This window comes from Janthinobacterium sp. HH102 (assembly GCF_001758625.2).
Lineage (GTDB): Bacteria > Pseudomonadota > Gammaproteobacteria > Burkholderiales > Burkholderiaceae_D > Janthinobacterium.
Window position 1 is genome coordinate 1884610 of sequence record NZ_CP062062.1, and the last position, 115343, is coordinate 1999952.

The window sequence follows — 115343 nt, forward strand, 5'->3', positions numbered from 1 at the left end:
CCGGACCTGGCGAAATCGCTGGCGCCGCACCGCGGCGTGCCGACCAAGCCGCTGCGCATCATGATCATGGGCATCCCCAACGTGGGCAAGTCGACGCTGATGAACGCGCTCTTGAAAAAACGCGTGGCCAAGGTGGGCGACGAGCCGGCCGTGACGAAGATGCAGCAAAAGCTGTACCTGGACAAGAACACCATCCTCGTCGACACGCCCGGCATGCTGTGGCCGAAGATCGCCATCCCCAGCGACGGCCTGATGCTGGCGGCCAGCCACGCGATCGGCTCGAACGCGCTGATCGAAGAGGAAGTGGCCGTCTTCCTGGCCGAGGAATTGCTCAAGCGCTACCCCGACTTGCTGGCAACCCGCTACGGCACCAAGATCGGCGAAGTCGACGCCATCGGCGTGGTCGAGGGCATCGCCGCCAAGCGCGGCTTCCGCATCAAGGGCGGCGACTACGATTTCGAGAAAGCGTCGCATACCCTGCTGCTCGACTACCGCAGCGGCATCCTCGGGCGCATCTCGCTGGAAACGCCGGACACGCGCGCGGCCCTGATGGCCCAGCATGCGGCCGAAATGGCGGAAAAAGCGGCGAAGGCGGCGGAAATTGCCGCTGAAAAGGCGAAGAATGCGGCGCGGGGCAAGCGCGGCACGTAATGAAACAAAAGCCGCTAGCTAGCGGCTTTTTTAAATTCTGGGGTCAGACCCCCGGTGACGTAGGCGTCGAACCTGCCGTTGGCGGTGTTGCGGGTCTGACCCCGGCTTCCGAATTCACTCCAAAGCAAATTCTGGGGTCAGACCCCCGGTTACGTTGACGCTGAACCAGCCGTTAGCGGTGTTGAGGGTCTGACCCCGGCTTGCTGCTCATTTCCGCTCGCCGCCCCGAACCTGAAACTGGTCACGGCCAGCGCCCCAAAGAAATCCTCTTCGTGATACACGACGTGCGCCGCTTCATGCTCGGCCGCGCCGAGCGCCACCATCAGCGGCAGCAGATGGTCTTCCTGCGGATGGGCCTGGCGCGCGCCGGGCGCCTGGTCCCATGCCAGCAACTGTTGCAGCCGCTGCGCCGGCGGCAAGGCCATCGTATGTCGCAGCCACGCGTCGAACTGGTGCGAGGCGACGGCGCCCGCCTGGCCGAACTGGCGCAGGTTATGGTAACTCAGGCCGCTGCCGACGATCAGCACGCCTTGCCGGCGCAGGCCGGCCAGCGCGCGGCCCACCTCGACGTGCGTCAGCGGATCGTAGCCGTGTTTCAGCGACAGTTGCACCAGCGGTACGTCCGCCTGCGGGTAGATGGGGAACAGGGCGCTGAAGGTGCCATGGTCGAAACCGCGCTCGTGGTCCAGGCGCGCCGGGTGGCCAGCCGCATCGAGCAACTGTTTTACCTGCGCCGCCAGCTCCGGCGCGCCCGGCGCCGGGTACTGGATTTGATAGGTGTGCGGCGGAAAGCCCGAATAATCGTAGATCATGCCCGGCTTGGGGCTGGCCGAGACGAGAAATTGCGGCCCTTCCCAGTGCGCCGTCACGACCAGCACGGCTTTCGGGCGCGCGCCGATCTGGCGCGGGATATCCTGCAACGAGGCTTCCAGCACGTCGTAGCGGCCGCCGAACTGGTCTTTCATGAACGGCCACGGGCCACCGCCGTGCGACAGGAAATAGGTGGGGAAGGTGTGCTCTTGCATGGCGGCTCCGGAGTGGAATGACTGATGCTATCGATGATAGTCATGCGCGCTCAGTTGATCAAGATCGCAATTATTGATATATCATTTCGATTTTGTTGATGATGGGGCAGTCATGGATACCTTGCGCAGCATGCGCGTGTTTCGCGCCGTGGTGGAACTGGACAGTTTCGTGCGGGCCAGCGAGCGCCTCGATCTGTCGCCGGCCATGGTCAGCAAGCACGTGATGCACCTGGAACGCCACCTGGGCGCGCGCCTGCTGAACCGCAGCAGCCGCCACCTGAGCCTGACGGAAATCGGCAAGGTGTATTTTGAACAGTGCCGCGACATGCTCGACAACCTCGACGAAGTGGAAGCGACGGTCGGCCGCACGACGGTGGTGCCGCGCGGCATGCTGCGCCTGAGTGCCCCCGTCTGGTTCGCCAATGCCATCTTTACGCGCACCCTGGTGGCTTACCGCGAGCGCTTCCCGGAAGTGACGTTCGACATCGATTTGAGCGGAAGAGTGGTCAACCTGGTGGAAGAGGGTTTCGACCTGGCCCTGCGCGTGAGCCAGGCGCCGTCGCCGGCCCTGATCGCGCGGCCCATCGGCAGCATCGCCTTTCACCTGGTGGCCGCTCCCGCCTACCTGGCGCGCGCGGGCCGGCCGCAGCTGCCGCAAGACCTGGCCCAGCACGCCATGATCAGCTATTCCTTGTTGGCGAACGGCAATGAGCTGGCCTTCGACGGGCCGCAGGGACGCGAGACGGTGAAGTTTACGCCCGTGCTGCAATGCAATAACGAAAGCCTGCTGCACGCGGCCGCGCTCGACGGCATGGGCATCGCCCTGCTGCCGTCGTGGCAAACGGATGACGACCTGGCGGCGGGGCGGCTGGTGCGCCTCTTCGACGGCTACCAGCTGGCGGGCGGCAAGGTGTACGCCGTCTATACAAGCCGCCGCTACCTGTCCTCGAAGGTGCGCACCTTCATCGACTTCCTCGCCGATGAAGGGCGCCTGGGGGCCTGACTAGGCGATTGAACGCCTGACGTCGATCAGCGCGAACAGGCGCGCGCTGCGCATCCACGCCAGCGCCAGCGCCGCCAGCTGCGTGACCAGCAAGCCGGCCGCGATGGCCAGCGGACCGGGGCCGGCCAGGTTCAGCCGTGCCACGCCCAGCAGCGCATACAGCGCCAGTCCCAGCACGGTGATGACGAGGTAGATGGCCAGGCAGGCCAGCGGACGCCGGCGCAGCATGGCCAGACCCCGCCACCAGGCCTTGACGGCCGACGTGCGGCGCCGGTCGACGGCCAGCGCCGCGCGGCCCGCGTCGAGCGTGGCGCAGGCCAGCAGGAACAGCACGCCCGTGAGCAGCAAGGCCAGGTGACGGGCCAGGTCGGCGTCGGCTTCCAGGATGGCTGTCGCCGCATGCTTGTCGGCCAGTTTCAGCGCGCCGGCGCCGATCGCCAGCGCCACGCCCAGCGGCACGATGCTCCACAACAGCATGCGCAGCATGCGGCCGTATTCGCTGAAGGCGCCGGTCAGCAGGGCACCGAAGCCGGGTGGCGCGGGGGCGCGCGCGGCCGTCACCACCAGGCCGCTCAGCAGCGGCGACAGCAGCAGGGTCAGGACGATGGCGGCGATGGCGGCCTGGCTGATGGCGGCCCCGTTGCGGCTGGCATTGGCGGCCAGGTCGGCCACCGTCATCAGGTCGAGCCGCTGTGCCAGCGCTGCCGCATGCACGGCCTGGTCGAGGCTGGCGCTCAAGGTGCGCCAGACGGGAATGACGGCAACGATGGTCGGGATCAGCAGCAGGCCGGCCCACAGCAGCAGCAAGCGCCATTGCAGGGCGGCGCGGCTGGCGCGCGTGGTCAGGGTCAGGCCGCTGGCCCGTGGCGTGGAAGTGGCGCTCATACGATGGCGATCAGGGAAAGCAGGTATTGGAAGGCGGCGGCGATATCGAGGCTCCAGCGCCGCGCGGCGGACGTATCGGCTTTCAGGGTGCGGCTGTCATCGAGCTTGTTGACGTCGAGGTAGTGCACGCGGTCGGGATCGAGTTCGGCAGAGACGGCCTTCACAGGCTTGCTCCAGGTGTAGCGCTGCCACAGCTGCCCGTTGTCCCACACCACGCGTTCGGAACTGCCGTCGGCGAATTTCACCAGCAGCACCTGCGGCACGGGCGCGCCGCGGCGGCGCAGCACCACGCTGGTCAGATAGGGATACGGTCCCGTGCCGGGCTTGGCGTCCGGGTGCGCCTTGTCCCATGCCGCGCGCACCTTGTCCTCTTCTTTTTCCAGCGCCTCGGGCGTGCGTTCCACGCGCTTGCCGTTCACCAGCGCCAGGCCGGCCAGCGGCGTCTGCTCTTCGCTGGTGAAGCTGCCGATGCGGTCGTCGATATTTGCGCTGGCATGGACTTGCTGCGCGAAGACCTGTTCCACGATGCGCCGCTGGCCCGTCGCTTCGGCCAGCGCTTCGCGCAGGTCGGCCACGCTGGGGTGGCGGAATTTCCATTGTTCGTAATAGGCCTTGAAGCCCCGCTCCATGGCCTCGCTGCCGATGCGCGCTTCCAGGTCGCGCAGGGTGACGGCCGTGCGGCTGTAGACGGGCCCTACGCCCTGCAGGCGGTCCCACGCATTCTGGCCCAGCGGGTCGGCCGCATCCTGGCGCGGCGCGGCCATGCGTTCGGCCTCGAAGACCTTGAAGGCGGGAGCGAAGCCCAGGCGCTTGAGCAGGGGCGTGGTGGCGTGGATGTCCTGGCCGCGCGCGCGCAGCATGCGCTGGTCCCAGTACTCGTTCAAGCCTTCGTCGAGGATCGGTTCCTCGAATTCGTTCGAGGCCAGGATGCCGTAAAAATATCCATGGCCGAATTCGTGGATGGTGACGAAGTCGAGGCCGAATCCGGCGAGGGTCTTCGGCTGCAGGCTGGCGAAGCTCGAGGCCGTGATGAAGGTCGGGTATTCCATGCCGCCCGCTTCGGCCGCATTGAACGGCGGGATCACCACCGTCAGGGTCTTGTACGGATACGTGCCCAGGGTACGCGAGAAATATGTCAGCGAGTCTTTCGCCGCCTGCAGCGCGGGGGCCGCGTTCGACGCATACTCGGGCGGGTACAGCACCTTGATGGCCACGGGCGGGCTGCCAGGGGCGCTCCAGCTGCCCGTCAATGGCGCTGCGCTGCGCTTGTCGGCCGTCCAGGCGAAATCGTGCACGTCGCCCTGCACATAGTGGTGCGTGAGCATGCCGTTTTTCTCCTGCGGCGCGCCCTGCAATTCACCGGTGGCGCCCACCGTGTACTCCCTGGGCACGGTCAGCTTCACGTCGTAGCGGCCGAAGTCGGCGTAGAACTCCGAATTGAGGTGAAATTCATGCGCGTTCCAGCGCGGCGCGGTGGCGCCCCGTTCGCCGGGCAGTTCCAGCACGGCGATCTTCGGGAACCACTGGCCCACCAGGTGGAAGCTGCCGAAATAGCCGGTGCGCGCGATGACGCGCGGCAGCTGGTCGAAGAAGCGCATGTCGAGCGTCGTCTCGGCGCCCGGCGCGACGGCCTGCGGCAAGTCGACGCGCACCACGGTGCGGTCGGTGGCCGGGCCGTTGTCGGGCTGGACGAAATGCCAGGGCGCCGTGGCGCCGTTCTGCGTCATGCTGCGCAGTTCCATGTAGCCCCACTCGCCGTCGCGCGTGCCGACGCCCGAGCGAAAGCCCGTATCGAACTTGCGCTTCTCGGTAAAGAAGGTCGAATGCTCGCCCTCGAAGGCGTTCAGGTACAGGTGCAGGTACACGCTGCTGACGGCTTGCGCGCTGCGGTTGCGCCAGCGCAGTTTCTGCCGGCCGTCTATCGTGTGCTTGACGGGATCGAGCGTCGCTTCGATCTGGTAGTCGACCACGCGGTCCGACAGGGTCGCTTGCGCGCCCGTGTGCGCGCCGCCCCAGGCGTTGCTGGCGCTGGGCGTGGTGACGGCGGCCGCATGCGGCGAGGCGAGGGCGATGCCGTCGGCCGACGGCGCCGGCGGCATGGGTGCGCTGGCCGGCTTGCCCTGGTCCGGCTGGGCGAACAGCTCGGCCTGCAGGGCCAGGCCGGCCAGCAGCAGGGCGGCGATGGCAAGGGCTTTGAGCTTGCCTGCGAGGGGGACAATGCGGCGGCGCGGCGTGCTACGACTTTCCATGCGTGACTCCCACAGTGACTTGTTGATTTTCAAATGCAGTCGGCTGCGCCCAGGATCGCCGGGCGCTCGTTAATATACCTGTAAAAATTACAAATAAGCAATGGATTATGCTGGCGAGCCCAGCTCGCTGTTGCGGCGCCGCGCGCCGTGCGTATAATGATTCGCTTTTGCCATCCTCCTACTACCGTGCGTTCGCGCCCAGGTAGCGCACCCAGCTTTCCGCCATGATGCCTGCCCCTTCCGCCCTGACCATCGCCGCGCGCATCTTGCTGTTGTGCACCCTGGCCATGCCGGCGCGCGCACAGGACGGCGCGGATGGTGGCGCGGACGGCGTCACGCACGGCGACTTGTCCGCCGAACTGGCGCAGGGCGGCCAGCACAGCATGCGCGGCGCCCTGTCGCGCGACCAGGGCGGCATGTCGCTCGACGTGGCCATCGACGGGCTGCGTAACGGCAATTACCGCGATGGCAGCGTGTTTCACCAGCGCGGCTTCAACGGCGGCGCGGAATGGAAGCTGCGCCAGGGCCGCTTCGGCTTCAGCGCCGACCAGCTGAAGCAGGACACCCGCTATCCCGCGCCCGAAGCACCGTTCCTGGCCTTGCTGGCGGCCCGCCCGGAAGACCTGTACCGCTATGAGGTGCGGCGCGCCAGCGCCTTCGTGCAGCGCTATGTGGGCAGTTTCGAGCTGGGCGTGGAACTGTCGCAGCGGGAAAAGCGCGCCACGGCCCACTATGCGGGCGAGGACGGCAGCATCGAATCGACGTACAGCAGCCGCCGCCGCCAGCTGGCGCCGCGCCTGCGCCATTACGGCAAGGTGGCTGGCGTGGGCACGGACACGGAAGTGGGCCTGGACCTGATGCAGTGGCAGCGGCGCTCGGGCCGCGCGGGCGATGCGCAGCGGCGCCAGTACTCGCGCGCGCTGTTGCTGCGCGAAGAGCTGGCCTTCGGCGGCCTGTATGCGCCGCGCCTGCTGCTGGGACTGCGGCATGAACAGTTCCAGCTCGACCCGGCCGACATGCCCGCCGGCGGCAGCGACTGGGAAAACCAGAATGCGTGGGACTTGCAGGGCAGCCTGCAGCTGCGCCCGCAGCTGAGCGTGTACGCCAGGGCCGCGCGCAGCTACCGCATTGATGACGATGGCTATACCCGCGCCGGCTACCGTCCCCTGGCGGGGCAGCTGCGGCGCGAAATGGAAGTGGGCGCCACCTACGGCGACGCGGCGCGCAGCGCTTCCGTGCGCGTGTTCAGCGAGCGCCTGAGCAACCAGATCGTCTTCGACCAGAACCTGGGCCAGCTGGGCTTTGCGGGCAACCTCGATCCCTCGCGCCGCGCAGGCATCGCCATCGAGGCCGGCATGGCGCTGGCGCGCGACTGGCGCCTCGACGCTCAGCTGCGCCAGGTGCATGCGCGCTATGACGATTACGCCTATGACGGCCCGGACATCGCCCTCGTGCCGAAAACCCTGGCCAGCCTGCGCCTGTACTGGACGGGGCAGGGCGGCGCCAGTGCCGACGTGGGCGTGCAATGGCTGCGCGCCCTGCGTTACGGCCCCGATTTCGCCGGCAGCTGCCTGGCGCAAGTGCCTGCGTTTGCCACCGTGGACGGGCGTTACGTGCGCAAGCTGGGCGCGTGGGAGCTGGAGCTGGCCGGCAGCAACCTGGCCAACCGCCGCCATTACGGCGATGCGCCGGGCTGCCGCTCCAGCATTTACCTCTACGATGCGCGCCAGTTGCGCGTGGCCGCGCGCTACCATTTCTGAGGCACGGGCACGGCGGCGCTTAAGAGCGGCTTAATCGGGCGCAAACGGAGCGCGCAAAAGCGCCTTTTTTCCGCCCGGGCTTCATCGCCCGGCGCAAAAAGTGGTAATCTCGCCCCGTTCACGACCACTTATGATGAAGGATTATTATGCGTTTTCTGCGTTTCTTGCGTCCCCTGCTTGCCGCCGTCACCCTGGTGGCGGCCACCGGCGGCGCCATGGCGGCCGATACCGGCTTTACCACGCTCCCGACGCCAGTGCGCACGGACACGGGCAAGAAGGTGGAAGTGGTCGAGTACTTCATGTACTCGTGCCCGCATTGCTACGCGCTCGATCCGCTGATGCACGACTGGGTCAAGAAGCAGGGCGACAAGATCGCCTTCCGCCGCATCCACCTGGCCTTCTCGGGTCCGAAAGATCCGCAGGCGCACGCTTATGCCACCCTGGAAGCGATGGGCCAGCTGGACCAGTTCCACGACAAGATCTTCCGCGCCATCCACGTCGAGCGCAACCGCCTGAACCGCGATGACGCCATCCTCGACCTGCTGGTCAAGAACGGCATCGACAAGGCGAAATACCTGGACATGTTCAATTCGTTCGGCGTGCAGACCAAGCTGAAACGCAACGAGCAACTGATCGCGGCCAGCAAGATCGACAGCGCGCCGACCATCGTCATCGACGGCCGCTTCGTGACGTCGCCGGCGCAGTTGTCGCGTCCTGGCCAGTCCGAGCCGCAAACCCAGGCCGCGACCCTGCGCGTGATGGATGAACTGGTGGCGCGCGTCCTGAAAGAGCGCGCTCCCGCGCCAGCGAAGAAGTAACACCGGAGAACACCATGAAACAGCTGCCCTGGACCCTGTGCGTACTGGCCGTCGCCCTCGTGGCGTGGTTGTCGATTGCCATCGTCAACGTGGAAAACCAGCGCAATGCGCTGGCCAGCAAGGCTTGCGTGGACCCCGCGTTCAAGAGCGAGGTCGATGCGAAATGCCTGTCCAGCGTGCAGACGCGCGAACACTGGTGGCAGCACCTGACTTATGCCATGACGCACTTCAGGTCATAGAACGCCGGATAAAATCTACTGCGCGTCGCGCTTTGCGGCCGGCGATGCTCACCGGCTCGGCGCCCCCGTACAAAGTACGGTTGCGCTTCTTGGCCACAAGGGGGCGCCGAGCCTCACTGCCGCTCGCTACGATTTTCTCCGGCGTCGTGACGATGAGGGATGGATCGGCAAACTGCCCGCTTTGTGCGGGCTTTTTTACGTCTGCAGCTTGCGGGTATCATGAGACCACAACCATCGAGGAGGGACAATGAAGGAAGTGATCGTGATTACGGGCAGCAGCCGCGGCATCGGTGCGGCGACGGCGCTGCTGGCGGCGCGCCAGGGCTATGCCGTCTGCATCAACTATGTGCGCGATGCGCAGGCGGCCGGGGAACTGTGCGCGCGAATCGCGGCCGAGGGCGGCGAGGCCATCGCCGTGCAGGCCGACGTCAGCGACGAGGCGGACGTGGCGCGCCTGTTCGATGAAGTCGATGCGCGCCTGGGCACGCTCACGGCGCTGGTCAACAATGTGGGCGTGCTGGAGCAGAAATGCCGGCTGGTCGACATGTCCGCGCAGCGCCTCGAACGCGTGCTGCGCACCAACGTGATCAGTTACTTTTTGTGCTGCCAGCAGGCCGTGCGGCGCATGTCGACGGCGAGCGGCGGGCAGGGCGGACGCATCGTGAATATCTCGTCGGTGGCGGCGCGCATCGGCTCCCCGGACGAATACATCGACTACGCGGCCTCGAAAGGCGCCGTCGATACCCTGACCCTGGGGCTGGCGAAGGAAGTGGCGGCCGAAGGCATCCGCGTCAACGGCGTGCGGCCCGGCATCATCTACACGGACATCCACGCCTCGGGCGGCGAACCGGGACGGGTGGCGCGCCTGGCATCGGGCGTGCCCATGCAGCGCGGTGGCCAGCCGGAAGAAATCGCCGATGCCATCCTGTACCTGCTGGGGCCGGGCGCCAGCTATGTGACGGGCAGCATCCTCGACGTGGCGGGCGGGCGCTGATTTTCAACGCATTTTCAACTTATTTTCAACCCTTGCAAGCAATTGCTTCAAGCGCGGGGCCAATTATCAAGCAGGGCAAGCGAGTCCAGAATGACGGTGTGCCATGCGCACGCCGATCAACTCATTTGGAACCACCATGTCCGCTTTTGCTCCCGCCATCCTGGCCCTGTCCCTGCTGGCCGCCGCGCCGGCCCATTCCGCCATCAATCTGCCCCTGCCCGCCCACTTGTCCGGCGCGAAAGCCGACGCCGCGGTGGCGCTGGCCGCGCGCCGCTATGCCGCGTTCTGGGAAAGCGGCGACCCGGCCCTGGCGCGCCTGGCGCTGGCCGACGATTTTACGGACCGTACCTTGCCTGCCGGCCGCCCGCAGGGATTGGCCGGCCCGCTGCAGGCGTCGCAGGCGTTCCACGCGGCCGTGCCGGACTTGAAGGTGGCCATCGAGGAGATGCTGGTGGCGGGCGACCGGGTGACTTTGCGCCTGCATTTCACGGGCCGCTTCACGGGTGTCTTCCCCACGCCGCAGGGACCCTTGCAGGGGCAGGGACAAGCCGTCGATTTCCATGCGTTTGATCTGTACCGTGTCAATGCGCAAGGGCGCATCAGCGACAACTGGCACCTGGAAGACAACCTGACCCTGCTGCGCCAGCTGGGCGTGCTGCCGCAGTAAGGGCGGCCGTCAGGCTTGCAGCGCGGCGAACTGCTGCACGAGGAAGTCGGCCAGCAGCGCGACGCGCGGCGGCTGGAAGCGGCTGCGCCGGTACAGCAGGTTCAGGGGGACGCTGTCGGCAAAATAATCGTCGAGCACCGTCTGCAAGCGCCCCGCGCGCAGGTCGTCGCCGATGTCGAGCAGCGATTTGTAGGCGTAGCCATGGCCGGCCACGGCCCAGCGGCGGATGATTTCGCCGTCGTTGCTGTGCCAGTCCCCCGGCAGGCGCAGGCTGTGGCGCTTGCCGTTTTCGCGGTAGCGCCATTCCTGCGGCGCGCCGTCGCCTGCCGTGAGCACGAGCGTCGGCAGCTGTGCCAGGTCGCGCGGCGCGGCCGGCACGCCCACCTTGGCGGCCAGCGCGGGCGCCACACACACGACGCGCCGGCCCCGGTGCAGCAGGCGCGCCACCATGTCGCTGTCGGGCAGCTCGCCGTAGCGGATGGCCAGGTCGATATCGTCCTGCACCAGATTGGCCGTCATGTCCGTCAGGGTCAGCGCATGGCGCAGCTGCGGGTGCAGCGCGGCAAAGCGGTCGAGCATGGGCAGCAGCAGCTGGCGGCCGATGTCGGACGGCGCCGAGATCCGCACCACGCCGCGCACGGCGCCGCCGCCCGCGTGCAAGCCGTCTTCGGCCTGCGCCAGCAAGTCCAGCGCCTGTTCGCTGTACTGGCGGTAGTGCAAACCTTCTTCCGTCAGGCGCAGCTGGCGTGTGGTGCGCTCGAACAGGGTGGCGCCCAGCGCCGTTTCCAGGCGCGCGATGGCGGCGCTGGCGGCGGCCGGCGACAGGCCGTGCTTGCGGCCGGCGGCGGAAAAGCTGCCCAGCACCGCAGCGTCGAGGAACAGGGCGATTTCCGCCAGGCGCCCGGCGCCGCCGCGCATCATGCCGGGTGCGCCGCCGCCGGTTTCGGCGCCGGTGCCGAATGGGGCGTGATCACCACGGTGCAGGTGGTGCCGGCTACCAGGACCTGATTCCTGTCTTGTTCATCTATGTGGATGCGCACAGGCACGCGCTGCGCCAGGCGCACCCAGTTGAAGGTGGGATTGACGTCGGCCAGCAGTTCGCGGCCCGTGGCGGCGTCGCGGTCGGTAATGCCGCGCGCGATGCTCTCGATGTGGCCGTGCAGGGTGCCGCCGCTCATCAGATTCATTTCCGCCTTGTCGTCCTGCGCCAGCATGCCCAGTTTGGTCTCTTCGAAGTAGCCGACGACGTAGTACGAGGCGCTGTCGATGACGGCCAGCTTGGCCGCGCCGACGGCGGCGAAATCGCCCTTGTGCACGTTCAGGTTCGTCACGTAGCCGCTGACGGGGGCGCGCACGGTGGTGCGTTCCAGGTTCAGTTGGGCCAGTGCGCGCGCGGCCACGGCGGCCTGCACTTGCGACGAGGCCGAGCTGGCGGCGTAGGCGGCGCTTTCGCGGCTTTCCGTCGAGATGATGCTGGCGTCGAGGCCTGCGCGGCGCTGCGCTTCCTTGCCGCGGCGGCCCATTTCCGTTTTTTGCGCGGCCAGCACGGCGTCGGCCTGGGCCAGCGCGCTGGTGTAGCGTTCCTTGTCGACGACGAACAGCACGTCGCCTTTTTGCACCACCTGGTTGTCGCGCACCAGCACGTCCGTGACGGTGCCGGCCACGTCGGCGCTGATGTTGACGATGTCGGCCTTGATGCGCCCGTCGCGCGTCCATGGCGATTCCATGTAGCGGTCCCAGACGGTCTTGCCTATCCACAGGGCTGCGGCCAATAGCAGCAGGGTGATTGCATAGCGGGTCAGTTTGCTTACCATGTCGGCAGCCTTTCCTTGATCAGGTTGAACAGTTTTTTTTATTTGTAAAGCGATAGAGCCAGCGCGCCGAAGATGGCGATGAAGATGCACAGCCGCGCCAGCGACGGGTGCCACACCATGCGGTACACGCCCAGCCAGCCCAGCACGCGGTCGAGCAGGGTTTGCAGGCCGATGCTGAGGATGAACAGGGGCAGCAGGGTAGGAATCAGAATTCCGAACAGGGCGAATTCACGCGGCATGGTGGTCTCCGGCGCCAGGCGCCATATGGTCGAGTAATGAGGTGTAGATGGAATGCAGGTCGGCCAGCGCCGTCTGCAGGCGCGCGCTGCGTTCGGCTGTCGCATCGGCTTGCGTTTGCGCCGCGCGCACCACGGCGCCCGCCTGCAGGGTGGCCGCCAGCGCCGCCTGCAGTTGCGCATCGCCGCGCGTGCGCAGCCAGCCGGCGATGCCGTCCACGCACTGCTGCAGCGCATGGCGCGTGGCGCCCGGGCGGGCGGTCGCGATCAGTTCGCGCAATTCGATCACGGAATGGCCGATCTCCAGCAGGGTCAGGGCCTGGCGCACGACGGCGCGCGTGGCCTCGCCCGGCGCCGGCCCGGCCGCCGCATTGAGCTGGCTGAGCAGGTCGCGCACGCGGTTGTCGAAGCGGTGCTTGACTCGTCGCGCCGGGGCCGTGCACGCCTGCAGCGCTTCGCGCCACAGGGCCGGGCCGATGTGGTCCTTGTGCCCCATCGTGTGCTCGGGCAGCAGCACGGCAAACACGAGGGCGGCCAGCATCAGGCCGACGATCAGCGCCATGCCCGTGTTCAAAAAGGCCGCGCCGTCGACGTGCATCAGATTCGTCGGCGCCATCTGCGTGATGAAAGTCGACACGCCCAGGCCCACGCCCAGCTTGGCCGGATTCGTCATCAGGTACAGGCCGACGGCGAGGAAGGGCGCAAAACTCAGTACCAGCATGGGGAAGCCGTCGCCGTGCACCAGCACGAAGTACACGCAGACGAGCGACAGGGGCATGGCGATCAAAAAACCCGTCAACACTTGCCGGATCATCATGATGGGGCGCGGCGAGGACGAGGCCAGCGCGCAGAACACGGCCGCCATCAGCATCGCCGTGCTGGCGTAGGGCCAGGCGAGGAAGTAGGCGCCCAGCGCCAGCAGGGCCAGGCTGATGCCGGCGCGCGCGCCGCTGGCGAGCACCAGCGCGGGCGGCGTCTTCGGCGCATATGCCTGCGGCGTGCTCACGTCGAGCGGCGTGTCGTGCACCAGACTGAAATACACTTCGTGAAAGCGGCTCATGTCGCGCGCGAAGCGCTCGAGCAGCTCGCACACGGTGTCGAAATCGATGCGCTGCGCATGCGCGATGGCAGCGCCGTCGATGTCCGCGCGCGCCTGCGCCAGCGCCGCCTGCAAATGCCGCTGCATGGTGTCGAGCGAGTCTTGCGAAGGCGTCGTCTGCAGCGCCTCGGCGACGATGGCGTACAGGGGCGCGCACGCCTGCATGACCTGGTTTTCGCCATCGCGCTGCAGGCGGTCGAACAGGCGGTGGAAGGTATAGAAGGTGGTCAGCGCCGTCATGAAGGTGGCGTTGAAGGCGTGCAGCTTGCGGTTCTGCGCGCGCACGTGGCTCACTTTGCTGGTGACTTCGAACAGCGCGGCCGAGCGCCCCAGTTCCAGCGCCGCCACGTCGGCGGCAAACTGCAAATGCGTCAGTTCCACCTGCGCCGGCGTGAGCTTTTGCTGCAGCACGTCATGGCAGAAGGCGAGGAATTTGCCGTAGCGCGCCTGCACCGTGCGCATCACCTGCGTGCCCTGGTGGCGCGGCAGCAGCACGCTGGAGACGGCCGCCGAGCAGATGATGCCCAGGCTCACCTCAGCCACGCGCGTGACGGCCAGCGAGAACACCTGCATCGGCTGCTCGATGGCGGGCAGCACGATCATGCAGGCCGTGTAGCCGGCCAGCACGTACACGTAGGACTGGGCGTTGCGGTGCAGGGCCGAGCCGCTCGTGCACAGGCCCACCCACAGGGCCAGGCCGGCGAACAGCAGCACGGGCTGCTGCGGGAACAGGCCGATCAGGGTCAGCGCGGCCGTGCAGCCGAGCAGAGTGCCGCACAGGCGGTAAAAGCTTTTTTCCAGCACCATGCCGCTGCTGGGCAGGGCCAGGATGATGGTGGTGGTCATCGCCGTGCTCGGCGAATCGAGGCCCAGGCGGTAGGCCAGCCACAGCGCGCAGAACGATGCGATGAGAGTCTTGCCGACGTAGATCCAGCGTTCGCCTTCCGTCGCGCGCCAGTCCTGCAGCGCCAGCGCCAGCCAGTGGGCCGCCCGGTTCAGGGGGCCATATGTGGGTTTTGTTGCTGTGGCTGGCGTCATCGATAGGCTATCAGTTCTGGTTGTTGAGATTGTTCAGGTTGCGCAGCTGGCGCATGTACAGCTTGTCGAGCACTTGCAGCTCTTCTTCCGTGAACCCGTCGTACAGGGCCGAGGTTTCCTGGTACACGTCGGGCAGCGCCGTTTCGATCAGCGCGCGGCCCTTGTCGGTCAGCGAGATCATCACGGAGCGGCGGTCGCCGGGGCGCGTGCCGCGGTGGATCAGGCCGCGCGTTTCCAGGTCGTTGCACACGCGCGTCAGGTTGGCCGGCTTTTCATGGCACGCCATGCCCAGGGTGCAGGCGTTCGAGGTTTCGTCGTCCGTGCCGTACAGCACGGCCAGCACCATGTAGCTGGCATCGACCAGGTCGTGCTTTTTCAGCGCGGCATTGGTCAAGTCCTTCATGCCTTTTTGGATGTGGTACGTCATGCGCAGCAGGCGCATCAGTTCCATGGGGAAGCCTGGCATGCGCGTGCGGATGTTTTGCAGCCGCTTGGAGGTGGCGTCAAAAGCGGTCATGTCATATTCCTTCATGTGTGAATAAAGTTCCGATTGTATCTTGTTGGGCTAGGGCAATGCCAGGATTGCAAGCTTAGATGCCGCCTCCTAATGCATTCATCAAGGAAACGTACAGATCGAGCTCGCGCGCCCCATTTTGCGCCTGCTGCTGTTCTTCCGCCAGCAGCGCCACTTGCGTGTTGAGCATGGCGATGGCGTCGCTCATGCCCGCCTTGTACGCTTTTTCCGCCAGGTCGCGCGCGCGCTGCGCCGTGGCCAGCGCCTGCACGGTCAGCTGATGCTGTTTGGCCAGCGACTGGGCGCGGGTGACGGCGTTGGCCACATCCGACATGGCATTGATGACGGTGGCGTTGTACTGCTCCACGGCACCGTCGTACACGGCCGTCTGGCTGCCCAGCTGGGCGCGCAGGCGGGCGCCGGCAAAGATGGGCAGGCTCAGCGCGGGAGAGGCGCCGCGGACCTCTGAGTTGGCGTCGAGAAAGTGGCTGAAACCGAAGGCCTGGAAGCCGGCGAACGCCACCAGGTTGACGTTCGGGTAAAACTCGGCCTTGGCCGCGTCGATGCGCTGCGCCGCCGCTTCCACTCGCCAGCGCTGGGCGGCGATGTCCGGGCGGCGGCCGATCAGGTCGGCCGGCAGGGCGGCGGGAATGGCCAGCGGCTGGTCCAGGCGCAGCACGGGGCGCGTGAGCGCCGCGCCGGCCGCCGGACCCTTGCCCGCCAGGGCCGCCAGCTGGTTGCGCAGCAGGGCCAGCGACTCGGCCGACTGCTCCAGCTGGCGGCGTCCCGCGGGCAGGGTGGTTTCGATTTGCGCCACGTCAATGTCCGTGCCGATGCCGGCTGCCTTGCGCTGGCGCGTGATGTCGAGGATGCGGGCGCGCTGCGCCAGGCTGCGCTCGATCACGTCCTGCAGCTGGAATTCGTATGACAGCTGGATGTAGGTGCGCACCAGCGCCGTTTCCAAGGCCAGGCGGGCCATCTGCGATTCGGCCGACGCCATCTGCACGTCGCCCAGGGCGGCGGACAGGGCGGCGCGGTTGCGGCCCCACAGGTCCAGGTCGTACGAGGCCGTGACGGTGGCCTGGTTGCGCCAGGCATAGTTGCCGGCCAGCGGCGCCGGCGTGCTGCCGTGCTGCGAATACAGTTCGCGGTTGATGGAGACGTTCGCGTCCGCCTGCGGGCGGGTCTTGTCCTCGGCCGCGCCGGCCAGCGCCTCGGCCTGGCGCACGCGCGCCTGGGCGCCGCGCAGGGTGGGGCTGTCGGCCAACGCCTGGTCCATCAAACGGTTCAATTGCGGGTCGTGCAAGTCTTGCCACCATTGCGTGCGCGGCCATTGTATGGCGGCGCTGGCGGCCGCATCCATAGCCTGGCTCGCCTGCAGCTTGTTGGCGTCGAGCATGGCCGATTGCGGCGCGATATGGCCCATGTCGGCGCAAGCGCTCAAGGCAAGGATCAGGCTGGCGGCAAGCAAACGGCGGTGCAGGGACATGCAGGGACTCCGGGAGAGGTAGTGTTGGGGGTGCTGCTGGGGTATCACAGCTCGCCGCGGGGAGCTTCGGGAGTGGCCCGAGTGCTGCGCCGCAACTGAGTTGTTACTGACTGAAACCGGCTGACTGGTTTCTTATTGCACGACGTGCTTGGCCGTTTGTGCGACATCAAAGTCCGCTTCCGTTTGCGGGATCAGGCCAGCCTTGCGGGCGGCGTAGAACTCGGCCATGACTTGTTCGCGCGTCACTTTGCTGGCGGCGGTGGCCGGCGTTTTCGGATAGTCGACTTCGCTGGTGGCGATTTCGCCGGCGTTGCGGGCACGGATGTATTCGGCCGTGACGTCAGCACGCGTGAGTTGCTGGCTGGCAGCGGCAGGCGCGGCGCTCTGGGCAAACGCCGAAGTAGCGGTGGTAATGGCAAACAATGCTGCGATGAGTGATTTGGCTTGCATGATAAGACTCCAAAATGTGCATGATGGCTGGGTGGATGGGCCGGATCGCCACGTACCGGTCGGTTCGGCGGCATGGCGCTGGTGGGCGCCGTGCCGCCGATGAAGCAATTTCTGGATGAGAAGATGCTTACTTGGATTAACTATAGCAATGAATAGTACATTTGTGAAGTAATTTATGAAAATAGTTGTGCGCCGCCGCATTTTCCCCTCGGAAAAGGTCGGGCAGGCGTGCGCCGCTCGATTGGCCAGGAGAGTAAGCTGGTTTTTTTGTTAACGGGAGTCAGCCATGAGCAGCAGCACACTCGATCCGGACAATTTGCCCGTCACGCCCGACCGCGTTCTGGGCTCCGGCCATGGCAAGGGCGCGCTCGGTCCCAGCGACAGTTCCGACAGCGGCAGCGACATGCAGGGCGTGCCCGGCCAGGATGCGGAAGAACTCGATAACGACAGCGATGCGGCCGGCACGGGCGAACGGGCCGGCGTGGAGCCGCGCAGTACGGCGCCCGACGGCGGCGATATCGATGTCGATCATGTGGAAAGCCTGGCGCCCGTGCGGCCCGCAGATGAGGGCGATGGCGAACCCGGCGTTCCCCAGGCGCCAGCGCCGCGCCCCTGATGCCGGCGGCCGGCCGCAAATTGCCGCCGTTCTGGCGCCATCAGCGTAAAATGCTGGCAAGGCGGCGTGCGCGCCGCCATGGCCAGCCGGCCGGCACAGGATAGGATGTCAGAGGATGCAAACGCAGATGTCGGAAGAGAAAGAAAAAGGCTTGATGTCGATGTACCGCGAGACGCGGCCGCGCGAGTTTTTTGGCGAAAAAAGTAACACCAATCACCTGGCCTGGAGTGCGCTGGTGGTCTTGCTGGCGCTGGCGTTCTGGCTGATCGTGGCCCTGGCGGCGGCGGAAAACCAGCGCTATGCCCTGGAAACGAAGGCGTGCCAGGATCGCGTGTTTCCGACGGAAATCGACACGTCTTGCCTGAAACAGGTCAAGTCGCGCGATCACTGGTGGCAGCACGTGGGCCACGCGCTGGTGAGGATGGGCGCCTGACCCGGGCGCACGCTGGCTGAACGATCTGGCGGAACCTGGCGGCGGCGAAGGCCGCCGCGGTGATGGAGCGATAGTGCGGGAGGCGCCATGCCACGCGATCACTCGCGCGAGCAGCCGCAATGGCTGCTCGCGCGCCACAGTGCCTTGACGGCGCGCCAGTTGCTGCGCGCCTATGGCTTGCTATGCCTGTTTTCCCTCGTCATTGCCGCCGCCTTTGCGCTGCGCGGCCTCTGGACCATTCCCGTCTTTTCGTTCGCCGAACTGGGCCTGGTGGCCGCCGCTCTGCTGCACTACCTGCGCCACGCGCGCGACTATGAACACATCGCCCTGCGCGACGGCGAGCTGATCGTCGAACAGGTCAGCGCCGGCCGCTGCCGGCGCCACCACTTTTCGCCATGGCGCACGCGCGTCGAAGTGCCGCAAGGGTCGCGCCAATTGATACATATCAACGATATGTGTGATGCTACCCGTCATGTGGCGGTGGGCGTGTTCGCCACGCCCGAGCGGCGCCGGCAAGTGGCGCAGGAGTTGGGCGCGCTGCTGCCGCCCTATTTGGGCCCGTAAAACTGGAAAGTCTGTGCTACCAGCAAGGTGGTGGGAAAGCCCGTGATGGTCTTGAACTCCTTGGTGCCGGTAATCTTGTAGGCACCGGCCTGGAACGCTTCGCCTTCCTCCCAGCTGTGATCCTTCATGGCAAACTGCAGCAGGCGCTTGTCGTTATAGCGGTAGCTGAAGATGGTGTAGGCGCCGACGCGGCTGGTGACGACGAAGCGTTCATCCTGCGCGTCGGCGATGAGCAGGATGCCCGGATAGCGCCCGATGCCGGCCTCCTCGTTCTGGATGCGCAGGATCACATCGGTAAAACTGCATTCGGCGTCGCGGATCTTGTCGCGCTTCGTGGCGATCTGCATGACCTCGTCGTAGCTCTTGTTATGCACGATCGACCATTGCGGCGAGTCGCAATAATTGGCCGCGCTGGCAGGGGCCGCACAGGAAAGCAGTAAACAGACGGTGATGGCGGGGATGGCTTGCATGGAACCTTGTCGCGGATGTCGTGGGAGGCGGCAGTCTACCTGCTGGCTGCCGCCGCCACAAGCGCGGGATGATCCTCAGGTGGCCCGCGACGGGCCTTCCCACAGATTGATATGGCCTTCGCGCGCCTGCACGTCGATGGCGGCCAGCTCGTCGGCCGTGAATGACAACTGCTGCAGCGCGGCCACGTTTTCGCGGATTTGCGCGCTGCTGCTCGCGCCGATCAGGGTCGAAGTGACGCGCGGATCGCGCAGCACCCAGGCCAGCGCCATCTGCGCCAGGGTCTGGCCCCGCTGCGCGGCGATCTGATTCAGGGCGCGCACGCGTGCCAGGTTTTCCGCGCTCAAGTGCTGTTGCGTCAGCGAACCGCCGCCGGGGCGGTTGACGCGCGCATCCTGCGGCACGCCGTCCAGGTATTTGTCGCTCAATAAACCCTGCGCCAGCGCCGTGAACGTGATGCAGCCCATGCCCTGCTCTTGCAGGGTGTCGAGCAAGCCGTCTTCCTCGATCCAGCGGTTGAGCATATTGTAGGCAGGCTGGTGGATCAAACACGGCACTTTCCATTCCTTCAGCAGGGCGGCCGCCTCGGCCGTCTTTTGCGGCGAATACGACGACAGGCCCACGTACAGCGCCTTGCCCTGCTGCACGGCGGTCGCCAGCGCGCCCATGGTTTCTTCCAGCGGCGTGTCGGCGTCGTAGCGGTGCGAGTAAAAGATGTCGACGTAGTCGAGGCCCAGGCGTTGCAAGCTCTGGTCCAGGCTGGCCAGCACGTATTTGCGCGAACCGCCGCCCTGGCCGTACGGGCCCGGCCACATGTCCCAGCCCGCCTTGGTGGAAATGATCAGCTCATCGCGGTACGGTAAAAAATCGTCGCGCAGCAGCTTGCCGAAATTGCTTTCCGCGCTGCCGTACGGCGGGCCGTAGTTATTGGCCAGGTCGAAATGCGTGATGCCCAGGTCAAACGCGGTGCGCAGCATGTCGCGCTGCGACGCCAGATTGTTGCTGTCGCCAAAGTTATGCCACAGTCCCAAGGACAGCAGCGGCAATTTCAGCCCGCTGCGCCCGCACGTGCGGTATGGCATGCTGTCGTAGCGGTTCTCGGCGGCGTGATAGGTCATGGCGTCTCCTTGTAAATGAATCGCCTATTTTGGCGCAAAATCAAGGTGTGCGTGCGTGCGCCTTGCGCGCGGCGGGACGCGCCTTACAATGGGCGTTCAGGAATCTCGCAAGGAGCGGACATGGAAATCGAATTGAAATTGCTGCTGGCGCCGCAGGACGCGCCCCGTCTGCGCGCCCACCCGCTCTTGGCGCAGGCTGCGCAAGGTGCGCCGCAGGTGCTGCAGATGCACGATATCTATGTCGATACGCCCGATTTGCAGCTGTGCCGCCACCATGCGGGCTTGCGCGTGCGCCAGGTGGACGGGCGCTGGGTGCAAACCCTGAAGGCGGGCGGCACCGTCAACGGCGGCCTGCACAGCCGCCATGAATGGGAAGGTGACGTGCCGGGGCCGCAGCCGGATCTGGCCGCGCTCGACTCGGCCATCGGCCGCAAGCAGCCCATCCGCGCGCTGCTGCGCCGGGACGCCGTGCGCGACGCCTTGCAGCCCGTGTTTATCACGCGCATCGAGCGCACCGTCTGGCAGCTGCGCACGCCGCAGGGCGACCAGATCGAATGCGTGCTGGACCAGGGTGTCATTGAAAGCGGCGCGGATGGGGCCGATGGTGCCGATGGTACCGTATACAGCGTGCCCGTCAGCGAGGTCGAACTGGAATTGAAGCAGGGGCAAGCTTCCAGCCTGTTCGACGTGGCGCTGGCGCTGCTGCGGGACGTGCCGCTGCAGCTGGGCCACATGAGCAAGGCGGAACGCGGTTACCGCCTGGCGGCATCGACCCCCTTGCAAGCCGTCAAGGCGAAACCGCTGGCGCTGGACGCGGCCATGTCGGTGGAGCAGGTGTTTGTGGCCATCGCCGGCAATTGCCTGGAACAGGTCAGCGGCAACCAGGATGGCGTGGCGGCGGGCGAGGATGTGGAAAGCGTGCACCAGATGCGCGTGGGACTGCGCCGTTTGCGCTCGGCGCTGGGCATGTTCAAGTCCCTGCTGGCCTTGCCGGACGTCTTGAAGGCCGAACTCGACTGGCTGGGCGGCGCGCTGGGCGAGGCGCGCGACTGGGATGTGTTGGCTGGCAATACCCTGGCGCAGCTCGATGGCGAGGCGCAGGCCGATGCGGCGGCGCTGGCACAGGCGGCGCACGCGCAGGCGCGGCTCAAGCACCAACAAGCCGCCCAGGCCGTCACCTCGGCGCGCTACACGGCCTGCATGCTGGGCTTGCAGCGCTGGCTGCAGGCGCGCGCCTGGCGCGATGGCTGTTCCGCGCGCCAATTGCGGCGCCTCGATGCGCGCGTGTCGCCGTTTGCCCGCGCCACCCTGCGCAAGGACCAGCGCCGCCTGATGAAGCGCGGCAAGCGCCTGCTGCATGCCACGCCGCAGCAGCGCCATCAAGTGCGCATCGCGGCCAAGAAGACGCGCTATGCGACGGAATTCTTTGCCTCGCTGTTTGCGGGACGGGCCGTGAAACCGTATGTGGGACGCTTGTCGGCCCTGCAGGATGAACTGGGCTGGCTCAACGATGTGCAGGTGGCCGACCGGCTGCTGCAGCAATTGCCCGAAGTTCAGGCTGGCGAGGCCGACGAGGCTGACCAGTCCGCCCAGGACGGCTTGCGGCTGCACGCGGCCTTCGTGCGCGGCTATCTGGCGGCGCGCGCGCAGGCGGACGGGAGCGATGGCCGCATGCACAAGGCCTGGCGGCGCTTCAAGGCGGTCCGCTTGCCGGCCTGAATCCGCTTTTATCGGAGCGCGAGCCCAGGCCAGACTAGGCCAGCGGCCGCTGCAACTGGCGCTCGAGGATGGCCAGCGGCGATTTGTGGGGGGCGGCCATGGCGCGCACGGGCAGCAGCCAGGTTTGCTCGAGCGCATGCTGTCCCCGCAGGGCCGCGTGCGATACGACGTCGCTGAAGACGATCCACGTCTGGCCCGGCGCGAATGCGTGGGTGTATTGCTCCACCTGCGCCTGGTAATCGAGATCGGCCTTCATGGCGTCGTGCAGCTGCAGCATGTAGTGATCGTAGGCCGTGCGCCGCGACTTGGTGATGCGCAGCCGGTGCAGCAGCGCCGCCAGCACGGGTTGCGGACGCTTTGCAAGGGGTAGAAAATGCTGCGCCACCTGTTCGAACGGCGCGCCCAGTTTCCACACGCGGGGCGCGCCGCGCGGATCGATGTTGCTGAAGACGCGCAGGATGCGCCGGCCCTGCGTGGGCGAGGAAGGAAAGCTGTCGACGTGCAGGCGCGTATCGTCCTTGCGCCACGAGGTGATGCGCCCGGCGATTTCCACGGGACGAAAGCTGCCCTTGCCTTGCTGCAGATGGGGAACATAGCCGGGCAACAAGCCGGCCAGCAAGCGCTGCGTGTGCTGCGCATAACGTTGCATCAGCGCGGCCAGCAGAGCCGCATCGCAGGCATCGCCGTGGCCGCGCACGCCGCGTGACGGTTCCCAGCTGATGTTCTTGGCGCTGCTGGCGCTACCCACAGCGCCGTTCAGCAGGGCATGCTCTTCCGGTTGCAGGGAAAAGCCCAGGCGGGGCAGCAGCACGACTTGCCCATCTTCGAGTGCCTGCAGCGCCGCCGCCTGCTGCGCGGCGCTGCCGCTGGCGTCCCACCGGTCCAGGGAAATATCGATGAGTTTGCTCATGGCACAAACGGGGAAACATCGGAGCGGCCAGTATGGGCGCTTGCCGCCCGCTCCCGTTTGCGCTGGCGCAGACTTACATCACAGTTTGCTGTTCTGGCAGCCGGCGCTCACGCATTCGCGCACGCGGTCCTGCAGGAATTGCGCGCGTTCGATGGTGGTCTTGGTGGCGCAATCGAGATTCACATAGAAGCCCGACGATTCGCGTTTCGAACAGGCGTCGTTGCGGTTGGCGATCCACGCCAGCTGGCCCGATTTCAGCTTTTGCTTGCCGCCGGCATCGAGCTTGGCGGCGAGTGTCTTGTAGTTGGCGTTGAGTTCCTTGTCCGCTTCCTGGTACACCTTGTTGAGGCAATACAGGCCGTCGAAGTCGTTGCGCGGCGTGTCGCAGGCCGAGTTGGCGAAGGCGGAACCGGAGGCAAACACGAGCAGGGCAAGCATGTATTTTTTCATGGCGGGCTTTCAGAAAGTGGTGGGGCAGGATCGGTGAGCAAGACGGCGCTCTTGCGCATCGTATAACATTTTCTCTCCCGCCCGCGGACGCTTGCGGGCGTGCTCCGTCAGCCCCGCCGGCACCGTCAGTAGGCCAGGCGGCCCGGCACGCTCACTTCGATCTGCGTGCCGGCGCCGGGCCGGCTGTCGATGCGCAGGCTGGCCCCGATGCCGGCGGCGCGCTCGCGCATGCCGACCAGGCCCCAGTGGCCGGGCCGCTGGCCCGTTTGCGCCACGGCGTCATCGAGGCCGCAGCCGTCGTCGCGCACGCGCAGGGTGAATGCCTGCTCCGCATAGTCGAGTTCCAGCACGATGTTTGCCGCCTCCGCATAGCGCGAGGCGTTGAACAGCGCTTCGCGCGCGATGGCATAGACCTCGTCATGCACGCGCGGCTGCAGGCGCCGGCAGCTGCCGCTGACGTGCACCGTGAAGGCGTGCGCGCGGTGCTCGGCCAGGCCCTTGCCGAATTGCTGCAGCGCCAGCCGCAGTTCGTCCGGTTCGGCCGAGGCGCGCAAGTCCATGATCTGGTCGCGGCCTTCGATCAGCAGCTGGTCGGCCAGGTTGAGGGTGCCGTCGAGGCGCGCCCGTTCGCGCGTGCCCTTGGGCAGCATGTCCGCATGCGCATGGAACGACAGGATCAGGCCCTGCACGCTTTGCAGCAGGGTGTCGTGCAGCGAGCGGGCGATGCGCGAGCGTTCGGCCAGCCGCTCCTGCAAGCGTTCCTGCAGCCGTTCCTGCATGTTGCGCGTCAGATGGCGGATGCGCAGCACATAGCCGCCGTACAGCAGCAGCGCGGCGCCCAGCACCAGCAGCACGACGAACCACGGCGTCTGCACGAAGGCGGGTGCGATGACGATGTCGAGCTTGGCTCCCTGCGTGTTCCACACGCCGTCTTCGTTGGCCGCCGTGACGTCGAAGCGGTAGCTGCCCGGTGCCAGGTTGGTGTAGTACGCCTCGCGGCGCCCGACCGCCTCTTGCCAGCCGGCGTCCACGCCCGCCAGCCGGTAGCGCAGGCGCACGCGTTCCGGCATCGACAGGCTCAGCGCCGTGAAGCCGATCTGCAGGGTCTTGCTGCCTTGCGGCAGCTGCAGCGGCTTGCCATCGTCGAGCGCGTAACGCGCGCCATTGGCCAGCAAGCTGTGGATCTGCACGGGCGGCGGCAGGCGATTGCGGCGGATATGCAGCGGGTCGAGCATGGCGATGGTGGCCGAGGTGGAGAACCACAGCTTGCCGTCGGGCGCATGGATCAGAGAAGGCACGGGGCGCAGTTGCGAAGCATGGCCCTGCAAGCCGTCGAGTGCGTCGAAGCGTTCCGAGGCGACGGCGCTGCCGTCCCGCATCCACGCGGCCAGGCTGGCGGCGCCGATATGGTCGATGCCGTCCGCGCCATGCAGCCACAGGTCGCCGTCCGGCAGGCGCACGATGCCCGACACGCCGCGAAACGCCGCGCCGCGCGCGCCGCGCAAGGTGTGGAAGCGCCCGGCGCGGTACAGGGCCACGCCGTTTTCGCCGCCGGCCCATATCGCGTCGCCATCGCGGTACAGCTGCAGCACGGTGCCCACCTGCAGGCCCTCGGCCGCGCCGAGCCGCCTGACGGCGCCCGCGCGCTGGCCGTCGGCCACCAGGCTGACCGTATTGTCGGCATGGCCCAGCCAGACGGTGCCGGCGCCATCGATCGCCATGGCCGTGGTCAGCACCGCCGGCAGGCCGGACAGGCCGCCGTTCGCGATCCATTTTCCTTCGCTCAGGCGAAACAGGCCGCCGCCGGAAAACGAGGCCCACAGGGCGCCCGAGCGGTCCTGCTGCAGCGCCTGCGGATCGAGTCCTTGCAGGGGCGCTGTCACGCGCGTCATCGTGCCGTCGCGTGCGCGATGGTGCAGCTCCTGCTCGTTGCCCAGCCACAGCGTGCCGTCGGGCGCCCAGTGGCTGGCCGCCAGCGCCCCTTTCAAGATCACTTTTTTCATCCCGTCGGCCGTAAAGCTGCGCACGTCGCTCACGTAGTCGCCGATCCACACGTCGCCATCGGGTCCCGCCAGCATGCCAGGGTGGTCGAAGGGCACGGCGACGGGCAAGGTCTGCAGGCGGTTCGGTCGCAGCCGGTCCAGGCCCGTCGAGGTGCCGAACCACAGATTGCCCTCGCGGTCCTGGAACGACGTTTGCGGCAGCGGGCCGCTGATGCCGTTCTGGCGCGTCAGGCGCTGGGCCGGCAGACTGGGGCCGGCAGGGTCGAACTTGCGTTCGATGCCATCGGGTGTCATCAGCCACATGGTGCCGGCGCGGTCGAAGCGGATGCCGTTGCCTCTGGCGTCGGGCCGGATGGGCGCATCGCCGCGCGGCGCGCTGGTGCGCACGCGGTAGTAATTGCTGTGCGTGTCGACGGCCCAGATGGCGCCATCGGGCGCTTCATCCATGCTGGTGAGCATGGTGCGCGGCCAGGCATGGGAAAAGCGCGCCTGGCCCGGCTTGCGGAAAAAGACGCCATGCATGGTGCCCATCCACTGCGTGCCATCGCGCCCGAACAGGATCTGGTACACGCGCTTGTCGGGCAGGCCCACGTTGGCCGCTTGCGCGACGAAGCGGTCCGCGCCGGGCGCCAGGCGCGCCGCGCCATCGCGCGTGCCGACCCAGATGGCGCCGTCGGGCGCTGCCTCGATATGGAACACGGCGCCCGGCGGCAAGCCGTCCGCTTCGCGGTAGGTGCGCGCGCCACCCTGGCGAAAGACGCTGACGCCGCCGAGACGGTAGCCGACCCACACGGCACCGTCCGGCGGCGTGGCCAGGCCCAGCACATTGCTCGATGGCAGGCGGTGCCCGTACACGCTGTCGACGCGGTCGAAGCGCACGCCATCGTAGCGGTACAAGCCCGTGGCCGTGGCGATCCACAGCCAGCCATCCTTGCCCTGGGCGAATTTAAGCACGTCGACGGGCGCGCCTTGCAAGGCGCCCCAGGCATTGTGGGTGTAGTCGGACAGCAGGGGCGAGGGGGCGGCCGCGCATGCGTGCAGGTGGCACGCCAGCAGGGGCAACATCAACAGGCGGCGCAGCAGGCGAGCGGACATCGGTGCAGAGGAAGATGGCGGTGGCGGGGCAGTGATTGTAGCGCAGCGCCGTGCGTTTCAGCAGGCGAAAAAAAACCTGCGCGGGATGGCGCAGGCTTTTTTTGCCCTACGTTGACAAGGACCGCTTACGCGAAGTTCTTGGCAACGAAGTCCCAGTTGACCAGGCCCCAGAACGTTTCCACGTACTTGGCGCGCAGGTTGCGGTAGTCGATGTAGTAGGCATGTTCCCAGACGTCGCAGGTCAGCAGCGGCTTGTCGCCGGTGGTCAGCGGGCAGCCGGCGTTCGAGGTGTTGACGATGTCGACGGAGCCGTCGGCTTTTTGCACCAGCCAGGTCCAGCCCGAACCGAAGTTGCCCACGCACGACTTGGTGAATTCTTCCTTGAACTTGTCGAACGACGACCATTTGGCGTTGATCGCGTCAGCCACGGCACCCGTAGGCGCGCCGCCGCCGGCCGGCTTCATGCCGTTCCAGTAGAAGGTGTGGTTCCATACTTGCGCTGCATTGTTGAAGATGCCGCCCGACGATTTCTTGATGATCTCTTCCAGCGACAGGTTCTCGAACTCGGTACCCTTGATCAGGTTGTTCAAGTTGGTGACATACGCCTGGTGATGCTTGGCATAGTGGTATTCCAGGGTTTCTTTCGAAATATGCGGCGCCAGAGCGTCCATTTCATACGGCAGTGGTGGCAGAGTATGTTCCATGTGATGTCCCTTTATGGTGAGTATTCGGAGTCTACCGGCCTGCGGCCGGAGGGTTGAGCCAAGCTTGCTTGAAGCAGGCATTCTTGCTGAACGAGCCACTATTGTAAAGCGGATGCGCCATTGCTGCAGATTCCCGCACGCGTTGCGGATGACGGTGGCGTAGTGATTCTCGTTCAGCCTGAATCGGGCGTCATACTCTCCGTTGTGGATGTTATCGGATGCGCCGCGTGGTTTCGCGTACGATCAGTTCCAGCGGCGGAATGGCCGCCTGCACGGCTTCGCCGTTGATCAGGCCCAGCAGCGCTTCCGTGGCGATGCGGCCGATGTCGTACAGGGGCTGGTGGATGGTCGTCAGCGGCGGCGTCGTGTAGGACGAGCCGGGCAAGTCATCGAAACCGACGAGCGAGATATCGTCGGGCACGCGGATGCCCTTGCGGTACAGGCACAGGCGCACGCCATAGGCGGACAGGTCATTGGCGGCGAAGACGGCGCTGAATTGCTGCTGCGTATCAAACAAGTGGTTCATGGCCAGCATCCCGCTTGCCTCGTGGAAATCGCCTTCCGCCATCAGTTTCGGGTCGATGGCGATGTCTGCTTCGCGCAGCGCGCGTTGGTAGCCCGTCAGGCGCTCGGCCGCATCCGTGTTGTTGGCGGGCCCGGCCACGAAGGCGATGCGCCGGTGGCCCAGTTCGATCAAGTGGCGCACGGCCAGGTAGGCACCGTATTCGTTGTCGAGCTTGAAGCCGATGGCGCTTTTCGTGGCCAGCAGGCGGCCCGTCGAGACGATGGGCCGCTGCTGCGAGAAATCGAGCACGCTCTCGTCCGAGATGCGCCCCGACAGCAGGATGATGCCGTCGACCTTTCGCGCCAGCAGCAAACGGATGCGGTCCGCTTCTTCCTGCGCATTCCAGTGCCCGCTGACGATGACGGAGGCATAGCCCGTGTCCTTCAGCCCATCGTCGACGCCGCGCAGGCTTTCATCGAAGAAGGGGCTGGAAATATCCTGCACCACGATGCCGATGGTCATCGAGCGGCCCTTCTTCAAGCCCTGCGCCATCTGGTTCGGCGCGAATTTCATGTGCGCGATGGCCGCCAGCACGGCGTCGCGCTTGTCATCGGACACCCTGGCCGTGCCGTTCAGGATGCGCGAGACGGTGCTGGGCGACACGCCGGCCTGGCGGGCCACGTCGAGCAGGGTGGAAGGGGGAGCAGCATGGGCGCTATCGTTCAAGGCGGTTCCTGGGTGTCAAGATGGCTGGTCGTCAGTGCTCTGAAAACCTTTTCAGCGAAAGATTACCATAAATGGCCGATAGCGCCGCAGATCGGGGTAGGTCGGCGTAGGTCGGGTTAGCCCTGCGGGCGTAACCCGACACATCACGGCCAGCAATGCGCCGGAACATGCCTCTGCCGCCAACAATATTGTCGGATTACGCGTTGAAACGCTAATCCGACCTACGCTTGAAAACGTTTTCACAAAAAACAACAGCAAGCCCGGCAGTTTGTATTTTCGCCTTTTTCATAGGAGAACACACGCTACGGCGTTCAGTTTTCCACGTTACCCTCAATAAAAATGACAACTTTTTCGGTTGACTTGATTTTCTTTGCGGTGTTAAATGGACACATGTTGTGAAAACGTTTTCAAGATAGAAGACGCTCAATAATCGGAGATGAAATAATGAAGTCAAGCATCCTTGGCGCCGCCCCTTTGGTAGCGCTGACCCTGGCCTGTGGCGTGGCCGCCGCGCCCGCCGCCATCCCGCCGGCCGCACCGCCTGTGCCGGCGCTGGCCCCGGCCACGATTACCGTCGCCTCGTTTCCCGACCTGGACCGCGCCGTCAAGACGGCCTTGCCCCTGTGGGAAAAGCTGTATCCGCAAGTGAAGGTCAAGCTGGTCAGCCTGCAGATCGACGACCACCATAACTCGATGACGACGGCGCTGGCGGCCGGCGCGCGCCTGCCCGACGTGATGGCCATCGATTTCCGCTATGTGGGCAGCTTCGCCGAATCGAAGGGCATGGAAGACCTCTTGCTGCCGCCCTACGGCGCAGGGCAGTACCGCGCCCAGTTCGTGCCGTTCACCTTCGTGCAGGCGACCAGTTCGCGCGGCACCCTGGGCGCCATGCCGGCCGACCTGGGGCCGGGTACTTTGTTCTACCGCAAGGACTTGATGGACAAGGCGGGCATCAAGGAAGCCGACCTGACGCAATCGTGGGAGTCCTACATCGCCGCCGGCAAGAAGCTCAAGGCCGCCACGGGCACCTATCTACTGGCCGGCGCCAGCGATCTGGCCGACATTTATATACGCGCCAATCTGAAGGATGGCGAAGGCATTTACTTTGGCGACAAGGGCCAGGTGCTGGTCGACTCGCCCCGCTTCGTCAAGGCCTTCGAACTGGCGAAGGCGGCCAGGATCGCTGGCATCGATGCGCGCACCGTGGCCTGGACGGGCGAGTGGGCCGAAGGTTTTAAACGCGACAAGGTGGCCAGCCAGATGATGGGTTCCTGGCTCAGCGGCCACCTGGCCAAATGGCTGGCGCCCGATTCCAAGGGCCAGTGGCGCGCGGCGAACTTGCCGGCCGGCGCGCTGGCGTCCTACGGCGGCTCCTTCTACGGCATCCCGAAAAAGGCGGCGAATAAAACCCAGGCCTGGGAATTCATCAAGTTCATGACCGTCAACAAGGATATCCAGCTGCATTCGCTGAAAGAGATCGGCGCCTTCCCCGCCCTGAAAGCGGCATATGCGGATCCGATGATGGACGAGCCGCAAGCGTACTTCGGCGGCCAGAAGACGCGCCTGCTGGCACGCGACACGGCGGCGAAGATTCCCGTCATCCGCGTCGACAAGTTCGACGCCGTGGCGCGCGACATCGTCAATATGGAACTGGAAAGCGTGCTGGCGCAAAACAAGGATATCAAGACGGCGCTGGCCGACGCCAAGGCCCTGATCACCCACCGCGCGCGGCGCTAGGAGCAGCATGACTACCTCCATGCCTTGTACCGAGCGCGCCGCCGTCCCGGCGCGGCGCGCCAGGAAGCGCTACAACATGAAGCAGTGGGCGCCATATATTTTCATCAGCCCCTTCTTCATCCTGTTCGCCGTCTTCAGCCTGTTCCCGCTGCTGTTTTCCATCTATCTGTCGTTCAACCAGTGGGAAGCGGCCAGCGGCGTGGAAGCCATGCAGTGGGTGGGCCTGGACAACTACAAATACGCCTTGAGCGACCCGTGGTTCTTGCGCTCGCTGGGCAATACGCTGTGGCTGGCGCTGGCCTCGGGCGTGCCGCAGCACCTGGTCGCCATTCCGCTGGCAGCGTTCATCCACAACAGCTTCAAGCGCTCGCGCAACCTGGTGATCGGCATTTACTTTTTACCGTTCATCACCTCCAGCGTGGCCATCGCCATGGTCTTCAACACCCTGTTCTCGCGCGACTACGGCCAGATCAATGTGCTGCTCCAGTGGTGCGCCAGCCTGCCGCTGGTGGGAAGCCTGTTTCCGTCAGAGTCCATCGACTGGCTGGGCAGCTCGCTGTTCATCAAGCCGGCCGTCGCCTTCGTGATTTTCTGGCGCTACCTGGGCTGGAACCTGGTGCTGTACCTGTCCGCGCTGCAGGTGATACCGAAGGATTTATATGAAGCGGCCACCATCGACGGCGCCTCGACACGCCAGCAGTTCTGGTACATCACCCTGCCGCAGCTGCGCCCCATGATCTACCTGGCCGTCACCTTGACCATCATGGGCAATCTGCAGCTGTTCGAGGAACCGTTCGTGCTGGTGGCCGAATCGAGCGGCGTAAGCCAGTCGGTGATGACGACGGCCATCTTCGTCTACAAGACGGCGTTTTCCTCAGGCGACTTCGGCACGGCGTCGGCCATTTCCTGGCTGCTGTTCCTCATCATCGCCAGCACCACCTGGGTGAATAACCGCATCTTCAGCCGCAATGAACGTCATGAACGCAAGGAGGCCCGATGAAAACCACCCGCTGGACGGCCTACGCCATGGTGGCCATCGGCGCCCTGATCATGGTCGCGCCGTTCTACTTCATGTTCGTCTTCGCCACGCACACGAGCGCCGAGATCTACAGCCTGCCGCCGCCGCGCTGGTTCGGCACGGCCCTGCTGAACAACCTCGAACTGCTGCAGGAGCGCCTGCCGTTCTGGCGCAATATCGGCATCAGCCTCTACGTGGCCTTGATGACCACCGCCCTGACTTTGTTCTTTTGCTCGCTGGGCGGCTATGCCTTCGCCATGTACGAATTCCGCTTCAAGCGGCCCCTGTTTACCCTGGTGATGGCCTCGATGATCATCCCGTCCTTCATGAACATGATCCCGACCTTCATGCTGATGGATTTCCTCGGATGGCTGGACCAGCCGCGCGCCTTGTACGTGCCGGGAGCGGCCGGCGCGCTGGGGATTTTCCTGATGCGCCAGTACATCGGCACGGCGATACCGAAGGACCTGATCGAGGCGGCGCGCATCGACGGCTGCGGCGAATTCGCCATCTACTGGCGGGTCGTGCTGCCGCTGATCGGCCCCGCCATGGGTACCCTGGGCCTGATCACCTTCATCAACTCGTGGAACAATTTCATCACGCCGCTGGTCGTCATGCGCTCGGTCGAGAACTACACGATCCCGCTGGCCCTGCGCAGCATGCAGGCGCCGAACAATACGGAGTGGGGCGCGCTGATGACGGGCGCCGCCATCGCCGTGCTGCCGCTGCTGCTGATGTTTTTTGTCGCCTCGAAGCGCCTGATCGAAGGCCTGACCCAGGGTGCCGTCAAAGGCTGATCCACACATTTATCTCAACCCCTCACACTGACATGACCACCATGCATAACGACGACATCGACACCAACTTCCCCGCCACCTTCACCTGGGGCGTGGCCACCAGCGCCTACCAGATCGAGGGCGCCGCCGCCATCGACGGCCGCGGCCCGTCCATCTGGGATACCTTCAGCCACACGGACGGCAAGATCATCGACGGCAGCAATGGCGACGTGGCTTGCGACCATTACCACCGCTATGCCGAGGATGTGGAGCTGATCGCCAGCCTGGGCGTCAACGCCTACCGCTTTTCCATGTCCTGGTCGCGCGTGCAGCCTGCGGGTTCCGGCGCCTGGAACGAGGCGGGCTTCGATTTCTATGCGCGCCTGCTCGATGCCCTGGCCGCCAAGGGTCTCGATGCCCATCTGACCTTGTACCACTGGGACTTGCCGCAAGCCTTGCAGGACGAGGGCGGCTGGCTCAACCGCGCCACCTGCTATCACTTCGCCGCCTACGCGGCCGAGGTGGCGCGCCGCTTCGGCCACAAGGTCGCCAGCATCGCCACGCACAACGAGCCGTGGTGCACGGCCGTGCTGGGCCACGGCACGGGCCAGTTCGCGCCCGGCATGGCCGATCCGGCCGCCGCCGTGCAAGTGTCGCACCACCTGCTGCTGTCGCACGGCCTGGCCATACAGGCGATGCGCACGGTGAATGCGCCGGCGAAACTGGGCATCGTGCTCAATCAGTGGACGGCCACGCCGGCCACCGACAGCGCCCAGGACCGCGAACTGGCCGAACTCGAATATGCGCGCTCGGTGCAGTGGTATATGGACGCCATATTCAAGGGCCGCTACCCGGCCCTGGCCCTGAAACACGCCGACGCTTCTGCTTTGGCTATCTTTGAAAACGATTTCATCGATATTAAACAGCCCATCGATTTCCTCGGCGTGAACTATTACACGCGCGCTTACATGAGCGCCGAGACGCCGCCGCGCAAGCCCGAATACAAGCTCGGTGTCAACGACATGGGTTGGGAAACTTATCCGCAAGGCTTGACGGAACTGCTGGTCGGCCTGCACCGCGAGTACCGGCTGCCGCCCGTCTACATCACGGAAAACGGCATGGCCGTCGCCGACAAGCCCGTCGGCGGCAAGATCCACGACGAACCGCGCATCGAGTACGTGCGGCTGCACCTGGACGCCCTGCGCGCCGTGATCGCGCAGGGCATCGACGTGCGCGGCTATTTCTACTGGAGCCTGATGGACAACTTCGAGTGGAACTCGGGCTACGCCAAGCGCTTCGGCATGCTGTACGTCGACTATGCCACGCAGCAGCGCAGTTTCAAGGACAGCGCCCTGTGGTACCGCGATTTCATCGCCGCGCAGCGCGCGTCCCACGCACCGGCCCAGCTGGTCCTGGCCGGGGAGCACTGAGATGGCTGCCATCTCGCTGCGCGGCATCCGCAAGACCTACGGCGACGGCCCGGAAATCGTCAAGGGCCTCGATCTCGATATCCACGACGGCGAATTCATGGTCTTCGTGGGACCGTCCGGCTGCGGCAAGTCGACCCTGCTGCGCATGATCGCGGGACTGGAAGACATCAGCGCGGGCCAGCTGCGCATCGGCGACTTGCTGGCCAACGACGTGGCACCGGCCGAGCGGGGCATCGCCATGGTCTTTCAGAGCTACGCCCTGTATCCGCACATGACGGCGCGCGACAACATGGGCTTTGCCCTCAAATTGGCGGGCCAGCCGGAAGCCGAAGTGCGCGCCGCCGTCGGCAAGGTGGCCGAGATTTTGCAGATCACGCACCTGCTTGACCGCAAACCCAAGGCCTTGTCGGGCGGCGAACGCCAGCGCGTGGCCATCGGCCGCTCCATCGTGCGCCAGCCCAAGGTGTTTTTGTTCGACGAGCCGCTGTCCAACCTCGATGCGTCCTTGCGCGTGCAGACGCGCATCGAGCTGGCCAAGCTGCACCAGGAACTGGGCACGACGATGATCTACGTGACGCACGACCAGGTCGAGGCCATGACCCTCGGTGACCGGGTCGCCGTCTTCCATGGCGGCCACCTGGAGCAGGTGGGCGCGCCTTTGGCCCTGTATCGTCATCCGGCCAGCCAGTTCGTGGCCGGTTTCATCGGCGCGCTGCGCATGAACTTTTTGCCGTGCGCCGCCGTCCCGGCCCTGGCCAGCCAGCTTGGCGGCGCGGCGGGCATGCTGGTCGGCATACGCCCGGAACACCTGCGCCTGGTGCCGCGCAATGAAGGCTACGGCGCCACGGTGACCCTGATCGAGCAGCTGGGCGATGCGCAGATCATCCACGCGACGCTTGACGATCGCATCGACGGCGGCCCGCATGTGGTGGCCATCAAGCTGCACGGCGAGGCGCGCCACGCGCTGGCGCAGGGCAGCACCATCGGCTTCGCGCCGGAAGAAGGCCATGCCTTTCTATTCGACACGGCCGGGCGCGCCGTGGCTACCCATAGACCCCGCACGGAGGCGACATGACTTCAGATTGACACCCAAAAAATGTGCAGCAATAGCCAAAGAGCTATGTGATCATCATTCAACCAGCGGTACAGGAGACAACAACAATGCAACAGCTCAAACGCAATACCATCGCCCTCAGCCTGGCGCATGCGACCTTCGCCCAGTTCATCTTGCTGGGCAGCGGCGCCGCCATGGCCCAGGAGGCTGCAGCCACGGACGCGGCAAAACCGGCAGCCGAACAGATGGACCGCATCGTCGTCACGGCCACGCGCCGCAATACCTTCGTGCAGGAGACGCCGCTGGCCGTCACCGCCTTCAACCAGGACACCCTGCAAAACAATCAGGTCAAGGATCTGGCGTCGCTGGCCACCATGGTGCCCAGCCTCGTCGTCGAGCAGCATGGCGACTCGGGCGGCGTGCACGTCTACATGCGCGGCGTGGGCTCGGCCAACCACACGGAGCTGGGCGACCCGGCCGTCGCCTTCTATGTCGACGGCGTGTATTCGCCGCGTCCCCAGGGCGCCACGGCGCTGATGTACGACTTGAGCCACGTCGAGGTGGCGCGTGGACCGCAGGGCACCCTGAACGGCCGCAATTCGACGGCCGGCGCCGTCAATCTCGTCTCCGCCGCGCCAAACACATCGAAGTTCATGGGCTCGGCCGGCATCACCGTCGGCGACTACCGCCACCTGCAGACGCAGGGCATGATCAACATTCCGTTTTCCGACGACGTGGCGCTGCGCATCGCCGCCATCAAGGATAGCCACGACGGCACGGTGGACTTCCGCCGCGGCTCGAACGTCATGCCGGGCACGGCCAAGTATGGCGCCGGCGACCAGATGGGCGTGCGCGCCTCGCTGCTGTGGAAGTTCACGCCGCAGTTGCGCGGCACCTTCATCGCCGACTACTTCCTCGACCAGGGCGCCGGCAACGTCTACCTGGCGGCGGAACCGAAAACGGGCGAGAAGCTGCGCTCGGCCCTGATCGACACGCCGGGCACCCTGGACCAGTCGATTTTGACCTACAAGGGCAAGCTCAATTACAAGCCGACGGATGCGCTGGACTTCACGTACCTGGGCAGCTGGAGCCGCTACAAGCGCCAGAACAGCAACGATGCCGATGCGGGGCTGTTCCCCGGCTTCAAGTCGGAAAACCGCACCGACTGGGCGCAGTTCGACAGCTATTCGCACGAACTGCAGGCGCGCTCGGACGACGATGCGCCGTTCCAGTGGGTGGCCGGCCTGTTCCTGTTCAATGAAAAGAACAAGGTGCGCTTCGATATCGACCGCAGCCAGATTTCGCAGGCGGCCGTGCAGCAGGATATCGCCAACGGCGCCGTGATTTTCGTGCAGCCCACCGTGGGCCAGTATGCCTCGTCCATGTCCTTCATCCAGGGCGACCGCCAGCTCAAATCGAAAGCCGTGTTCGGCCAGGTCAGCCAGCAGCTGACGGACCAGATCAAGCTGACGGCAGGCGCGCGCTACACGAAAGACCATAAATTCGACGTCGGCGGCCAGAACTGGGCGTGCCCGAACTGGCCCGCGAACACGCCGCTGGGCACCACCGTGCTGACCGCCGACCAGCTGCGCCAGCTGGTCACGCCGGGCACGGGCCTGGCCAACACGCACAATATCGGGCCCGGCGGCGCCATCACGGCGGCCGCCTGCGGCAATACGCCGGGCGACAATACGGCCGACCTGAAATACGGCCAGGCCACCTGGCTGGGCCGCATCGAGTACAAGCTGCGGCCGGACATTCTGCTGTTTGGCTCCGTGACGACGGGCTTCCATTCGCCGGCCATCGGCGACGGCGGCGCCACCACCAAGCCGGAAAAGCTGACCAGCTATGAAATCGGCTTCAAGTCGGACTTGCTGAACCGCGAACTGACCCTGAACCTCGATGCCTTCCTGATGAAGTACAAGGACAAGCTCGAATCGCAGGTGGTCAACAGCGTGCTCGCCAACTTCAATGCGGCCGGCGCCACCGTCAAGGGCCTGGAAGCGGAATGGGTGTGGCGGCCGACGAAGGTCGACCGCCTGACGGGCAACGCCACCTGGCTCAAGGCCGTGTATGACGACTTCATGTCGTGCGACGTCGATGCGGCGCGCGCGAATGGTCAGTCCTGCGGCTCGACGGCGCCGCTGGTGAACGTGGGCGGCAGCACCATGAAGCACGCGCCGAAGTTTTCCACCACCGTCCAGTACGAGCATGATTTCACGGTGGCCGGCGGCCAGCTCACGCCGCGCGCTTCGGTGCATTATGAAACCATGTCGTACGTGGGCGCGGGCGCATTCAACGGCGACGTGCCGGGCCATGCGGGCGTCAAGCGCCAGGAAGCCTACACGACCCTGGACCTGAGCCTGCGCTTCCAGCCGGCGAACAAGGCGTACACGGTGGAAGCGTTCGTGCAGAACGCCACCGACAAGGCGGTCAAGCTGGACGTCAATGAAATCTGCACGGACGTGGGCATGCCGTGCCAGCCGACGCAGCAGATCTACGGCGCCTTCTACAACGCGCCGCGCACGTTTGGCGCGCGCGTGTCGATGAAGTTTTGATGAGGTAGTGTGAAAGAGCAGTTGCAGTCGCAGTCCACTCAGTAGGGGAAGGTGTTGGGCCGGGGAGCTTCCCCGGCCTTTTTTATTCCAGCGCTTATTCCAGAGTTGCCTGCACGCTGGCGATGCCGATCTGCGCGCTGCCTTCGGCCAGGCGCACGTTGACGTTCTGGCGCGCCTGCAGTTGCGCCGGCGAGCGCACGATGGCGCCTTTTTCGTCGCGCAGGATGGCATAGCCGCGTTCCAGGGTGCGCTGGGGATTCAACAGCTCCAGCTGCGCCGCCAGGCCGTCGAGGCGGTGGCGCCGCTGGCTGAGCAGCTGCGCCATGGCCGCGCCGCCGCGCCGCTGCGCTTCCACCAGGCGCGCGCGCGGCGCAGTGACGTCGGGCCGCAAGGCGGCCCAGCGGTTGCGCAGGCGTTCCAGTGCGTACTGCGACTGCTTCACGGGCGCGCGCGCCGCATGCGTCATGGCCGTGGACAGGGCCAGCAGCTGCAGGCGCTGCTGCTGCAGCTGCGCCTTCGGGTTGAGCAGGCGGCGGCTATGGCGGTCCAGGGTTTGCGCCGCGTCGTCGAGGCGGCGGCGCATGGCGCGGCGCAAGTCCGTTGCGTCGGCGCGCAGGGAAGCCATCCAGTCGGCGCGCGGCGTGGCCGCCAGTTCGGCCGCCGCCGTCGGCGTGGCCGCGCGCAGGTCGGCTGCGAAGTCGGCGATGGTGAAATCCGTCTCGTGGCCCACGCCGCTGATCACGGGCATGGAACAGTCGGCGATCGCATGCGCCACGGCTTCATCGTTGAACGACCATAAATCCTCGATGCTGCCGCCGCCACGGCACACCAGCAGAACGTCGCACTCGGCCCTGGCTGATGCCGTGCGGATCGCGTGCGCGATTTTTTCCGGCGCCTGCTGGCCCTGCACGGGCGTGGGATACAGGATGATGCCCACGTGCGGCGCGCGGCGCTTGAGCGCGATCAGCACGTCGCGCAGGGCGGCCGCCTGCGGGCTGGTGACGATGCCGATGCTGCGCGCGAACATGGGGATGGCGCGCTTGCGTTCCTGGTCGAACAGGCCCTGCGCGGCCAGTTTTTCCTTCAGGCGCTGGAACGCTTCGTACAGGGCGCCCACGCCGGCGCGGCGAATGGCTTCCACGTTGATCTGGTAATCGCCGCGCGCGCCGTACAGGGTGACGAGGGCGCGCACTTCCACCTTGTCGCCTTCGCGCGGCGTGAAGCCGGCAAACTGGGCGCGGCCGCGGAACATCACGGCGCGCACCTGGGCGCCATCGTCCTTCAAGGTGAAATACCAGTGGCCGGAAGCGGCGCGCGTGAAGTTGGAAATCTCGCCGGCGATCCAGGTCAGGGGGAACGAGCGCTCGAGCAGGCGCGCGACGGCCTGGTTCAGGGCGCTGACGGTCAGCACGGGCGGGGCGGCAAAGCCGCTGTCAGTCGGGGTGTCGTTCATCATCAGGCAAGGGGAAAGAAGAAAGCTGTCCACATATTATCGGCGAGGTCATGCTTATGTCATATATCGTGCAAAACAACAAGATCTATTTCTAAGTAATTGATTTCATGCAGAATTCCCGCATGCCTGATTTGCGTGCACAGGGAAAAAATCCTTTAATATCAAGCACATCAGTGCAGCCCCTGCCACTTACGCACAAAGTTATCCACAGAAAGTGTGCGGAACTTTTTGCCTTGGACAAACATGGCCGGGCAGGCTGCTTTCGGTGAAGAAAAATGCCTTGCTACATTTTTGCGCACGGAAATAAAGTGTATAGGAATCAAGTGCTTAGTATGCCATGCATGGCCTTGCGCACAATCTTATCCACAAAAAATGTGCAGAACTCTGGCACGGCAGCGGATTTAGCCAGCGGAATGCCCATGGCATGGCTTGCCTGAATTTTGCGCAGCATAAAAATAGCCATATAGATCAAGGGTCTAGCGTGCAGTCGTGCGCCTTGCTCACAATCTTATCCACAGAATATGTGCAAAACCGCATAAATCGTTTCGTCTTTTCTCCGGGTTTTCCAGGGCGTGAGTAGGCGCTTGCGCTGCCTTATTTTTTAGCATTGAAAAAAACTCCTTTAAAATCAATGCTCTTGCATGGAGTCAATCGGCTTGCTCACAATCTTATCCACACTTTATGTGTGAAACTGGCTTCGCGGTGGAAAACTGCGTTTTTGAAGTCAAATCGGACGCTGAAAACCCAGCTTTTCAGCCCTTGCTACATTTTTATGCACGGCAATAAAAACGATATAAATCAATGTACTTAGCGTTTATCTTTGAGCTTGCGCACAATCTTGTCCACAGATTGTGTGCAGAACTTTGACGCTCCTTCTGCCGCCGATTGCGCGCTGCCTGCCACTTTTTTACTCATTGATTTAATTTTGTTTAAAATCAATTACTTAGATGAATTGCACGGCTTTGCGCACAATCTTGTCCACAGTAAATGTGCAGAACTCTGCAAGTATTAATTTATTGACATTGACTACTGTCGATAAGCTGCTATGCCTGTATTTTGCGCAGCACGATATTCTTCATGAAAATCAAGGGCTTGCGTGCTGGACTTCATGCTTGCTCACAATCTTATCCACACAAAGTGTGCAAAACTGTGCGCTGGAGCAGCGGCCCGCCGCGCCGTGTGGACAAGTACCATGCAGCCGCCACTTGCCGCCGGCGCGGCAACGCGCTACATTGCGCCATTCCTGCGCGCACGTGCCATCGGTCTTCGGCGCTCGGTACAATACAGGCTGTCCGGGCGGTCCATCGCCTTCCCTTTACCAGGAGTTTCTTTTGCTCGCTATATTTCAAGCCGCTGGCTGGCCCATCTGGCTGTTGTTGATCGCTTCCATCGTCGCCCTGGCCCTGATCATCGAGCGCCTGCTGTATTTGCGACGCGCCAAGATATTGCCACGCAAGCTGTTCGATGAAGTGGTGCAGGTATATCGCAGCGGCAAGATCACGCCGGACACGGTGGCCAAGCTGGAAGATAATTCGCCGCTGGGCGTGGTGCTGGCCGCCGCCTTGCGCAACGTCGATGCGCCGCGCGAAGTGATGAAGGAATCGATCGAAGAGGCGGGCAGCGGCGTGGCCCACACGCTGGAGCGGTTCCTGACGACCCTGGGCACCATCGCCACCCTGGCCCCGCTGATGGGCCTGTTCGGCACGGTGGTGGGCATGATCGAAATCTTCGGTTCGCAAAACGCCAGCGGCTCGAATCCCGCCCAGCTGGCCCACGGTATCTCGGTGGCCCTGTATAACACGGGCTTCGGCCTGGCCATCGCCATGCCGACCCTCGTCTTCTACCGCCATTTCCGCGCCCTCGTCGACAGTTTCGTCATTGACATGGAGCAGCAAGCCGTCAAGTTCGTCGACATCGTCCACAGTGGTCGCAAATGAACTTCCGCAAAGGCAAGGGGCGTGAAGACCCCGAAATCAACCTGATCCCGTTCATCGACGTGCTGCTGGTGATCCTGATCTTCCTCATGGTCAGCACCACCTACAGCAAGTTTACGGAGCTGCAGATCACCTTGCCGACGGCCGACGCCGAGCAAGCCAAGGAGAAGCCGCAGCAGATCGACGTCACCATCGATGCCAAGGGCAATTACACGGTCAACCGCGAACCCATATCGTTCCGCGACGTGGCCGGCCTGGCCGACGCCCTGCAGAACGCGGCCAAGGCGGCCAACGGCGGCAAGGCGCCCGCGCAGACGCCCGTGGTCGTGGTCAACGCCGACCAGTTCGCCATGCACCAGATGGTCATCCACGTGATGGAAGCGGCGCGCCTGGCCGGCTATGAAAAGCTGACGTTTGCGGCGCAGGCGGGCAGCAGCAAGTAGGTCGGCTTAGCCGGAACGGCGTAAGCCGACACAAGCCGCAGCCGAGCATGTCGGATTACGCTGCGCCTGGCGGCGCGGCTAATCCGACCTACACCATTTTTACGTCTTCCTTCATGCCCACATCCTCCCCCGCCAAGCTTGAAACCACATTGACCCGCGCCTGGCTGACGCGCGGGCCGCTGGCGTGCGCGCTGTGGCCCGTCTCGCTGCTGTTCGGCGCCCTGAGCGCCGTGCGGCGCGGCCTGTATCGCGCCAACATCATCAAATCCGCGCGCCTGCCCGTGCCCGTCGTCGTCGTCGGCAATATCTTTATCGGCGGCACGGGCAAGACGCCGCTGACGATCTGGCTGGTGCAAGCCTTGCGCGACGCGGGCATGCGCCCGGGCGTCATTTCGCGCGGCCATGGCAGCGCCGACCGTTCGCCGCGCGCCGTCACGGCTGCTTCCACGCCGCAGCAGGTGGGCGACGAGCCGCTGCTGATCTTCCAGCGCGGCGGCTGCCCCGTGATAGTGGGGCGCGACCGCGCGCAAGCGGGCAGGGCGCTGCTGGCCGCGCACCCGGACGTCGACGTGCTCGTCACGGACGACGGCTTGCAGCATTACGCCTTGCGGCGCGACGTGGAAATCGTGCTGTTCGACGGCCGCGGCGCGGGCAATGGCTGGCTGCTGCCGGCCGGCCCCTTGCGCGAATCGCCGCGCCGCCGGCGCGACGTGACGGTGATCAATGCGCCCGAGCTGGCGCCGGTGCTGGTGGACCAGGTCGCGCCCAAGGGCGGCCTGGTGGTGCAGATGCGGCTCGATGGCGGGGTGGCTGAGCGCTTGACGGACCGCAGCGAACGCATGCCGCTTGAAACCCTGGCGGCCGGCGGCCAGCGCATTGTGGCGGCGGCCGGCATCGGCAACCCCCGGCGTTTCTTTGCCATGCTGCGCGGGGCCGGACTGGACTTCGCGGAACTGCCCTTGCCCGACCATCACGACTTTCTCGACCAGCCATTTGCTGCCCTCGACACGGATGTGATCTTGATCACCGAGAAGGATGCAGTAAAATGTGCGCAAATTGAATATCTCAAAGACGACCCGAGACTGTGGGTCGTCCCCGTCAGTGCGCGCATCGATAGCGCGCTGGCCCAACAAATTGTGGAGAAATGTCGTGGACGCTCGACTGCTTGATATCCTGGTCTGCCCTGTTTGCAAGGGTCCGCTTGAACACGATAAGAAGGCGCAGGAACTGATTTGCCGCGCCGACCGCCTCGCCTATCCTATCCGCGATGGCATCCCCATCATGTGGGCGGACGAAGCGCGCACCCTGCAAGACGCAGTGGAATAACGATGGCGTTCATCGTCATCATCCCGGCCCGCCTGGCTTCGACCCGCCTGCCGGGCAAGCCGCTGGCCGACCTGGGCGGCAAGCCCATGGTGGTGCGCGTGGCCGAGCAGGCAGTCCTGTCCGGCGCCGCGCGCGTCATCGTCGCCACCGACCATGCATCGATCCGCGACGCCTGCGCCGCGCATGGCGTGGAAGTGTGCATGACGCTTGCCGAGCATCCGTCGGGCACGGACCGCATCGCCGAAGTGGCGCTTACGCTCGCGTTGCCGCCGGACGCCGTCGTCGTCAACCTGCAGGGCGATGAACCGCTGATCGATCCGGCCCTGCTGGCCGCCTGCGCGGCACAGATCAGCGCCGCAGTCCCCATGGCCACGTGCGCCCATCCGCTGCATGACGTGCTTGAGGCCTTCAATCCGAATGTCGTCAAGGTGGTGCTGGACAAGGCAAACCGTGCCTTGTATTTTTCGCGCGCCACCATCCCCTGGCACCGCGACGGCTTTGCCCAGTCGAAAGACAGCTTGCCGGCCGGCTACGTGCCCTTGCGCCATATCGGCCTGTATGCGTACAGCAATGCATTTTTGCAAACGTATCCCACGCTCTCCGCGTCGCCGCTGGAAGCGATCGAGGCGCTGGAGCAGTTGCGCGTGCTGTGGCACGGTTACGCCATCGCCGTGCACGTCACGGACTCGGCCCCGGCCGCCGGCGTGGACACGCCGGAAGATCTGGAACGCGTGCAGGCGCACTACCGCCACGCCACCTGAGAAAACGTCCATGGCTGCCTTGCCCTGAACGTTTTTCAGGCGCCGTGCGTGCGCGAGAAAAACTTTATGCGGGGCCTGCCACAAAAAACCACATTTTGAAACACCTGCTTCGCTAATTGCTGGCTTTGATCAATCAGGGCATAGCAATTCGACAGCAAACTGGCGTTCCGGGGATTTTTTGTGGTAAGTTTCGTAGGGAAAGATAGCCATAGCAACATCATCTAAAAATAATTACACATACCACCATCCAAAATCTGTTTTTTAGGAACTTTTCAATGCGTCTGATACTTTTAGGAGCACCCGGTGCCGGCAAGGGCACCCAAGCTAACTTCATCAAAGAAAAATACAATATTCCACAAATCTCCACGGGCGACATGCTGCGCGCGGCGATCAAGGAAGGCACCGAACTGGGCCTGGCAGCTAAGAAAGTCATGGATGCGGGCGGCCTCGTGTCGGACGACATCATGATCGGCCTGGTCAAGAACCGCCTGCAGGAAGCCGATTGCGCCAATGGCTACCTGTTCGACGGCTTCCCGCGCACCATCGCGCAAGCGGACGCCATGAAGGATGCCGGCATCAATGTCGACTACGTGCTGGAAATCGACGTGCCGGATGAGTCGATCATCGAGCGCATGGACGGCCGCCGCAGCCACCCGGGTTCGGGCCGCGTCTACCACGTCAAATTCAATCCGCCCAAGGTCGACGGCGTCGACGACATCACGGGCGAGCCGCTGATCCAGCGCGACGACGATAAGGCGGAAACGGTCAAGAAGCGCCTGGACGTGTACCACAACCAGACCAAGGTCTTGCTCGGTTACTACAACGACTGGGCCAAATCCGGCCTGCCAGGCGCGCCGAAATACCGCCGCATCGCCGGCGTCGGTCCGGTCGAGCAAATCCGCGACAGCGCATTTGCCGCCCTGGCGGAATAAGCAGTATTGAAAAGCGGACCTCAGTGTCCGCTTTTTTTGTGCCCGCTTTTCAGGCAGACTGCAAGCATGGCTGTATGTCTTACGTTTTCGTAGTTGAAGTTTTTTGCAGGTCGTGTTTTCCTGGCTGCGCGCGCCTACCCGGTGCGGTCTGCAGCTGTCGGCAATGACGTCGGATAAAAACAGAAGGGGACGATATGGCAGCCAGTTTGTGGTTTGCGGTAGCCTGCGGCGTGGTCGCAGTCATCTATGGTTTGGTGTCGCGCAGCTGGATCCTGCGCCAGGATCCCGGCAACGCGCGCATGCAGGAAATCGCGCTGGCCATCCAGCAGGGCGCGGCCGCCTACCTGGCGCGCCAGTACCGCACCATCGCCATCGTCGGCGTGGCGCTGCTGATCGCCATCTATGTGCTGCTCGGCCTGCACACGGCGCTGGGCTTTCTGATCGGCGCCGTGCTGTCGGGCGCCTGCGGCTTCATCGGCATGAATGTCTCGGTGCGGGCCAATGTGCGCACGGCGCAGGCGGCCACCCTGGGCATCAATCAGGCATTGAACGTGGCCTTCAAGGGCGGAGCGATCACCGGCATGCTGGTCGTGGGTCTGGGCTTGCTGGGCGTGACCCTGTTCTACTGGCTGCTGGTGACGACGGGCGCGCCAGGCCTGACCCAGCATGACCTGATCAAGCCCTTGATCGGCCTGGCCTTTGGCGCCTCGCTCATTTCCATCTTCGCGCGTCTGGGCGGCGGCATTTTCACCAAGGGCGCCGACGTGGGCGCGGACCTGGTGGGCAAGGTGGAGGCCGGCATTCCCGAGGACGATCCGCGCAACCCGGCCGTCATCGCCGACAACGTGGGCGACAACGTGGGCGACTGCGCCGGCATGGCGGCCGACCTGTTCGAAACCTATGTCGTGACCCTGATCGCCACCATGCTGCTGGGCGCGCTGCTGATGGCCGAGGCCAGCAGCACGGCCATCCTCTATCCGCTGCTGCTGGGCGCCGTTTCCATCCTCGCCTCCATCGTCGGCTGCTCGATGGTCAAGACGGCACCCGGGAAGAAGATCATGTCGGCCCTGTACACGGGCCTGTGGTGGGCGGCGGGCCTGTCGCTGGTGGGCTTTGCCGTGGTCACGTGGCTGCTGTGGCCCGACGACGCCATGCGCTACAAGATGCTGGGCGCCACCGTCGTCGGCATCGTCCTCACGGGCCTGATGGTGTACATCACCGAGTACTACACGGGCACGGACTTCAAGCCCGTGCGCCACATCGCCGAAGCGTCGACGACGGGCCACGGAACGAATATCATCGCCGGCCTGGGCGTGTCGATGAAGTCCACCGCCTACCCGGTGCTGGCCGTCTGCGTCGCCATCCTCGTCTCGTACCAGCTGGCGGGCCTGTACGGCATCGCCATCGCGGCCACCTCGATGCTGTCGATGGCGGGCATCATCGTCGCGCTCGACGCGTATGGCCCCATCACCGATAACGCGGGCGGCATCGCGGAAATGTCGGGCTTGCCCGACTCCGTGCGCGCCATCACCGACCCGCTCGATGCCGTCGGCAATACCACCAAGGCCGTCACCAAGGGCTACGCCATCGGCTCGGCGGGTCTGGCCGCGCTGGTGCTGTTCGCCGACTACACGCATGCGCTCGAATCCGTGGGCCAGCACATCACCTTCGATTTGTCGAATCCGATGGTGATCGTCGGCCTGTTCATCGGCGGCCTGATCCCGTACCTGTTCGGTGCCATGGCGATGGAAGCCGTGGGCCGCGCGGCGGGTGCCGTGGTGGTCGAGGTGCGCCGGCAGTTCCGCGACATCAAGGGCATCATGGAAGGCACGGCGCGGCCCGAATACGACAAGGCCGTCGACATGCTGACGGCGTCGGCCATCCGCGAAATGATCGTGCCCTCCTTGCTGCCCGTCGTGGTGCCCATCGTCGTGGGCATGCTGCTGGGGCCGGCGGCGCTGGGCGGCCTCTTGATGGGAACGATTGTGACGGGCCTGTTCGTGGCCATCTCCATGACCACGGGCGGCGGCGCCTGGGACAACGCCAAGAAATACATCGAGGATGGCCATTTCGGCGGCAAGGGTTCCGACGCGCACAAGGCGGCCGTCACGGGCGACACGGTGGGCGACCCGTACAAGGATACGGCGGGACCGGCAGTGAACCCCTTGATCAAGATCATCAATATCGTGGCCCTGCTGCTGGTGCCGCTGCTGCCGGCCACGGGCTGGCTGGCCGTCAAGGCGCCGGCACCTGTCCACGCGCCCGTGCCGCCCATCTTGGCGCCGGCGACACCGGTGCAAAGCTTGCCGGCGCAATAGACCGCGCCACTCCATGCAGCCCCGTGGCCCGCGCCGCGGGGCTGTTTGCATTTTCTGCAGGTGAAACTTTCCTGCACTCCATATCCTCGGCGTATCAAAAGTGAGCAATTGTTACTGCGCCTTTGCTTGTGCCGGCACCTTGCCAATAATGGAGTGAAAAGGTGAGCTTCACAGTCTGGCAGGGAAGGCGGGAGGAAGTCATGGACAGCATCAACAGAAAGGGCGGCGCGCTGCTGGCGTTGCTGATATTGGGCGGTGTTGCCGGGTTGGCCCAGGCGGAGCCGGGCCGGCACGGCGGTTTCCACGGCCATCACGGCCACTTTCATGGCCATTCGCACGTGGGCGTCTGGGTGGGAGCGCCCTTGTGGTATGGCTATGGGCCGGGGTGGTATGGCGACCCGTGGTATGGCTATCCTTATCCGTATGGGCGCACGGTGGTGGTGCAGCCGGCACCCGTGTACATCGAGCAGGGCGGCGAGCCGACGGCGCAGATGTGGTACTACTGCGCGCGGCCGCAGGGCTATTATCCCTACGTGAAAAATTGTAGTACGGCATGGCGTGCCGTGCTGCCGACCAGCGTGCGCTGACGGGGAGGTCAACATGAATACGAGAGCGTTAATGGGGCGTGCCGGCCTGCTGGCACCGCTGCTGCTGGCTGCCTGCACGGTGATGCCGGAAGGGCCGTCGGCCATGGTCTTGCCCGGCACGGGCAAGAGTTTCGAACAATTCCGCAGCGACGATCTGCAGTGCCGCGGCTATGCGCAAGGCCAGTTGGGCGGCAGTTCGGCGCAGCAGGCCAGCGTCGACAGCGGCGTGCGCAGCGCGGCGCTGGGTACGGTGCTCGGTGCGGCGGCCGGCGCCGCCATTGATGGCGGCCATGGCGCCGGCGTGGGCGCGGGCACGGGTTTGCTGTTCGGCGCGCTGGCAGGCACGGGCGCGGCGGACAGTTCCGCATATGGCATGCAGCGCCGCTACGATAATGCCTACCAGCAATGCATGTATGCGAGCGGCCACAAGGTGCCCGTCGCCGGGCAGATGCTGAGCAGCGTCCCGGCGAATGCCGCCACGCCGCCGCCCGATACGCCGCCGCCCCGTTATTAGAACCGTGAGGTCAGGCCGACGAACATGCGGCGTCCCGGCACGTAGTAGTCGACCAGACCATCGGCCATCGGTCCCTTCTTGAACAGGTTTTGCACGCCGCCGCGCACCGTCCACTGGGGCGTGACCTTGTACGACACGACGGTGTCGACGATGGTGTAGGCCTTGTCGGCCAGCTTGCCCGCGTCGAGTTCGTTGCCCGTGTACTGGGCCGACACTTCACCGAACAGCTGGTCGTTGACTTGCCAGCCCAGCGCCGAATACCACGACAGCTTCGGCGTCGACAGCAGGTTGGCGCCCGTGGTCAGGTTTTTCGCCTCGGCCATGTAGGTCACGTTGTTACGCCAGTTCAGGTTTTTCGTCAGCGGGATATTCGCCGTCGCTTCCAGGCCGCTGGTGCGCGCTTTCTGGATATTCGTCATTTTGGTCCACCACTGCTTCTGGTAAAAACCCAGCGGCGCGTAGTCGATCTTGTTCTTGAAATCCGTGTGGAAGTACGTCAGGCCCACGTCCCAGCCATTCTGTTCCCACGCCACGCCGATCTCGCCGGCCGTGCTCGTTTCCGGCTTCAAGTCCGCATTGCCGGCCATGTAGCAGCCGCCCGTGATGTAGCCGAGCGGTTTGAGGCTGCCGCAACCGCGTCCGCCCGACTGCGTGGCCGCCGCCGGCGAGTTTTCCTTCAGGCTGGGGGCGCGGAAGCCTTGCGAGATGCCGCCCTTGATGGTCCAGGCGGGGGCCGGGTGGTACACGAGGTAGAGGCGCGGGCTGTAGTGGTTGCCGAACTTGCTGTGGTGATCGAGACGCAGGCCGGCCGTGGCCGTCAGGTTGTCGCGCAGGAACAGCTGATCTTCCGCAAACAGGGCCGAGGTGGTACCGGACAGGGTGGCGCCGCTCACGGGGTTGCCCAGGTAATCGGTGGGCACGGTGCCGATGGTGTCCGTGTTCGTCAATTCCTGGTGCTTCCACTGGCCGCCCATCACCAGCATTTGCTCGATGCCGCCCCAGCCGACCCGTTTTTCCAGGCTGGCGTCCAGCGTGCTGTCCTTGGATTTGGCCACCGTGCCGACGACTTCGTTGTCGAAATCGTTGTGGTACAGGTTGACCACGGCCTTGCCGAAGTCCCAGCGGCCTTCATAGCCGATGCTGGCGCTCTTGCGTATCAGTTTGCTCGCGCCCCAGGCGCCGAACAGCGGGTAGCCGTCCGCGTCGAGCGTGGTCGAATCCGTCGATTGCTGCTTGCCGTAGCTGGCGTCCAGCGACAGGTTCTGCTTCTTGTCCAGCGCCCAGTTCAGCTGGCCCGAGACAGTCTGGTTGCGTTCGCCGCCGATGCCGCCCGATTTGCCTATCGCTTTTTCATCGGGATTCTGGCGCGTCTGGCCCACGCCCAGGCGCATGCCCACCGTGTCCGACAAGGGGCCGGCCAGGTTCACGCCCAACTGGTGCGCCGTGCCGCGGCCGCTGTCCTGCGGCTGCGTGTAGTTGGCCGTGGCCGAACCGTTCCACTTGCCCGGCACCTTGCGCGTGATGATGTTGATCACGCCGCCCATGGCGTCCGAGCCGTACAGCGACGACATGGGGCCGCGCACCACTTCGATGCGCTCGATCATGTCGGGCGAGATCCAGTTCAAGTCCTGGCGGCCCAGGTCGGGACGGTAGGCCGTGTCGGCCGAGCTGCCGACGCGCTTGCCATCGACGAGGATCAAGGTGTATTTGTCTGGCAGGCCGCGCAGTTTGATCTTCGACTCTTCGCCCACGGGGCTGGTGCCGCCCGTCACGCCGGGGATGCGGCGCAGCAGGGTATTCAAGTCATACACGGGCTGGCGCTCGATTTCCTCGCGCGTGATGACGCTGATGCTGGCCGGCGCATCCTTGATGTCGATGGCCGTGCCCGATGCCGTGACGACCACCGTGTTCATGGTGGGATCGGCGGCCACATTGCCTTCGGCCCAGGCGCTGCTGACGGCCAAGGAGAGCAGGCAGGGCAGAAGCAGAGTGGCGCAATGGATGGGGCGGGGGGTCGTAACAGGATGAAGGAAGGCGGGACTGCGCTTGGTCATGGTGAACTTTCCGGATGTTGTTTTTTCCTGGCTGCCTTCCGGGTGGCTCGGGTATGAATGATTGAAAATGCAATAAACTGCGCTCCTATTCCGCGAATGAGAATAAGAATCGTTCTTATTGTAATGCCAGCCTGGCAAGAAGGAAAGTGCTGAAAGGAAATAAAACACCGTTGCAGCGTGGACATGGCGGCTGCCAGCGTGTGCGTGTTACTCGCGCTGGCATCTGGCGCCGTGTGTGCCAATAATGAAAGCGGTATGATCGATGCTTGGGGAGGGGGCATGAAGACGATGACAAAAACCATGCTGGCGCTGGCCGGCGCCCTGCTGCTCGCTGGCGGCGATGCCTGGGCGCAGGAACCTGCTGCGTCCGATCAACTGCCCGTGTGCCAGCTCGACCCGCGCGACAGCGGCAAGCTCGCGGTGGAACCGTGCCGCCCGGCGCCGCCCGTGCAGCCGCGCCGTTCCGTGGCGCAGGTGATCGGCCGCATGCCGGCCCAGCCAGCGCCACCGGTCGTGCCCATGGCGCCGCTGCCGCCCAGCCCGGCCGTGCCGATGCCGCGCGCGCCGCAGCCCATCGGTGCCTGCGACACGGGCGGCTGCCGCGACGCTGCCGGCGCGCGCTACAACGGCGCGGGCAACGCCACGCTCGATGCCAACGGGCGCATCTGCCACCGCAATGGCGCTTTCATGCAGTGTTTCTAAGGAGTCGGTGCCAGCGCATCGCGCTGCCATGCCGGAAGCAATAGGCAGGCCCTGTGCGTTGCCGCCGGGCGCCATGCATGCTGCCACGGCTCCATTTTCTAAATATTGATAAAAAACAAATATCAAGGATGAGTGGCCGGGATTTAATTATTGCTTTTTTGTATATACCATGAAACAATAACAATAAATATTTAATAATTTATTGTTGTCATCGTATTGTTAGCAATCCACAATGAAACCAGCCCATCTTCGTCTCTTGTTCGTCACGTTTTCCATCTGTGCCCTGGCTGTATTTTCCTGGTATTTTTTGGCAGGAAACGCACTGCTGGAGGCGGCCTATGACGGGCGCTCATGGTCGGTCCTCAATAAGGTACTGGGACACGCGGACCGCCACCCGCTGGCATTCTATATTCAGAAAATGGATGCCTTGGTAAGCTTTTACCTGTTGCTTTGGCTGGCATTCACCGTCACTGCCGCAGTGTTCCTGTATCGTTTGCATCGGCCCGCAGCAAAGAGCGACGATGGGCTCGACTACCTGTTGTTCGCCATTTACACCGCAGTGTTTGCCGGAATGCTCCTGCGTTTCGGCACGCAGGAAAGCTGGTACATGATCGATGACATTATGGCATTCAAAGGTACGCCGCCGTTCCAGCACCGCGTCATGTTCATTTTCCCGGCACAGGTCCTGCAGTACCTGTTCCCCCGCCTGGGCGCTATCGAGTGTTTTCTCTGGTCCCAGGTACTGGCCATTGTGCTGATGCTGTGGTCGGTCCGGCGTTTTGCGGCTCTCTTCATCCGACGAGACCTGGCCTTCGTGGCGCAGTTTCTGGTGTTGTGCATGTGGGCGCCCACGGTCACCTATTACACGTTTTACGATATCGGTATTATTTTTGTCTATTCCTTTTGCCTTTACCACCTGCTGCGCCGTGAAATGCTGCCCTATGTGGCGATGCTGGTGGCGGGAACGTTCAATCACGAGATAACGCTTTTCCTGATCGTGACGAGCGGCTTTGTCTTGCTTGGACAGATGAAGCTGCGCTCGCTGGCGGGATGGATCTTGCTGCAACTGCTGCTGTACGGCCTGGTGCGCGTACTGATGTTTTATGTGTTGCCAGCTCATCAGGCATGGGAGGGCGGCAAGATTGACAACAATATCAATCTCTTCCTGCACCATCCGCGTACGCTGGTACAGAACGTTGGCCCTTTATTGCTGTGGTATCTCGTGGCCGCCTGCGGCTGGCGCTATGCGTCGGCGCCGCTGCGGCGCTGCCTGATTATCCTGCCGTGTTTGCTGACCATGACCTTTATGGTGGGACAGTTCAATGAAGGGCGCCAGTTTGACGCGTTCATCCCCGTTGCCGTGGCATTCATGTTGTGCGCACTGAGTGCGCGTGTCGGTGCGCCAGCCATGCCCACGCTGGATCGGGACAGCGCCTGGTTGCTGTTACGCATGCCGGCATCCGGCACGGGAAGGTAATATCATGGCCGAACCGATGTTGCACGCGCAGGGTGAACAGAAGAGTGTACCGCTGGTGGTTGATCTCGACGGTACGCTGATCCATTCGGACTTGCTGTGGGAAGCGATTCTCATCTTTATCAAAGTGCGCTTCCTGCAGCTCTGGCGCTTGCCGTTCTGGCTATTTTCCGGCAAGGCTGGCTTCAAGGAAAAAATGGCGGACATGGTGGAGATCGATCCACAAGCCTTGCCGTATGATCAGATTTTGCTGGCCGACCTTGCGCGCCAGCGCAGCGAAGGGCGCCAGATCATTCTGGCGACAGGTTCGCAGCGCCGTTTCGCCGATGCCATCGCCGTCCACCTGGGGCTGTTTGACCGCGTGCTGGCCACCGAGGGCGGGATCAATCTCACTTCGCACAACAAGGCGCATCAACTGAGCGAACTGTTTGGTGCCAGGGGGTTTGATTACATAGGCAATGCCAGTGTTGACGTCGCGGTATGGAATGCCAGCAACGTGGCGCTTTCCGTCACGCGCACGCCGTTCCGGCTGGCGGGTGGCGGCGCCACGCAGCCAGCGGGCACGCCGCGCACCGGGTGGGGCGCGCCCCTGCTCAAGGCAATGCGGCCCCGCCAGTGGCTGAAGAATCTGCTGGTCTTTGTGCCGATGCTGGCCGGCCATGCGCTGAATCTGCCGACTTTCCTGCAGGCGCTGGTGGCGTTTGTGGCTTTTTCGCTGTGCGCCTCTAGCGCCTATCTGCTCAATGATGCGCTCGATGCGCCCGATGACCGACGCCACCCCAGCAAGTGCCGCCGGCCCATAGCCGCCGGCAGCCTGCCGCTGCCCGTTGCCCTTCTGGCCAGTCCGCTGCTGGCCATCCTGGCGCTGGCCATTTGCGCACTGTTCGATCCGCTGCTGTTGCTGGCCGTGGCGATTTACTTCGCCACCACCCTCGCGTACTCGATTTACCTGAAGCGCTTGCTGATGGTCGATATCGTCACCCTCGCCATCCTGTATACCTTGCGCATACTGGGGGGCAGCGCGGCGACGCATATCGAACCGTCGTTCTGGCTGCTGGCCTTTTCCTTCTTTATTTTCCTTAGCCTGGCGCTGCTCAAGCGCTATAGCGAGTTATTCAATCTGGAGCGCCAAGGCAAGGAAAAGACGCGCGGCCGCAGCTATACGACGGCCGATAAGGCGCCGATCGGCATCATGGGCGTGAACAGCGGATTCATTTCGCTGCTGGTGTTCATGCTGTACTTTAATTCCCAAAATATCCTGGTGCTGTATGCGCGCCCTTACCTGTTGCTGGGTATCGTGCCCCTGCTGGTGTTCTGGCTGGGACGATTGTGGACGCTGGCCTTCAGGGGCGAGGTCAACGAGGATCCCGTGTTGTATGTGAGTAAAGATCCCGTCAGCCTCGTGGTCATCGCCGCCTGCATGGCGCTGGCGGTCGGCGCCAGCCTGTAGAATGTCGCACCCTCTCCCGAAACCGTACCCGAACTGCTACCGATGATGACTTCCGCTTCTGCAGGCTTCCTATGGTGCGCGCTGGCCTCAGTGGCCAGCGCGGCGGCCACCTTGCTGATCAAAATGTCCAGCCAGTATGGCAGCGGCCTGAATATCGTCCGCCTGCTGTGGCTGGGCGGCGCAGGGGGAGCCTATGCCCTCGGTTTCATCTGCTATGCGGTGGCGCTGGAAAAGCTGCAAATCAGCCTGGCCTATCCCGTCATGACGGCCATCACGATGGCGCTGGTGACCCTGATCGGCTGCTGCGTGCTGCAGGAAGCGCTCACCATGCCGAAAGTGATCGGCATTCTGCTGATCACGGCGGGTGCTTTCGTCCTGTCCCGCTGAGCGCTCCAACGCCGGCCTGCTCCGTTTATCCATAACTTTTGGCTGTGTTGCGCAAAAAATGGCTACAATTGTCGCCGACATTACGTTTACGTAAACGTAACTATGGCACCATGCAACCATCAGGCGCCGGGAACACGGCCCTTATCACTCAGGAGTTTTCATGCAGATTCAGGACAATGTATTCATCATCACGGGCGGCGCATCGGGTTTGGGCGCGGCCACGGCGCGCATGCTGACGGCAGCAGGCGGCAAGGTCGTGCTGGCCGATGTGCAGACGGAGGCGGGCCAGGCGCTGGCCGCTGAACTGAACGGCGTGTTCGTGCAGTGCGACGTGACGTCGGAAGAGGACGGCCTGGCCGTGGTGGCTGCGGCCACCAAGCTCGGTACTTTGCGCGGCCTGGTCAACTGCGCCGGCGTGGCGCCGGCCGTGAAAACCGTGGGCAAGGATGGCCCGCACCCGCTGGCCCTGTTCCAGAAAGTCGTCAACATCAACCTGGTGGGCACCTTCAATATGTGCCGCCTGGCGGCTGACGCCATGGCGAAACAGGACGCGACGGCGGAAGGCGAGCGCGGCATCATCATCAACACGGCTTCCGTGGCGGCCTACGATGGCCAGATCGGCCAGGCGGCCTACGCCTCGTCGAAGGCGGCCGTGGTGGGCCTGACCCTGCCGATGGCGCGCGACCTGTCGCGCAACGGCATCCGCGTGATGACGGTGGCGCCCGGCATCTTCGAGACGCCGATGTTGCTGGGCATGCCGGCCGAAGTGCAGGATGCGCTGGGCAAGATGGTGCCGTTCCCTTCGCGCCTGGGCAAGCCCGGCGAATACGCGCAACTGGTGAAGGCCATCGTGGAAAACGTCATGCTCAATGGCGAAACGATCCGTCTCGATGGTGCGATCCGCATGCAGCCCAAATAAGCGTGGCGTGATTTGATGTAGGATACCCCCGTATGGGGCGTACAGCCTTGCCTGGCTGTGCGCCCTTTTTTTATCGGAGAATCCATGATCGCATTGAAGCCGCTGGCGCTGAGCCTGACCTTGCTGGGGGCGTTGGCCGCCAGTCCCGTATTTGCCGAAGTGCCGCAAAAGGCACCGGAAATCGCCACCGCGTATGCGGAAAAAAGTGGCTGGGCGGCGCAGAAATTCATGGTCGCCGCCGCCAATCCGCTGGCCGCCGATGCCGGCTATCAGATGCTGAAAAAGGGCGGCAGCGCCATCGACGCGGCCATCGCCACGCAGCTGGTGCTCACCCTGGTCGAGCCGCAATCGTCGGGCATCGGCGGCGGCGCCTTCCTGCTGTACTCCACGGCCAAGGGCGTGCAGGCCTTCGACGGGCGCGAAACGGCGCCGGCCGCGGCGGACGAACACCTGTTCCAGAATGCCGACGGCAGCCCCGTCTCGCGCGCCACGGGCGTGGTGGGCGGGCGCTCCGTGGGTGCGCCGGGCGTGCTGCGCATGCTGGAGCTGGCACACAAGGAGCATGGCAAGCTGCCGTGGGCGACCCTGTTCGGTCCCGCCATCCGCCTCGCGCACGGCGGCTTTCCCGTCAGCCAGCGCCTCAACGGCCTGTTGACCTGGGACCAGGCCCTGAAGCGCGACCCTGTCGCCGCCGCGTATTTCTATGACGGCGAGGGCAAGGCCTGGCCTGTCGGCCACGTGCTGAAAAATCCGCAGCTGGCGCGCACCCTGCGCGAGATCGCCCGCGGCGGCGCCGACGCTTTTTATAACGGCCGCATCGCGCGCGACATCGCCGCCAAGGTGGCGTCGCATCCGACCAATCCGGGCAAGCTGACGGCGCAGGATATCGCCAACTACCAGGCCAAGGTGCGCGAGCCCGTCTGCAGCGATTACAAGGCCTGGACCGTGTGCGGCATGCCGCCGCCATCGTCGGGCGGCATCGCCATCGCGCAGATGCTGGGCATCCTGGAAGTGAAGGACATCCGCCCGTACGCGCCCGTCGACGGCGTGCCCGATGCGCAGGCGATCCACCTGTTTTCGGAAGCGGGGCGCCTGGCCTACGCGGACCGCAACCGCTACGTGGCCGACACGGACTTCGTGCCGCTGCCGGGCAAGGGCGTCGCTTCGATGCTCGATAAAACCTATCTGGCGCAGCGCGCCGCCCTGATCGGCGACAAATCCATGGGTAAAGCCTTGCCCGGCACGCCGCCCGGCATGCAGGTGGCGTGGGGCATGGACAATGCCCTGCAGCGTCCGTCGACGTCGCACCTGGTGGCCGTGGACGCTTTTGGGGGCGGCCTGTCGATGACCACCAGCGTGGAAGACGCGTTCGGCGCGCGCCAGATGGTCGACGGCTTCTTGCTGAATAACCAGCTGACGGATTTCTCGTTCGATTCGCGCGATGCCGACGGTCCGATTGCCAACCGGGTCGAGGCGGGCAAGCGTCCGCGCAGCGCCATGTCGCCCACCCTCGTGTTCGAGAAGGGCACGCACAAGCTGGTGCTGGCCACGGGTTCCCCGGGCGGTTCGTCCATCATCAATTATGTGGCCAAGGTCCTGGTCGGCACCATGGACTGGGGCTTGAACGTGCAGCAGGCCATCAGCCTGCCGAACTTCGGCAGCCGCAACGGTCCGACGGAGCTGGAAAAGGGCCGCGCGCCGGCCGCCCAGGTCGAGGCGCTGCAGGCGATGGGCCACGAGGTGCGCGTGATTGAGCAGAATTCCGGCTTGCAGGGCATCATGCGCCTGAATGCGCATGGCAAGGATTTCTGGTTTGGCGGCGCCGATCCACGGCGCGAAGGCATGGTCCGAGGCGATTAGGGGCACCGGACCAAACCTACTGCGCGTCGGTATAGGTGGCCTGCGATGCTCACCGTACTAGAGTACGGTTGCGCTTCTCGGCCACCTCTCCCTTCCGCTCGCTACGGTTTTGTCCGGCGCCGTGACGTGGGCAGTCTGTCTGGATGTTGTTCTGCACACTTTGTATCATCCTTTTCCGGTGCACTCAGTAACTTCCAAACTTTTCCACAAAGTATCAAGACCCTGCTAATCTGCCGGCATGGGAATGCAAAATAAAACAGGCTTGATACTCACGGGAGGGGGCGCCCGTGCCGCCTATCAGGTGGGCGTGCTGCAGGCGATTTCGGCGATTCTGTGGGAAGCGGGCTGGGCGCCGGCGCGCAACCCGTTCGACATCATCTGCGGCACCTCGGCCGGCGCCATCAACGCCACGGCGCTGGCTTGCCGCGCCGATAACTTCGGCGAAGGCGTGCAAAAGCTGCTCGACGTGTGGCAGCACATCGAAGTCGAGCAGGTCTACCGTGCCGATTCGCTGGGCGTGATACGCTCGGGCGCGCGCTGGCTGTCCTTGCTGTCGTTCGGCTGGCTGCTGCGCCAGTGGCATGCGTCGCCGCCCAATTCCCTGCTCGACAATACCCCGCTGGTCAGCCTGCTGCACCGCATGCTCGACCTGCCGCGCCTGGACGCGGCCCTGGCCGACGGCTTGCTGCATGCGCTGGCCGTGACGGCGTCGTCGTATTCGGGCAGCCGCCACATGACGTTTTATCAGACGGCCGGGGATATCGCGCCCTGGGTGCGCACGCAGCGCCTGGCCTTGCCCGACCAGATCGGCGTGGAACACTTGCTCGCCTCGGCCGCCATCCCTTTTATCTTTCCCGCCGTGCCCCTGTACGTGGGCGGCCAGCGCGAATACTGCGGCGACGGCTCCATGCGCCAGCTGGCGCCGATCTCGCCGGCCATCCACCTGGGCGCGAACAAGGTGCTGGTGGTGGGCGCGGGACGCATGACGGAACCGGCACCGGCCGCGTCGGAAGCGGCGCGCTACCCGAGCCTGGCGCAGATCGCCGGCCACGCGCTGTCGTCGATCTTCCTCGACGGCCTGGCTGTCGACATCGAGCGTCTGAACCGCATCAACCTGACCTTGTCGATGCTGCCGCCCGAGCTGCTGGGCAAGACGGCCTTGCGGCCGGTGGAATTGCTGGTCATCGCGCCGTCCGAGCGGCTCGACGCCATCGCCAGCCGGCATATCGGCAGTTTGCCGCGTCCCATCCGCACCATGTTGTCGGGCATCGGCGCGGCCGAAGCGCGCGGCGCGGCGCTGGCATCGTATTTATTGTTCGAATCGACGTATACTAACGAGCTGATCCGTCTTGGACAGCGCGATACGCAGGCCCGCAAGGACGATGTACTGGCGTTTTTTGGTTCTTGAGACGGCCCCCGGAACAGTTGCCGGAGTTTCGCGTTTTTTTTGACAGGACGATTGTGCTGGTATTTCGACGTGTTTGCGATGTTGCCTCACTGTTAATTTTACTGCTGGGCGGCTGGGCCATGGCGGCGCCTGCGCCCACCCTGCGTTTCGACCAGCTCAGCGTCGACCAGGGCCTGGCGCAGGAATCGGTGCTGGCCATCGCCCAGGACCGGCAGGGCTATATGTGGTTCGGCAGCCAGTCCGGCCTGAGCCGCTACGACGGCTACCGCATGGTCGTCTACAAGAATATCGAGGGCGACAAGACCAGCCTGGCCGACAACTGGGTCGGCGAGCTGCATGTCGATAGCCAGGGCCAGCTGTGGGTGGGCACCGACAATGGGCTGGACCGCTTCGACGCCGCCAGCCAGACCTTCATCCATTATGGTCCCGGCGAAAAGAGCAAGCGCGGCAACGGCAACCGGCATATCCACGCCATCCTCGACGATGGCGCGCGCGGCTTCTGGATCGCCACCTCGGACGGCTTGCAGCATTTCGACCCCGCCACCGGCGCCTTCCGCACCTGGCACCATGAAGAAGGCAACCCGCACAGCCTGGGCGACAATGAAATCAAGGCGCTGGCGCTGGACGCGCAACAGCGCCTGTGGATCGGCACGGTAACGGGCCTGGACATGCTGGCGCCGGGCAGCGAGCGCTTCGAGCATTTCGCCGTCGATGCGACGCCCGGCTCGAAGTACAACGTGATCCAGTCGCTGCTGGTCGACCGCCAGCAGAACCTGTGGATCGGCACCATGGCCGGCGCCGAGCGCTGGCGTCTGGGTGGCGCCGGCCAGCCGCCGCAGGCAAGAGTGCGCTTCGGCGAGAAACATGGCTTTTCCGCCATCCGCGTGGCCAGCCTGTACCAGGATGTCGACGCCACCGTCTGGCTGGGCAGCAATGCCGATGGCCTGTTCCGCTGGCTGCCCGACAGCGACACCTTCCTGCAGTACCGGCACCAGACGGGCGACAAGTTCAGCGTCGCCGACAACCAGCTGTCGTCGCTCTACCGCGACCGCGCCGGCACCTTCTGGGTCGGTTCCTGGTACAACGGCGTGAGCCGGGTCGACCTGGGCAGCGGCGGCTTTGCGCGCATGGCGCGCGCGCCCGGCGACGTGGGCGCGCTGGCGGACAAGAAAGTGCGCGCCGTGGCCGACGCGGGCAATGGCAAGCTGTGGCTGGCCACCAAGGGCGGCCTGAAACTGTACGACACGCGCGACGGCAGCTCGCGCCTGTTCGACCTGCGCAGCGCACCCGGCATGTCGCGCGACGAGCAGGTCACGACCCTGTACAAGGCGCCGGACGGCGTATTGTGGGTGGGCGGCTCGACGGGCTTGCACCGCTTCGATCCGGCACTGGGGCGTTTTTTTACCATGCGCTTTGCCGCCGGCGACCCGAACAGCGACACCATCCGCAATGTCGTGAGCGACCGCAGCGGCATGCTGTGGGTCTCGACGCGGGGCGGCGTGCACCGCTTCGATCCCGTCAGTCGCCGTTTTACCACGTACCGCCACGACCCGGCCGATCCGAACAGCCTGTCCGACAACATGGTGCGGCCCGTGCTGGAAGACGGCAAGGGGCGGTTGTGGATAGGCTCCTTCCACGGCCTGGACTTGCTGGACCGCGCCAGCGGCCGCTTCCGCCATTTCCGCCACGATCCGCAAAACCCGCAGAGCCTGAGCCACGATGAAGTGCATTTCCTGCACGAAGACAAGCGCGGCGTGCTGTGGGTGGGCACGGCCAATGGCTTGAACCGCATGGACGTCGACGCCAAGGGCGGGATCCGCTTCCGGCGCTTCCTGCGCAAGGATGGCATGGCCGATGACGCCGTCGCCAGCATCCTCGGCGACGACAACGAACAGCTGTGGCTGAGCACGAACAGCGGCATCACGCGGCTCGACATGCGCAGCGGCCTGTTTCGCAACTACGACAGCGCCGATGGCACGGTGGAAGGCTCGTACTTCGACGGCGCGGCCCTGCGCGCGTCGGACGGCACCATGTATTTCGGCGGCTTCAACGGCATGACGGCGTTCATGCCGCAGGATATCCACGACAACCGCGTGCCGCCGCTGGTGGCCGTCACGGAACTGCAGATCTTCAACAAGCCGGTGGCCATCGGCCGCGGCGAGTTCGCGCATGTGCTCAAGAAGGCCATCGACCATACGCGCGAGTTGGTGCTGACCAGCCGTGAAAGCGTTTTTTCGCTGGAATTCGCGGCCCTGCATTTCGCCGCGCCCCAGCGCAATATGTTCGCCTACCGGCTCGAAGGCTTCGACCAGGACTGGGTCATGACGGATGCGGGGCGGCGCTTTGCCACCTACACCAACCTCGACGCGGGCAACTATGTGTTTCGCGTCAAGGCGGCCAACAAGGACGGCGTGTGGAACGAGAGCGGCGCCACGCTGGCCATCACGATTTTGCCGCCGTTCTGGAAGACCTGGTGGTTCCGCACCCTGATGGCGCTGCTGCTGCTGGGCGCCGTGTATGGCGCGTACCGCCAGCGCGTACGCGCGCTGCGGCGCCAGCAGAACGAGCTGGAAAAACTGGTCGGCGAACGCACGGCCGAGTTGCAGAGCAAGGAAATCGAGGTGCTGGCCCAGTCGGAAAAGCTGGCGCAAGTCAACAGCAGCCTGACGAAAAACGAGGAAAGCCTGCGCCAGGCCAAGCGCAAGGCCGAGGATGCGACGCGCCAGAAGTCGGAATTTTTGGCCAACATGAGCCACGAGATGCGCACCCCGCTGGCCGGCGTGATCGGCATGCTGGGTTTTGCCCTGCGCGACGAGCAGCTGCACGACGCCACGCGCGAGCAGATCCTGCGCGGCCAGGCCAATGCCCAGTCGCTGCTGGTGATCATCAATGACTTGCTCGATTTTTCCAAGATCGAGGCGGGCAAGCTGAGTATCGAAAACATCGATTTCGCGCTCGGCGCGGCCATCGAGACGGTCGTGACCCTGTTCGAGGAGCAGGCGGCCGCGCGCAGCATCGGTTTCTCCATCGATTTCGCGCCCGACCTGCCGCCCTTCGTGGTGGGCGACCCGACCCGCTTGCGCCAGGTGCTGGTCAACCTGGTCGGCAATGCCTTCAAGTTCACCCAGCGCGGCGGCGTCAGCGTGTGCGTCGAGCGGGCCGGCGTGGCCAGCGGCAGCGGCAGCGGCGGACGCCGTGTCAACCTGATCCGCTTTAGCGTCAGCGACAGCGGCATCGGCATCGATGCGGACGCGATGGCGCGCCTGTTCCAGAAGTTCGAGCAGGCCGATGCCAGCACCACGCGGCGCTACGGCGGCACGGGGCTGGGTCTGGCGATCTGCCGCCAGCTGGTCGAACTGATGGACGGCGAGATCGAGGTGGCCAGCACGCCGGGGCAGGGCAGCACGTTTGCTTTCACCCTGCCGCTGGCCGATGGCGTGGCACCGCCGCTGGTGCCGCAGGTGGCGCTGGCGCCGCACAGCCACCAGTTGCGCGTGCTGTGCGCGGAAGATTTCCCGACCAACCAGATCATCATCCGCGTCATGCTCGAAGAACTGGGGCACCGGGTCGACGTGGTCGCCAACGGCGTGCTGGCCGTGGCGGCCTGCGTGCATACGCGCTATGACCTGATCCTGATGGACGGGCGCATGCCGGAGATGGACGGCGCCACGGCGACGCGTCTGATCCGCGTGGGCGGCTGGCCGGACCAGCCCGTGCGCGACCAGGAACTGATGATCGTGGCCCTGACGGCGAACGCCAGCGAAGAGGACCGCAGCCGCTACTTGGGCGTCGGCATGGATGATTTCCTCAGCAAACCGGTGGACGAGGCGGCGCTGCATGGCTTGCTGGCGCGCGCCATCGAGCGCCAGTTGCAGCGCGGTTTCATGTTGCCGCGCATGCCATCGAACGCGCCGCGCGCTAGCGCGCGGGGGCAGGTGGAACTCGACGCCCTGTTCGGCGTCGCGCCTGCCATCCCGGCGGCGGCGTCCGCCCAATCCATCCGCAGCGGCGAACTGCAGCGGCGCATCCGCGTCGCCTTTGTCGCCGACCTGGAAGGGCGCCTGCGCGAACTCGACGATGCCCTGGCGGCGCAGGACCAGGACAACGCCGGGCGCCTGCTGCACGGATTGAAGGGCAGCGCCGCCTATCTCGACGAAACGCAGCTGCACATGCTGTGCACGGAAATGGAGGAGGCGGCCGATGGCGGGCGCTGGACGCAGGTGGCCCTGCATTTGCCGCAATTGCGCGCACTGTTGGCGCAAATAGCCGTTTCGGGCAAGGAAATGTAAAATAGGCAATTCCAGCCGTGGAGCGCGCGGCGAAACTGGGTAGAATACGGCCAGGCACCCTGACGCTGCCGCCAATGGAGAAAGCAATGAAAGTACTGGTGGTTGACGACGATGTCGTGTCGCGCATGGTATTGATGCATCTGATCGACAGCTGCGGCGTGCACGATATCGTGGAAGCCGAAGATGGCGCGGCGGCGTGGGAGCAGCTCGAAGGCGGCTTGCGCCCCGCGCTGTGCTTTTGCGACTTGCGCATGCCGCGCCTGTCCGGCATGGAGCTGCTGCAGAAAATCCGCTCCGACAGCGCGCTCGACGCCATGCCGCTGGTGCTGGTCTCGTCGGCCAATGACCAGGACACGGTGCGCGACGCCGTGCAGGCCGGCGCCGCCGGCTACATCGTCAAACCCTTTCAGCCGGAGGAGGTGCGCCAGCATATCGACGCCTGCTTCGACGTCTGCGCCTTGCCGGCCGAGGCGCCGCGCGACACTTTGCAGCGGCTGGGCATTGACGGCGAACGCCTGCTGGCCTACTTGACGGGCTTCCAGGGGCAGATAGTCGCCGCCACCGAACAGGTCGACGCCTTGCTGGCGCGCGGCGAACCGGCCCAGGCGCGCCAGCAGCTCGAACGGCTGCACCTCGGTTGCCGCACCCTGGGCTTGCACGGCGCGGAAGCCGGCATGAGCGCCTTGCTGCAGTCGGCCGTGCTCGATGGCGAGCAGATACAGGCGGCCCTGGCCGCGCTGGCGCGCAGCGCGGCGCAGCAGGCGCGTTTGCTGCGCCAGGACGGCGCCGACTGATACACCATAACAAAACCTACTGCGCGTCGTGATTTGCGGCTTCCGATGCTCACTGTGCATCCGCACAGCTCCGCTTCTCGGCCACAACTCCCATCCGCTCGCTACGGTTTTGTTAGGTGTGTTGAAATTTCTGTTTTCTGCTTGCTGGAAAAATACTTTAGGTTTAAAGTATCTGCTTCCGGGCCTTGTGCACGCGCCCGTCACCAGCCAGGATGAGCATGAGCAGCGACCCTTCGCCTACCACCGCATCTCCCCAGGACGACTTTGCGCGCGCGCACCTGCCGCCGCGCGCACTCTGGCCGCAGCTGTGCCTTGATTTGCCCGAGCTGCAGTATCCGCCGCGCCTCAATTGCGTCGCCGCGCTGCTTGATGCGGCCGTGGCCAACGGCGGCGGCGAGCGCACCGCCATCCTTGCCGACGGCCAGCGCTGGAGCTACGCTGATCTGGCGCGGCAAGTCGACCGCATCGCCCACGTGCTGCGCGCCGACCTGGGCCTGATCCCCGGCAACCGCGTGCTGCTGCGCGGCGCCAATACCCCGATGATGGCCGCCTGCCTGCTGGCCGTGCTGAAGGCCGGCTGCATCGCCGTGCCCACCATGCCGTTGCTGCGCGCGCGCGAACTGTCCACCATCCTGACAAAAGCGCAAGTCAATGCCGTGCTGTGCGCGCAGGGCTTGCGCGCGGAGCTCGACGGCTTGCCAGACTTGCCGGCCATGCTGTGCTTTGGCGCCGCCGATGCGGAACTGGAACGGCGCATGGCGGCCCACGATGTGCCGTTTCCCGCGCACGACACAGCGGCCGACGACGTCTGCCTGATCAGCTTTACTTCGGGCACGACGGGCGTCCCCAAGGGCACCATGCACATGCACCGCGACCTGCTGGCCATCTGCGACTGCTTTCCCCGTTCCATGCTGCAGGTGCGCGCCGACGATATCTTCATCGGCACGCCGCCGCTGGCTTTTACTTTCGGCCTCGGCGGCCTGCTGCTGTTTCCCCTGCGTTTTGGCGCGGCCACCGTGCTGCTGGAAAAACTCACGCCCGACGGCCTGCTGCGCGCCATCGCTGCCTATCAGGCCACGATCTGCTTCACGGCGCCGACTTTTTACCGCCAGATGGCGCCCCTGGCGGCCGGCCACGATTTGAGCAGCCTGCGCTTGTGCGTGTCGGCAGGCGAGGCGCTGCCGCTGGCCACGCGCGACGCCTGGCAGGCGGCGACGGGCCTGGCCATGACGGATGGCATCGGCGCCACCGAAATGCTGCACATCTTCATTTCCGCCACGGGCGAGGGCATCCGCCGCGGCGCCATCGGCAAGGCCATCCCCGGCTACCAGGCGTGCATCGTCGACGATGCGGGCGTGCCGCAGCCGCCCGGCGTGACGGGCCGCCTGGCCGTGAAAGGCCCTACGGGCTGCCGCTACCTGTCCGACCCGCGCCAGCGCGAATACGTGCAGAACGGCTGGAACCTGACGGGCGACACCTTCGAGATGGACGGCGACGGCTACTTCTATTACCGCTCGCGCAGCGACGACATGATCGTCTCGGCCGGCTACAACATCGCCGGCCCGGAAGTGGAGGAGGCGCTGCTGCGCCATCCGGCCGTGGCCGAGTGCGGCGTGGTCGGGCGCGCCGATGCCGAGCGTGGCCAGATCGTCGAGGCGCACATCGTGCTCAAGGAGGGCTGCCAGGCCAGCGACCTGCTGGCAGCTGAACTGCAGGACTTCGTGCGCCAGCAGATCGCCCCGTATAAATACCCGCGCGCCATCCGCTTCCTGCCTGCGCTGCCGCGCACGGAAACGGGCAAGCTGCAGCGCTTCAAACTTCGCACGGATACCCCATGAATATCGTCTGCATCGGCGGCGGACCCGCCGGCCTGTATTTCAGCCTGCTCATGAAAAAGCAGAACCCGGATCACCGCATCACCGTCATCGAGCGCAACCGGCCGTACGACACGTTTGGCTGGGGCGTGGTGTTTTCCGACCAGACCCTGGGCAACCTGGCCAACGCGGACGAGCCGACGGCGCGCGCCATCCTGCAGGCGTTCAATCACTGGGACGATATCGAGATCCACTTCAAGGGCGAGACCGTGCGCTCCGGCGGCCATGGCTTTTGCGGCATCGGCCGCAAGCGCCTGCTCAACATCCTGCAGGCGCGCTGCGAGGAACTCGGCGTGCAGTTGGTGTTCGAGACGGAAGTGCGGGACGACCAGGCCATCGCGAAGCAGTACGGCGCCGACCTGGTGATCGCCAGCGACGGCTTGAACAGCCGCATCCGCACGCGCTATGCGGCCAGCTACCAGCCCGAGATCGACCAGCGCCATTGCCGTTTCGTCTGGCTGGGCACGCGCAAGAAATTCGAGGCCTTCACGTTTGCCTTCCGCCAGACGCAACACGGCTGGTTCCAGGCGCATATCTACCAGTATGACGGCGAGACATCGACCTTCATCGTCGAAACGCCCGAACACGTGTGGCGCGCGGCGGGACTGGACGCCATGAGCCAGGAAGAGGGCATCGCCTTTTGCGAAGCGCTGTTCGCCGAGGAACTCGACGGCCACGGTTTACTGAGCAATTCGCCGCACTTGCGCGGCTCGGCGCAGTGGATCACCTTCCCGCGCATCGTCTGCCGGCAATGGGTGCACCGGCAGGACGGCGTGCCCGTCGTGCTGATGGGCGACGCGGCCCACACGGCGCATTACTCGATCGGCTCGGGCACCAAGCTGGCGCTGGAAGACGCGATCGAACTGGCGCGCTGCTTCGGCCAGCATGCTGGTACGGATGCTGCGCTGGCCGCCTACCAGCAGCTGCGCGCCATCGAGGTGCTGAAAATCCAGAGCGCGGCGCGCAATTCCATGGAGTGGTTTGAAAACGTCGAGCGCTACAGCGCCATGGAGGCGCCGCAGTTCGCCTATTCGATGCTGACGCGCAGCCAGCGCATTTCGCACGAAAACCTGCGCCTGCGCGATCCCGCCTACGTGGCCGGCTATGAATCATGGCTGGCGCGGCGCGCGTGCGAGCAGGCCGGCGTGGACATGCTGGATCAGGCCTTGCCGCCCATGCTCACGCCTTTCCGGCTGCGCGGCGTGCTGCTGAAAAACCGCATCGCCGTCTCGCCGATGGCGCAGTACAGCGCCGTCGATGGCGTGGCCGGCGACTACCATCTGATGCACCTGGGCGCGCGCGCCATGGGCGGCGCCGGCCTCGTGTTTGCCGAGATGACGTGCGTGTCGGCCGACGCGCGCATCACGCCCGCCTGCCCCGGTATGTACAGCGAAGCGCACACGCAGGCGTGGCGGCGCATCGTCGATTTTGTGCACGCGAACAGCGATGCGAAGATCGCCCTGCAGCTGGGCCACGCGGGGGCGAAAGGCTCGACGCGTCCCATGTGGGACGGCATCGACCAGCCGCTCAGGGAGGGCAACTGGCCGCTGGTCTCGGCCTCGGAGCAGCAGTACCTGGCCGGCGTGTCGCAGGTGGCGCGGGCGGCCACGGAAAACGACCTGGCGCGCATCGAACAGGACTTCGTGCGAGCCACGCTGGCCGCCGCCGTCGCCGGTTTCGACTGGCTGGAACTGCATTGCGCGCACGGTTATCTGCTGTCGAGTTTTATTTCGCCGCTGACCAACCGCCGCACCGACGAATATGGCGGCAGCCTGGAAAACCGCTGCCGCTATCCGCTGCGCGTGTTCCGCGCCATGCGCGCCGCCTGGCCGCAGGATAAACCGATGAGCGTGCGCATTTCGGCCCACGACTGGGTCGAAGGCGGCATCACGCCCGACGATGCGGTGCGCATCGCGCGCCTGTTCAAGCAGGCCGGTGCCGACCTGATCGACTGTTCCTCGGGCCAGGTCAGCAAACTCGAACAGCCCGTGTACGGCCGCATGTTCCAGGCGCCGTTCGCCGACCGCGTGCGCAACGAGGCGGGCATCGCCAGCATGGCCGTCGGCTCGATTTTCGAAGCCGATCACGCCAACAGCATCATCGCCGCCGGGCGCGCCGACCTGTGCGCCGTGGGCCGCCCGCACCTGGCCAACCCGGCCTGGACCCTGACGGAAATGGCGCGCATCGGCTACAGCGGCGCAGGCGCTGGGAACGGCGCAGCCTGGCCGAAACAGTACCGGCCGGGCCAGCAGCAGCTGGAACGCAATCTGCAGCGCGAGCGCCAGCTGGCCGCCGCCAACACGGGTCTCACCCCGCAACAGGTGGCCGCGCGGCTGCTGGAAGGATGACATGAGCAAGGAAGCATCGATGGACGCATTATCAGGAAAACATGCGCTGGTGACGGGGGCCGGCAGCGGCATCGGCCTGGCCTGCGCAGGCGCTCTGCTGGACGCGGGCGCCAGGGTCACGCTGGCCGGGCGCGATGGCGCGCGGCTGGCGCGCGCGCGCATGCAGCTGGAAGAGGCGGGCCATGCGGGTCGGGTGGCCATCTGCGTGCTCGACGTGGCCGTGGAAGCGTCCGTGCAGGCGGGCTTCGCGCAGGCCGCCGCGCACTTCGGCCGCATCGATATATTGATCAATAACGCGGGCCAGGCGCATGCTGCGCCATTCGGCAAGACGGATGCCGCCATCTGGCAGCAGATGCTGGCCGTGAACCTGACGGGCGTGTTCCACTGCTGCCAGGCGGCCATGCCGGCCATGCTGGAAGCGGGCTGGGGGCGCATCGTCAACGTGGCGTCGACGGCGGGCCTGAAGGGTTACCGTTACGTCAGCGCCTATGTCGCCGCCAAGCATGGCGTGATCGGCCTGACGCGCGCGCTGGCGCTGGAAGCGGCGCCGCGCGGCGTCACCGTCAACGCCGTCTGCCCCGGCTACACGGAAACGGATATGGTGGCGCAAGCCGTGCAGAACATCGTGCGCAAGACGGGGCGCGGCGAAGACGCGGCGCGCGCGGAACTGGCGGCAGCCAATCCGCAGCAGCGGCTGGTGCAGCCGCGCGAAGTGGCCGATGCGGTGGCCTGGCTTTGCCTGCCCGCGTCGTCCGCCATGAATGGACAATCGATCGCCGTCGCCGGCGGCGAAGTCATGTAACAGAATGAAGATCATGGACAAAGAAAACGAAAATGTGCAGGACGAACCCGTGCTGGATCTGGCCAGCCGGCTGACGCAGGACCACCACCAGTCGCTCAAGCTGTGGCTGCGCATGCTCTCGTGCACGGTGAAAATCGAAAACGAAGTGCGCACGCGCCTGCGCGCCACCTTCGGCATCACCTTGCCCCGCTTCGACCTGATGGCGCAGCTCGAACGCTTTCCCGATGGTTTGCGCATGGGCGAACTGTCCAGGCGCATGATGGTCACAGGCGGCAATATCACGGGCATCACCGACCAGCTGGAGCAGGAAAAACTCGTGGTGCGCGTGGTCGATCCGAAAGACCGCCGCTCGTACAGCGTCAAGCTGACGCCGGCCGGCCGGCGCGCGTTCGACGAGATGGCGCGCGTGCACGAAGGCTGGATCGCCGAACTGCTGCACGGCGTGACGCCCGATGACAAAACCCGTTTGATCGACCTGCTGTCGCACATGAAGCAGCAGTTGAATAACACCCCTCTAAAGGACTGAGCATGCGCCATCTACCGGGCCAGCCGCAAGACCTGCCAGGCAACCGCGCCAGCCTGACCGGCTACGCCGCGCGGCATTTTCTGTTTTCCGTCGAAGGCGGCGTGGCCACCTTGACCCTGCACCGGCCCGAGCGCAAGAATCCGCTCACCTTCGATTCGTATGCGGAGCTGCGCGCGCTGTTCCGCGCGCTGGCGCATGCGGACGACGTCAAGGCCGTGGTCATCACGGGCAGCGGCGGCAATTTCTGCTCGGGCGGCGACGTGCACGACATCATCGGCCCGCTGACGCGGCTCGACATGCCCGGCCTGCTGGCGTTTACCCGCATGACGGGTGACGTGGTGAAAGCTATGCGCGCCTGCCCGCAACCCATCATCGCCGCCATCGACGGCATATGCGCGGGCGCCGGCGCCATGCTGGCGCTGGCTTCCGATATCCGCATCGGCACGGCGCGCAGCAAGACGGCCTTTTTGTTTACCCGCGTGGGCCTGGCCGGCTGCGACATGGGTGCCTGCGCCTTGCTGCCGCGCGTGATCGGCCAGGGCCGCGCCGCCGAACTGCTGTACACGGGGCGCTCCCTGGCCGGAGCCGAGGCCGAACGCTGGGGCTGGCTTAACCGCCTGGTCGAGCCGGAAGAACTGGCCGAGGCGGCGCAGCTGTTCGCCGCCGGCCTGGCCAGCGGCCCCACCTTCGCGCACGGCATGACGAAAAAAATGCTGCAGCAGGAGTGGAACATGGGCGTCGACGAGGCCATCGAGGCGGAAGCGCAGGCGCAAGCCATCTGCATGGCCACCAACGATTTTCATCGCGCCTATCACGCCTTCGTGGCGAAAGAAAAACCGCAGTTCGAGGGCGATTAAGAAGATGAACAAGACACGCGACACCACTTACCTGGACTGGCCGTTTTTCGAAGCGCGCCATGCGGAACTTGAGCGTGACCTCGATGCGTGGGCGACGCAGCACCTGGACGACGAGCATGGCGGCGACGTCGATGCGGCTTGCCGCGCGCGGGTGGCGCAACTGGGGCAGGGCGGCTGGCTGACCTACGCCACGGGCACCGATGGCCAGATCGACACGCGCGCCATTTGCCTGATGCGCGAAACCCTGGCGCGCCACGACGGCCTGGCCGATTTCGCCTTCGCCATGCAGGGACTCGGTTCCGGCGCCATCGGCCTGTTCGGCAGCGCCGGGAACAAGGCGCGCTATTTGCCTGACGTGGCCAGCGGCAAGCGCATCGCCGCCTTTGCCCTGTCCGAGCCGCAGGCCGGCTCCGATGTGGCGGCCATGGCCTGCGCGGCGCGCCGCGACGGCGACGACTATGTGCTCGATGGCGAAAAGACGTGGATCTCGAACGGCGGCATCGCCGACTTTTACGTGGTGTTCGCCCGCACGGGCGAGGCGCCAGGGGCGCGCGGCATCAGCGCCTTCATCGTCGACGCCGACAATCCCGGGCTGGAAATCGCCGAGCGCATCGCCGTCATCGCCCCGCATCCGCTGGCGCGCCTGCGCTTTGCCAATTGCCGCGTACCCGTGTCGCAGCGCCTGGGCGAAGCGGGGCAGGGCTTCAAGGTGGCGATGGCCACGCTCGATGTGTTCCGCACGTCGGTGGCCGCCGCCGCACTGGGTTTCGCGCGGCGCGCGTTCGACGAGGCGCTGCGCCACGCGACAAAGCGCCAGATGTTCGGCCAGACCCTGGCGGACTTCCAGTTGACGCAGGCAAAACTGGCGCAGATGGCCACCGGCATCGACGCGGCCGCGCTGCTCACCTACCGCGCCGCCTGGCAGCGCGACCAGGGCCGCAAGGTGACGAAGGAGGCCGCGATGGCCAAGCTGACGGCCACGGAAACGGCGCAGCAGGTGATCGACGCGGCCGTGCAGCTGTTTGGCGGCATGGGCGTCGTCAGCGGGCACCCGGTCGAGCGCCTGTACCGCGAAATCCGCGCGCTGCGCATCTACGAGGGCGCCAGCGAAGTGCAGCAATTGATCATCGCGCGCGAACTGCTGCGCGAGGCGGGGAACGCATGAACGGCAAGAACAACGAGGAGAACACGATGCAAGTGCTGCAACCAGCGGGATGGGCAAGACCGCGCGGCTATGCGAACGGTATTGCCGCCAGCGGACGCACGGTGTACGTCAGCGGCATGATAGGCTGGGATGCGCAGGGCCAGTTTCATACGGACGATTTTGCGGGACAGGTGCGCCAGGCCTTGCAGAATATCGTCGCCGTGCTGGCCGAGGCGGGCGCCTTGCCCGAGCACATCGTGCGCATGACCTGGTATGTACTGGACAAGAAGGAATATGTGGCGGCATATCCACACATTGGCGTTGCCTACAGGGAAATCATCGGCAAGCATTTTCCAGCCATGACGGCCGTGCAGGTGGCGGGACTCATCGAGGACAGAGCGAAGGTCGAGATCGAAGTGACGGCCGTGTTGCCTGAATGAATTGTTTTTGTCAAAATTATATTTTTTGCGCTAAAATAAGAAATATAAAAACAATATCTGCTATGTTATATTTGGCAACCGGAAAATACGCCGGCTTCAAATACTGACAGTCGAGGCAGATGATGCACAATAATTTTAAGGCGGTAAGAAGTGTGGTGCTGGCCGTGGCCGGTATGGGTGTTTGCCTGGGCGCGCAGGCCGGAACCGGCACGTCGCTACTCTCTCCCGGCTATCAAACGCAACTGGAAAGCTGGCTTGGCGAAGGCCGCCTGGCGCTGACGAATATCTACAGCAAGGCGGCGGGCGACACCTCGCTGGATTTTCACAAGGCCTCCGATGGCAAGGGGCGCACGTTTTCCGTCATGGAAGCGACCAATGCCTCGGGGCAAACCTGGCTCGTCGGTGGCTATAACCCGCAAAGCTGGAGTTCGACCGACGGCATGCATGTGACCATGGAAGATAGCCAGCGCACAGGCTTCCTGTTTAATCTGACAGCGGGTTTCATGCTGCCGCAATTGAAGCAGTATTTCAGCGGCGATGGCATCGGCAAGGATCAGACCTACAATCAGGAAAATTATGGTCCCACCTTTGGTGTCGGCCATGATCTGTATGTACCGCAGGACTTGACGCACGGCGGCTATTCTTCCCTTTACACCTACAATTACCGTGGACACCCGGCGAGCGGGATCAGCCTGATCGATGGTTCCAGTTTTACGGTACCGAACATTACGTACGGCGCGATACAGGTGTTTACCATCAGTGCGGTGCCGGAGCCTGCCACTTATGGCGTGCTGCTGGCGGGGCTGATCTTGCTCGCTGGCATGCATTTGCGTCAGCAGCGGACAAGCTTGCGCGCCCGCAGCTGAATGCTGCAGTCGCGCCGATATCGGATACGCTTGCGCGTGCCGCGGGAGCGGTGCGTCATGTCGCCTGCCGCGCCCTCGTTGCCGGAAAATTGATTGATGGCCATTAGCTCATCGGCAGTCGCCGAGGCTTGATGTTGTCGTATGAGCAACCACCCACGCTTGGGATTTTGTAGTGTTATTTAATACCTTTTCATTTTTCCTCATTTTCCTTCCGCTGGCACTGCTGGGCTACTTTGTCCTGTCACGCTATTCGCTGCGCCTGTCCATCATCTTTCTATTGCTGGCATCGGTTGCATTCTATTGTTACTGGGATATCGCCTTCCTGCCCTTGCTGGCCTTGTCGATCTGCACCAACTTTGCCGTCGGGCGCGCCATTTCGCTGCACCATGGACAGGGCCGCCTGCGCCGGGCAAAGCTGTGGCTGATCGGCGGACTCGTCTTTAATCTGTCCCTGCTCGTCTTTTTCAAGTACTTTGACTTCCTGTTGAGCAATATTGCCGCGCTCACGGGGGCGCCCATAGAGCCCATCGGGATTACTTTGCCCATCGGTATTTCCTTCTTCACCTTCACGCAAATCGCCTATCTAGTCGATTGCCATGCCGGCAAGGTCAAGGACTATCAACCTGAAAGCTACGGCTTGTTCGTTACGTACTTCCCCCACCTGATTGCCGGCCCCATCCTGCATCACAAGGAGATGATGCCGCAGTTCTCGGAGCCGGCCCGGCACGTTCCGTATCGCGGGCGGCTGGTGGTGGGCCTGAGTTTCTTTACCATCGGCCTGTTCAAGAAGGTCGTCCTGGCCGATGGCGTGGCCCGCTTCGTAGGGCCCGTCTTTGACCTGCATCATCAGCACCTGAGCATGCTCGAAGCCTGGGCCGGAGCCCTGGCCTATACTTTCCAGTTGTATTTCGATTTCTCGGCGTATTCCGACATGGCCTATGGCTTGTCTTATATGTTCGGCATCGTCTTGCCCATCAATTTCAACTCGCCATACAAGGCGGCGTCCATCATCGATTTCTGGCGCCGCTGGCATATCACCCTGTCCAATTTTCTGCGCGACTACCTGTACATTCCGCTGGGCGGCAATCGCAAGAGTGCGTTCTTGCGCTACCGCAATCTGTTGCTGACGATGCTGCTGGGTGGACTGTGGCACGGCGCCAATTGGACGTTCTTGCTGTGGGGCATGTTGCACGGTATTTATCTGATCATTAACCATGCCTTGCGGCACATGCTGGGCGGGCGTAGCAACTGGGCGCTGCGCCTGGGCGGCGCCTGCGCCACCTTCCTGGCCGTGGTTGTGGCCTGGGTCTTCTTCCGCGCCAATTCGGTGGGTGTGGCGCTGGACGTGCTGCATGCGATGTGGGGTGGCACTCTGACGCCAGCCATGCGCGAGACCGTGTTGGGCATGAACCGCATCATGGAGCTTGGCAGTTGCCTGTGGTGGCTGGGCGCCTGCGCCGTTATCGCTTTCTTTTTGCCGAATGCCTATGACCTGCTGGGCCGTGGCTTGCGTCTGGAGCAGGAAAACCGTCTGGAAGGCGGGCGCGGCAACTTGTTGCTGGGTGCCTTGCTGTTGTTGTGCCTGTTCTTGCTGTCGATCAGCGAGACCCGTGGCGTATCCGAATTTCTGTATTTTAACTTTTAAATCATCATGCGTTCATCCATTACGATAGGAATCGGTGTGCTGCTGATGGCGCTGGTGCTCGAGGCTGTGTTGCAGTGCCTGCCGGTGTCGTCCGGCTTGCGCCTCGCGCAAAGCAGTGCAAGCATGCCGCTCAGCCGTTACTTGCCCCGGCAGGAGTATGTGTATTCGCATGGCTGGGCATTGTCGAACGCGCGCCGCGGTGTCACCAACGGGCAGGGTTTTGCCAATTCCGCCGAGTTCAAGCCGGATCCCGCCGTGCTGGTGCTGGGCGACAGCTTTGTCGAAAGCCTGATGCTCGACTACCCCGACACCCTGCAGGGGGAGCTGGACCGCATGCTGGGCGGGGCCGTGGTGTCGGCCGCCAGTTCGGGCAACGGCTTGGCCGATACGCTCGAGATGCTGCGCCATTATGCGCCGCGCCTGCATCCACGCAACGTGGTCGTTCTGATCGATTCGGGAAATCTGAACAACCTGCTGTTGCCCGCACCACGCAGCCACAACCAGTTCGTGGCCGGCCCTGATGGCGTGCGGACGGTCCATGTCGACTATGTCGAATCAAAGCTCAAGCGCTGGCTGGCGCACTCGGCCCTTGTGCGCTATACCTATTACAACCTGAAGCTGCCGGACTGGATATCGTCGCTGCGACGCGCAGCTCACGCGCCAGTGGCCGACGATACCGGGGCGGCGGCGCGCGACCAGATGCTGGCCTACTATTTCGCGCAGATCAAGGCGCTTCCCGGCGCCGCCGACAGGCAAATGGTCTTTGTGGTCGATGGGGAGCGCAACACCTTGTATGAGCCGAAGAAGGGCAAACCGTCGTGGCACGGCGATGACCGCCAAGTTTTCATGGCGCAGGCGAGGCAGCATGGCCACGTCGTGGTCGACATGCAGCCCGTGTTCGAGGAGCATTGGCGCGAGCATGCCGAGCGGCTCGATTTTCTGCCGATGGATGGCCACTGGAACAAGGTGGCGCATGGCTTGGCGGCGCAGCATGTCATGCCCTTGCTGTTGCCGGCCGGGCAGCCATAGCCGGGAGCCGCGCGCCACGCCAGCCGGATTTTCCGTCGCGCACCAGCGTCCGCTATGTCCACGGTGCGCGCCACCCTGTATAATGCCGCTGCGCGTGTCGCCATCGTACAATGGATAGTACAAGGTCCTCCTAAGACTTAAATGCAGGTTCGATTCCTGCTGGCGACACCACATTCCACGCAACGCGCGCCGGTGGCCTGAGTTCATGCTGGCTGCAATGTACTGGTGGTGCCGAGTTGTCGGTACAATGCGTGCTTCATTCATCCAATCGGCAGCTGTTTGGCGCACCACGCGGTGCGCGCGAGGCGGCGCCCGTACACCTTTACTCATTATGGCTGTCATTTCTCTTTCATCGGCGCAACTTGCGTTCGGTCACGTCGCGCTGCTCGATCACGCGGAATTTTCACTGGAAACCTCGGAACGGGTCGGCTTGATCGGCCGCAACGGCACAGGCAAATCCTCCTTATTGAAAGTCATTTCGGGCAAGTTCAAGCTCGATGACGGCCTGTTGGTGATGCAGCAAGGCATCAAGATCGCGTACGTGGAGCAGGAGCCGCAATTTGACCCGGACATGTCTGTCTTCGACGCCGTCGCTTCCGGCATGGGCGAATCGCAGGCATGGCTGAAGGAATACGATGCGCTGACGGGCCAGTTCGGCCAGGGAAATGACGACGAACTGATGGAACGCATGCACGACATCCAGGTCAAACTCGATGCGGCCGATGCGTGGAGCTTGCCGAACAAGGTGGAAACCGTGCTCGACCGCTTGAACCTGACGGGCGACATGCTGATGAAAACCCTGTCGGGCGGGATGCAGAAGCGCGTGGCGCTGGCGCGCGCGCTGGTGTCGGCACCGGACGTGCTGCTGCTCGATGAGCCGACCAACCATCTGGACTTCAGTTCCATCCTGTGGCTGGAAGGCTTGTTGCGCGACTTCAAGGGCAGCGTGCTGTTCATCACCCATGACCGCTCCTTCCTCGACAACGTTGCCACGCGCATCATCGAACTCGACCGCGGCCGTTTGCTGTCGTATCCGGGCAACTTCACGGCTTACCAGACGCGCAAGGCGGAGCAGCTGGAAATCGAGGAAGTGGAAAACGCCAAGTTCGACAAGTTCCTGGCGCAAGAAGAAGTGTGGATACGCAAGGGCGTCAAGGCGCGCCGCGTGCGCGACGAAGGCCGCGTGCGCCGCCTGGAAGCGCTGCGCCTGACGCGCAATGCGCGCCGCGAACAGCAGGGCCAAGTGAAACTGGACGTGTCGGCCGGCGAACGCTCGGGCAAGATCGTGGCGGACCTGGAAAACGTTTCGAAGATCTACGGCGACAAGGTCATCGTCAAGGATTTCAGCGCCACCATCTTGCGCGGCGACAAGGTTGGCCTGATCGGCGCCAACGGCGCCGGCAAGACCACCTTGCTGAAAATGATTCTGGGTGAAGAGCAGTCGGACACGGGCACTATCCGCCTGGGCACCAAGCTGCAGGTCGCGTATTTCGACCAGATGCGCACGCAGCTGAACGAAGAGGCGAATCTGATGGAAACCATCGCGCCAGGCAGCGACTGGGTCGAGATCAATGGCCAGCGTCGCCATGTGATGACGTATTTGAACGATTTCCTGTTCGCGCCGGAACGTGCGCGTTCGCCCGTCAAGTCGCTGTCCGGTGGCGAGCGCAACCGTTTGCTGCTGGCGCGCCTGTTCGCCAAGCCGGCCAACGTGCTGGTGCTCGATGAGCCGACCAATGACTTGGATATCGATACCCTGGAATTGCTGGAAGAGTTGCTGGAAGAATACACCGGCACCGTCTTCCTCGTCAGCCATGACCGTACCTTCCTCGACAACGTGGTCACGCAGGTGATCGTCGCCGAAGGCGAGGGCAAGTGGCGCGAATTCGTCGGCGGCTACACGGACTGGGAGCGCGTGCGCACCTTGCCGATCGCCACGGCGCCTGCCAGCAAGCCGGCCGTGAAGGTCGAAGCCGCCGCACCCGTTGCCAAGCAGAAAAAGCTCAGCTACAAGGAGCAGCGCGAACTGGAAGAGTTGCCGAAACTGATCGCCAAGCTGGAAGACGAGCAATCGGTGCTGGCCGCCGAACTGTCGCATCCGGACTTCTACAAAAAGACGCCCGCCGAAGGCAAGCGCCTGAATGCGCGCGTGGCCGAGATCGAAGGCGAACTGCTGGAAGCGCTGGAAAAGTGGGAGCAGATCGAGGCGCGCAGCAATGCCTGATTAGTTTCTTGCATACCCTGTTGTAATTTAAGTTAGGATTACTTGCCACGGCAACGGTTCTGCTTGATATAATTATATAATTATATTTTTTACATCGGGGGATGCATGTTTGTTATCAAAAACACGCGCTCCGGACCACTGCGTCCGGCGCGTGGTTCCACCTCCGGTGCGCATCGGCATGTTTGACCGCGCCGCCTTGCCCCGGGTAGCGCCATTCCTGGCCTACCTCTCCTTTATCTTCATCGCCGACATGCTGGGCCGGGCCGGCTTTGCCGCGCAGGATTTGCGCTGGCTGTACGCCGTCAAGATCGGCGTCGTGCTGGGCATGTTGTTGTATTGGCGCCGCAGCTATACAGAACTGGTCTGGACAGGACTGGGTGCGCGCGCTATTGCCGTCGCCATCTCCGCCGGACTTGTTGTTTTTTTGCTGTGGATTAATTTGAATGCGGGCTGGATGAGTATCGGCAGCGCCGACGGTTTCGATCCCCGCAATGACGGCAGCATCGAGTGGACGCTGGTGGTGCTGCGCATCGCCGGCGCGGCGCTCGTGGTGCCTGTGATGGAAGAGCTGTTCTGGCGCTCCTTCCTGCTGCGCTGGATCGATGCCCCGGACTTTCTGAAATTTAACCCGCGTCTGGCGAGTGCAAAGGCCTTTGTTGTCAGCGTGGTACTGTTTGGCTTCGAACACAATTTGTGGCTGGCCGGTATCGTTGCCGGTGCTGCTTATAGCTTGCTGTACATGCGCAGCCAGAACCTATGGTCGCCGATCCTCGCGCATGGCGTGACGAATGGCGTGCTGGGCCTCTGGATTGTTTCCGGTGGACACTGGACTTACTGGTAATATTGCCAACTAACTGTTTGCTCTTTCAAAGACAATGCCCATGTTGAATTCCCCGTCAAAAAGCCTCCGTAGCCACCCATGTCTGCCGCCTGGCATGCCGCTCATGTCTATCTTGCGTGCCGCTTGCGTGCTCGTGGTCGGAGGTGTGGCCAGCTCGTCGGCAATGGCCGCCTGGAGCGATACCATTTCCCCGTTCCTGGCGACCTCGTATTCCTATGACGACAATCTGTTGCGCCTCGACGACAATGTTCCCGGCTATAACGGTCCCCGTTCCGATACGTCGCGCCAGATACAGGCGGGTTTTCTCGTCAACCGGCCAATCGGGCGCCAGGTGCTGACGGGACAGGCCAAGTGGTCGCGCGTGTCGTTCCAGCATTTTGACCAGTTCAACTATAGCGGCAAGGATTTCCTGGCCGATCTTGAATGGCATCTAGGCAATCATCTCGATGGCCACGCGGGCGCCCTGTATTCGCAAACCCTGACGCCGTTCAGCGATTTCCAGAGCACTGAACGCAATTTGCGTACGCGTCAGCGAGAGTACGTCGATGGTGGCTGGCGTTTCCATCCGAGCTGGCGCGTGCGTGGCGCTTACAGCCGTGAGCGCTACTCGTATGACTTGTTGTCGCAGCGCGTGTCCAACCGTGAAGAAAAAGCGACGGAACTGGGGCTTGATTATTTGCCTGCAAGTAATAGTCGTGTCGGCGTGCAGTTGCGGCATATCAATGGCAGCTATCCGAATCGCGTCAACGGCGGCCAGTTCGGCGTCGACGATGGCTATACCCAGGATGAGATCAAGGCGAATATTTATTGGAATTACAGTGCGATTACCCAAGTGCAACTGTTGGGTGGATGGGTGCGCCGCAGCCATTCCTTTTATTCGGGGCGCAATTCGAGCGGCGCCAACGGGCGCATCGTGGTGAACTGGGCGCCTCTGGGCAAGGTGCGTTTCACGGGTTCCCTGTGGCATGAGTATGGAGTAGTGGAAAATGCGCTGATTTCGAGCAGCCTGAATAATGGCGCCAGTGTTGCCGCCGCCTGGGATATCACGTCCAAGGTTCGCATGGATGCGCAACTGCGCCGCGAGAAGCGCGATTTTTCGGCCGCCAGCGGCCTCGTATTGCCCGTCGATGTCAGCGACACCTCGCATACCGAATCTCTGGGACTAACCTATGCTCCGCAGCCGAATATCCAGCTGGGTCTGAACGCCTTCCGCGACACGCGCAAGGGCGCACCTATTATTAATACTGGCAGTTTCCGCGCCAAAGGCGTGTCGTTCAGCGCCAGTGTCCAGTTCTGAAGAGCACTATGACGGTTAATGATATACCCTTGATTTCGTTCTTTCAGCGCATACTCGACCCATTGATTATCATGGGTACGCTGTATCTGTTGTCCGCCTTGTCAGGTTCCCCCTTTACTGGCTATTCGCTGGTATTGATGATCCTTGCGTTCTTTATTTCATCATCCGTATTCCAGTATGTCGATCCCTATCGTACCTGGCGCAGCGGTCGGATGCTGGCCTATACCCGCGATATTTTTGTCAGCTGGGGCATCACAGCCCTGATTCTGGTATTCCTGGGTTCGGCGACAGGACTGGCGTTTCATTTCGACCGCGAACTGGTGCTGGCCTGGTTTCTGCTGACGCCATTCATATTGCTGCTCAGCCATCTGGCGGCGCGGCGCATGGTGGCCGATCCCGGGCGCGACAGCGAAGTGCGCTCCGTCGTCATCATTGGCGCCAATGATGCCAGCCTGAAATTTGCCGCCACCGTCGAGCGCAATCCGAATCTGTTCATGAGCGTACGGGGCTTTTTTGACGACCGTACCGATGACCGCTGGCCCGAGAAAATGCGTGAGCCCATGCTGGGCAAGATGGCCGATATCGCCGCCTATGTGCGCGAACACAATATCAAGATGATATTCATCAGCCAGCCCATTTCGGCGCAGCCGCGCATCCGTAAAATGCTCGATGAACTGCAGGATACGACGGCGTCCGTGTACTTCTTGCCGGATATTTATATCTTCGACCTGATGCAGGCGCGTTTCGACAATGTGGGCGGCATGCCGGTGATCGCCATCCGCGAGTCGCCGTTTACCGGTTTTAACAGCATGGTCAAGCGGGGCAGTGACATCGTGCTGGGCTTGCTGATCCAGATCATGCTGTTACCAGTGATGTTGGTCATCGCCATTGCAGTCAAGGTAACATCGAAAGGCCCCGTGATCTTCCGCCAGCGCCGCTACGGCCTGTATGGCGAGGAAATCATCGTCTATAAATTCCGTTCGATGACGGTCAGCGAGGATGGCGACAAGGTAGTGCAGGCCACCAAGAACGACCAGCGCGTGACGCGCGTGGGCAGCTTCTTGCGCCGCAGTTCACTCGATGAGTTGCCGCAGTTCATTAACGTGCTGCAGGGACGCATGAGCATTGTCGGGCCGCGTCCGCACGCCGTGGCGCACAATGAGCAGTATCGCAAGCTGATCAAGGGCTATATGCTGCGCCACAAGGTCAAGCCGGGCATTACCGGTTGGGCCCAGGTGAATGGCTTGCGCGGGGAGACGGAGACGCTCGACAAGATGGAGGCGCGCATCCATTTCGACCTTGACTACCTGCGCAACTGGTCGCTGTGGTTGGACTTATGGATCATTTTGCGCACCGTCAAGGTGGTGCTGAAGCGCGACAATGCGCATTGAGCGCGCATTGATGGCGGGCCGCCACACCGGACTTGAATATTTTTTGCAGAGATTTAATACGCGTTAAAATGGCGCAATCATGCGAGATGTCCAATAGCCGGTTCCTGGAGCCGGCCGAACAGTGATTCGATGAGCCAGACGACCCTATGAGGCAAGCACGGCGACATGATGTGCACGGTGACATGCTCCGCCTGCCTGACGGCGGGCCAGCTAGTCGACCATGGCATGCGCGCCATGCCCGCTGGAACCTCGCCCTGCCAGCATGGCGTCGGTCTGCTGTTGAACAGCGGCAGACCTCAAGGCACCGGCCCCATTCCTGCCGCTTTCCCATGTTTGCCCGCCTCCGATTATTGTGCGGCGTAGTGCAAGTGCCCCTCGCTACGCAATAAATATTTTCCTGTGGAAATTATTTATTGAGGCATCGCTATTGCAAGGCTTGTGTTTCTGATGAAACAGTTGTTTTTAAGATCTTTTAATAGTTTTTTAAGCAAATATTTCCCTAGTAAGCTAGTACACTGTGTATCATATTTATAATATTGACAATCATGTGGTCGCAAGCCCATAATTTCAATCGAAATCTGCTTTTTTTGACAATGTTTTGTTGCCAAGTGAGTTATCATCACGTTCACAAAATTATCAGCGGATTTCCTTACCTGAACTGAAGGAGTCATTTTGAACCAAGTGCAAATCGCCCGTGTGTCTTCGAGCACGTCCGCCATGCCTTCCCGTCTGCTGTGCGCAGGCCTGGTTGTGCTGGCCGTCGCAGGATTGTCTGCTTGTGGCAATAAAGAAAAAAAGCCCGGCCAGGCGCTGGCGAGTGTAAATGGGGAAGAAATCACCGTCCTGCAGCTCAATGAAGAGATGCAGCGCGCCAATGTTCAGGCGCCGCAGCAGGAAGCGGCGAGCAAACAGTTGCTCGAATCGCTGATCGACCGCCAGTTGCTGCAGAACGAGGCGGCCAAGGACAAGACGGACCGCGATCCCAAGGTGGTGCAAGCGATCGAACGCGCCAAGGCGCTGATCGTCGCGCAAGCCTATATGCAAAAGCGCATCGGTACGATCGCCCGCCCCACCAAGCAGGAAGTGGAAGAGTACTTCCAGAAGAACCCGCAATTTTTCAGCGAGCGCAAGCAATTCGACATGCGCGAACTGGTGATTGCCAGCGCGGACATGAACGACCAGTTGAAGGCGGCCATGGATAGCGCCAAGACGCTCGACGACGTGGCTGCCTGGCTCGAGGCGCATAAGGTCAAGTTCGCCCGTACACAGTTGTCGCGCACCAGCGCCGACCTGGCGCCCGAGCTGAGCGCGAAATTGCTGTCGATGCCGAAGGGCCAGTTGTTCATTATCCGCGAAGGGGACCGCACCTTGCTCATTTCCCTGGCCGATATCCGCGACAATCCCGCGACCCTGGCACAGGCTGCGCCGCAGATCGAACAATTTTTATTCAACAAGAAAAACAAGGATGCCGCCGATGCCGAACTGAAGCGTCTGCGTGCCGCCGCCAAGATCGAATACCTGGGCAAGGACGGCCCCCCGGCCGCCGCATCGGCAGCGGCCAGCGCCGCGGCTCCGGTACCTTCACCTGCTTCGGCGGCCCAGGCAGCACCGGCGAAGAGTTCCTCGGAAGCAAATGATCGTGGCGTTGCTGGCTTGAAGTAAGTCGCAGCATTTTAGGTAAGTAACTCTATCAATGGAATAAGCGAATCATGAAACGACTTTTGATGTGGTGCATGGCCACCCTGTTGGCCCTGAGCGCCGGCTTCGCCGGTGCTGCCGATGTACAGCTGGGCGCCGGCGACGTATTGAAAATTTCCGTCTATGGCAATCCCGACCTGGCGCTGGAAACGCGCGTCAGCGAGGCGGGTGAAATCACCTTCCCCCTGGTCGGCAATGTGGCCCTGGGCGGTTTGTCGGTCTCGGCAGCGGAAAAAAAACTGGGCGGCTTGCTGGAAAGCGGCGGCTTCCTGCGCAAGGCACAGGTCAACATCATCGTGACGCAGCTGCAAAGCCAGCAAGTGTCGGTGCTCGGCCAGGTCAACCGTCCCGGGCGATATCCGATTGAAGGCAAGCGCAGCCTGATGGACATGCTGGCCATGGCTGGCGGCGTCAGCCAGGACGGCGGCGATGCCGTCAGCCTGATTCGCAAGCGCAACGGCAAGACGACGCGCGAAATCGTCGATATCGTCGAGATGGTGCGCTCGGCTGACCTGAACCGCGACCTGGACGTGGCTGGCAACGACGTGATCTTTGTCGAGCGCGCGCCGCGCTTCTATATCTACGGCGAAGTCCAGCGTCCGGGCGCCTTCCGCCTCGAGCGATCGATGACGGTGCTGCAGGCTTTGTCCGTCGGCGGTGGCCTGACGCAGCGTGGCACCGAGCGCGGCATTCGCATCAAGCGCCGCGACGAGGCTGGCAAGCTGGAAATCATCAACGCCAAGCATGATGACCTGCTGCAAGTTGACGATATGGTGTACGTGCAGGAAAGCCTGTTTTAAGCCTGTGTCCGTATCTTTCCGGCGCAAGCCGGATGTTTTTCATTCTGTGTTGAGGTTTTCCCATGAATTTGTCACAGCTCCTACTGATCCTGCGTGCGCACAAGAAGTTGATCTTGGTCACGCTGCTGGTCACTGTTCTCGGCACGCTGTCGGTCAGTTTGCTCTTGCCTAAAACATACAAGGCGACAAGTTCGTTGCTCTTGAACTACAAAGGGGTCGACCCGCTGACGGGCCTGGCCATGCCGGGCCAGTTGTTGCCTGGTTTCATGGCGACGCAAATCGACATCATCAGCAGCAAAAACGTTGCCTTGCGCGTCGTCGACCATTTGAAACTGGCGGAAAGCCCGGCCGTGATTGCGCAATTCAATGAGGCGACCGAAGGCAAGGGCGGCACCGTGCGCGACTGGCTGGCCGATCTGCTGCTGAAAAAAGTGGAAATCGTGCCATCGCGCGAAAGCAGCGTGGTCGACATCAGCTTCAAGGGCAGCGACCCGCAGTTCGTTGCCGCCGTGGCAAATGCCTTTGCGGACGAGTACCAGAAGACCAGCATCCAGCTGAAGGTCGATCCGATGCGCCGCGTCTCGACGTATTTCAGCGAACAGACCAAGTTGCTGCGCGATAACCTGGAAGTGGCACAAAGCAAGCTCTCCAAATACCAGCAGGACAATGGCATCGTCAGCGTCGACAACCGTCTCGATGTCGAATCGAATCGCCTGAATGACTTGTCGGCGCAATTGGTCATGGCGCAAGGGCAGACGATGGAAGCGTCGTCGCGCCAGCGCATGGCGCAGGGCAGCAATGGCATGGCCTCGCCCGACGTGTCGTCCAATCCGCTGATCCAGAACTTGAAGATTGGCCTGGGTAACGCCGAAGGCAAGCTGGCCGAAATCGCCCAGCGCCTGGGCCGCAACCACCCGCAATACGAGAGCGCCAAGGCGGAAGTCGACAAGCTGCGCGCCGACCTGCGCGAGCAGCTGGCCAATACCTCCAGCAGCGTTGGCAACAATGCGCAGATCCTGCAGCAGCGCGAAGCGGCGGTGCGCGCCGCCCTGCAGGCGCAAAAAGCCAAGGTGCTGGAATTGAACCGTACCCGCGATGAGATGGGCGTATTGATGAAAGATGTCGAGAGCGCCCAGCGCGCCTTTGACGTGACGTCGCAGCGCCTGTCGCAAACGCGCATCGAGGGCCAGGCGGAGCAGTCGGATATTTCCGTGCTCAATCCGGCTGTGCCGCCGATCGATCCTGCCGGTCCACGCGTGCTGCTCAATACCTTGCTGTCGATTTTCCTCGGCACCTTGCTGGGCGTGGGACTGGCCATCGTGATCGAGATGCTGTACCGCCGCGTGCGTTCGGAAGCCGACTTGCAAGAAACGCTGCAGATTCCCGTCTTCGGCGCCATCGACTGGAATGCCCGCAAGTCGCCGCGCAAAAAAGGTGTGTTGAACGGCATTCTGCCGCGCCGCCTGCGCTTACGTTAAAACATGGATATGACGATGAACCAAGCCGCGCTCCCCATTTCGATGAACACCGTGCCACGTACCGGCGACTCCAGTATTGGCGGTCTGCTGCTCGAGTCGGGCAAGATCACGCCCGAGAACGCCGAGCGCGTGCTGCGCATGCAAAAGGAACTCGGCATCCGCTTCGGCGAAGCGGCCCTGCGCCTGGGCCTGATCACGGAGGCCGACATCCAGCAAGTGCTGGCACGCCAGTTCGATTATCCCTACCTGCAAAAAGGCGAGGGCAAGTATTCGGAGCTGCTGGTGGCTGCTTATGAACCGTTCAGCCCGCAAGTGGAAACGCTGCGCGCGATCCGCAGCCAGGTCATGCTGCGCTGGTTTGCCCGTGGGCACAAGGCGCTGGTGGTGCTGGGCGGTGCATCCGGCGACGGTGCCAGCCTGTTTGCGGCCAACCTGGCTGTCGTGTTTTCGCAGCTGGGTGAACGCACCCTGCTGGTCGACGCCAACTTGCGCAATCCGCGCCAGCATGAAATTTTCGATGTTCAGACGCGCCAGGGCTTGTCCGACATACTCGCTGGCCGTGCTCAGCTCGACGCCATCACCAAGGTCGAATCGTTCGTCGATCTGTCCGTGCTGGGATCCGGTACACTGCCGCCGAATCCGCAAGAGCTGCTCAGCCGTAGCTCGTTTGCCAACCTGAACACGGAACTCGAGTCGCTGTTCGACATCGTCATCTATGACGTGGCCGCGTATGCGCTCGGTTCCGACGCGATGGCCATTGCGGCCCGTGCCGGTGGCGTGCTGATCGTGGCGCGCAAGAATCAATCCCTGTTGAGCGACATCAACGCCATGGCCGAGCAGATCGTGCAGAGCGGTGCCAAGGTGGTCGGTTCCGTGATGGTGGATTTCTAAATGAATACCCAAGCCAAGCGGTGGTCGGGCCTGAACTTGCAGCAATGCAAGGAATACTTGCCAGAATGGCTGCCGTTGGCCGTCGGACTGCTGGCCATGTACATTCCGTCCTTTGCCGGCCTGTTTGGCGGCATCTGGGCGACGGAAGAGCAGGCGCACGGTCCCATCATCCTGTTTTTGTCGCTGTGGCTGATCTGGCGCAACTGGCCCGACATGCTGGAAAAAACCCGTGGCAGCGAACCCAGCGCGCTGGGCTGGGTGGTGCTGGCCATCGCCCTGGTGCTGTACGTGCTGGGCCGTTCGCAACATATCATCGCCTTTGAAATCGGCTCCTTCATCTGGATGCTGGCAGCCGTATTGTTGCTGAAGCGGGGCTTGCGTGCCTTGAAAATATTGTGGTTCCCGTTCTTCTTCATGCTGTTCATGGTGCCCTTGCCGGCCCAGATCGTCATCATGCTGACGATGCCGATGAAGATGGCCGTGTCGTACGTGGTCGAGCACCTGCTGTTTTTTGCCGGCTATCCGATCGCCCGCACGGGCGTGATCCTGCAGATCGGCCAGTACCAGCTGATGGTGGCGGACGCGTGCGCCGGCCTGCAGACCTTGCTGTCGCTGGAGGCGCTGGGCCTGTTTTACCTGAATGTCGTGCGCCACACGTCGGCACTGCGCAATATCGCACTGGCTATCCTGATCATCCCGATCTCGTTCTCGGCCAACGTCGTGCGCGTCATCGTGCTGACCCTGATTACCTATTATTTCGGCGATGCCGCGGGGCAGGGCTTCCTGCACGGTTTCGCCGGCATGGTGCTGTTCATTACGGCGCTGATCCTGATCCTTTCTGCCGATACCCTGCTGCAATGGATCGTTAAATTGCGTGAGCGTAGAGTGTCGGGGAGCCAGGCATGAAATCGATGATCAATTCCGTCAAGGTCAGTGTGCTGGCCGGCATCCTGATGGTGGCGTCGGCCGGGCTGGCCAAGCACTTGACGCCCAGCGTCAAGATCGCCGACAGCAAGAGCCAGTTCCAACTCGCGGACATCATCCCGGTGGCCTTTGGCGGCTGGACCATCGACACCACCATCATTCCGCTGCAAGTCGATCCGGAAACCCAGGCGCGTCTGGACAAGATATACAACCAGACCTTGTCGCGCACGTATGTCGATCCACAAGGAAACCGCGTCATGCTGTCGATCGCCTATGGTGGCGACCAGAGCAGCAATATGGCCGTCCACTTGCCGGAAGTCTGCTATGGTGCACAGGGCTACGAGGTGCAGAAGTCGGGCCGCAGCGAGCTGCGCACCGATTACGGGACCTTGCCGGTGAAACATCTGTATGCGACGAATGGCCCGCGCCAGGAACCGATCACCTACTGGATTACCGTCGGCGACAAGGCGCTCACGCCGGGCCTGGATCAGCGCATGCAGGAATTGCGCTATGGCTTGAGCGGGGCGATTCCCGATGCCATGCTGGTGCGCGTGTCGAGCATCGACAGCGATACGGGCGCCGCCTACGCAATACAGGAAGGCTTTGTGCGCGCCATGTTGTCGGGCATGAAGGCGCAGGACCGTGCGCGCATCATCGGCAACTTCCATGGTTAAGCGGAGCGCGCCGGCGCTGCCTGGCCGTAGCCCCGATATTTTTGTCGATAGGAATTGCCATTAACCTTACGTTGCAGCGCCAGTGCGCCTCCTCCTGTCCTGCGTCGCGCCATGTCTGCCAGCGCTGACGTCAAGACACGCGCGGTAAGCGCCGTCAAATGGGCCGCGCTCGGCACGGTGACGCGCTTCGTGCTGCAGATGGGCGTGCAGATCGTGCTGGCGCGCCTGCTGGGGCCGGAAATCTACGGCCTGTTCGCCATGGGCTTGCTGGTCATGACACTGAGTACCTTCCTTGCCGATTTCGGCTTTGCCTGGGGCCTGGTGCAAAACCAGCAATTGCATGACGACGACATCCGTTTCGCTTTCACGTGGCAATGCTTGTCCGGCGCGGCGGCCATGCTGGGCCTGTACCTGCTGGCGCCGTGGATCGCCGCCTACTTCAAGGAGCCACGGCTGGTGTCCATCGTTTGCTGGCTGAGCCTGACGTGCCTGCTCAGCGCGATGACGGCGCCCAGCAGCAACCTGCTGCGGCGCCAGCTCAATTTCCGCTGGCTCAATATCGCGCAGATCCTCAGTTATGCGCTGGGCTACCTGTGTGTGGGCATTCCGCTGGCACTGATGGGCGCTGGTGTCTGGACCCTGGTCAGTGCCTGGCTGGTACAGGCGCTGAGCTTGCTGATCCTGACATATTGCCGCAATCCCCATACGCTGCGTCCATTGCTGTGGTACGCGGGTGCGCGCCGCTCGACGCATACGGGCAGTACAGTATTTATTACCAACCTGAGCAACTGGTTCTTGAACAACCTCGATCGGGTTTTCCTGGGGCGCATCCTCAATGCCCACGCGGTCGGGGTATATGCGGTGGGTTACAACCTGGCTAACACGCCCAATTCGCTGTTCCTCAGCGCCCTGCAGCCAGCCTTCCTGGCGGCCGGTGCGCGCTTGCAGGACGACGTGGCCGGCTTGCGGCAGGCGTACCTGTCCGTCATCGCGGCCACCTGGATCGTCATCGGTCCCGTCTTCGTGGTGTTGGCCTGCCTCGCCGGCGACCTGATCGCCACCCTGTACGGCGATGCCTGGCGCGAATCGAGCCGCGTGCTGACGGTGTTGGCGCTGGGCATGCCCGCCTACGTCACGTGGGGCATGTCGACGCCCATCTTGTGGAATACGGGCGGCAAGCACCTGGAAGCGCTGCTGCAGATGCCGCTGATCGTGCTGGCGGGTATCGCACTCTGGCAGTTTTCCGGCCTGGGTGTAGTGGTGGTGGCCGCCATCGCGTCAGGTACCTTGCTGGCGCGCGCGCTGGTGATCGGCATGACGGCATGCCTGCGCTTGCATTTGGGCATAATCGACTTGTGGCCCAGCGTCTGGCGCTCCGTCGTGCTGATGCTGCTGGCGGCGGCCGGCGCCCATGGCGGCTCACTGCTGGGGCATGCCATCGGCCACGGGCCGCTGCCTGCCTTGTTGTTTGGCTCTCTAGGCGGCGGCGGTCTGTGTTTGCTGGCCGGTTTGCTTCAGCCACAATTGCTGGGACGGCGTATCGTCGACCTGCTTGGACGCTTCAGTCCGCCGGTGCCGGCACGGGTCGGTGTTTATCTTCGTAGTAAATGTTCAGTATGATGAGATTGATATGATTGAATTTATTGGCGGCTTGGTGGTGTTGATCGCCGCAATCCTGGTCGTGGCGGGCATGGCTTTGAGTGCCCACTGGGGACACAAGCGGGAATTGGGGTTGATGCAATATATTGCGTACCCGATTTTCCTGACCTATGCCTTGACCATTTTCTTGTCGGGCCGCGACCTGGCTTTTCCAGATGATGTGCTGGCCATTGTCGTCAACAAGAGTTCCATCGTTTCTTGGCTGGGCCGCCTGAGTTCGGTATTTCTGATCTTCTCATGTGGCGAGCGCATATTGCGCTACGTGCTGAACTCTGGAAGCGAGCACAAACGCATGCCCGGCATGCTGCTGTTTGGCTTCTGGATTTTTTACGCGAGCAATACATTGACCCCCGCCTTGTTCGGCATGTATCCATATTTTTCCCATGAATTCCTGTATGCGCTGCTGGCTTGCCAGGCGGCCCTGATGGCCAATACCAAGGCCGACGTGGACGCCATGACGGTTGTGCTGCGCAATGCCCTGCTGGCGTTGCTTGTCGCCAGTGCCGCTTGCATCGTATGGAAGCACGGTCTGGTAATGAGCACGAACTACCACGGTCTGGTACCAGGCCTGAAGCTGCGCTATGCTGGGCTGACCAGCCACGCCAACAGCCTGGGGCCATTGTGTGTGCTGTTCATGCTGTGCCTTTGGTATCGGCCTTTCAAAAATGTCTGGCTGATGCGCGGTGGCTGGATGCTGGGCGGCATCAGCCTGCTGCTGACGCAGTCGAAGACTAGCTGGATCGCCTTTATCCTGTCGGTGGTGGTGCTGGCCTGGTATAGCCGCCGCGATGAAATCAACGCCCGCATTCAGGATTTCCGGCGCCCCCATCTACCAGTATTATTAATACTGATGATGATGTTTGGCGGCGCCCTGCTATGCTTGATTTTCATGTTTGGCGGCGGCGGCGACAAGATTGCGCGCTTCTTCACGACCCGCGACGGCGCCGAACTGATGACCTTTATGGGGCGCGATCAGATCTGGCAGATCGCCGTCGAAGAGTGGCGCAAGAATCCTGTGTTTGGCTACGGACTGAATATCTTCGATGAGGCTTTCCGCAACAGCATCGGCATGCCGTTCGCCACCCATGCTCACAGCCAGTTCTTCCAGAGCCTGTCGAGCGCCGGCAGCGTCGGGGCGTTTGGCCTGCTTTTCTACACGCTGGTGATCGCTTATTTCGTCGCCAATACCGTCCGGGCCAGCCAGGGGCTGTCGCTGGCGCTGTTTATCCTACTCATTTGCAAGTCGATCAGTGAAGTGCCTCTGTCGCTAGCCAGCATGAGCCCTGATTTGCCGATTCATATGCTGCAGCTGGCGGTGCTCGTCCGCTACTATGTACCGGCTGCACAGCAGCGGCGTGAGAAAGCCTTGGCACGGCGCAATATGATGGAAGGGAGTTTGTCTTGATGTTGTGCTCCGTCATTATCCCACTATATAACAAGGAACAATATATCGTCTCGGCGATCGCCTCTGTGATGTCGCAAAGCCACCAGGATTTTGAAATTGTGGTCGTCGACGATGGCTCGCGCGATGGCGGCGCCGCTCTCGTGGAAGCGATGGACGATCCGCGCATACGCTTGATCCGACAAGCGAATGGAGGCGTGTCACGCGCGCGCAACGTGGGTATCGCGGCCTCGCGAGGAGAGCTGGTTTGCTTCCTCGACGCCGATGATTGGTATGCTGCAGATTTTTTATTGGCAATTGTTTCCATGTACCAAAAGTATCCGGAAAACAGTTTTTTTTCTACATCATTTTTATGCATGAACGATCCATCCGATGGCCTGCTCGACCAGGTTGCCGATGCGCGGTTTGAGCCGATTAAGAATTTCTATGCCTACCGGGCAGCCCACGGAGTGTTCTATTGCACTAACTCGATTGCCGTGCCGCGCCGCCATTTAATGTCCATGTCTCAATGTTTTCCCGAAGGCGATCAGTTTGGCGAGGACCAGGATTTATGGTTCCGCCTGGCCGAGCGCCTGCAGCTGGTCTTCACGCCTGCCAGACTTGTAGCATATCGCACGGATGTGGCTGGCAGCCTGTGTGCCGTGCATGACTTGCGCACCTTGCCACAGGTATTTTTTCGGTTGGAGCAGCGCGCCCTGAGCTTGCCTGCCGGCGACCCATCGCGCCCGGGCGCCTTGAGCATCGTCGCCGATGCGCGCATCAAGGTGGCGCGCTATGCTTTGCAGGATGGGCGCCGTGGCGATGCCTTGGTGGAATTATGCAAGGCATTGCGCGGCGGCATGTCGATGCGCTGGCTGGTGACTTTCGTCATGTGTACCGCTGGCAACGCTTCTTTGCTAAAACGGTGGGAATTGTGGCGCGAATTGAAGCAGAGCAACTAAAGTCATAGTAACCGAAAGTACTTTCGGTATAATGGACATTGCGCCCATGCAGTGTTGAGGACTTGCAATTCACGAGTCCTTTTGCTCGAGGCGCGCCGCTCCGTCTTGAGGGAAGGCGATTATGCAAAATGAAGCTGCCCCAGAAAAGATGTCATCCTATCTCATGGAGGCTATAAGCATGAAAGCCGCTAAACGTACCTTGCTATGCAGCGCAGCCTGGCTGCTGTTCCCTTATAGTCATTATGCGCGTGCCGACTGGGCCCAGTCGGCGGATGCACTGGTCGTGAAGGCGATGCCGACGAACCGCCAGCTGCAGGCGCAGAACCCGCCGACATTTACGTGGGCGCCCTACTCGGCGACTACCACTTCCTATACGCTCGAGATCCGCATCGGCACCACCGTGGTGCGCACCTATACGAGCAGCCGCAACTGGTATTTGCCCAGCGAGCCGCTTCCTGTCGGCAGCTATACCTGGCGCGTGCGCCCCACCGTCAGCTCGGCATGGTCGGATGACCGCGCCTTCGAGATCGGTGGCAGTTCCAAGCAATTCATTTTGCCGGCCAATGATGTCTTGCGCGCCAATATCCTGAAACGTCCGCGTCCGCGCGGTTTGCCTGCCAGCTTGCCGGTAGCGAGCGCCTGGACCGCTGCCATGAAGGCAGAACGGGGCCCGGCCTTGCAGGGGATGAGCAATGAAGTTGTCCTGCAAACGACCAATGTCGCGCTGCCGTCCGACGCCAACTGGCCCCTGGTTGCCAGCAGCGTCATGACTGCTGCCTATGCGGCGCAGATGACGTCGGTACGTACTTCGATCGTCTTGAACAGCCGCCAGCTCGAGGCCGCCGCGCTGATGTTCCGCCTGACGGGCGAGCAACGCTTTCTGACTGAGGCCTTGCGGCGGGGGGATGCCCTGACGGCGCTCAATCCCAATGGGCCGACCAGCTATGTCAATCAGGCGCAGGGCAGCCGCTCTATTGCCCTGGCGTTGAGCAAGGCGCTTGACAGCCTCGGTTCCAACCTCGACGCGACCCGGCGTGCTGTCTGGATGGCGATGGTCAAGACGCGTACGGCCGTTATCTACCAAGAGCTGCTGAGCAACAATGGTGGTATCGAACAGAAACCTTACGATGCCTTCACGGCTACCAATATCGGTTTTCTTGCCGGTATTTCCGCGCTGGTGCTGGGCGAAATCCCGGAAGCGACCACGTGGTTCGACTTTTCCGTACGCTACTTCTCGGGTTCCTTGATGGTATGGAGCGGCCCGGAGGGCGGTTTTTCGGAAGGTACGGCCTACGCGGAGTTCAGCGCGGATAACGCCTTGCAGATATGGCAGCCCTTGCTGCAGGCCAGCGGCATCGATTTGTTTGCCAAGCCGTGGTCCGCAGGGCTGGCTCGTTTCTTCATGGAATTTGTTCCGCCCGGCGCCAAGACACATATGTTCGGCGATGCGCAGGAGATTGAGCCGGTGTACCGTTTGCTGAAGGCCTATGTATCGCGCTTTGCCACGCCGGAAGCAGCCTGGTACGTCAAGAATATCACTGTGAACGAGGACATGCTGACCTTGCTGCAGGCGCCGTATCCTATGCCTGTATCGACCGTGACGGAAACGCCGCGGCCGCCGGCCAATGGCGCCCTTTTTCCCAGCATCGGCTGGAGCGCGATGCACAGCAATCTTGCTGATTTGAAACGCACTTCCGTGTATTTCAAATCTACGCCCTATGGTTCGTTCTCGCATAGTCATGGCAATCAAAATTCCTTCGTGTTGACGAGCGCCAATGTTCCCCTGCTGATCGAGACGGGCTGGTATGACTGGTTCGGTTCGCCCATGCACACGACATGGTATCGCCAGTCGAAGTCGGCTAACACGATTACTTTCGATGGCGGCGTCGGTCAAATGGTGGATGGCTACCGCGAAACCCTGGTGCGCAACGGCGCCATTACGGCCTTTTCCACGACACCGTCGGTGGACTACGTGGAAGGCAATGCGACCCCCGCTTATGGCGGTGCGTTAAGCCTGGCGGTACGGCAATTGTGGTACTTGCGCGACAGTGATGCCATCGTCGTGCGCGACAAGCTGGCTGCGCCTGTCCAGCGCAGCTTCGAATGGAATTTTCATGCGGCAGCACCAATCTTGGTAGATGGCAGCGGCAATATTTCCATCGTCAACCAGGGCCGCTCCGTGTGCATCAAGCCGATAGCCGATCCGGGGGTGCGCTATGAGAAACGAACAGGGCCGCCACCAAAGGCGGGTAGCTACGAAGAGCACGGCGCCTTGGTACGCACGACCAGTGCCAGCAGCGGCGAATTCCTCGTCCTGCTCGACGTTGGGTGCAAGAACTTGCCCGTAAGTATCACTGCAACGGCAACCGGCAGGCAATTGACAGTCGGCACGCAGAAAATCACCATCGCCAACTGATTACCTGCCGGCATGTCCAGTAAGCCGCTTGCCTTCAAGGCAGGCGGCTTTTTTTATGCCCTGTTCATAGCGATGCAAGCAGGAAAATCAGTTAATCATGGTATTATTGCAATAAATGCATTTATGTTATGAAGAGGTTCACTTGATGAGTACACCGGTAGCTGCAGCCCAGGACAATGCTTCGACGCTGCGTCTCTTGCAATTGGTTCCCGAAGCCTTGCCTACGTTCCGCGTGGACGTCACTACCTTGTTTGGCGACTACCTGCCGCGCCACGGCATCGAATGCGAGCTGGTTGGCAAGCCCGTGCTTGGCGTATTGCCGGACCGCAGCGAAGGAACCCGATTCGCGCGCGTCAGGACAAGTAGCGCGCAGGGCGGGCGGCTGCGGAGGGAAGGGGCTTTTTTACTCACCTGCCTGAGTGCCTTGCTCAAGGTCAACCGCGCGACCTGCGACGTCATCCAGGTGCGCGACATGGTGTCGATCGGCTTGCTGGCGCTCGTCATTGCCCGCCTCAAGGGCATTCCCTTTGTCTTCTGGGTTTCCTTCCTCATGTGCGAGGCGCGCATTGCCAGGGCGCGGGCACAATTGGCGGCGCATGGCGGCTTGCGCAATCGCTTGATATTACTTAAAGGTTTGTTGGAGGAGTGTCTGCTGTACCGCGTCGTGTTACCAAGGGCGCAACACGTCTTCGTGCAAAGCGGGGCGATGCTGGAGATGATGCTGGAGAAGGGCATCCCGAAATCGCGCCTGAGCGCGGTACCCATGGGCGTCGACACGCAGGTGCTGGCCGCTGCGCCTGTGCAGGCGGAGCGTCCGCAAGGGTGGCAGCATGGACCGTTGATCGCCTATCTTGGGACGCTTGATCCCAGTCGCCAGATCGGACGCATGATCGAGGCGCTGGCCAGCGTGCGCGGCACCTATCCTGATGCGCGCCTGCTACTGATCGGCAGCGCCGGTTCGCCAGCGGAAACGGCTGCGCTGCAGGCACAGGTGGACGCTTCCGGCTTGGGCGCCGCCGTGCGCATTACCGGCTGGCTGCCATCGCGGCAAGCTTGGGCCTTGCTGGCCAGCGCCGATGCCGCCGTATCCTATTTTCCCCGTGGCTTGATCCATGACACCTGTTCGCCCACCAAGTTGCTGGAATACATGGCGCTGGGAATGCCGGTGGTGGCCAACGACAACCCCGATCAGGTACGCGTTCTCAAGGAGAGTGGCGCTGGCTGGCTGGTCGACAGTTCGACGCCGGCGATGGCGCAGGGACTACTCGACATCCTGGCCGATCCGGCAGCGGCGCGTGCCCGCGCGGCCAGCGGCCCGGGGTATATCGAGGCGACGCGCAGCTATCGCGTGATCGCGTCGGCCGTTGCCGCACAGTACCGGCGCCTGGTGCGCCGCTAGCGTTACTTCAGGCAGCGGGACGCCGGATCACGAAGCGGTGCTTGCCGTTCGCCTGCACCAGGAAGGGCGCGTTGTGAATGAAGTCCAGCTGCTCAAATGCCAGCGATGCGCCGATGCGTCGGCGATACTCGTCGTCGAGCGCCTGCCTGCCATTCGCTGTGCCATGCAGGTTGATTTCCAGGCGCTGCTCGTCGAACACCACTTGAAACGCGTGAATATGGGGGTCTTCGCGGAAAAGGTGGGTGAAAAATTCTGAATGGACGGCCGCGCCGTGCGGGTCGACCACCATGTCGTTCTGCCGCCCGCCGACTTCATCGATCAGTGGCAGGCTGCGGCCGCACGCGCACAGCCGGCTCGACATGCGCACCAGATCCCCCGTATCGCAGCGCGGCAGAAACATCGCGCGATTTGCCATGTCCGTCGAGATCAGCCGCCCATCAGGCAAGATTTCCGCGTGGCTACGCGACGAGATTAGGTGGAAGCCGTCACGGTGCTCGCATTCGAAGGCTGAAACCCCAGCTTCGTTGCAGCCATACTGGCTGTAGCATGGCACGCCAAAGGCGGCTTCGATATCGGCCCGCATGGCCGGCGTCAGTACTTCTGCCGTACACACAATGCCGCGTAGCACGTGGTGCAGGCGCTGGCCAGATGCCAGCCTGTGCCGGGCCAACCGGTGGACGGCCGAGGCATAGCCGTACAGCAGCCGGAAGCCGCCCTGGCTCAGGTTAGCATCATATTCATCCATGCGTGCTGGCGACATGTCGAACGCGGACAGGACGCTGACATTCAGCAAGCGGTAGTAGATGCGCTGTTTGTAACCGGTGCCAAACAGGGAGGAGCCGGCAAGAAAAGCCACCTTGTCGCCCAACTGGTAGCCGGCCGCTTCCCAGGCGAGGAAAATGCCGGCCCACAGGTAGGACTGGGCTTCATTGCCTGTGTAGTACACCAGCGGTTCGCCCGTGGAGCCACCTGTTTTCTTGCGCACGACCTTGCCCTTGTAGTGGGGGTTGATCAGTTGTTCGCGATGGGTATTGATAAAACGCTTGTCCAGCACGGGCAGCGCTTCAAAATGGCTGACGTCGCGGAACAGGGGCAGGGCGTGCCGCATTGCATCAAAGTAGTCATTGAGCTGACTGCGCTCCCTGGCCTGCATGGTGGTATGGTCATCGTATTGCCAGTGGCGCAGTGTCTTGAGCAAGCCGATCGAATCGGTGCCGCGTGCAAGGTCGATCAATTTGTAGCGCAACGCTAAAGTCATTCTTGTACTCTCTATTCTTGCGCCGCACGGGAACGCTGTCCCCGTATGTGCAGCTAATTGCGTGTCTCGGGTCGGGTGTTGCTAGTCTGCACGCCGAACCTGTGATTCTTCCGTGCATGGCATGACAATTATTCATAATACAATATTTTTTTGACTGCTGTACGCATTCTGACGTATCCAGGCAAAGATGTCGCGTTCCGCGATTCGATTGAAAAAGTTAATTTTAAAGAAGTATTTTTGTTGTACAATAGTCACTCTTTATAAGCACAACAATAACAGTTTTGCTGTGGTGCAAAATGTATCGCGTGCGCGCTACGGGAATATGTGAGAATAAAAAAAATGCAATGGTTGTCGTAGTCCGACATGTACTGGATAAAAAATTTGGGGGCTGGATGAAGGCTGGATGCAAGGTACTGATGGTAGGCACCCATCCTGGCGGAAAGGGCGGCATCGCCACCGTTGTCGCTGTGCTGCAACAACAAGGTTTTTTTAAAGAGAACGCGGTGCGCTATATCGCCACGCATGCGCAAGGGGGGGGCGTGCGCAAGCTGGGCACGGCCATTGGCGCCGTGTGCACGGTAGCCTGGCTGTGTCTGACGCAGCGTCCGGCCATCGTGCATGTGCATTCTGCGTCGCGCGCCAGCTTTTACCGGAAATCATTGATATTGCTCACGGCGAGGCTGTTGGGCCGCAAGACGATCTTTCATTTGCATGGCGCCGAATTTCGGCAGTTTGCGAATGTCGAATCGGGCCCGCTGGCCCGCTGGTGGATACGCCGCACTCTGGCCAGCAGTTCCATGGTGGTGACCCTGTCGGAAAGCTGGAGCGGTTTCTTGCGTGAACTGGCGCCGACGGCCCGCCTGCGGGTGGTGGCCAATTCGGTCTCCATGCCGGTGCTGCAGGAGCCGGCGCGGGAAGAGGCGGGACGCATTCTGTTTCTGGGAAGGGCCGAAAAGCGCAAAGGCATCTTTGAATTGCTCGACGCTATTGCGCTGCTGAAGCAGGAGTATCCTGAAGTCATGCTGGTGATCGGCGGTGACGGCGACCTCCAGGAGATCGCGCTGACGGTAGAGCGCTTGCAGATCGGCGCGCATGTGAGCATTCTCGGCTGGATTGGCACGCAGGAACGCGACGAGCAATTGGCCCGCGCGGCGGTATTTACCCTGCCATCGCACGACGAGGGCTTGCCTATGTCGATGTTGGAAGCGATGGCCACTGGCAAGGCGATAGTCGTGACACCGGTCGGTGGAATTCCCGAAGCCGTCTATGACCAGGTCAATGGCTTGCTGGTGCCGCCGGGCGATGTTGAGGCGCTTGCCGCGGCATTTAGCCGTTTATTGACGGATATCACGCTGCGCCGCCGCATCGGAGAGCAGGCGCGTGCCACCGTCGCCGAGCGTTTTAGTACGCAAGTGGTAATGGCTCAGCTGGCCAGCCTTTACCGGGAGCTGGAAGGACCGGCGGCGCCGTAGCCAGGTGATGGATAGGCTTGCTGCTGGAGCGTAATGCCGCTGTCAGGATGGCCAGGTATCTGCCTGGCAAATATTGAATTTTTTGAAGGTTTTGTTATGACAACAATTGCAGTGATTGGCCTGGGCTACGTAGGCCTGCCCTTGGTCGTGGAGTTTGGCAAGCTGGGGCGTACCATTGGCTTTGATATTTCCGTCGAGAAAGTTCAGTCTTGCCAGCGCGGCACGGATCCCTCGCGCGAACTGAGCGACCAGCAAATGGCCGCGGCCGTGCAGGCCGAGTATTCGTCCGAGCCGCAAATACTGGCCGAGGCCGATATTATCATCGTGGCCGTGCCGACCCCCGTCGACCAGGCCCATAATCCGGACTTCTCGCCCTTGATCGGCGCCAGCCGCACGGTGGGCCAGTACCTGAAAAAGGGCGCCATCGTCGTCTATGAATCGACCGTGTATCCGGGCGCGACCGAAGAGGTGTGCATCCCCGTGCTGGAAGAGGTCTCCGGCTTGAAGTGGAAGCAGGACTTTTTTGTCGGCTATTCCCCCGAGCGTATCAATCCGGGCGACCGCAAGCATATGTTGACGAATGTCATCAAAGTGGTCTCGGGCGATACGCCGCAGACGCTCGAACGCGTTGCCACCATGTATGAAAGCATCGTCGAGCCGGGTGTGCACCGCTGCTCCAGCATCAAGGCGGCGGAGGCCTGCAAGGTGATCGAAAACACCCAGCGCGATCTGAATATCGCGCTGATGAACGAGTTGGCGATCATTTTTGACAAAATCGGCATCGATACGTCGGAAGTGCTGAAGGCGGCCGGCACCAAGTGGAATTTCCTGAAGTTCTCGCCGGGCCTCGTGGGTGGCCATTGCATCGGGGTCGACCCGTACTACCTGACGCACAAGGCGGAAATGCTCGGCTATCACCCGCAGGTGATTCTGGCCGGGCGCCGCATCAACGATGGCATGGGCAAGTATATCGCCGAGCAGACCATCAAGAACATGATCGCCTCGGGCAGCTACATCAAGGGCGCCCGCGTCAACGTGCTGGGCCTGACGTTCAAGGAAAACTGCGCCGACCTGCGCAATTCCAAGGTGGGCGACGTCATCCGCGAACTGAAAACCTACGGCGTGGAAGTATTCGTGCACGATCCATATGCGGAACAGGAAGAGGCGATGCACGAGTATGGCGTGCGCCTGTTCAGCTGGGAAGAACTGCCGCGCGCCGACGCGATCGTGGCGGCCGTATCGCATCAGCAATTGCTCGACCTGCCGGTGGAAGAGTTGCAACGCAAGCTGATCAAGAGCGGCTGCTTCATCGACGTCAAGGCGTGTTTCGACCAGCAGGCGCTGGAAGAGGCAGGCATCAAGGTCTGGCGCCTGTAAGGGCCGGCGCCGCGCAGCAGCGCGGCATCTTTTTTCATTGTTGCAAGGGTAATTCATGCGTATCTGGTTTGAACTGACCAACTCGCCGCACATCAATATGTTTGCGGCCATGATCCGCGAACTGGAACGCGAACACGAGGTCGTGATCACGTGCCGGCCGCTGGCCAATACGGTCGAGCTGCTCGACTTGCATGGCTTTAAGTACACGGTGGTGGGCAAGCATTACGGCGGCCAGCTGTCGGCCAAGCTGTTTGGTTTCCCCGTGCGCGTCTACCAGCTGTGCCGCTTTTTGAGCGGCAAGAAAATTGACGTGGCGATCTCGCAGAGCTCTTTCCATTCGCCGGTGGCGGCACGCCTGATGGGCATCCGCTCCATCTACATGAACGATAACGAGCATGCGGCAGGCAATATCCCGGCGTTCTTGTTTGCCAACCGCATCATGGTGCCGGAGTTTCTCGGTATGGAAAAACTCAAGAAGCAGTGGGCCAATCCGCGCAAGGTCTTGCATTATCCGGGCGTCAAGGAAGGGATTTACCTGTGGGAACTTGATCAGCGCCTCGGCGCCAAGGGAGTGCAGCAGCGGGCAGGGCGCGCGCGGCACGTGGTGTATATCCGTCCGGAACCATGGACGGCCCAATATTACAAGGGCAGCCGCAACTTCCTTGATGAGTTGCTGTTGGGTATGAAAGACCGGGTCGATATCGTGTTATTGCCGCGAGGAAAAGAGCAGGGCGTGCATTACCAGGATCCCAAGTTTGCTGGCGTGCGCGTGGTCACCACTGCCCTCGACATCGCCGATATCGCGCCCGATTGCGACCTGTTCATCGGCGCCGGCGGCACCATGACGCGCGAGATGGCCGTGCTGGGCATTCCCACCATCTCCGTTTACCAGGATGCCTTGCTCGACGTCGACCGCCACCTGCTGGAGGTAGGTGCCTTCGAACACCGGCCCGACCTGACGGCTGCGCAGGCGCTGGCCTACCTGGACAGCGCCACGCAGCAACCACCGAATCGCAGCTTGCTGGAAAAGGGCCGCGCCGCGTATGACCTGGTCAAGCGGCAGCTCGTCAACGGCTAAATTTGATTAACAACATACGGGACGATGGCGGCACGGGCCGTCAGCGTCCCGGCAGCGCTAAAGGACAGGACAATATGATACGCCTCGCAGTAGTAGGCTTGGGCAAGATGGGCTTGTCACATCACTCGATGATCAATGCACATCCCGGTGTCACGCTGGCGGCCGTCTGCGACGCCACCGGCTACATGCTCGACATCCTGGGTAAATATACGGGCGTCAAGACCTATACGGACTTCGACCTCATGCTCAATGAACAGGAACTCGATGCCGTGATCATCGCGACGCCGTCCAGCATGCACGGCAAGATGGTGCTGGCCGCGCTGAACAAGAATATTCATGTGTTTTGCGAAAAGCCTTTCTGCCTCGATACCGAGGAAGGCGAGCAGGCGACCCGCCTGGCGGCGGAAAAAGGCCTGGTCAACCAGGTCGGCTACCACTACCGCTTCGTCGGCGCCTTCCAGGAGGTCAAGCGCCTGCTGGACGTGGGTGTGATCGGTGAAGTGACGCATATGCTGGCCGAGGCCTATGGCCCGGTAGTGCTGAAGCCGAAAGGCTCCACCTGGCGTACCCAGCGTTCGGAAGGCGGCGGCTGCCTGTATGACTATGCGGCCCATCCGCTGAACCTGCTGAACTGGTATTTCGGCGCGCCGCGCGGCGTGGGCGGCTCCGTACTCAACAAGATTTTCTCCGCTGACACGGACGATGAAGTGTTTTCCACCCTGTATTACGCCGATGGCAAGAGCGCCCAGCTGTCCGTCAACTGGAGCGACGAATCCTACCGCAAGATGTCGACGAAGATCAGCGTGTGGGGCAAGAATGGCCGCATCACCGCCGACCGCCAGGAAGTCCAGGTCTACCTGCGCGACGCCAGCGGCGCACCGGAAGGCTATGGCGAAGGCTGGACCGTGCGCAATACCACGGAATTGACGGAACCGGTCGACTTTTACCTGCGCGGCGAGGAATACTCGGCCCAGCTCGATTACTTCGTCCGTTGCATCGTCGACAAGCGCGCGGACGACAATGTCAACTCGTTCGCCTCGGCGCTGGCGACCGACCGCGTGATCTCGATGCTGATCGCCGACGCGGAAAAAGGTCCTGGCGTGCTGTCCGGCGATGCCTTGCCAGAACAGCCGAAAAAGAAAAAAGGTTTCTTTTTTGGCCGCTGACATGCCGCGCAGCAGGATTTCGATACGAAATATGAATGGAGCAGGAAATGGATCAACTCGATCGTTTGTTATTTGGTGATAATCAGTTCTTCGGTGTGAATCATATGTCGGAGGAAAAAGCGCGGGCCCAGGCCATGCGTTTCCAGGATATCAAGGCCGTTATCAAGGTGCTCGATAATGCCTACGATGAAGGGGTGAAATCCTTCATGTGCACGACCCATGACCGTATCGCACAGGTGTGCGATCACATGCGTGCCGACCCGGTGCGCTACAAGGACTTCAAATTCATGCCTTGCATGCCGTATGCCCACAAATATGCGAATGCCGTCACGGAAGACGGCATCATGGGCGCGCTCAAGCGTTTTACGCCCGATGAAGGCTTCCTGAATGCCGCCCTGCGTGGCGGCAAGGCATTGGCGACCAAGGATATCGAAGGCATCATTACCCTGCTGGTGGATGCGGAAATGAAGATGTTTGCCGGCCTGAATACGCCCGTGATCTTCCTGCAGAACGTGGTGGTCGACCTGCTGCTGGGCCTGGGCTTCAAGGACGCCTTCTCGATCTTCGCCAACCACGTGCGCAAGCGCTACAACGCCGAGCCCGGCTTCATCACGATGAACCTGCCGATGCTGCTCGACGTGCTCGAAGAGCAGGGCATCGACAACCCCATCGTCTGCTCGAACATCAACAAGGTGGGCTTCCGCATGTCCGGCGGCTTCGATGCCTACCAGAGCGCCTTGCGCGACCGCAAGTTCCGCGCGATCGCCATGTCCGTCTTCGCCTCGGGCGCGATCGCTCCCGAAGAAGCGATCGAATGGGTGTGCCAGCAGCCGAACATCGAATCCATCGTCTTTGGCGCCTCCAGCCGCGGCAATATCCGCAATACGCGCGAACTGGTGGACCGCTACTGGCCAGTGGCACAGGGGGAGGCATCATGAAGACGGTCTACCTGGTGGCCGGCGCACGGCCCAATTTCATGAAGATCGCGCCTATCGTGCGCGCGTTGCAAGGCCATGCGCGCCTGGCATTCAAGATCATCCACACGGGCCAGCACTATGACCGCGAGATGAACGACGTGTTTTTCGAAGAGTTGGGCATTCCCGAACCGGACGTCTTCATGGCGGCAGGCGGCGGCACGCACGCGGAACAGACGGGAAAGATCATGCTGGCCTTCGAACAGCTATGCAAGGCCGAACGGCCTGCCGCCGTGCTGGTGGTGGGCGACGTCAATTCCACGCTGGCTTGCTCCATCGCGGCGAAAAAGCTCGGCATTCCCGTGGCACACGTGGAGGCCGGCCTGCGCAGCGGCGACATGGGCATGCCGGAAGAGATCAACCGTCTCGTGACGGACAGTATCTCGGACTGGTTCTTCGTTACCGAGCCGAGCGCCGTCGAGCATTTGCGGCGCGAAGGCAAGCCGGATGCCGCCGTGCATTACGTGGGTCACGTAATGGTCGACAACGTGCTGTACCAGGCTGAAAAGCTGGGCCGCGAATCGCCGCGGCAATTCGAGGCGTCGGCCTTCAAGGCGGCGCACAGCGGCGCTGGAGCCCGCTATGGCGTGGTGACCCTGCATCGTCCGAGCAATGTCGACAGCGCCGAAGACATGCGCAAGGTGGCTGGCGCGCTGGTCGAGATCGCCGCAGAACTACCCCTGATCTTTCCCGTGCATCCGCGTACGCGCGCCAACCTCGACAAGTTTGGCATCGACCTGGGGCCGAACATCACGCTGGTGGGGCCGCAAAGCTACATGGCCTTCCTCGACCTGTGGAAGGATGCGGCGCTGGTGTTGACCGACAGCGGCGGCTTGCAGGAAGAAACCACGGCGCTGGGCGTGCCCTGCATCACGATACGCGAGACCACGGAGCGTCCCGTCACCGTCGACGAGGGCAGCAATGTCCTGGCTGGCACGGATCCGCTGCGCATCGTGGCCGAGGCGCGCAAGGTGCTGCGCGGCGAAGGCAAGCAGGGCCGCCGTCCGTATCTGTGGGATGGACAGGCCGCGCAGCGCATCGTGGCGCAACTGGACCAGGAACTGGCATAGGCAGCGGCAGGCAAGGGATAGGATGAAAGAGGATTGGACGGGCGCACAGGGCGGACATGGATAGCGCCGCCCATGCGCTTGCAAGATGGCCGATGGCTGGCGATACGCCGGCCGGGCGCCGCATCCACCCCAAACAACGATGGAAAGCGATCGACGATGAAAGCAATGATACTGGCTGCAGGCAAGGGCACTCGCGTGCGCCCTCTGACCTATGATTTACCGAAACCGATGATACCCATCCTGGGCAAGCCGGTGATGGCTTACCTGGTCGAGCATCTGTCCCGTTACGGCATTACCGAAATCATGGTCAATGTCAGCTATCTGCATGAAAAAATCGAGGAGTATTTCGGCGAGGGGCACCAGTTCGGCGTGCAGATCGGCTATTCCTTCGAAGGTTACACGAATGATGCAGGCGAAGTCGTGCCCGAGCCGCTGGGGTCGGCAGGCGGCATGAAGAAGATCCAGGAATTCGGCAACTTTTTCGATGAAACCACCATCGTGCTGTGCGGCGATGCCTTGATCGACCTCGACATCAAGTCTGCCCTGTTCGAACACCGCCGCAAGGGCGCGCTGGCGTCCGTCATCACGCTCGAAGTGCCGTGGGACAAGGTGTCGAGCTATGGCGTGGTGGTCAGCGATGCCGACGGCCGTATCCGCGCCTTCCAGGAAAAACCGGCACAGGCCGATGCGTTGTCCAATTGCGTCAGCACGGGCATCTATATTTTCGAACCCGAAGTGCTGGAACTGATTCCCAGTGACCGGCCGTTCGATATCGGCTCGGAACTGTTCCCCCTGCTGGTCGAGAAGGGATTGCCTTTCTATGCGCAAAAACGCAACTACAACTGGATCGATATCGGCAGCGTCAAGGATTACTGGGAAGTGCTGCAAAGCGTGCTGATGGGGGAAGTGGCCCAGCTGGACGTGCCCGGTATCCAGATCGACGACGGCCTGTGGGTCGGCTTGAATACCAGCATCGACTGGAGTGGCGGCACGCGCATCGAAGGCCCCGTCTACATCGGTTCGGGCAGCCGCATCGAGGCGGGCGCGACGATCATCGGGCCGACGTGGATCGGCCACGGCAGTCACGTGTGCGCGGGCGCCGAAGTGGTGCGCAGCGTGCTGTTCGAGTACACGCGCGTGCTGCCCGGCGTGGTGCTCGATGAAATGATCGTCTTCAAGGATTACAGCGTCGACCGGGCCGGCGAGATGCGGCACGCATCGCAGTATGAGCCCGATGCCTGGGCCAATGCGCGCGACCGGCGCAACCGCCGGCGTGCCGAGATGTCCACGCAACTGCGCGCAGTCAAATAACCAGGAGCCCCGACATGAACATCTATCCAGTGATCTTGTCGGGAGGCTCCGGTAGCCGTCTATGGCCGCTGTCGCGCCAGGCGCTGCCCAAGCAATTGTTGCCGCTGGTATCAAGCCAGACGCTGCTGCAGGAAACCGTGTTGCGCGTGCGGGACCTGGGCGATGTCGGGCTGGCGGTCATGCCGCCGCTGCTGGTGTGCGGCAATGAGCACCGTTTCATGGTGGCTGAACAGCTGCGCCAGGTCGGCATCGCGCCGCTGGCCATTCTGCTGGAGCCGCTGGGACGCAACACGGCACCGGCCATGGCGGTCGCCGCGCAATATCTGCTGGCGCACGATGCCGATGCCCTGATGCTGATCATGCCGGCCGACCATCTGGTCGGCGACGTGGCCGCGTTTCACCAGGCGATCGCGCAAGCCGCGCCGCTGGCCGACGCGGGCGCGCTGGCCACCTTCGGCATCTTGCCGACCGCCGCCGAGACGGGCTACGGCTATATCCTTGCCGGCGCCTCCCTGCCTGGTTCGGCGCAAGGACGGCAGGTCGAGCGCTTCGTGGAAAAACCGGACTTGCCCACAGCCCGCGCATTTCTTTCCGATGACCGTTACCTGTGGAACAGCGGCATGTTCCTGTTGCGCGCCGCCGCCTGTCTCGGCGAGTTGCGGATGCTGGAACCTGCCATGCTGGGGGACTGCGAGCTGGCCGTCGCGCACGGCTGCCGCGACCTCGACTTTTTTCGCCTCGATCCTGCCGCCTTTGCCCGCTGCCGCAGCGTTTCGATCGACCATGCAGTGATGGAACACACGCAGCGGGCCGTGGTCGTGCCGGCCGCCATCGGCTGGAGCGATATCGGTTCCTGGTCGGCCTTGTGGCAAGCCTTGCCCGGCGACGAGCATGGCAATGTCGTGCGCGGCGATACCTATCTCGATGGCGTGCACAATTGCCTGGTGCGTGCCGGCAGCCGCATGCTGGCCGTACTCGGGGTGGATGACCTGGTGATCGTCGAGACCGATGACGCCGTGCTGGTGGCGCACCGCGACCAGGTGCAGCGCGTGCGGCAGGTGGTCGAGCACCTGGAGCGGCATGCGCGCACGGAACACGTCCAGCACCGCCTCGTGTACCGGCCCTGGGGCAGCTACGAAGGCATCGATATGGGCGAGCGCTTCCAGGTCAAGCGCATCGTCGTCAATCCCGGCGGGCAACTGTCGCTGCAGATGCACCATCACCGCGCCGAGCATTGGGTAGTCGTGCGCGGCACGGCCCGGGTCACCTGTGGCGAGACTGTCAAATTACTGACGGAAAACGAATCCACCTACATTCCCATCGGTATGACGCATCGCCTGGAAAACCCCGGCAAGCTGCCGCTGCACCTGATCGAGGTGCAGACCGGCAGTTATCTGGGAGAGGACGATATCGTGCGCTATGCCGATGCCTACCAGCGCGCCTGAGGCTCAGGGCACGCGGTGCATTACGTCCGGCGTGCAGCCGCTCTTGACGACCTTGCCAGGGTTGCCCACCACGATGGAATACGGCGGGATGTCTTCCGTGACGACGGCGCCGCCTCCGATGCGGCTGCCGCGCCCGATGGTGATGCCGCCCGTGATGATGGCGTGCGGGCCGACCCACACCTCATCTTCCAGGGTCGGGTAGCCGGTGACGCGCTGGCCATCCCTGGCAATGCGGTCGCGACGGCCCAGCGTGACACCATGGAACAGCGTGACATTGCGGCCGATGACGGCACCCGGGCTCATCACCATGCCCCAGCCATGCGTGAGGGCAAATCCGGGGCCTATCTGCGCCCTCCAAGGGAAATCCACCCCCGCCTGGCTGGCCGCATAACGATGCACGAGCTTGCAGAATGGAAGAAATACGGGCCACAGGCCGCGCGCCTGCGATACCGCCTGGCAGAGGCGGGCGGTGGCGACGACACGGAAGGTTCTACTGCGCAAGATTTCCTTGAAGGTCAAGGGCCAGCTGCTGCGACCGAATAGCCGATACGTGTCTGCCTTTAATGCTGTCCAGGTTGTCATACATTCACCACGTCTTCCCCTCCTGTTGTCGTTGGTACTGATTATATCTTTACTATGTTTGCGCACGCCACGGTAACAAGCCGGCATCCGAATTTGATGCTATAAAGAAACTATTTATTAAAAAAAGAATAATCAAATAAATTGCTTTATGATACTATTCTCCTTGGTTAAATTAATTCAATTCCCGTAGGCAATTTATTGTCTGCAATTACGTTTGGTGGAATCGCATGAAGAAACATATTTGCTCAGCTGTGGCCACCGTGGCATTTGCCGGTGCCGTCCTGTTTTCCCAGGCAGCAGCCGCCGCCGTTGTCGACATCAGCTCCGTGCCGACGGCCGTGACGCTGGCGAATGGCGGATCGCTGACCTTTGGCGACAAGTTTAAATCCGGCAATAAAGACAACTTTTTCAACGACCACTTCACGTTCAACGTGGCACAGTTCAGCAATGTGAGCCTGGTGGTCACGTCGACCAGCACGAGCGCGGCGAATGGCTTGAACCTGACGGGCCTGGGCCTGTACGACAGCGCCAATCACAGCCTGTTGCAGGGCGCGCAGGTATTGACGGGCAAGGATGACAAGTGGACCTTGTCTTTTGCCAACCTGGCGGCCGGTTCCTATTACGTCAAGGTTAGCGGCAACCTCGTTTCGGGCGCGGGCGCCACCTTCAGCGGCAACGGCAGTCTGGTGTCGGCTGTGCCGGAACCGGCAAGCTACGGCATGCTGCTGGGTGGCCTGGGTCTGCTGGGCTTCCTGGCGCGCCGCCGCCAGAAGTCTGCCTGAGCATCGCTGCACCGCTTTCCTTCCGCATTTTTATCTTGCGGCCAGCCTGTGCCGGCCGCTGTTTCCTTGGTGAAAAGTATGAACAAAATTCTCAAATCCCTGTTCCTGGCGATCATGCTGGCCGGCAGCAGCCTGGGCGCGCAAGCCGCCCCCGTCGACATCAGCCACGCGCCTGTCGACCTGACGCAGGACTTGCTCGATTATTCGGGCAGCAACCTGTTCGGCTCGTTTACGCTGGCACCGGGCCAGTTGGCCGGCGTCGAGCACAATTTCTTCAGCGACAAATTCCTGTTCACCTTGACCGGTAGTAATGATTTTAGCGGCCTGGCCACTTCCCTGAAGCCCAGCCTGAACTCGGGCCTGACCTTGACGGGTTTCAGTCTGAAGAATGCCGGCGGCGTCGTCTTGCAAGGAACGCTGGACCTGTTGAATTTCACGGCGGCGGACCAGGCCTGGGTCCTGTCGTCGAACGCAGCGCCGCTGGGCGCCGGCGACTACTTCCTGGAAGTGAATGGCTACGTGGCCTCGGCGGCCGGCGGCAGCTATAGCGGCAACGTGTCCGTCAATCCCGTGCCGGAACCGGAAACCTATGCCATGTTGCTGGCAGGCCTGGGCCTTGTGGGTTTCATGGCGCGCCGCCGCAAGCAGCAGGCGTGATGGCCGTGGCGTGAACGGAAAAGCGGAGGCCTCGGCCTCCGTTTTTTTTTGCAGCGCTTCCGCGGCTATTTTCAAGGCTATAATTGTTGGCACCATGGGCGGCCGGCAAACGGCCGTTTTGATCAATCGCACGTGTATTTTTCCCGGTACCCCATTGCGTATTTCATTCTGTCTGTCGCTGGCATTGCTGGCCAGTAGCGCCCATGGCGCCGCACCCGGCTTGCAGCCGTCACAATTGGCCATCGTCATCAATGATGCTGAACCGAACAGTATCGAGGTGGGGGAGTATTACCGCCAGGCGCATGCCATTCCTGCCGCCAATATCGTGCATGTGCATATTCCAAACCGGCCGCGCAAGCTGAGCATGGACCAGTTCGCTCAACTGAAGGAGCGCATCGACGGCCAGCTGAAGCCAGGTATCCAGGCGGTGCTGATGGTATGGAGCGCGCCGTATGCGGTCGAATGCAATTCCATCACCTCGGCCTTTACCTTGGGATATGACGCCGGGCAGTGTTCGAAGAGCTGCGGCGCCGGCAAGCCCAGTACCTATTTCAACAGCGATACGGGCCAGTCATTCAGCCAGCTGGGCATGCGTCTGTCGATGTTGCTGCCCATCGATTTTGTCGAAGAGGCCAAGGCGGTCGTCGATCGCGGCACGGCCAGCGGTTTTGCCGTGCCGGCCGCCAGTGCCTATTACCTGAACACGAGCGAAGGCGCGCGCAACAGCCGCGCGGCATTTTTTCCACCGGCCGGAGTGGTGCGCCAACGCAAGCTGACGATCAAGAACATGAAGGCCGATGTGCTGGAAGGCGCACAGGACATCATGGTGTACCAGACGGGCATGGCGAAGGTGGACAAGCTCGATACCTTGCGTTTTCTGCCGGGCGCTCTGGCCGACCACCTGACGTCGTTTGGCGGCGATTTGCAGGGCACGGCGCAGATGAGCAGCCAGCGTTGGCTGGAAGCGGGCGCGACCGCCAGTTACGGCACCGTCAGCGAGCCCTGTAATTATTGGCAGAAATTTCCTAACCCCACGGTGCTGCTGCGCCGCTACCTGAGCGGCATGACGGCGCTTGAAGCGTACTGGGGCAGCGTCGCCTGGCCGGCGCAGGGGCTGTTCATCGGCGATCCTCTGGCGGCGCCCTACGCCAGCTTCCGCCGCTGACGGCATGCTGGCGTGATTGAAGGCAAAAAAAATGGCTCGTATGAGCCATTTTTTTTATGCCTTGCCGTTGCGGCGGCGGCCGATCCAGCTCAGCAGTCCCAGGCCTGCCAGCAACATCACATAGGTTTCCGGTTCCGGTACGGGAGGAATCGGCGGCACTACGACGCCACTGCCGCCCGTGCCGATCGCGCCGCCGCCGCTGCGGTCGAAACCGCCGCTGGCGCCTCCGCCGCCGACACCGCCGCCACCGGCCGGCGGCGCGATGCCGCCGCCAGACGAGACCAGCAGCGGTTCATACACGTCGCCGGCACGCAGGCTGCGGCCAGCTTGATAGCCACGGCCCTCGATGGCTGGTTCTTCCTGCGCATACACGAAATCGCGGCTGCCGAAATGGTGCTGGCCGGTGCTGGCCAGCAGGCTGGCATTGGCGCCGTATCCTGCATCGGCAGGCTGTCCCAGAGCGTTGGCCAGACGATGGCCATTGCCGGAAAATGCAGGCGTGCGCAATACCTGGTCTGACTCGCCGGTACCAAATTCGGGCGTCGAGCCAACGCCGTCATTGCTGCGCGCGCCAAAGTTGACGAAACCATTCGCCAGGCTGCAGGCGCTGCTTGAACTGTCGGGGTTGAATTCGGCGCCCTTGCCGCCGCCATCCGCATTGCCCGCTTCGCAGCGCTTGCTGTCCGCATTGGCCTGTGCCGCAACTGTCTGTGCCTGCGCCAATCCGGCCGTCATGAACAGGGCTGCCGCCATGGCGGCGCAGAAAACGGAGTATTGCTTGCGTGGTTTTAACATGGTCTATCTCTTCAGAATGCATGCGAGCGTCGCGCCGTGCGCTGTCCGTTCGTGATGCGATTAATATTGCTACCGGTAATGCGACCTTTGTGTGCATGGCCGGATGTGCATCCCAAGAGGCAAGCGAGGCTGGGGCCTGCTCTCATTGTTGCGAAGCTGGTTGTTGTTGTCAGGAACAAAATTTATTTGCCTGAAATATATCACATTTTTCCTGGCGGCGTCTTTTTGACTTGCCACACGGTGCCATATGTTGTTCATAAAATACGTTTCAGCAGGCATCGGAAATAGCTGACGGACGAGGATTTACTCCATTCGGCTTAATCAAATGTCATCAAGTCGTCATCCCCGGCCTTTAATATGCAAATAACAAGTCTGAAATACTTTTGTTAATTGTGGCGCGCCGGCCCATCATGCGGGACCGGCGTCACTTATTTACCGACCGGGATCCTCATGCACACCTCGTTTTCCCCCTTGCGCACGCCGCTGCGCCTGACCGTCATGGCTACCCTGCTGGCCAGCCTGTCCGTGCCGGCCCTGGCGGCTTCCGATATTGTCATCAGCCAGGTGTATGGCGGTGGCGGCAACAACGGCGCGCTGTATCGCAACGATTTTATCGAACTGTTCAACCGCGGCGCCAGCCCCGTGAACCTGAGTAACTGGAGCGTGCAATACGCGTCCGCCGCCGGTTCGAGCTGGGCCGTGACGGCCTTGCCGGCTATCGATTTGCAACCGGGCCAGTATTTGCTGGTCCAGCAAGCCAAGGGGACGGGCGGCACGCAGGACTTGCCCGCGCCGGATGCCTCGGGCAGCCTGGCCATGTCCGGCACGGCCGGCAAGGTGTTGCTGAGTAATAACAAGACGGCCCAGACGGGCACCAGCCCCACGGGCGCCGCCGTCGTCGACCTGGTCGGTTTCGGCACGGCCAACGGTTTTGAGGGCGCCGTCGCGCCCGCGCCATCGAATACCCTGTCGATTGCGCGCGCGAATGGCGGCTGCGGCGACACGGACGACAACAGCGTGGACTTTACCGCCGGCAGCGTGACGCCGCGCAACACGGCTTTCGAGCGCCACGTCTGCGGCGGCCCCGTCGTGCACCAGATCATCACCAGCTGCCCGGCCAGCCTGGCGCTGGCGCTGGGCAATGGCGGCAGCGCCGTGCTGCGCGCGTCCGACGTGGATGGCGTGGTGAATGCTGCTATCTTGAGCTCGCCGGCCGTGGCCGGCATCAGCCTGGCCAACTTCAGCGCGGCCGGCGTGGCGGGCGAGAGCGCCAGCGTGAACCTGCTGGTGGCCGCTGGCGTGCCGGTGGGCAATTATCCTGTCATCGTCCAGTTCGGCAACGACCAGCAGCAAAGCGCCAGCTGCAAGATCGACGTCGCCGTGCAAGGCCTGGCCGCCGTCAGCCATACGATCCCGCAAATCCAGGGCAGCGGTGCAAGCAGCCCCTACGCCAATTCCGTGCAGACGACCGAGGGCGTCGTCACCCTGAAGGTGGGCACGGGTTTCTTCATGCAGGACGCGGCCGGCGATGGCGACCCGTCTACGTCGGACGGCATCTTCGTGTACACGGGCGCGGCCGTCACCACCGTGCAGCCGGGCGAACTGGTGCGCGTGACGGGCACGGTGTTCGAATACACGCCGTCGGGCGCGAAAAATTCCTACACGGAATTGAAGGACGTGACGGCCATCCTCACGCAAAGCGCCGGCCACGGCATCGTGCCGGCGAATGTGACCTTGCCGAACGACAACCTGGCTGCCGTGGAAGGCATGCTGGTGCGTTTCACGCAGCCGTTGACCGTGTCGCAAAACGCCTACCTGGGCGCGCGCGGCGAATTGACCCTGTCGGCGGGACGGCGCGAAGTGCCGACCAACCGCTATCCGGCTGGATCGAACGAAGCGCAAGCCTTGATCGCCGCCAATGCGAACAACCTGATCGTGCTCGATGATGGCATTTTCGTGGCGCCGCCGACGATACCGTATATCGGCCCGGACAACACCGTGCGCAGCGGCGACACGGTGGCCGACCTGACGGGCGTGGTGGATTTCGGCGCCATCGGCGGTGGCGGCGCCGCCTACAAATTGCAGCCGACGCAGACGCCGCAATTTTCGCGCGACAACCCGCGCGCGGGCAGCCCGGAACTGCCATCCGGCAACGTCAAGGTGGCCAGCGCCAACGTGCTCAATTTCTTTACGACCTTTACGAATGGCAATAACGTGTTTGGCCTGACGGGGCAGGGCTGCACCGTGGGTTCGTCGACCACCAAGTCGAACTGCCGCGGCGCCGACAACCTGGCCGAGTTCGTGCGCCAGCGCGACAAGATCGTGGCCGAACTGAAAGCCATCGATGCGGACGTGGTGGGCTTGATGGAAATCCAGAACAATGGCGAAACGGCCGTCACTTACCTGGTCGAGCAGCTGAACGCTGCCATCGGCGGCGTCACCTACGCCGTGGTGCCGAAGCCGGCCGCCACGGGTACGGACGCCATCCGCGTGGCCATGATCTACAAGCCTGCCAAGCTGGGCCTGGTGGGCGGCGCCCTGTCGGACGCCAACGCCATCAACAACCGTCCGCCGATGGCGCAAACGTTCAAGGCCGCCAACGGCGAGAAATTCTCGCTGGTCGTCAACCACCTGAAATCGAAGGGCAGCTGCCCGTCGAGCGGGCTGGACGCGGACCAGAACGATAGCCAGAGCTGCTGGAACGCCACCCGCGTGCAGCAGGCCCAGCGCCTGGTGGGCAGCTTCGTGCCGCAGGTGGCGGCCGCCGCCGGCGACGCGGACGTGCTGGTCATCGGCGACTTGAATTCGTATGGCGCGGAAGACCCGATCCAGGTCATCACGGGCGCCGGATTCGTCAATGAACTCGAGCGTTTCGTGCGGCCGTCCGGCATGCCGTACTCATACGTATTCGGCGGCCAGAGCGGCTACCTCGACCATGCCCTGGCCAGTGCCTCGCTGAGTCCGCAAGTGGCGGGCGTGGCCGAATGGCATGTGAATGCGGACGAGCCGGAAGTGATCGACTACAACATCGACTCGGCCAAGCCGCAAGACCTGTACAACGCCTTGCCCTACCGCGCCTCGGACCACGACCCCGTCGTCATCAGCCTGGACTTGCAGCCCGCCTACCGCGACATCACGGCCGGCGTGGCGCAAGCCAGCTCGGGACTGACGTTCAACCGCGCGACGCAAAAGTACGCGGGCACGTTCTCGTTCACCAACACGGGCACGGCGGCCATCAGCGGCCCGTTCCAGGTGGTGTTCGGCGGCTTGCCGGCCGGCGTGACCCTGGCCAATGCCACGGGCAGCCATGCGGGCGCCGCCTATGTCACCGTCAACGCGGCCAGCCTGGCGCCCGGTGCGACGGCCTCGTTCGCCGTCAGTTTCACCAATCCGTCGAAAGTGACGATCAATTACTCGGCCAGCATTTTTGCCGGCAACTTCTAAGGACTTGACCATGTTGACAACGAAATTCAATCTTACCCTGCGCCGTGCCGTGCTGGCCGCCTTGCTCGCTGGCAGCAGCAGCCTGGCGCTGGCGGACCCGCTAGCCTACCGCGTGGAAATCGACACGAGCCAGTTCTCGGGCGCCGGTTTCCTCGACTTCGCCTTTATCGCCGGCAACAGCCCGGCGCCGGGCGCGACAGCCACCCTCAGCAATTTCTCGGGCGCGTTCGGCGCGCTGGCATCGCAGGAAGGCAACGTCAGCGGCAGCTTGCCCGGCACCTTGACCTTCGGCAATAGTGGCGCCTACAACGACTGGTTTCACAACGTGACCCTGGGCGGCAAATTCGGTTTCAACGTCGTTTTCGGCGGCGACTTCCTGAACACGGCCGGCAACGCGGGCACGACGTTTGGCGTGGGCTTGCTCGACTACACCGGCACGTCCTACCTGGGCAATGCGAACGGCAACCTCGTGCAATTCGAATTGACGCCGCTCAATGGGGGCATTCCGGCGAGCATCGCCGGCAGCACGTATGCGAGCATCGCGTCGATCTCGGCCGTGCCGGAAGCGTCGGAGTGGATGATGCTGACGGGCGGCCTGGCACTGATCGGTTTTGCCTTGCGCCGCCGCCAGCCTGTCACGCGCGCCTAGTTTTTCCAGTCGGAACACAGCGCGCCTGCGGGCCGCTGTGCTTCGCCTATTTAGTCGCAATAGCTATAAATCAGGAAACTAAATTGTATTGGTCAGCGTTTTACGCTTGATGCATAGTCAAAAACTTGTCGGGCCGTCTAGTTTTTCATGGAGGGCCGCCAACTTTTTCGGAAGGATGCATCATGCGCCGTCATATTTTGCTGCTCGATCCCGCGCCCGCCATGCAAGCCTTGTTGCTGCATAACCTTGAAGGTGCCGGCTACCGGGTCAGCTGCGCCCCGGACGCGCGCGGCGCGCAGGCGCTGATGGCCGTGGATGCGCCCGACGTGCTGCTGCTGGAATGGGAGCTGCCGGATGCGTCCGGCATCGCGCTGCTGCGCCAGGTGCGCCAGGATGGCCAGCTGTGCGACCTGCCCATCATCATGGTGAGCGCGCGCGACAGCGAACAGGACAAGGTGCTGGCGCTGGAAAGCGGTGCCGACGACTATCTGTGCAAGCCTTTCGGTCCCCGTGAAATGCTGGCCCGCGTGCACGCGCTGCTGCGCCGGCGCACCCCATCGGCCTTGCGCCCAGGCGTAAACACGGCCGGCGCCACCGTCTTGCGGCTTGACCCGCATACCCTGCGCGTGACGGCCGGCAGCGTGCCCGTCAGCCTGGGCCGCGTGGAATTCAAATTGCTGCATTTCCTCATGGATCATCCCGGACGCGTGCATAGCCGCGCGCACCTGCTGGACCAGGTGTGGGGCCATGCGGCGTATCTTGACGAACGCACGGTCGATGCCCACGTGGGGCGCTTGCGCCAGGCTTTGCTGCCGGGCGGCTGCGGCCACCGCATCGAAACCGTGCGCGGCAGCGGCTACCGTTACCTGGCCGCCGATGCCGCCAACGCCGCCGTGCGCGCATGATGCTGCTGACGGGGCGGGAGCAGGAATACCTGCTGCACGCCATACTCGGCGCGCATGGCATCGCCGAGTCCGGCGATTTCTTTCTGTGGAGCCAAGGGCCGTTGCAAACGCTGTTGCCGCACGACCTATTAATCTGCGCGCAGCTGGGCGCCGACGGGGCCGTGCTGCGCAGCGAAGCCTGGCACAGCATCGTGCCTGATCACGCGCAGCTGCGCGAGCGCCAGGTCCAGCTGGCGCGCCTGGCGCTGGCCTGGCGCGCGGGCGGACAAAGGGCGGGCGTCATCGACGGTGTGCTGGTGCACGGCAGCGCGGGCGAGGGGGGCGGTAGCTTTTTTGCCCTGTTCGCCATGGGAACCGTGGACGCGGCACGCCAGGCGTATGCGCTGGAATTGCTGCTGCCCTACCTGCACCTGCACTGGCTGGCGCTGCCGGCCAGCCGGCGGGCGCCCCCGGCCGGGCCGGGCGCCACGCGCGCGGCCAGTGCGCGCGAACTGGAAGTGCTGCACTGGGTGCGCGAGGGGAAGAGCAATGACGAGGTGGGGCAAATCCTCGGCATCAGCGGCACCACCGTGAAAAGCCATTTGCAGCGCATCTATAAATTATTGGGCGTGAGCAACCGCACGCAAGCCGTCTCGCGCGGCATCGCGCTGCGCCTGCTCAGCCATTAGCGCTGATCCTGTATTGTATTCTTGCCATTGCCGCCGCCATCCTGCGTGTGTTCGATGCTGCCGGGCGACACCTGCGCCACCTCCGGGCTCGCTTGCAGGCGCGCCACTTCGTCCGCCGTCAGCATGGCGGCAAAGCCGTTGAAAGCCACCGTGTAGCGGTATTGCACCTGGGCGTCCGGCACTAGCGCCAGCACGGCGCGCTGCTGCGTTTCCAGCTGGGCCGTGTAGCGCCGCGCGGCGTCGCTGTTCGTATCGAGCCCATGCATGCCGTCCGCCTGCGAGGCCAGCGGCGGGGCGCGCAATTGCACCAGATACGATAGCCGCGCCGCGGCGGCCTGCGCCGCAACAGGCAGCGCATAGATGGTGGCCAGGCCGGCCAGGATGGCAATACTGAGGCGAAATGCGGACATGCAAGCTCCCTTGGCGCATGGCGCCCATGCGCCGATTGTACGCGCGTCGCGCAAAAAAAACGCGCCCCGCAGGGCGCGCCGTGTTATTGCCTGGAGCGATGCCGTTACAGCTTGGCATCCGCTCTCACGTTACGCTGGCTGGGGACGGC

Annotated in this window: 100 protein-coding genes and 1 tRNA gene (2 of these 101 only partly in view); 76 read left to right on the top strand and 25 right to left on the bottom strand. The window is 63.2% G+C overall.

Annotated features, from left to right (window positions below):
• A protein-coding gene (gene ylqF / locus JAB4_RS08620; protein WP_071650173.1) for a ribosome biogenesis GTPase YlqF crosses the window boundary here: on the top strand, nucleotides 1–651 show its 3' portion. Its footprint begins 297 nt before the window's first position; the window shows 651 of its 948 coding nt (coding positions 298–948); its start codon lies beyond the left edge, outside the window; it ends in the stop codon at nucleotides 649–651.
• A 149-nt stretch (nucleotides 652–800) separates the two neighbouring features.
• Here ylqF and JAB4_RS08625 read toward each other — a convergent pair whose 3' ends face one another.
• Complete coding sequence (locus JAB4_RS08625) at nucleotides 801–1676, bottom strand: class III extradiol ring-cleavage dioxygenase (protein ID WP_070219414.1); 876 nt, start codon at nucleotides 1674–1676, stop codon at nucleotides 801–803.
• A 112-nt stretch (nucleotides 1677–1788) separates the two neighbouring features.
• On the opposite strand from JAB4_RS08625, the gene JAB4_RS08630 reads away from it, so the two are divergent.
• Nucleotides 1789–2679 carry a LysR family transcriptional regulator gene (locus tag JAB4_RS08630; RefSeq protein WP_070219415.1) on the top strand — a complete coding sequence of 297 codons (891 nt, stop codon included), beginning with the start codon at nucleotides 1789–1791 and terminating at the stop codon, nucleotides 2677–2679.
• On the opposite strand, the gene JAB4_RS08635 is transcribed toward JAB4_RS08630, so the two are convergent.
• Nucleotides 2680–3564: a hypothetical protein gene (locus JAB4_RS08635; protein ID WP_070219416.1), complete on the bottom strand. Its 885-nt coding sequence runs from the start codon at nucleotides 3562–3564 to the stop codon at nucleotides 2680–2682.
• Complete coding sequence (locus JAB4_RS08640; RefSeq protein WP_071650174.1) at nucleotides 3561–5813, bottom strand: M1 family metallopeptidase; 2253 nt, start codon at nucleotides 5811–5813, stop codon at nucleotides 3561–3563. The genes JAB4_RS08635 and JAB4_RS08640 overlap by 4 nt, the downstream gene beginning before the upstream one ends.
• Nucleotides 5814–6037: 224 nt before the next feature.
• Here JAB4_RS08640 and JAB4_RS08645 point away from each other — a divergent pair, with 224 nt between their 5' ends.
• The 5 genes from JAB4_RS08645 (at nucleotide 6038) to JAB4_RS08665 (ending at nucleotide 10291) form a co-directional block, all read left to right on the top strand.
• A complete protein-coding gene (locus JAB4_RS08645) occupies nucleotides 6038–7573 on the top strand; it encodes a TonB-dependent receptor (RefSeq protein ID WP_070219417.1) in 1536 nt (511 codons plus the stop codon).
• A gap of 146 nt (nucleotides 7574–7719) precedes the next feature.
• Nucleotides 7720–8391 carry a thiol:disulfide interchange protein DsbA/DsbL gene (locus JAB4_RS08650; RefSeq protein ID WP_070219418.1) on the top strand — a complete coding sequence of 224 codons (672 nt, stop codon included), beginning with the start codon at nucleotides 7720–7722 and terminating at the stop codon, nucleotides 8389–8391.
• A gap of 14 nt (nucleotides 8392–8405) precedes the next feature.
• Nucleotides 8406–8630: a hypothetical protein gene (locus tag JAB4_RS08655; RefSeq protein WP_070219419.1), complete on the top strand. Its 225-nt coding sequence runs from the start codon at nucleotides 8406–8408 to the stop codon at nucleotides 8628–8630.
• 247 nt (nucleotides 8631–8877) lie between these two features.
• Nucleotides 8878–9624 carry an SDR family oxidoreductase gene (locus JAB4_RS08660; protein ID WP_070224636.1) on the top strand — a complete coding sequence of 249 codons (747 nt, stop codon included), beginning with the start codon at nucleotides 8878–8880 and terminating at the stop codon, nucleotides 9622–9624.
• Nucleotides 9625–9760: 136 nt separating this feature from the next.
• The gene (locus JAB4_RS08665; RefSeq protein WP_070224635.1) at nucleotides 9761–10291 is read left to right on the top strand and encodes an ester cyclase; all 531 of its coding nucleotides are present in this window, start codon (nucleotides 9761–9763) and stop codon (nucleotides 10289–10291) included.
• Nucleotides 10292–10300: 9 nt separating this feature from the next.
• On the opposite strand, the gene JAB4_RS08670 is transcribed toward JAB4_RS08665, so the two are convergent.
• From JAB4_RS08670 to JAB4_RS08700, 7 genes are all read right to left on the bottom strand, one after another.
• Entirely contained in the window at nucleotides 10301–11212 is a 912-nt protein-coding gene (locus JAB4_RS08670) for a LysR family transcriptional regulator (RefSeq protein WP_227742121.1), read from the bottom strand.
• Nucleotides 11209–12105, bottom strand: a complete 897-nt coding sequence (locus JAB4_RS08675; protein ID WP_070224634.1) for an efflux RND transporter periplasmic adaptor subunit — start codon at nucleotides 12103–12105, stop codon at nucleotides 11209–11211. Before JAB4_RS08675 ends, JAB4_RS08670 begins: the two co-directional genes overlap by 4 nt.
• Nucleotides 12106–12143: 38 nt before the next feature.
• Entirely contained in the window at nucleotides 12144–12344 is a 201-nt protein-coding gene (locus JAB4_RS08680) for a DUF1656 domain-containing protein (RefSeq protein ID WP_070224633.1), read from the bottom strand.
• Nucleotides 12334–14478 carry an FUSC family protein gene (locus tag JAB4_RS08685; RefSeq protein WP_227742122.1) on the bottom strand — a complete coding sequence of 715 codons (2145 nt, stop codon included), beginning with the start codon at nucleotides 14476–14478 and terminating at the stop codon, nucleotides 12334–12336. Before JAB4_RS08685 ends, JAB4_RS08680 begins: the two co-directional genes overlap by 11 nt.
• A 10-nt stretch (nucleotides 14479–14488) precedes the next feature.
• The gene (locus JAB4_RS08690) at nucleotides 14489–14995 is read right to left on the bottom strand and encodes a MarR family transcriptional regulator (protein ID WP_070224646.1); all 507 of its coding nucleotides are present in this window, start codon (nucleotides 14993–14995) and stop codon (nucleotides 14489–14491) included.
• 73 nt (nucleotides 14996–15068) lie between these two features.
• The gene (locus JAB4_RS08695; protein ID WP_070224632.1) at nucleotides 15069–16481 is read right to left on the bottom strand and encodes an efflux transporter outer membrane subunit; all 1413 of its coding nucleotides are present in this window, start codon (nucleotides 16479–16481) and stop codon (nucleotides 15069–15071) included.
• Between the two features lie 132 nt (nucleotides 16482–16613).
• The gene (locus tag JAB4_RS08700) at nucleotides 16614–16931 is read right to left on the bottom strand and encodes a DUF4148 domain-containing protein (protein WP_071650291.1); all 318 of its coding nucleotides are present in this window, start codon (nucleotides 16929–16931) and stop codon (nucleotides 16614–16616) included.
• Between the two features lie 286 nt (nucleotides 16932–17217).
• On the opposite strand from JAB4_RS08700, the gene JAB4_RS08705 reads away from it, so the two are divergent.
• From JAB4_RS08705 to JAB4_RS08715, 3 genes are all read left to right on the top strand, one after another.
• Entirely contained in the window at nucleotides 17218–17547 is a 330-nt protein-coding gene (locus JAB4_RS08705) for a hypothetical protein (protein ID WP_070224631.1), read from the top strand.
• A 115-nt stretch (nucleotides 17548–17662) separates the two neighbouring features.
• Complete coding sequence (locus JAB4_RS08710; RefSeq protein ID WP_070224630.1) at nucleotides 17663–17980, top strand: hypothetical protein; 318 nt, start codon at nucleotides 17663–17665, stop codon at nucleotides 17978–17980.
• Between the two features lie 87 nt (nucleotides 17981–18067).
• Nucleotides 18068–18544 (top strand): DUF2244 domain-containing protein, encoded by a 477-nt coding sequence (locus JAB4_RS08715; RefSeq protein ID WP_070224629.1) that lies wholly within the window; start codon nucleotides 18068–18070, stop codon nucleotides 18542–18544.
• Here the strand turns inward: JAB4_RS08715 and JAB4_RS08720 are convergent.
• Both JAB4_RS08720 and mgrA read right to left on the bottom strand, forming a co-directional pair.
• Nucleotides 18529–19014, bottom strand: a complete 486-nt coding sequence (locus JAB4_RS08720; RefSeq protein ID WP_070224628.1) for a hypothetical protein — start codon at nucleotides 19012–19014, stop codon at nucleotides 18529–18531. The genes JAB4_RS08715 and JAB4_RS08720 overlap by 16 nt on opposite strands.
• A 75-nt stretch (nucleotides 19015–19089) precedes the next feature.
• Nucleotides 19090–20130: an L-glyceraldehyde 3-phosphate reductase gene (mgrA, locus tag JAB4_RS08725; protein ID WP_070224627.1), complete on the bottom strand. Its 1041-nt coding sequence runs from the start codon at nucleotides 20128–20130 to the stop codon at nucleotides 19090–19092.
• Between the two features lie 120 nt (nucleotides 20131–20250).
• Between mgrA and JAB4_RS08730 the strand changes: the two genes are divergently transcribed.
• Nucleotides 20251–21849, top strand: coding sequence for a CYTH and CHAD domain-containing protein (locus tag JAB4_RS08730; protein ID WP_070224626.1), 1599 nt, complete (start codon nucleotides 20251–20253; stop codon nucleotides 21847–21849).
• 34 nt (nucleotides 21850–21883) lie between these two features.
• On the opposite strand, the gene JAB4_RS08735 is transcribed toward JAB4_RS08730, so the two are convergent.
• From JAB4_RS08735 to JAB4_RS08755, 5 genes are all read right to left on the bottom strand, one after another.
• Nucleotides 21884–22759: a Kdo hydroxylase family protein gene (locus JAB4_RS08735; RefSeq protein WP_070224625.1), complete on the bottom strand. Its 876-nt coding sequence runs from the start codon at nucleotides 22757–22759 to the stop codon at nucleotides 21884–21886.
• A 78-nt stretch (nucleotides 22760–22837) separates the two neighbouring features.
• Nucleotides 22838–23209: a lysozyme inhibitor LprI family protein gene (locus tag JAB4_RS08740; protein ID WP_070224624.1), complete on the bottom strand. Its 372-nt coding sequence runs from the start codon at nucleotides 23207–23209 to the stop codon at nucleotides 22838–22840.
• A 125-nt stretch (nucleotides 23210–23334) separates the two neighbouring features.
• A complete protein-coding gene (locus JAB4_RS08745; RefSeq protein WP_070224623.1) occupies nucleotides 23335–26307 on the bottom strand; it encodes a sensor histidine kinase in 2973 nt (990 codons plus the stop codon).
• 125 nt (nucleotides 26308–26432) lie between these two features.
• A complete protein-coding gene (locus JAB4_RS08750; RefSeq protein ID WP_070224622.1) occupies nucleotides 26433–27011 on the bottom strand; it encodes a Fe-Mn family superoxide dismutase in 579 nt (192 codons plus the stop codon).
• Nucleotides 27012–27222: 211 nt separating this feature from the next.
• Nucleotides 27223–28242 carry a substrate-binding domain-containing protein gene (locus tag JAB4_RS08755; protein WP_070224621.1) on the bottom strand — a complete coding sequence of 340 codons (1020 nt, stop codon included), beginning with the start codon at nucleotides 28240–28242 and terminating at the stop codon, nucleotides 27223–27225.
• Between the two features lie 444 nt (nucleotides 28243–28686).
• Here JAB4_RS08755 and JAB4_RS08760 point away from each other — a divergent pair, with 444 nt between their 5' ends.
• From JAB4_RS08760 to JAB4_RS08785, 6 genes are all read left to right on the top strand, one after another.
• Entirely contained in the window at nucleotides 28687–29979 is a 1293-nt protein-coding gene (locus tag JAB4_RS08760; RefSeq protein ID WP_070224620.1) for an extracellular solute-binding protein, read from the top strand.
• 7 nt (nucleotides 29980–29986) lie between these two features.
• On the top strand, nucleotides 29987–30979 hold the full coding sequence (locus tag JAB4_RS08765; protein ID WP_070224619.1) for a sugar ABC transporter permease: 993 nt from the start codon (nucleotides 29987–29989) through the stop codon (nucleotides 30977–30979).
• Complete coding sequence (locus JAB4_RS08770) at nucleotides 30976–31794, top strand: carbohydrate ABC transporter permease (protein ID WP_034751746.1); 819 nt, start codon at nucleotides 30976–30978, stop codon at nucleotides 31792–31794. Before JAB4_RS08765 ends, JAB4_RS08770 begins: the two co-directional genes overlap by 4 nt.
• A 32-nt stretch (nucleotides 31795–31826) precedes the next feature.
• Nucleotides 31827–33203, top strand: a complete 1377-nt coding sequence (locus JAB4_RS08775; protein WP_070224618.1) for a GH1 family beta-glucosidase — start codon at nucleotides 31827–31829, stop codon at nucleotides 33201–33203.
• A 1-nt stretch (nucleotide 33204) separates the two neighbouring features.
• Entirely contained in the window at nucleotides 33205–34278 is a 1074-nt protein-coding gene (locus JAB4_RS08780; protein WP_070224617.1) for an ATP-binding cassette domain-containing protein, read from the top strand.
• Nucleotides 34279–34364: 86 nt separating this feature from the next.
• Nucleotides 34365–36815: a TonB-dependent receptor gene (locus JAB4_RS08785; protein ID WP_070224616.1), complete on the top strand. Its 2451-nt coding sequence runs from the start codon at nucleotides 34365–34367 to the stop codon at nucleotides 36813–36815.
• 94 nt (nucleotides 36816–36909) lie between these two features.
• Here JAB4_RS08785 and xseA read toward each other — a convergent pair whose 3' ends face one another.
• Together xseA and JAB4_RS30920 are read right to left on the bottom strand one after the other, a co-directional pair.
• The gene (gene xseA / locus JAB4_RS08790) at nucleotides 36910–38271 is read right to left on the bottom strand and encodes an exodeoxyribonuclease VII large subunit (protein ID WP_070224615.1); all 1362 of its coding nucleotides are present in this window, start codon (nucleotides 38269–38271) and stop codon (nucleotides 36910–36912) included.
• A 316-nt stretch (nucleotides 38272–38587) separates the two neighbouring features.
• The gene (locus JAB4_RS30920) at nucleotides 38588–38719 is read right to left on the bottom strand and encodes a hypothetical protein (RefSeq protein ID WP_265334726.1); all 132 of its coding nucleotides are present in this window, start codon (nucleotides 38717–38719) and stop codon (nucleotides 38588–38590) included.
• Nucleotides 38720–39599: 880 nt separating this feature from the next.
• Between JAB4_RS30920 and JAB4_RS08795 the strand changes: the two genes are divergently transcribed.
• From JAB4_RS08795 to JAB4_RS08835, 9 genes are all read left to right on the top strand, one after another.
• A complete protein-coding gene (locus JAB4_RS08795) occupies nucleotides 39600–40205 on the top strand; it encodes a MotA/TolQ/ExbB proton channel family protein (RefSeq protein WP_070224614.1) in 606 nt (201 codons plus the stop codon).
• Nucleotides 40202–40645: a biopolymer transporter ExbD gene (locus tag JAB4_RS08800; RefSeq protein WP_070224613.1), complete on the top strand. Its 444-nt coding sequence runs from the start codon at nucleotides 40202–40204 to the stop codon at nucleotides 40643–40645. The genes JAB4_RS08795 and JAB4_RS08800 overlap by 4 nt, the downstream gene beginning before the upstream one ends.
• Nucleotides 40646–40758: 113 nt before the next feature.
• Nucleotides 40759–41814, top strand: coding sequence for a tetraacyldisaccharide 4'-kinase (lpxK, locus tag JAB4_RS08805; RefSeq protein WP_070224644.1), 1056 nt, complete (start codon nucleotides 40759–40761; stop codon nucleotides 41812–41814).
• Entirely contained in the window at nucleotides 41795–41971 is a 177-nt protein-coding gene (locus JAB4_RS08810) for a Trm112 family protein (protein WP_010395789.1), read from the top strand. Before lpxK ends, JAB4_RS08810 begins: the two co-directional genes overlap by 20 nt.
• A 2-nt stretch (nucleotides 41972–41973) precedes the next feature.
• Nucleotides 41974–42732 (top strand): 3-deoxy-manno-octulosonate cytidylyltransferase, encoded by a 759-nt coding sequence (gene kdsB, locus JAB4_RS08815; protein ID WP_070224612.1) that lies wholly within the window; start codon nucleotides 41974–41976, stop codon nucleotides 42730–42732.
• 275 nt (nucleotides 42733–43007) lie between these two features.
• Nucleotides 43008–43664, top strand: a complete 657-nt coding sequence (gene adk, locus JAB4_RS08820; RefSeq protein WP_070224611.1) for an adenylate kinase — start codon at nucleotides 43008–43010, stop codon at nucleotides 43662–43664.
• A 194-nt stretch (nucleotides 43665–43858) separates the two neighbouring features.
• On the top strand, nucleotides 43859–45982 hold the full coding sequence (locus tag JAB4_RS08825) for a sodium-translocating pyrophosphatase (protein ID WP_070224610.1): 2124 nt from the start codon (nucleotides 43859–43861) through the stop codon (nucleotides 45980–45982).
• Nucleotides 45983–46182: 200 nt separating this feature from the next.
• Nucleotides 46183–46569: a hypothetical protein gene (locus tag JAB4_RS08830; protein ID WP_070224609.1), complete on the top strand. Its 387-nt coding sequence runs from the start codon at nucleotides 46183–46185 to the stop codon at nucleotides 46567–46569.
• Nucleotides 46570–46582: 13 nt separating this feature from the next.
• Complete coding sequence (locus JAB4_RS08835) at nucleotides 46583–47083, top strand: glycine zipper family protein (protein ID WP_070224608.1); 501 nt, start codon at nucleotides 46583–46585, stop codon at nucleotides 47081–47083.
• Here the strand turns inward: JAB4_RS08835 and JAB4_RS08840 are convergent.
• Complete coding sequence (locus tag JAB4_RS08840) at nucleotides 47080–49137, bottom strand: TonB-dependent receptor (RefSeq protein ID WP_070224607.1); 2058 nt, start codon at nucleotides 49135–49137, stop codon at nucleotides 47080–47082. The two genes, JAB4_RS08835 and JAB4_RS08840, sit on opposite strands and share 4 nt — an antisense overlap.
• Nucleotides 49138–49416: 279 nt before the next feature.
• On the opposite strand from JAB4_RS08840, the gene JAB4_RS08845 reads away from it, so the two are divergent.
• The 35 genes from JAB4_RS08845 to JAB4_RS09015 all read left to right on the top strand — a co-directional run bounded on the left by JAB4_RS08845 (nucleotide 49417) and on the right by JAB4_RS09015 (nucleotide 93986).
• A complete protein-coding gene (locus JAB4_RS08845; protein ID WP_070224606.1) occupies nucleotides 49417–49839 on the top strand; it encodes a hypothetical protein in 423 nt (140 codons plus the stop codon).
• Between the two features lie 232 nt (nucleotides 49840–50071).
• Entirely contained in the window at nucleotides 50072–51316 is a 1245-nt protein-coding gene (locus JAB4_RS08850; protein ID WP_139143015.1) for a hypothetical protein, read from the top strand.
• Between the two features lie 4 nt (nucleotides 51317–51320).
• Entirely contained in the window at nucleotides 51321–52763 is a 1443-nt protein-coding gene (locus JAB4_RS08855; RefSeq protein ID WP_083287177.1) for a UbiA family prenyltransferase, read from the top strand.
• A gap of 42 nt (nucleotides 52764–52805) precedes the next feature.
• Entirely contained in the window at nucleotides 52806–53150 is a 345-nt protein-coding gene (locus JAB4_RS08860) for an SMR family transporter (RefSeq protein ID WP_071650290.1), read from the top strand.
• Nucleotides 53151–53310: 160 nt separating this feature from the next.
• Nucleotides 53311–54069: a 3-hydroxyacyl-CoA dehydrogenase gene (locus JAB4_RS08865; RefSeq protein WP_070224603.1), complete on the top strand. Its 759-nt coding sequence runs from the start codon at nucleotides 53311–53313 to the stop codon at nucleotides 54067–54069.
• A gap of 84 nt (nucleotides 54070–54153) precedes the next feature.
• The gene (gene ggt, locus JAB4_RS08870; protein WP_070224602.1) at nucleotides 54154–55929 is read left to right on the top strand and encodes a gamma-glutamyltransferase; all 1776 of its coding nucleotides are present in this window, start codon (nucleotides 54154–54156) and stop codon (nucleotides 55927–55929) included.
• A 238-nt stretch (nucleotides 55930–56167) separates the two neighbouring features.
• The gene (locus JAB4_RS08875) at nucleotides 56168–57337 is read left to right on the top strand and encodes a patatin-like phospholipase family protein (protein WP_070224601.1); all 1170 of its coding nucleotides are present in this window, start codon (nucleotides 56168–56170) and stop codon (nucleotides 57335–57337) included.
• 119 nt (nucleotides 57338–57456) lie between these two features.
• Nucleotides 57457–61626 (top strand): two-component regulator propeller domain-containing protein, encoded by a 4170-nt coding sequence (locus tag JAB4_RS08880; protein WP_070224600.1) that lies wholly within the window; start codon nucleotides 57457–57459, stop codon nucleotides 61624–61626.
• 86 nt (nucleotides 61627–61712) lie between these two features.
• On the top strand, nucleotides 61713–62420 hold the full coding sequence (locus tag JAB4_RS08885; protein WP_070224599.1) for a response regulator: 708 nt from the start codon (nucleotides 61713–61715) through the stop codon (nucleotides 62418–62420).
• Between the two features lie 218 nt (nucleotides 62421–62638).
• Entirely contained in the window at nucleotides 62639–64258 is a 1620-nt protein-coding gene (locus JAB4_RS08890) for an AMP-binding protein (protein ID WP_070224598.1), read from the top strand.
• Complete coding sequence (locus JAB4_RS08895; RefSeq protein WP_070224597.1) at nucleotides 64255–66642, top strand: bifunctional salicylyl-CoA 5-hydroxylase/oxidoreductase; 2388 nt, start codon at nucleotides 64255–64257, stop codon at nucleotides 66640–66642. Before JAB4_RS08890 ends, JAB4_RS08895 begins: the two co-directional genes overlap by 4 nt.
• A 19-nt stretch (nucleotides 66643–66661) precedes the next feature.
• On the top strand, nucleotides 66662–67444 hold the full coding sequence (locus tag JAB4_RS08900; protein WP_227742123.1) for an SDR family NAD(P)-dependent oxidoreductase: 783 nt from the start codon (nucleotides 66662–66664) through the stop codon (nucleotides 67442–67444).
• Nucleotides 67445–67457: 13 nt separating this feature from the next.
• On the top strand, nucleotides 67458–67970 hold the full coding sequence (locus tag JAB4_RS08905; protein ID WP_083287188.1) for a MarR family transcriptional regulator: 513 nt from the start codon (nucleotides 67458–67460) through the stop codon (nucleotides 67968–67970).
• 2 nt (nucleotides 67971–67972) lie between these two features.
• Nucleotides 67973–68827 (top strand): enoyl-CoA hydratase family protein, encoded by an 855-nt coding sequence (locus tag JAB4_RS08910; RefSeq protein WP_070224594.1) that lies wholly within the window; start codon nucleotides 67973–67975, stop codon nucleotides 68825–68827.
• 4 nt (nucleotides 68828–68831) lie between these two features.
• Nucleotides 68832–69992: an acyl-CoA dehydrogenase family protein gene (locus JAB4_RS08915; protein ID WP_070224593.1), complete on the top strand. Its 1161-nt coding sequence runs from the start codon at nucleotides 68832–68834 to the stop codon at nucleotides 69990–69992.
• A 26-nt stretch (nucleotides 69993–70018) separates the two neighbouring features.
• The gene (locus JAB4_RS08920; protein ID WP_070224642.1) at nucleotides 70019–70411 is read left to right on the top strand and encodes a RidA family protein; all 393 of its coding nucleotides are present in this window, start codon (nucleotides 70019–70021) and stop codon (nucleotides 70409–70411) included.
• A gap of 119 nt (nucleotides 70412–70530) precedes the next feature.
• Nucleotides 70531–71277 (top strand): PEP_CTERM-anchored TLD domain-containing protein, encoded by a 747-nt coding sequence (locus JAB4_RS08925; protein ID WP_227742124.1) that lies wholly within the window; start codon nucleotides 70531–70533, stop codon nucleotides 71275–71277.
• Between the two features lie 172 nt (nucleotides 71278–71449).
• The gene (locus JAB4_RS08930) at nucleotides 71450–72922 is read left to right on the top strand and encodes an MBOAT family O-acyltransferase (protein ID WP_070224591.1); all 1473 of its coding nucleotides are present in this window, start codon (nucleotides 71450–71452) and stop codon (nucleotides 72920–72922) included.
• Nucleotides 72923–72928: 6 nt separating this feature from the next.
• Nucleotides 72929–73951: a hypothetical protein gene (locus JAB4_RS08935; RefSeq protein WP_139143016.1), complete on the top strand. Its 1023-nt coding sequence runs from the start codon at nucleotides 72929–72931 to the stop codon at nucleotides 73949–73951.
• A gap of 96 nt (nucleotides 73952–74047) precedes the next feature.
• Nucleotides 74048–74122, top strand: a tRNA-Arg gene (locus JAB4_RS08940).
• Between the two features lie 160 nt (nucleotides 74123–74282).
• Complete coding sequence (locus tag JAB4_RS08945; RefSeq protein WP_070224589.1) at nucleotides 74283–76175, top strand: ATP-binding cassette domain-containing protein; 1893 nt, start codon at nucleotides 74283–74285, stop codon at nucleotides 76173–76175.
• A gap of 178 nt (nucleotides 76176–76353) precedes the next feature.
• The gene (locus tag JAB4_RS08950) at nucleotides 76354–77016 is read left to right on the top strand and encodes a CAAX prenyl protease-related protein (protein ID WP_070224641.1); all 663 of its coding nucleotides are present in this window, start codon (nucleotides 76354–76356) and stop codon (nucleotides 77014–77016) included.
• Nucleotides 77017–77119: 103 nt separating this feature from the next.
• Nucleotides 77120–78313, top strand: coding sequence for an XrtB/PEP-CTERM-associated polysaccharide biosynthesis outer membrane protein EpsL (gene epsL / locus JAB4_RS08955; RefSeq protein WP_227742125.1), 1194 nt, complete (start codon nucleotides 77120–77122; stop codon nucleotides 78311–78313).
• A gap of 8 nt (nucleotides 78314–78321) precedes the next feature.
• Nucleotides 78322–79704, top strand: a complete 1383-nt coding sequence (locus JAB4_RS08960) for an undecaprenyl-phosphate glucose phosphotransferase (RefSeq protein WP_070224588.1) — start codon at nucleotides 78322–78324, stop codon at nucleotides 79702–79704.
• A 681-nt stretch (nucleotides 79705–80385) separates the two neighbouring features.
• A complete protein-coding gene (locus tag JAB4_RS08965; protein WP_343216230.1) occupies nucleotides 80386–81366 on the top strand; it encodes an EpsD family peptidyl-prolyl cis-trans isomerase in 981 nt (326 codons plus the stop codon).
• Between the two features lie 47 nt (nucleotides 81367–81413).
• Nucleotides 81414–82202, top strand: a complete 789-nt coding sequence (gene epsE / locus JAB4_RS08970; protein WP_070224587.1) for a polysaccharide export protein EpsE — start codon at nucleotides 81414–81416, stop codon at nucleotides 82200–82202.
• Between the two features lie 62 nt (nucleotides 82203–82264).
• Nucleotides 82265–83680, top strand: a complete 1416-nt coding sequence (epsF, locus tag JAB4_RS08975) for a chain length determinant protein EpsF (protein ID WP_070224586.1) — start codon at nucleotides 82265–82267, stop codon at nucleotides 83678–83680.
• A gap of 15 nt (nucleotides 83681–83695) precedes the next feature.
• Nucleotides 83696–84571, top strand: a complete 876-nt coding sequence (epsG, locus tag JAB4_RS08980) for a chain length determinant protein tyrosine kinase EpsG (RefSeq protein ID WP_070224585.1) — start codon at nucleotides 83696–83698, stop codon at nucleotides 84569–84571.
• Nucleotides 84572–85477, top strand: a complete 906-nt coding sequence (xrtB, locus tag JAB4_RS08985; RefSeq protein ID WP_070224584.1) for an exosortase B — start codon at nucleotides 84572–84574, stop codon at nucleotides 85475–85477.
• A complete protein-coding gene (epsI, locus tag JAB4_RS08990) occupies nucleotides 85474–86169 on the top strand; it encodes an exosortase-associated protein EpsI, B-type (protein WP_083287180.1) in 696 nt (231 codons plus the stop codon). The genes xrtB and epsI overlap by 4 nt, the downstream gene beginning before the upstream one ends.
• Nucleotides 86170–86280: 111 nt before the next feature.
• Nucleotides 86281–87789 carry a lipopolysaccharide biosynthesis protein gene (locus JAB4_RS08995; RefSeq protein WP_070224582.1) on the top strand — a complete coding sequence of 503 codons (1509 nt, stop codon included), beginning with the start codon at nucleotides 86281–86283 and terminating at the stop codon, nucleotides 87787–87789.
• Nucleotides 87790–87799: 10 nt separating this feature from the next.
• On the top strand, nucleotides 87800–89233 hold the full coding sequence (locus tag JAB4_RS09000; RefSeq protein ID WP_070224581.1) for an O-antigen ligase family protein: 1434 nt from the start codon (nucleotides 87800–87802) through the stop codon (nucleotides 89231–89233).
• Complete coding sequence (locus JAB4_RS09005; RefSeq protein ID WP_070224580.1) at nucleotides 89233–90171, top strand: glycosyltransferase family A protein; 939 nt, start codon at nucleotides 89233–89235, stop codon at nucleotides 90169–90171. Before JAB4_RS09000 ends, JAB4_RS09005 begins: the two co-directional genes overlap by 1 nt.
• 121 nt (nucleotides 90172–90292) lie before the next feature.
• Nucleotides 90293–92587, top strand: coding sequence for a heparinase II/III family protein (locus JAB4_RS09010; protein ID WP_227742126.1), 2295 nt, complete (start codon nucleotides 90293–90295; stop codon nucleotides 92585–92587).
• A gap of 145 nt (nucleotides 92588–92732) precedes the next feature.
• Nucleotides 92733–93986 carry a glycosyltransferase gene (locus JAB4_RS09015; RefSeq protein ID WP_175444759.1) on the top strand — a complete coding sequence of 418 codons (1254 nt, stop codon included), beginning with the start codon at nucleotides 92733–92735 and terminating at the stop codon, nucleotides 93984–93986.
• Between the two features lie 7 nt (nucleotides 93987–93993).
• Here JAB4_RS09015 and JAB4_RS09020 read toward each other — a convergent pair whose 3' ends face one another.
• Nucleotides 93994–95244 (bottom strand): phenylacetate--CoA ligase family protein, encoded by a 1251-nt coding sequence (locus JAB4_RS09020; RefSeq protein ID WP_139143018.1) that lies wholly within the window; start codon nucleotides 95242–95244, stop codon nucleotides 93994–93996.
• A gap of 344 nt (nucleotides 95245–95588) precedes the next feature.
• Here JAB4_RS09020 and JAB4_RS09025 point away from each other — a divergent pair, with 344 nt between their 5' ends.
• The 8 genes from JAB4_RS09025 (at nucleotide 95589) to JAB4_RS09060 (ending at nucleotide 105137) form a co-directional block, all read left to right on the top strand.
• Nucleotides 95589–96716: a glycosyltransferase family 4 protein gene (locus JAB4_RS09025; RefSeq protein WP_227742127.1), complete on the top strand. Its 1128-nt coding sequence runs from the start codon at nucleotides 95589–95591 to the stop codon at nucleotides 96714–96716.
• A gap of 96 nt (nucleotides 96717–96812) precedes the next feature.
• Nucleotides 96813–98093 (top strand): nucleotide sugar dehydrogenase, encoded by a 1281-nt coding sequence (locus tag JAB4_RS09030; RefSeq protein WP_070224576.1) that lies wholly within the window; start codon nucleotides 96813–96815, stop codon nucleotides 98091–98093.
• 55 nt (nucleotides 98094–98148) lie between these two features.
• Nucleotides 98149–99171, top strand: coding sequence for a DUF354 domain-containing protein (locus tag JAB4_RS09035; RefSeq protein WP_070224575.1), 1023 nt, complete (start codon nucleotides 98149–98151; stop codon nucleotides 99169–99171).
• Between the two features lie 74 nt (nucleotides 99172–99245).
• A complete protein-coding gene (locus tag JAB4_RS09040; RefSeq protein ID WP_070224574.1) occupies nucleotides 99246–100337 on the top strand; it encodes a Gfo/Idh/MocA family oxidoreductase in 1092 nt (363 codons plus the stop codon).
• A gap of 47 nt (nucleotides 100338–100384) precedes the next feature.
• The gene (locus JAB4_RS09045; RefSeq protein WP_070224573.1) at nucleotides 100385–101275 is read left to right on the top strand and encodes a hypothetical protein; all 891 of its coding nucleotides are present in this window, start codon (nucleotides 100385–100387) and stop codon (nucleotides 101273–101275) included.
• Entirely contained in the window at nucleotides 101272–102381 is a 1110-nt protein-coding gene (gene wecB / locus JAB4_RS09050) for a UDP-N-acetylglucosamine 2-epimerase (non-hydrolyzing) (RefSeq protein WP_070224572.1), read from the top strand. Before JAB4_RS09045 ends, wecB begins: the two co-directional genes overlap by 4 nt.
• 156 nt (nucleotides 102382–102537) lie before the next feature.
• The gene (locus JAB4_RS09055; protein WP_070224571.1) at nucleotides 102538–103692 is read left to right on the top strand and encodes an NDP-sugar synthase; all 1155 of its coding nucleotides are present in this window, start codon (nucleotides 102538–102540) and stop codon (nucleotides 103690–103692) included.
• 14 nt (nucleotides 103693–103706) lie between these two features.
• Nucleotides 103707–105137 carry a mannose-1-phosphate guanylyltransferase/mannose-6-phosphate isomerase gene (locus JAB4_RS09060; protein ID WP_070224570.1) on the top strand — a complete coding sequence of 477 codons (1431 nt, stop codon included), beginning with the start codon at nucleotides 103707–103709 and terminating at the stop codon, nucleotides 105135–105137.
• 3 nt (nucleotides 105138–105140) lie between these two features.
• Here JAB4_RS09060 and JAB4_RS09065 read toward each other — a convergent pair whose 3' ends face one another.
• Nucleotides 105141–105719: a serine acetyltransferase gene (locus tag JAB4_RS09065; RefSeq protein ID WP_070224569.1), complete on the bottom strand. Its 579-nt coding sequence runs from the start codon at nucleotides 105717–105719 to the stop codon at nucleotides 105141–105143.
• A gap of 227 nt (nucleotides 105720–105946) precedes the next feature.
• On the opposite strand from JAB4_RS09065, the gene JAB4_RS09070 reads away from it, so the two are divergent.
• The 3 genes from JAB4_RS09070 to JAB4_RS09080 all read left to right on the top strand — a co-directional run bounded on the left by JAB4_RS09070 (nucleotide 105947) and on the right by JAB4_RS09080 (nucleotide 108323).
• Entirely contained in the window at nucleotides 105947–106501 is a 555-nt protein-coding gene (locus JAB4_RS09070) for an FxDxF family PEP-CTERM protein (RefSeq protein WP_070224568.1), read from the top strand.
• Between the two features lie 78 nt (nucleotides 106502–106579).
• On the top strand, nucleotides 106580–107158 hold the full coding sequence (locus tag JAB4_RS09075; RefSeq protein WP_070224567.1) for an FxDxF family PEP-CTERM protein: 579 nt from the start codon (nucleotides 106580–106582) through the stop codon (nucleotides 107156–107158).
• A gap of 154 nt (nucleotides 107159–107312) precedes the next feature.
• Nucleotides 107313–108323: a TIGR03790 family protein gene (locus tag JAB4_RS09080; RefSeq protein ID WP_227742128.1), complete on the top strand. Its 1011-nt coding sequence runs from the start codon at nucleotides 107313–107315 to the stop codon at nucleotides 108321–108323.
• A gap of 54 nt (nucleotides 108324–108377) precedes the next feature.
• Here JAB4_RS09080 and JAB4_RS09085 read toward each other — a convergent pair whose 3' ends face one another.
• The gene (locus JAB4_RS09085; protein WP_070289618.1) at nucleotides 108378–109118 is read right to left on the bottom strand and encodes a PEP-CTERM sorting domain-containing protein; all 741 of its coding nucleotides are present in this window, start codon (nucleotides 109116–109118) and stop codon (nucleotides 108378–108380) included.
• A gap of 450 nt (nucleotides 109119–109568) precedes the next feature.
• On the opposite strand from JAB4_RS09085, the gene JAB4_RS09090 reads away from it, so the two are divergent.
• The 4 genes from JAB4_RS09090 (at nucleotide 109569) to JAB4_RS09105 (ending at nucleotide 114784) form a co-directional block, all read left to right on the top strand.
• Nucleotides 109569–112562, top strand: coding sequence for an ExeM/NucH family extracellular endonuclease (locus JAB4_RS09090; RefSeq protein WP_070223464.1), 2994 nt, complete (start codon nucleotides 109569–109571; stop codon nucleotides 112560–112562).
• A 10-nt stretch (nucleotides 112563–112572) separates the two neighbouring features.
• The gene (locus JAB4_RS09095; RefSeq protein ID WP_070223466.1) at nucleotides 112573–113211 is read left to right on the top strand and encodes an NF038129 family PEP-CTERM protein; all 639 of its coding nucleotides are present in this window, start codon (nucleotides 112573–112575) and stop codon (nucleotides 113209–113211) included.
• Between the two features lie 182 nt (nucleotides 113212–113393).
• A complete protein-coding gene (locus tag JAB4_RS09100) occupies nucleotides 113394–114116 on the top strand; it encodes a winged helix-turn-helix domain-containing protein (RefSeq protein ID WP_070223468.1) in 723 nt (240 codons plus the stop codon).
• Nucleotides 114113–114784 (top strand): LuxR C-terminal-related transcriptional regulator, encoded by a 672-nt coding sequence (locus JAB4_RS09105; RefSeq protein WP_070289622.1) that lies wholly within the window; start codon nucleotides 114113–114115, stop codon nucleotides 114782–114784. Before JAB4_RS09100 ends, JAB4_RS09105 begins: the two co-directional genes overlap by 4 nt.
• On the opposite strand, the gene JAB4_RS09110 is transcribed toward JAB4_RS09105, so the two are convergent.
• Both JAB4_RS09110 and JAB4_RS09115 read right to left on the bottom strand, forming a co-directional pair.
• Nucleotides 114781–115194: a protease inhibitor I9 family protein gene (locus JAB4_RS09110; protein WP_070224743.1), complete on the bottom strand. Its 414-nt coding sequence runs from the start codon at nucleotides 115192–115194 to the stop codon at nucleotides 114781–114783. The genes JAB4_RS09105 and JAB4_RS09110 overlap by 4 nt on opposite strands.
• Before the next feature lie 104 nt (nucleotides 115195–115298).
• Nucleotides 115299–115343, bottom strand: partial view of a S8 family peptidase gene (locus JAB4_RS09115; RefSeq protein WP_070224742.1) — the end only. 3108 nt of this gene lie beyond the right edge of the window; 45 of the gene's 3153 nt are visible here — the last part of the coding sequence; its start codon lies beyond the right edge, outside the window; it ends in the stop codon at nucleotides 115299–115301.

Bases quoted from the DNA above. Each gene is read 5' to 3' on its own strand.
- JAB4_RS09090 (WP_070223464.1), top strand. From the start codon at position 109,569: ATGCACACCTCGTTTTCCCCCTTGCGCACGCCGCTGCGCCTGACCGTC.
- JAB4_RS08645 (WP_070219417.1), top strand. From the start codon at position 6,038: ATGATGCCTGCCCCTTCCGCCCTGACCATCGCCGCGCGCATCTTGCTG.
- mgrA (WP_070224627.1), bottom strand. From the start codon at position 20,130: ATGACCTATCACGCCGCCGAGAACCGCTACGACAGCATGCCATACCGC.
- JAB4_RS08780 (WP_070224617.1), top strand. From the start codon at position 33,205: ATGGCTGCCATCTCGCTGCGCGGCATCCGCAAGACCTACGGCGACGGC.
- JAB4_RS08905 (WP_083287188.1), top strand. From the start codon at position 67,458: ATGGACAAAGAAAACGAAAATGTGCAGGACGAACCCGTGCTGGATCTG.
- JAB4_RS09035 (WP_070224575.1), top strand. From the start codon at position 98,149: ATGCGTATCTGGTTTGAACTGACCAACTCGCCGCACATCAATATGTTT.
- JAB4_RS08685 (WP_227742122.1), bottom strand. From the start codon at position 14,478: ATGACGCCAGCCACAGCAACAAAACCCACATATGGCCCCCTGAACCGG.
- xseA (WP_070224615.1), bottom strand. From the start codon at position 38,271: ATGATGAACGACACCCCGACTGACAGCGGCTTTGCCGCCCCGCCCGTG.
- JAB4_RS08850 (WP_139143015.1), top strand. From the start codon at position 50,072: ATGAAACCAGCCCATCTTCGTCTCTTGTTCGTCACGTTTTCCATCTGT.
- JAB4_RS08995 (WP_070224582.1), top strand. From the start codon at position 86,281: ATGTCTGCCAGCGCTGACGTCAAGACACGCGCGGTAAGCGCCGTCAAA.
- xrtB (WP_070224584.1), top strand. From the start codon at position 84,572: ATGAATACCCAAGCCAAGCGGTGGTCGGGCCTGAACTTGCAGCAATGC.
- JAB4_RS09020 (WP_139143018.1), bottom strand. From the start codon at position 95,244: ATGACTTTAGCGTTGCGCTACAAATTGATCGACCTTGCACGCGGCACC.
- JAB4_RS08860 (WP_071650290.1), top strand. From the start codon at position 52,806: ATGATGACTTCCGCTTCTGCAGGCTTCCTATGGTGCGCGCTGGCCTCA.
- JAB4_RS09095 (WP_070223466.1), top strand. From the start codon at position 112,573: ATGTTGACAACGAAATTCAATCTTACCCTGCGCCGTGCCGTGCTGGCC.
- JAB4_RS08630 (WP_070219415.1), top strand. From the start codon at position 1,789: ATGGATACCTTGCGCAGCATGCGCGTGTTTCGCGCCGTGGTGGAACTG.
- JAB4_RS08800 (WP_070224613.1), top strand. From the start codon at position 40,202: ATGAACTTCCGCAAAGGCAAGGGGCGTGAAGACCCCGAAATCAACCTG.
- JAB4_RS08655 (WP_070219419.1), top strand. From the start codon at position 8,406: ATGAAACAGCTGCCCTGGACCCTGTGCGTACTGGCCGTCGCCCTCGTG.
- JAB4_RS08960 (WP_070224588.1), top strand. From the start codon at position 78,322: ATGACGGTTAATGATATACCCTTGATTTCGTTCTTTCAGCGCATACTC.
- JAB4_RS08875 (WP_070224601.1), top strand. From the start codon at position 56,168: ATGGGAATGCAAAATAAAACAGGCTTGATACTCACGGGAGGGGGCGCC.
- JAB4_RS08895 (WP_070224597.1), top strand. From the start codon at position 64,255: ATGAATATCGTCTGCATCGGCGGCGGACCCGCCGGCCTGTATTTCAGC.
- JAB4_RS08625 (WP_070219414.1), bottom strand. From the start codon at position 1,676: ATGCAAGAGCACACCTTCCCCACCTATTTCCTGTCGCACGGCGGTGGC.
- JAB4_RS08770 (WP_034751746.1), top strand. From the start codon at position 30,976: ATGAAAACCACCCGCTGGACGGCCTACGCCATGGTGGCCATCGGCGCC.
- JAB4_RS09000 (WP_070224581.1), top strand. From the start codon at position 87,800: ATGATTGAATTTATTGGCGGCTTGGTGGTGTTGATCGCCGCAATCCTG.
- JAB4_RS08880 (WP_070224600.1), top strand. From the start codon at position 57,457: ATGGCGGCGCCTGCGCCCACCCTGCGTTTCGACCAGCTCAGCGTCGAC.
- JAB4_RS09075 (WP_070224567.1), top strand. From the start codon at position 106,580: ATGAACAAAATTCTCAAATCCCTGTTCCTGGCGATCATGCTGGCCGGC.
- JAB4_RS08785 (WP_070224616.1), top strand. From the start codon at position 34,365: ATGCAACAGCTCAAACGCAATACCATCGCCCTCAGCCTGGCGCATGCG.
- JAB4_RS08845 (WP_070224606.1), top strand. From the start codon at position 49,417: ATGAAGACGATGACAAAAACCATGCTGGCGCTGGCCGGCGCCCTGCTG.
- JAB4_RS08740 (WP_070224624.1), bottom strand. From the start codon at position 23,209: ATGAAAAAATACATGCTTGCCCTGCTCGTGTTTGCCTCCGGTTCCGCC.
- JAB4_RS09030 (WP_070224576.1), top strand. From the start codon at position 96,813: ATGACAACAATTGCAGTGATTGGCCTGGGCTACGTAGGCCTGCCCTTG.
- JAB4_RS08915 (WP_070224593.1), top strand. From the start codon at position 68,832: ATGAACAAGACACGCGACACCACTTACCTGGACTGGCCGTTTTTCGAA.
- JAB4_RS08710 (WP_070224630.1), top strand. From the start codon at position 17,663: ATGCAAACGCAGATGTCGGAAGAGAAAGAAAAAGGCTTGATGTCGATG.
- JAB4_RS09005 (WP_070224580.1), top strand. From the start codon at position 89,233: ATGTTGTGCTCCGTCATTATCCCACTATATAACAAGGAACAATATATC.
- JAB4_RS08830 (WP_070224609.1), top strand. From the start codon at position 46,183: ATGGACAGCATCAACAGAAAGGGCGGCGCGCTGCTGGCGTTGCTGATA.
- JAB4_RS08730 (WP_070224626.1), top strand. From the start codon at position 20,251: ATGGAAATCGAATTGAAATTGCTGCTGGCGCCGCAGGACGCGCCCCGT.
- JAB4_RS09015 (WP_175444759.1), top strand. From the start codon at position 92,733: ATGAGTACACCGGTAGCTGCAGCCCAGGACAATGCTTCGACGCTGCGT.
- JAB4_RS08925 (WP_227742124.1), top strand. From the start codon at position 70,531: ATGATGCACAATAATTTTAAGGCGGTAAGAAGTGTGGTGCTGGCCGTG.
- JAB4_RS08885 (WP_070224599.1), top strand. From the start codon at position 61,713: ATGAAAGTACTGGTGGTTGACGACGATGTCGTGTCGCGCATGGTATTG.
- JAB4_RS08765 (WP_070224619.1), top strand. From the start codon at position 29,987: ATGACTACCTCCATGCCTTGTACCGAGCGCGCCGCCGTCCCGGCGCGG.
- ggt (WP_070224602.1), top strand. From the start codon at position 54,154: ATGATCGCATTGAAGCCGCTGGCGCTGAGCCTGACCTTGCTGGGGGCG.
- JAB4_RS08650 (WP_070219418.1), top strand. From the start codon at position 7,720: ATGCGTTTTCTGCGTTTCTTGCGTCCCCTGCTTGCCGCCGTCACCCTG.
- JAB4_RS08635 (WP_070219416.1), bottom strand. From the start codon at position 3,564: ATGAGCGCCACTTCCACGCCACGGGCCAGCGGCCTGACCCTGACCACG.
- JAB4_RS09025 (WP_227742127.1), top strand. From the start codon at position 95,589: ATGGTTGTCGTAGTCCGACATGTACTGGATAAAAAATTTGGGGGCTGG.
- JAB4_RS09100 (WP_070223468.1), top strand. From the start codon at position 113,394: ATGCGCCGTCATATTTTGCTGCTCGATCCCGCGCCCGCCATGCAAGCC.
- JAB4_RS08890 (WP_070224598.1), top strand. From the start codon at position 62,639: ATGAGCAGCGACCCTTCGCCTACCACCGCATCTCCCCAGGACGACTTT.
- JAB4_RS08735 (WP_070224625.1), bottom strand. From the start codon at position 22,759: ATGAGCAAACTCATCGATATTTCCCTGGACCGGTGGGACGCCAGCGGC.
- JAB4_RS08855 (WP_083287177.1), top strand. From the start codon at position 51,321: ATGGCCGAACCGATGTTGCACGCGCAGGGTGAACAGAAGAGTGTACCG.
- JAB4_RS08660 (WP_070224636.1), top strand. From the start codon at position 8,878: ATGAAGGAAGTGATCGTGATTACGGGCAGCAGCCGCGGCATCGGTGCG.
- epsL (WP_227742125.1), top strand. From the start codon at position 77,120: ATGTCTATCTTGCGTGCCGCTTGCGTGCTCGTGGTCGGAGGTGTGGCC.
- JAB4_RS08665 (WP_070224635.1), top strand. From the start codon at position 9,761: ATGTCCGCTTTTGCTCCCGCCATCCTGGCCCTGTCCCTGCTGGCCGCC.
- JAB4_RS09110 (WP_070224743.1), bottom strand. From the start codon at position 115,194: ATGTCCGCATTTCGCCTCAGTATTGCCATCCTGGCCGGCCTGGCCACC.
- JAB4_RS08840 (WP_070224607.1), bottom strand. From the start codon at position 49,137: ATGACCAAGCGCAGTCCCGCCTTCCTTCATCCTGTTACGACCCCCCGC.
- JAB4_RS08715 (WP_070224629.1), top strand. From the start codon at position 18,068: ATGCCACGCGATCACTCGCGCGAGCAGCCGCAATGGCTGCTCGCGCGC.
- JAB4_RS08705 (WP_070224631.1), top strand. From the start codon at position 17,218: ATGAGCAGCAGCACACTCGATCCGGACAATTTGCCCGTCACGCCCGAC.
- epsF (WP_070224586.1), top strand. From the start codon at position 82,265: ATGAATTTGTCACAGCTCCTACTGATCCTGCGTGCGCACAAGAAGTTG.
- kdsB (WP_070224612.1), top strand. From the start codon at position 41,974: ATGGCGTTCATCGTCATCATCCCGGCCCGCCTGGCTTCGACCCGCCTG.
- JAB4_RS08920 (WP_070224642.1), top strand. From the start codon at position 70,019: ATGCAAGTGCTGCAACCAGCGGGATGGGCAAGACCGCGCGGCTATGCG.
- JAB4_RS08900 (WP_227742123.1), top strand. From the start codon at position 66,662: ATGGACGCATTATCAGGAAAACATGCGCTGGTGACGGGGGCCGGCAGC.
- JAB4_RS08745 (WP_070224623.1), bottom strand. From the start codon at position 26,307: ATGTCCGCTCGCCTGCTGCGCCGCCTGTTGATGTTGCCCCTGCTGGCG.
- JAB4_RS08945 (WP_070224589.1), top strand. From the start codon at position 74,283: ATGGCTGTCATTTCTCTTTCATCGGCGCAACTTGCGTTCGGTCACGTC.
- JAB4_RS09065 (WP_070224569.1), bottom strand. From the start codon at position 105,719: ATGACAACCTGGACAGCATTAAAGGCAGACACGTATCGGCTATTCGGT.
- JAB4_RS09070 (WP_070224568.1), top strand. From the start codon at position 105,947: ATGAAGAAACATATTTGCTCAGCTGTGGCCACCGTGGCATTTGCCGGT.
- JAB4_RS08835 (WP_070224608.1), top strand. From the start codon at position 46,583: ATGAATACGAGAGCGTTAATGGGGCGTGCCGGCCTGCTGGCACCGCTG.
- JAB4_RS08675 (WP_070224634.1), bottom strand. From the start codon at position 12,105: ATGGTAAGCAAACTGACCCGCTATGCAATCACCCTGCTGCTATTGGCC.
- JAB4_RS08750 (WP_070224622.1), bottom strand. From the start codon at position 27,011: ATGGAACATACTCTGCCACCACTGCCGTATGAAATGGACGCTCTGGCG.
- JAB4_RS08760 (WP_070224620.1), top strand. From the start codon at position 28,687: ATGAAGTCAAGCATCCTTGGCGCCGCCCCTTTGGTAGCGCTGACCCTG.
- adk (WP_070224611.1), top strand. From the start codon at position 43,008: ATGCGTCTGATACTTTTAGGAGCACCCGGTGCCGGCAAGGGCACCCAA.
- wecB (WP_070224572.1), top strand. From the start codon at position 101,272: ATGAAGACGGTCTACCTGGTGGCCGGCGCACGGCCCAATTTCATGAAG.
- JAB4_RS30920 (WP_265334726.1), bottom strand. From the start codon at position 38,719: ATGCTGCGCAAAATTCAGGCAAGCCATGCCATGGGCATTCCGCTGGCT.
- JAB4_RS09085 (WP_070289618.1), bottom strand. From the start codon at position 109,118: ATGTTAAAACCACGCAAGCAATACTCCGTTTTCTGCGCCGCCATGGCG.
- JAB4_RS09010 (WP_227742126.1), top strand. From the start codon at position 90,293: ATGCAAAATGAAGCTGCCCCAGAAAAGATGTCATCCTATCTCATGGAG.
- JAB4_RS09040 (WP_070224574.1), top strand. From the start codon at position 99,246: ATGATACGCCTCGCAGTAGTAGGCTTGGGCAAGATGGGCTTGTCACAT.
- JAB4_RS08910 (WP_070224594.1), top strand. From the start codon at position 67,973: ATGCGCCATCTACCGGGCCAGCCGCAAGACCTGCCAGGCAACCGCGCC.
- lpxK (WP_070224644.1), top strand. From the start codon at position 40,759: ATGCCCACATCCTCCCCCGCCAAGCTTGAAACCACATTGACCCGCGCC.
- JAB4_RS08720 (WP_070224628.1), bottom strand. From the start codon at position 19,014: ATGCAAGCCATCCCCGCCATCACCGTCTGTTTACTGCTTTCCTGTGCG.
- JAB4_RS08640 (WP_071650174.1), bottom strand. From the start codon at position 5,813: ATGGAAAGTCGTAGCACGCCGCGCCGCCGCATTGTCCCCCTCGCAGGC.
- JAB4_RS08690 (WP_070224646.1), bottom strand. From the start codon at position 14,995: ATGACCGCTTTTGACGCCACCTCCAAGCGGCTGCAAAACATCCGCACG.
- epsE (WP_070224587.1), top strand. From the start codon at position 81,414: ATGAAACGACTTTTGATGTGGTGCATGGCCACCCTGTTGGCCCTGAGC.
- JAB4_RS09105 (WP_070289622.1), top strand. From the start codon at position 114,113: ATGATGCTGCTGACGGGGCGGGAGCAGGAATACCTGCTGCACGCCATA.
- JAB4_RS08680 (WP_070224633.1), bottom strand. From the start codon at position 12,344: ATGCCGCGTGAATTCGCCCTGTTCGGAATTCTGATTCCTACCCTGCTG.
- JAB4_RS08775 (WP_070224618.1), top strand. From the start codon at position 31,827: ATGACCACCATGCATAACGACGACATCGACACCAACTTCCCCGCCACC.
- JAB4_RS08935 (WP_139143016.1), top strand. From the start codon at position 72,929: ATGCGTTCATCCATTACGATAGGAATCGGTGTGCTGCTGATGGCGCTG.
- epsI (WP_083287180.1), top strand. From the start codon at position 85,474: ATGAAATCGATGATCAATTCCGTCAAGGTCAGTGTGCTGGCCGGCATC.
- JAB4_RS08950 (WP_070224641.1), top strand. From the start codon at position 76,354: ATGTTTGACCGCGCCGCCTTGCCCCGGGTAGCGCCATTCCTGGCCTAC.
- JAB4_RS08695 (WP_070224632.1), bottom strand. From the start codon at position 16,481: ATGTCCCTGCACCGCCGTTTGCTTGCCGCCAGCCTGATCCTTGCCTTG.
- JAB4_RS09055 (WP_070224571.1), top strand. From the start codon at position 102,538: ATGAAAGCAATGATACTGGCTGCAGGCAAGGGCACTCGCGTGCGCCCT.
- JAB4_RS09045 (WP_070224573.1), top strand. From the start codon at position 100,385: ATGGATCAACTCGATCGTTTGTTATTTGGTGATAATCAGTTCTTCGGT.
- JAB4_RS08825 (WP_070224610.1), top strand. From the start codon at position 43,859: ATGGCAGCCAGTTTGTGGTTTGCGGTAGCCTGCGGCGTGGTCGCAGTC.
- JAB4_RS08670 (WP_227742121.1), bottom strand. From the start codon at position 11,212: ATGATGCGCGGCGGCGCCGGGCGCCTGGCGGAAATCGCCCTGTTCCTC.
- JAB4_RS08865 (WP_070224603.1), top strand. From the start codon at position 53,311: ATGCAGATTCAGGACAATGTATTCATCATCACGGGCGGCGCATCGGGT.
- epsG (WP_070224585.1), top strand. From the start codon at position 83,696: ATGAACCAAGCCGCGCTCCCCATTTCGATGAACACCGTGCCACGTACC.
- JAB4_RS08700 (WP_071650291.1), bottom strand. From the start codon at position 16,931: ATGCAAGCCAAATCACTCATCGCAGCATTGTTTGCCATTACCACCGCT.
- JAB4_RS09060 (WP_070224570.1), top strand. From the start codon at position 103,707: ATGAACATCTATCCAGTGATCTTGTCGGGAGGCTCCGGTAGCCGTCTA.